Origin of the sequence: Fibrobacter sp. UWEL (genome assembly GCF_900142535.1) — a bacterium.
In the GTDB taxonomy this organism is placed as follows: Bacteria; Fibrobacterota; Fibrobacteria; order Fibrobacterales; family Fibrobacteraceae; genus Fibrobacter.
Map to the genome: position 1 here is coordinate 1 of NZ_FRBE01000009.1, position 115343 is coordinate 115343.

General features: G+C 47.9%; 91 protein-coding genes, 2 tRNA genes and 2 pseudogenes (1 of these 95 running past the window's edge). 43 read left to right on the plus strand and 52 right to left on the minus strand.

Translation table 11 applies throughout. The features are described 5' to 3' along the window. Positions 1-239: pseudogene (locus BUB59_RS07180) on the plus strand (hypothetical protein); the annotation flags it as partial. Between the two features lie 375 nt (positions 240-614). Here the strand turns inward: BUB59_RS07180 and BUB59_RS07185 are convergent. From BUB59_RS07185 to BUB59_RS07210, 6 genes are all read right to left on the minus strand, one after another. Further along, positions 615-687 (minus strand) — tRNA-Gly (locus BUB59_RS07185). A gap of 85 nt (positions 688-772) precedes the next feature. After that, positions 773-2200: an SIMPL domain-containing protein gene (locus BUB59_RS07190; RefSeq protein ID WP_143160273.1), complete on the minus strand. Its 1428-nt coding sequence runs from the start codon at positions 2198-2200 to the stop codon at positions 773-775. A 93-nt stretch (positions 2201-2293) separates the two neighbouring features. Further along, positions 2294-3787 carry a sodium:solute symporter gene (locus tag BUB59_RS07195; RefSeq protein WP_073227776.1) on the minus strand — a complete coding sequence of 498 codons (1494 nt, stop codon included), beginning with the start codon at positions 3785-3787 and terminating at the stop codon, positions 2294-2296. A 14-nt stretch (positions 3788-3801) separates the two neighbouring features. Next, positions 3802-5634 carry a diguanylate cyclase gene (locus BUB59_RS07200; RefSeq protein WP_073227778.1) on the minus strand — a complete coding sequence of 611 codons (1833 nt, stop codon included), beginning with the start codon at positions 5632-5634 and terminating at the stop codon, positions 3802-3804. A 23-nt stretch (positions 5635-5657) separates the two neighbouring features. Then, on the minus strand, positions 5658-6791 hold the full coding sequence (locus tag BUB59_RS07205) for an LptF/LptG family permease (RefSeq protein ID WP_234979988.1): 1134 nt from the start codon (positions 6789-6791) through the stop codon (positions 5658-5660). Then, complete coding sequence (locus tag BUB59_RS07210; RefSeq protein ID WP_073227785.1) at positions 6788-8206, minus strand: LptF/LptG family permease; 1419 nt, start codon at positions 8204-8206, stop codon at positions 6788-6790. Before BUB59_RS07210 ends, BUB59_RS07205 begins: the two co-directional genes overlap by 4 nt. Positions 8207-8271: 65 nt before the next feature. On the opposite strand from BUB59_RS07210, the gene BUB59_RS07215 reads away from it, so the two are divergent. Genes BUB59_RS07215 through BUB59_RS07225 form a run of 3 tightly spaced genes read left to right on the plus strand, consistent with a single transcriptional unit; the run spans position 8272 to position 11690 of the window. After that, a complete protein-coding gene (locus BUB59_RS07215; protein ID WP_073227788.1) occupies positions 8272-9126 on the plus strand; it encodes an outer membrane protein assembly factor BamD in 855 nt (284 codons plus the stop codon). A 15-nt stretch (positions 9127-9141) separates the two neighbouring features. Beyond that, positions 9142-10020 carry a hypothetical protein gene (locus BUB59_RS07220; RefSeq protein WP_073227793.1) on the plus strand — a complete coding sequence of 293 codons (879 nt, stop codon included), beginning with the start codon at positions 9142-9144 and terminating at the stop codon, positions 10018-10020. Next, positions 10020-11690 carry a PHP domain-containing protein gene (locus BUB59_RS07225; protein WP_073227796.1) on the plus strand — a complete coding sequence of 557 codons (1671 nt, stop codon included), beginning with the start codon at positions 10020-10022 and terminating at the stop codon, positions 11688-11690. Before BUB59_RS07220 ends, BUB59_RS07225 begins: the two co-directional genes overlap by 1 nt. A gap of 148 nt (positions 11691-11838) precedes the next feature. Here BUB59_RS07225 and BUB59_RS07230 read toward each other — a convergent pair whose 3' ends face one another. Next, the gene (locus BUB59_RS07230) at positions 11839-12522 is read right to left on the minus strand and encodes a tetratricopeptide repeat protein (RefSeq protein WP_073227799.1); all 684 of its coding nucleotides are present in this window, start codon (positions 12520-12522) and stop codon (positions 11839-11841) included. A gap of 110 nt (positions 12523-12632) precedes the next feature. Between BUB59_RS07230 and BUB59_RS07235 the strand changes: the two genes are divergently transcribed. Further along, positions 12633-12705: transfer RNA gene (locus BUB59_RS07235), tRNA-Thr, on the plus strand. 168 nt (positions 12706-12873) lie between these two features. Here the strand turns inward: BUB59_RS07235 and BUB59_RS07240 are convergent. From BUB59_RS07240 to BUB59_RS07275, 8 genes are all read right to left on the minus strand, one after another. Next, complete coding sequence (locus BUB59_RS07240) at positions 12874-13098, minus strand: hypothetical protein (protein ID WP_073227802.1); 225 nt, start codon at positions 13096-13098, stop codon at positions 12874-12876. 134 nt (positions 13099-13232) lie between these two features. After that, positions 13233-15146, minus strand: coding sequence for a tetratricopeptide repeat protein (locus tag BUB59_RS07245; protein WP_073227805.1), 1914 nt, complete (start codon positions 15144-15146; stop codon positions 13233-13235). Positions 15147-15171: 25 nt separating this feature from the next. Beyond that, complete coding sequence (locus tag BUB59_RS07250; protein ID WP_073228057.1) at positions 15172-16890, minus strand: tetratricopeptide repeat protein; 1719 nt, start codon at positions 16888-16890, stop codon at positions 15172-15174. Between the two features lie 14 nt (positions 16891-16904). Then, entirely contained in the window at positions 16905-17756 is an 852-nt protein-coding gene (locus BUB59_RS07255) for a sigma-70 family RNA polymerase sigma factor (protein ID WP_073227808.1), read from the minus strand. A gap of 68 nt (positions 17757-17824) precedes the next feature. Next, positions 17825-18121, minus strand: a complete 297-nt coding sequence (locus BUB59_RS07260) for a DUF971 domain-containing protein (protein ID WP_073227811.1) — start codon at positions 18119-18121, stop codon at positions 17825-17827. Positions 18122-18130: 9 nt separating this feature from the next. Further along, entirely contained in the window at positions 18131-19258 is a 1128-nt protein-coding gene (locus tag BUB59_RS07265; protein WP_073227814.1) for an Mrp/NBP35 family ATP-binding protein, read from the minus strand. A 1-nt stretch (position 19259) separates the two neighbouring features. Further along, the gene (locus BUB59_RS07270) at positions 19260-20726 is read right to left on the minus strand and encodes an ATP-binding cassette domain-containing protein (protein ID WP_073227816.1); all 1467 of its coding nucleotides are present in this window, start codon (positions 20724-20726) and stop codon (positions 19260-19262) included. An 87-nt stretch (positions 20727-20813) separates the two neighbouring features. After that, a complete protein-coding gene (locus BUB59_RS07275; RefSeq protein ID WP_073227819.1) occupies positions 20814-22259 on the minus strand; it encodes an esterase in 1446 nt (481 codons plus the stop codon). Between the two features lie 132 nt (positions 22260-22391). Here BUB59_RS07275 and BUB59_RS07280 point away from each other — a divergent pair, with 132 nt between their 5' ends. From BUB59_RS07280 to BUB59_RS07290, 3 genes are read left to right on the plus strand one after another with little or no spacing between them, the layout of a single operon-like run. Continuing rightward, positions 22392-23462, plus strand: a complete 1071-nt coding sequence (locus tag BUB59_RS07280; protein ID WP_073227822.1) for a radical SAM protein — start codon at positions 22392-22394, stop codon at positions 23460-23462. 41 nt (positions 23463-23503) lie between these two features. After that, positions 23504-25327 carry a BatD family protein gene (locus BUB59_RS07285; RefSeq protein ID WP_073227825.1) on the plus strand — a complete coding sequence of 608 codons (1824 nt, stop codon included), beginning with the start codon at positions 23504-23506 and terminating at the stop codon, positions 25325-25327. 16 nt (positions 25328-25343) lie between these two features. Further along, complete coding sequence (locus BUB59_RS07290) at positions 25344-26111, plus strand: tetratricopeptide repeat protein (protein ID WP_073227827.1); 768 nt, start codon at positions 25344-25346, stop codon at positions 26109-26111. 112 nt (positions 26112-26223) lie between these two features. On the opposite strand, the gene sprA is transcribed toward BUB59_RS07290, so the two are convergent. The 3 genes from sprA to BUB59_RS07305 all read right to left on the minus strand — a co-directional run bounded on the left by sprA (position 26224) and on the right by BUB59_RS07305 (position 37133). Further along, positions 26224-33066 carry a T9SS outer membrane translocon Sov/SprA gene (gene sprA, locus BUB59_RS07295; RefSeq protein ID WP_234979990.1) on the minus strand — a complete coding sequence of 2281 codons (6843 nt, stop codon included), beginning with the start codon at positions 33064-33066 and terminating at the stop codon, positions 26224-26226. 223 nt (positions 33067-33289) lie between these two features. Next, positions 33290-34912 (minus strand): acyl-CoA carboxylase subunit beta, encoded by a 1623-nt coding sequence (locus BUB59_RS07300; protein WP_073227829.1) that lies wholly within the window; start codon positions 34910-34912, stop codon positions 33290-33292. Between the two features lie 328 nt (positions 34913-35240). After that, positions 35241-37133: an AIPR family protein gene (locus tag BUB59_RS07305; protein WP_073227830.1), complete on the minus strand. Its 1893-nt coding sequence runs from the start codon at positions 37131-37133 to the stop codon at positions 35241-35243. 268 nt (positions 37134-37401) lie between these two features. Between BUB59_RS07305 and BUB59_RS07310 the strand changes: the two genes are divergently transcribed. The 3 genes from BUB59_RS07310 (at position 37402) to BUB59_RS07320 (ending at position 40887) form a co-directional block, all read left to right on the plus strand. After that, positions 37402-38154 carry a leucine-rich repeat domain-containing protein gene (locus BUB59_RS07310; protein ID WP_073227833.1) on the plus strand — a complete coding sequence of 251 codons (753 nt, stop codon included), beginning with the start codon at positions 37402-37404 and terminating at the stop codon, positions 38152-38154. Positions 38155-38284: 130 nt separating this feature from the next. Beyond that, positions 38285-39418, plus strand: coding sequence for a S41 family peptidase (locus BUB59_RS07315; RefSeq protein ID WP_143160274.1), 1134 nt, complete (start codon positions 38285-38287; stop codon positions 39416-39418). Between the two features lie 26 nt (positions 39419-39444). Continuing rightward, positions 39445-40887, plus strand: coding sequence for a S41 family peptidase (locus tag BUB59_RS07320; RefSeq protein ID WP_159433343.1), 1443 nt, complete (start codon positions 39445-39447; stop codon positions 40885-40887). Positions 40888-40962: 75 nt separating this feature from the next. Here BUB59_RS07320 and BUB59_RS07325 read toward each other — a convergent pair whose 3' ends face one another. Together BUB59_RS07325 and BUB59_RS07330 are read right to left on the minus strand one after the other, a co-directional pair. Continuing rightward, entirely contained in the window at positions 40963-42273 is a 1311-nt protein-coding gene (locus BUB59_RS07325; RefSeq protein WP_073227841.1) for a M23 family metallopeptidase, read from the minus strand. Positions 42274-42393: 120 nt separating this feature from the next. Continuing rightward, positions 42394-43299, minus strand: coding sequence for an FKBP-type peptidyl-prolyl cis-trans isomerase (locus BUB59_RS07330; protein WP_083540226.1), 906 nt, complete (start codon positions 43297-43299; stop codon positions 42394-42396). Positions 43300-43445: 146 nt separating this feature from the next. Between BUB59_RS07330 and glmS the strand changes: the two genes are divergently transcribed. Both glmS and BUB59_RS07340 read left to right on the plus strand, forming a co-directional pair. Beyond that, entirely contained in the window at positions 43446-45272 is a 1827-nt protein-coding gene (gene glmS, locus BUB59_RS07335) for a glutamine--fructose-6-phosphate transaminase (isomerizing) (protein ID WP_073227844.1), read from the plus strand. A gap of 87 nt (positions 45273-45359) precedes the next feature. Next, entirely contained in the window at positions 45360-46982 is a 1623-nt protein-coding gene (locus tag BUB59_RS07340; RefSeq protein WP_073227847.1) for a segregation/condensation protein A, read from the plus strand. Positions 46983-47053: 71 nt separating this feature from the next. On the opposite strand, the gene BUB59_RS07345 is transcribed toward BUB59_RS07340, so the two are convergent. The 15 genes from BUB59_RS07345 to BUB59_RS07415 all read right to left on the minus strand — a co-directional run bounded on the left by BUB59_RS07345 (position 47054) and on the right by BUB59_RS07415 (position 63722). Further along, the gene (locus tag BUB59_RS07345; protein ID WP_073227850.1) at positions 47054-47767 is read right to left on the minus strand and encodes a zinc metallopeptidase; all 714 of its coding nucleotides are present in this window, start codon (positions 47765-47767) and stop codon (positions 47054-47056) included. A 72-nt stretch (positions 47768-47839) separates the two neighbouring features. Further along, positions 47840-49030: an ABC transporter permease gene (locus BUB59_RS07350; RefSeq protein ID WP_073227853.1), complete on the minus strand. Its 1191-nt coding sequence runs from the start codon at positions 49028-49030 to the stop codon at positions 47840-47842. Beyond that, positions 49027-50199: an ABC transporter permease gene (locus BUB59_RS07355; protein WP_143160275.1), complete on the minus strand. Its 1173-nt coding sequence runs from the start codon at positions 50197-50199 to the stop codon at positions 49027-49029. Before BUB59_RS07355 ends, BUB59_RS07350 begins: the two co-directional genes overlap by 4 nt. Positions 50200-50217: 18 nt before the next feature. Further along, positions 50218-51216, minus strand: coding sequence for an HlyD family secretion protein (locus BUB59_RS07360; protein ID WP_073227858.1), 999 nt, complete (start codon positions 51214-51216; stop codon positions 50218-50220). A 31-nt stretch (positions 51217-51247) separates the two neighbouring features. Further along, a complete protein-coding gene (locus BUB59_RS07365; RefSeq protein ID WP_083540227.1) occupies positions 51248-53020 on the minus strand; it encodes a TolC family protein in 1773 nt (590 codons plus the stop codon). A 147-nt stretch (positions 53021-53167) separates the two neighbouring features. Beyond that, a complete protein-coding gene (locus BUB59_RS07370; protein WP_073228062.1) occupies positions 53168-54820 on the minus strand; it encodes a lamin tail domain-containing protein in 1653 nt (550 codons plus the stop codon). A 34-nt stretch (positions 54821-54854) separates the two neighbouring features. Then, a complete protein-coding gene (locus tag BUB59_RS07375; RefSeq protein ID WP_073227866.1) occupies positions 54855-55685 on the minus strand; it encodes a polyphosphate polymerase domain-containing protein in 831 nt (276 codons plus the stop codon). 1 nt (position 55686) lies between these two features. Continuing rightward, positions 55687-57066, minus strand: coding sequence for a TolC family protein (locus BUB59_RS07380; RefSeq protein ID WP_073227868.1), 1380 nt, complete (start codon positions 57064-57066; stop codon positions 55687-55689). Between the two features lie 97 nt (positions 57067-57163). Then, positions 57164-58228, minus strand: a complete 1065-nt coding sequence (locus BUB59_RS07385) for an HlyD family secretion protein (protein WP_073227870.1) — start codon at positions 58226-58228, stop codon at positions 57164-57166. A 12-nt stretch (positions 58229-58240) separates the two neighbouring features. Continuing rightward, positions 58241-58924 carry a DUF4956 domain-containing protein gene (locus BUB59_RS07390; protein WP_073227873.1) on the minus strand — a complete coding sequence of 228 codons (684 nt, stop codon included), beginning with the start codon at positions 58922-58924 and terminating at the stop codon, positions 58241-58243. A 223-nt stretch (positions 58925-59147) separates the two neighbouring features. Further along, positions 59148-60176, minus strand: coding sequence for a VWA domain-containing protein (locus tag BUB59_RS07395; protein WP_073227876.1), 1029 nt, complete (start codon positions 60174-60176; stop codon positions 59148-59150). A gap of 15 nt (positions 60177-60191) precedes the next feature. Then, positions 60192-61292: a vWA domain-containing protein gene (locus BUB59_RS07400; RefSeq protein WP_073227878.1), complete on the minus strand. Its 1101-nt coding sequence runs from the start codon at positions 61290-61292 to the stop codon at positions 60192-60194. 54 nt (positions 61293-61346) lie between these two features. Further along, positions 61347-62120, minus strand: a complete 774-nt coding sequence (locus BUB59_RS07405; protein ID WP_073227881.1) for an amino acid ABC transporter ATP-binding protein — start codon at positions 62118-62120, stop codon at positions 61347-61349. An 11-nt stretch (positions 62121-62131) separates the two neighbouring features. Then, on the minus strand, positions 62132-62791 hold the full coding sequence (locus BUB59_RS07410; RefSeq protein WP_073227884.1) for an amino acid ABC transporter permease: 660 nt from the start codon (positions 62789-62791) through the stop codon (positions 62132-62134). 145 nt (positions 62792-62936) lie between these two features. Continuing rightward, positions 62937-63722: an amino acid ABC transporter substrate-binding protein gene (locus tag BUB59_RS07415; protein ID WP_073227887.1), complete on the minus strand. Its 786-nt coding sequence runs from the start codon at positions 63720-63722 to the stop codon at positions 62937-62939. Between the two features lie 72 nt (positions 63723-63794). Between BUB59_RS07415 and BUB59_RS07420 the strand changes: the two genes are divergently transcribed. Then, positions 63795-65492 (plus strand): alpha-glucosidase, encoded by a 1698-nt coding sequence (locus BUB59_RS07420; RefSeq protein ID WP_073227890.1) that lies wholly within the window; start codon positions 63795-63797, stop codon positions 65490-65492. Here BUB59_RS07420 and BUB59_RS07425 read toward each other — a convergent pair. The 3 genes from BUB59_RS07425 to BUB59_RS07435 form a co-directional block, all read right to left on the minus strand. Further along, the gene (locus tag BUB59_RS07425) at positions 65489-66316 is read right to left on the minus strand and encodes an alpha/beta fold hydrolase (RefSeq protein ID WP_073227893.1); all 828 of its coding nucleotides are present in this window, start codon (positions 66314-66316) and stop codon (positions 65489-65491) included. The genes BUB59_RS07420 and BUB59_RS07425 overlap by 4 nt on opposite strands. A gap of 21 nt (positions 66317-66337) precedes the next feature. Next, positions 66338-68089: a sensor domain-containing diguanylate cyclase gene (locus BUB59_RS07430; RefSeq protein ID WP_073227897.1), complete on the minus strand. Its 1752-nt coding sequence runs from the start codon at positions 68087-68089 to the stop codon at positions 66338-66340. Positions 68090-68193: 104 nt separating this feature from the next. Beyond that, the gene (locus BUB59_RS07435; protein ID WP_073227902.1) at positions 68194-68904 is read right to left on the minus strand and encodes an SDR family oxidoreductase; all 711 of its coding nucleotides are present in this window, start codon (positions 68902-68904) and stop codon (positions 68194-68196) included. Positions 68905-68947: 43 nt separating this feature from the next. Here BUB59_RS07435 and BUB59_RS07440 point away from each other — a divergent pair, with 43 nt between their 5' ends. Further along, a complete protein-coding gene (locus tag BUB59_RS07440; protein ID WP_073227905.1) occupies positions 68948-69856 on the plus strand; it encodes a hypothetical protein in 909 nt (302 codons plus the stop codon). A gap of 3 nt (positions 69857-69859) precedes the next feature. Here the strand turns inward: BUB59_RS07440 and BUB59_RS07445 are convergent, their stop codons facing one another. Further along, the gene (locus BUB59_RS07445) at positions 69860-70741 is read right to left on the minus strand and encodes a LysR family transcriptional regulator (RefSeq protein ID WP_073227908.1); all 882 of its coding nucleotides are present in this window, start codon (positions 70739-70741) and stop codon (positions 69860-69862) included. A 110-nt stretch (positions 70742-70851) separates the two neighbouring features. Here BUB59_RS07445 and BUB59_RS07450 point away from each other — a divergent pair, with 110 nt between their 5' ends. The 8 genes from BUB59_RS07450 to BUB59_RS07485 all read left to right on the plus strand — a co-directional run bounded on the left by BUB59_RS07450 (position 70852) and on the right by BUB59_RS07485 (position 74517). Next, positions 70852-71142: a hypothetical protein gene (locus BUB59_RS07450; protein ID WP_073227911.1), complete on the plus strand. Its 291-nt coding sequence runs from the start codon at positions 70852-70854 to the stop codon at positions 71140-71142. Next, positions 71135-71677, plus strand: a complete 543-nt coding sequence (locus BUB59_RS07455) for an FISUMP domain-containing protein (protein ID WP_083540228.1) — start codon at positions 71135-71137, stop codon at positions 71675-71677. The genes BUB59_RS07450 and BUB59_RS07455 overlap by 8 nt, the downstream gene beginning before the upstream one ends. Before the next feature lie 20 nt (positions 71678-71697). Continuing rightward, positions 71698-71919 carry a DUF3791 domain-containing protein gene (locus BUB59_RS07460; protein ID WP_073227914.1) on the plus strand — a complete coding sequence of 74 codons (222 nt, stop codon included), beginning with the start codon at positions 71698-71700 and terminating at the stop codon, positions 71917-71919. Then, positions 71916-72140 carry a hypothetical protein gene (locus BUB59_RS07465; protein ID WP_073227917.1) on the plus strand — a complete coding sequence of 75 codons (225 nt, stop codon included), beginning with the start codon at positions 71916-71918 and terminating at the stop codon, positions 72138-72140. The genes BUB59_RS07460 and BUB59_RS07465 overlap by 4 nt, the downstream gene beginning before the upstream one ends. Before the next feature lie 60 nt (positions 72141-72200). Beyond that, positions 72201-72707 carry a DUF6973 domain-containing protein gene (locus BUB59_RS07470; RefSeq protein ID WP_073227921.1) on the plus strand — a complete coding sequence of 169 codons (507 nt, stop codon included), beginning with the start codon at positions 72201-72203 and terminating at the stop codon, positions 72705-72707. Next, positions 72685-73209: a hypothetical protein gene (locus BUB59_RS07475; RefSeq protein ID WP_073227924.1), complete on the plus strand. Its 525-nt coding sequence runs from the start codon at positions 72685-72687 to the stop codon at positions 73207-73209. Before BUB59_RS07470 ends, BUB59_RS07475 begins: the two co-directional genes overlap by 23 nt. Positions 73210-73235: 26 nt before the next feature. Further along, positions 73236-73589, plus strand: coding sequence for an arsenate reductase family protein (locus BUB59_RS07480; RefSeq protein WP_073227926.1), 354 nt, complete (start codon positions 73236-73238; stop codon positions 73587-73589). 79 nt (positions 73590-73668) lie between these two features. Beyond that, positions 73669-74517: an energy transducer TonB gene (locus BUB59_RS07485; RefSeq protein WP_143160276.1), complete on the plus strand. Its 849-nt coding sequence runs from the start codon at positions 73669-73671 to the stop codon at positions 74515-74517. Between the two features lie 53 nt (positions 74518-74570). On the opposite strand, the gene BUB59_RS15180 is transcribed toward BUB59_RS07485, so the two are convergent. Beyond that, entirely contained in the window at positions 74571-75815 is a 1245-nt protein-coding gene (locus tag BUB59_RS15180) for a YecA family protein (RefSeq protein WP_073227932.1), read from the minus strand. A gap of 605 nt (positions 75816-76420) precedes the next feature. Between BUB59_RS15180 and BUB59_RS07495 the strand changes: the two genes are divergently transcribed. From BUB59_RS07495 to BUB59_RS07505, 3 genes and pseudogenes are all read left to right on the plus strand, one after another. Then, entirely contained in the window at positions 76421-77647 is a 1227-nt protein-coding gene (locus BUB59_RS07495; protein ID WP_073227936.1) for a DNA cytosine methyltransferase, read from the plus strand. Between the two features lie 2 nt (positions 77648-77649). Beyond that, positions 77650-78741 (plus strand): hypothetical protein, encoded by a 1092-nt coding sequence (locus BUB59_RS07500; protein WP_143160277.1) that lies wholly within the window; start codon positions 77650-77652, stop codon positions 78739-78741. A 143-nt stretch (positions 78742-78884) separates the two neighbouring features. Next, positions 78885-79839, plus strand: a pseudogene (locus BUB59_RS07505) (PDDEXK nuclease domain-containing protein). Between the two features lie 120 nt (positions 79840-79959). On the opposite strand, the gene ileS reads toward BUB59_RS07505, so the two are convergent. Together ileS and BUB59_RS15620 are read right to left on the minus strand one after the other, a co-directional pair. Further along, complete coding sequence (ileS, locus tag BUB59_RS07510) at positions 79960-83037, minus strand: isoleucine--tRNA ligase (protein ID WP_234979992.1); 3078 nt, start codon at positions 83035-83037, stop codon at positions 79960-79962. Between the two features lie 4 nt (positions 83038-83041). Further along, positions 83042-83224 carry a hypothetical protein gene (locus BUB59_RS15620; RefSeq protein ID WP_234979993.1) on the minus strand — a complete coding sequence of 61 codons (183 nt, stop codon included), beginning with the start codon at positions 83222-83224 and terminating at the stop codon, positions 83042-83044. 391 nt (positions 83225-83615) lie between these two features. Between BUB59_RS15620 and BUB59_RS07520 the strand changes: the two genes are divergently transcribed. The 3 genes from BUB59_RS07520 (at position 83616) to BUB59_RS07530 (ending at position 86524) form a co-directional block, all read left to right on the plus strand. Further along, complete coding sequence (locus BUB59_RS07520; protein WP_073227945.1) at positions 83616-85004, plus strand: sugar porter family MFS transporter; 1389 nt, start codon at positions 83616-83618, stop codon at positions 85002-85004. 183 nt (positions 85005-85187) lie between these two features. Continuing rightward, complete coding sequence (locus BUB59_RS07525) at positions 85188-86108, plus strand: polysaccharide deacetylase family protein (protein ID WP_073227948.1); 921 nt, start codon at positions 85188-85190, stop codon at positions 86106-86108. Beyond that, positions 86087-86524 carry a hypothetical protein gene (locus BUB59_RS07530; protein ID WP_073227950.1) on the plus strand — a complete coding sequence of 146 codons (438 nt, stop codon included), beginning with the start codon at positions 86087-86089 and terminating at the stop codon, positions 86522-86524. The genes BUB59_RS07525 and BUB59_RS07530 overlap by 22 nt, the downstream gene beginning before the upstream one ends. Before the next feature lie 83 nt (positions 86525-86607). Here the strand turns inward: BUB59_RS07530 and BUB59_RS07535 are convergent, their stop codons facing one another. From BUB59_RS07535 to BUB59_RS07555, 5 genes are all read right to left on the minus strand, one after another. Next, on the minus strand, positions 86608-88881 hold the full coding sequence (locus BUB59_RS07535) for a glycosyl hydrolase family 8 (RefSeq protein WP_083540229.1): 2274 nt from the start codon (positions 88879-88881) through the stop codon (positions 86608-86610). Positions 88882-89065: 184 nt separating this feature from the next. Then, a complete protein-coding gene (locus BUB59_RS07540; protein ID WP_073227957.1) occupies positions 89066-90196 on the minus strand; it encodes an acyltransferase family protein in 1131 nt (376 codons plus the stop codon). A 19-nt stretch (positions 90197-90215) separates the two neighbouring features. Further along, the gene (locus BUB59_RS07545; RefSeq protein ID WP_073227959.1) at positions 90216-91271 is read right to left on the minus strand and encodes a hemolysin family protein; all 1056 of its coding nucleotides are present in this window, start codon (positions 91269-91271) and stop codon (positions 90216-90218) included. Continuing rightward, positions 91271-93589 carry a signal peptide peptidase SppA gene (gene sppA, locus BUB59_RS07550; RefSeq protein ID WP_234979994.1) on the minus strand — a complete coding sequence of 773 codons (2319 nt, stop codon included), beginning with the start codon at positions 93587-93589 and terminating at the stop codon, positions 91271-91273. Before sppA ends, BUB59_RS07545 begins: the two co-directional genes overlap by 1 nt. A 21-nt stretch (positions 93590-93610) precedes the next feature. Next, positions 93611-94408 (minus strand): hypothetical protein, encoded by a 798-nt coding sequence (locus tag BUB59_RS07555; RefSeq protein ID WP_073227962.1) that lies wholly within the window; start codon positions 94406-94408, stop codon positions 93611-93613. A gap of 133 nt (positions 94409-94541) precedes the next feature. Between BUB59_RS07555 and BUB59_RS07560 the strand changes: the two genes are divergently transcribed. The 14 genes from BUB59_RS07560 (at position 94542) to BUB59_RS07625 (ending at position 111953) form a co-directional block, all read left to right on the plus strand. After that, entirely contained in the window at positions 94542-95756 is a 1215-nt protein-coding gene (locus tag BUB59_RS07560; RefSeq protein WP_073227965.1) for a CotH kinase family protein, read from the plus strand. Between the two features lie 63 nt (positions 95757-95819). Then, on the plus strand, positions 95820-97226 hold the full coding sequence (locus tag BUB59_RS07565) for a lipopolysaccharide biosynthesis protein (protein ID WP_200778811.1): 1407 nt from the start codon (positions 95820-95822) through the stop codon (positions 97224-97226). Next, positions 97216-98328 (plus strand): DegT/DnrJ/EryC1/StrS family aminotransferase, encoded by a 1113-nt coding sequence (locus tag BUB59_RS07570; protein WP_073227969.1) that lies wholly within the window; start codon positions 97216-97218, stop codon positions 98326-98328. Before BUB59_RS07565 ends, BUB59_RS07570 begins: the two co-directional genes overlap by 11 nt. Before the next feature lie 23 nt (positions 98329-98351). After that, a complete protein-coding gene (locus tag BUB59_RS07575; protein WP_073227972.1) occupies positions 98352-99623 on the plus strand; it encodes an ATP-grasp domain-containing protein in 1272 nt (423 codons plus the stop codon). Between the two features lie 9 nt (positions 99624-99632). Next, positions 99633-100871, plus strand: a complete 1239-nt coding sequence (locus BUB59_RS07580) for an NAD/NADP-dependent octopine/nopaline dehydrogenase family protein (protein ID WP_073227975.1) — start codon at positions 99633-99635, stop codon at positions 100869-100871. 177 nt (positions 100872-101048) lie between these two features. Continuing rightward, positions 101049-103145 carry a polysaccharide biosynthesis tyrosine autokinase gene (locus BUB59_RS07585; protein WP_073227979.1) on the plus strand — a complete coding sequence of 699 codons (2097 nt, stop codon included), beginning with the start codon at positions 101049-101051 and terminating at the stop codon, positions 103143-103145. Between the two features lie 12 nt (positions 103146-103157). Then, entirely contained in the window at positions 103158-104549 is a 1392-nt protein-coding gene (locus tag BUB59_RS07590; RefSeq protein ID WP_073227982.1) for an O-antigen ligase family protein, read from the plus strand. After that, positions 104536-105615 (plus strand): glycoside hydrolase family 5 protein, encoded by a 1080-nt coding sequence (locus BUB59_RS07595; protein ID WP_073227984.1) that lies wholly within the window; start codon positions 104536-104538, stop codon positions 105613-105615. Before BUB59_RS07590 ends, BUB59_RS07595 begins: the two co-directional genes overlap by 14 nt. Positions 105616-105699: 84 nt before the next feature. Next, the gene (locus tag BUB59_RS07600) at positions 105700-106710 is read left to right on the plus strand and encodes a hypothetical protein (protein WP_073227987.1); all 1011 of its coding nucleotides are present in this window, start codon (positions 105700-105702) and stop codon (positions 106708-106710) included. Continuing rightward, a complete protein-coding gene (locus BUB59_RS07605; RefSeq protein ID WP_073227990.1) occupies positions 106710-107609 on the plus strand; it encodes a glycosyltransferase family 2 protein in 900 nt (299 codons plus the stop codon). Before BUB59_RS07600 ends, BUB59_RS07605 begins: the two co-directional genes overlap by 1 nt. A gap of 33 nt (positions 107610-107642) precedes the next feature. Next, the gene (locus BUB59_RS07610; RefSeq protein ID WP_073227993.1) at positions 107643-108824 is read left to right on the plus strand and encodes a glycosyltransferase family 4 protein; all 1182 of its coding nucleotides are present in this window, start codon (positions 107643-107645) and stop codon (positions 108822-108824) included. Next, positions 108821-109930 (plus strand): glycosyltransferase family 4 protein, encoded by a 1110-nt coding sequence (locus BUB59_RS07615; RefSeq protein ID WP_073227996.1) that lies wholly within the window; start codon positions 108821-108823, stop codon positions 109928-109930. The genes BUB59_RS07610 and BUB59_RS07615 overlap by 4 nt, the downstream gene beginning before the upstream one ends. A gap of 37 nt (positions 109931-109967) precedes the next feature. Then, entirely contained in the window at positions 109968-111056 is a 1089-nt protein-coding gene (locus BUB59_RS07620) for a glycosyltransferase family 4 protein (RefSeq protein ID WP_073227999.1), read from the plus strand. Between the two features lie 126 nt (positions 111057-111182). Beyond that, positions 111183-111953 (plus strand): WecB/TagA/CpsF family glycosyltransferase, encoded by a 771-nt coding sequence (locus BUB59_RS07625; RefSeq protein WP_073228002.1) that lies wholly within the window; start codon positions 111183-111185, stop codon positions 111951-111953. 12 nt (positions 111954-111965) lie between these two features. Here the strand turns inward: BUB59_RS07625 and BUB59_RS07630 are convergent, their stop codons facing one another. The 5 genes in view from BUB59_RS07630 to BUB59_RS07650 are tightly spaced (at most 21 nt apart) and all read right to left on the minus strand, a layout consistent with a single transcriptional unit that may run on beyond the window. Continuing rightward, positions 111966-112478: a D-glycero-alpha-D-manno-heptose-1,7-bisphosphate 7-phosphatase gene (locus BUB59_RS07630; RefSeq protein WP_073228005.1), complete on the minus strand. Its 513-nt coding sequence runs from the start codon at positions 112476-112478 to the stop codon at positions 111966-111968. Positions 112479-112481: 3 nt separating this feature from the next. Next, positions 112482-113186 carry a nucleotidyltransferase family protein gene (locus tag BUB59_RS07635; RefSeq protein ID WP_073228007.1) on the minus strand — a complete coding sequence of 235 codons (705 nt, stop codon included), beginning with the start codon at positions 113184-113186 and terminating at the stop codon, positions 112482-112484. Positions 113187-113198: 12 nt separating this feature from the next. After that, positions 113199-113843, minus strand: a complete 645-nt coding sequence (locus BUB59_RS07640) for a D-sedoheptulose-7-phosphate isomerase (protein ID WP_073228010.1) — start codon at positions 113841-113843, stop codon at positions 113199-113201. 6 nt (positions 113844-113849) lie between these two features. Further along, positions 113850-114905 (minus strand): GHMP family kinase ATP-binding protein, encoded by a 1056-nt coding sequence (locus tag BUB59_RS07645; RefSeq protein ID WP_073228012.1) that lies wholly within the window; start codon positions 114903-114905, stop codon positions 113850-113852. A 21-nt stretch (positions 114906-114926) separates the two neighbouring features. After that, positions 114927-115343 carry the final stretch of a nucleotide sugar dehydrogenase gene (locus BUB59_RS07650; protein WP_073228014.1) on the minus strand. It continues 954 nt past the right edge of the window, so the window shows 417 of its 1371 coding nt (coding positions 955-1371); its start codon lies off the right edge, out of view; the stop codon is at positions 114927-114929.

The following is a 115343-nucleotide window of genomic DNA, read 5'->3' on the forward strand; positions in this document are numbered from 1 at the left end:
TCACCGTAAACACCGAACGCGATAAGAAAATCCTGGAGGATCAAGTGGCCTGTACAATCAGTATTGACGAACAGATCGGACGCCTGTTCCTTTCTTACGTTGAAGGGGAGAATAAGGCTAGGCTTGAAGATGCTGAGGCTCTCCTTCGCGAAGGGGATTCCGTAGAGCGTGTGGCTCGCGTGCTCAAACTTCCCGTAGAAAAGGTCAAGGAGCTGGCGGACAAGATTAAAAACGCTTAGGCTTGTCGCAGTCGTTTTCGCAGCCCCCTGCTTCGCAGGGCTGCTCCCACATTCCATTCGCAGCTTCGCTGCGAGAGCGGGAAAAGGGAATGCTCAGTCGTGGTCCCCTCGCTACGCGAGGCCACTCGCTCACATTCCATTCGCAGCTTCGCTGCGAGAGCGGGAAAAGGGAATGCTCAGTCGTGGTCCCCTCGCTACGCGAGGCCACTCCTTCGCCCTTCGGGCTTGCGGCTTCGCCGTAAGCTCATTATTTGACTCCACGGGCTGCGCCCACGAGGCAAATAATGCCGCACCCTCTTCGAGGGTCCGGTCCCTTCTCTTCACGTTCCAAGAAAAAAGAAGAAGCACCACAAAGTGGTGCTTCTTCTTTTTTAGAGCGGGAAAAGGGACTCGGACCCTCGACCCCGACCTTGGCAAGGTCGTGCTCTACCAACTGAGCTATTCCCGCGGGGTGACCCATATATAGCTAAATAATTTCAGCTTGTAAAGGGATATGGGCCATTTTTTTGAACTTTTTTTCTTTTTATGCGGTTTTAGTACTCCAGTTCAGTCACTACGCTGATAAAGGAGGAAATTTCCACGGAATCGGCGATGTTCATTGCGGCGGATCCACCACCCAGGAGCCCACTAAGAGCCATTTTCCCTCTAGGAGGAGACTTGCGCAGCACGGCTGCATCATTATAACTATCAAATTCGTTTAGCACCATTTCATCCAGGCCACTTTCCGCATTATCGGCAACGTTCACCACGTCCCCCATCTTGCCGCCGAAGCCTTCTGCCAAGGCTTTCGCGCGGGCGAGGGCCTTCTGTGCAGCCATGTGAGTCACCTGGACTCGCAAGGAATCCTCATTGGTCAAAGCAGGGGTCGCCTCATTCATCATGACGTTCTCGATTTCAGCAAGAGCGGAGTAGAACGCAACCGCCGCAGCCTTGGAGGTGAAGTTCACAGTTACCGCCTGAGTCGCCATCACAGGATTTTTCGCCTGTTCAGCTTCACGCAGCTCCCATTTGCCCTTCTTGCGAATGTATATGGATTTTACATCGATTTCAGATTCCGCAACCCCCAAGTTTTTCGCAAGTTCTACAATCTGGCTGCGTTTTTCCGCCACCTGCTTGTAGAGAGCCTCTTTGCTTTTTCCGTCAATGGAAACACTAGCAGACACAATAAACTTATCCGCAAGGAACATTTTCTGTTCATGCTGATTGACCGTGATATAGGAATTCTTGGAATCGTTCTTTCCAACCAGGCGCATATCCGTTTGAACGATTGCATTCACTCTAACAGAATCAGACTGGCTGTAGTATTCATCCGCAAAGGAATAACCCTTCACCGTAATTGCGGTACCAACCTTAGCGCCCACACTCTGGGCGTATTCATCCGCTTTCAGCTTAGCTTTTTTGCAGGCGCTCTTAATCGTTTCCATTTCCATGGACTCTGCGTTTTTCAGTTGTCCCTTGGAGCGAACGCCATCCACAAATGCGAATTGGGTCAGTTCCTGTTCCAACGCTTCGGACGCATCCTTGCTGGGCAAACGGACTTCAAAACTCTGCACAGCCAGGAAGCCATCGTCTACACGTTTGTTTTTTACATAGGTCCATTCCTTGTTCACATTGACGCTAGCCTGTTCCACACTTTTCTCGTCGATTTTCAACTTCTTGAACAGGGCGAGAACCTTATCCCGATCTTCACCAACTTGAACAAAAGCCTTGTTCTTGACCTTGTTCTTTTCGGTAATGACGAAACTGGTTACGTACTCGTCTGCAACAAACATACGCTGGTCATCACCCGATACGGAGATGGATCCTCGGCCAGTCTTTTCAATTACTGGCTTTGCAATTCCCAGGGTCTGGTGATTCAATGAAACCGTTTCCGGGGTTCCGCTTTTTTGCTGGTTCCACAGCAAGCCCAAACATACTGCGGACAAACCAGCGACTGCGACTAAAGATGTTTTGTTAGACATATAGACCTCCTTGTCTTTGTTTGCAATATACGCAATAAAAAAATTGCCGAGCACAAAGTACGCGGCAAAATTTTACTTACACAATTTGGAATATTACTTTTTGGAAGTGGCCAGATTTGCCACCGCATTGACGACTAGCGCAACCGCGATGGTGGTGGTCATGCTGATGAGAGGCATCCAGGGCCAGCTAAAGATTCCACCAAGCACCGCGGGCACATGGAAGGCGGGAATTCCCTGAACCAGGATGAGGCTACCCATACCGCAGAGTACAGCCACGATGACGCACCAGCCACGAAGTCTCTTTTCCGCAAATCCAAATACTTTATCAGCAAAGAAAGCCAGCAGGAACATGCCAAGAAGAGGACCTGTAAAGAGACCAGTAAAGAACACAGCGTTCTTCAGGAGGCTTCCCTGCTGGGTGGCAGCAAAGAGTGCACCGAACACCCCAAGGACACCCCACAAAACCGTCCACAATTTTGCACGTTTGAGACCGCCCAGGCCTTCATTTTCCTTCCAGCCAAAGAAGTCTCTTTCGGAAGTATTGCTGAGAGAATTGATGGCGCCGGAAAGGGAACTCATGGCGGCAGCACAGATAGCAGCAACGATCAAGCCCGTCACGCCTTGAGGAAGCCCGTTTACAATAAAGTAAGGAAACACATCGTTCTGTCCGAGGCCATCGGGAAGCACTGCAGCGTGAGCGCTCTGGTAGTAAACGTAAAGGGCCGCGCCCACCCAGTAGAACAAGATGGAAACCACAACGCCAAGCACCATGGAGAGAACGCTGGAACGGTTGGCCGCCTTCACGTCCTTACAGCTGAGGTAGCGCTGGACAAACTGCTGGTCGCAACCGCGGATGGCGATTTCCAGAATGGCGTAAGCAAAGCCAGCAGAGATCAGCGTGCGGGCGTTGGAAATATCAAGGCTTCCGTCAAACCATTTCGTCTTACCGGCTTCCCCAGCCATACGGGCCATCTCGCCAAAGCCACCTACGGAATTGGAAATGATCAGGAGCACCAAGGCGCCACCGCCAAAGAAGACAATGAACTGCATCACGTCGGTCCAGATTACCGCCTTGATGCCGCCAAACCAGGTGTAGAAAATGGCAACGGCCGCAGACACGATGATAGCCACCTTCAGGTCGATATGCAGGATCTGCGCCAACACAAGCGAAGGAGCGTACAGCAAAATGCCCGTACGAAGCAACAAGTGCATACAGTAGAAGACAGCGGCCAAACGACGTACAGGTCTGCTAAAGCGAACCTCAAACAGTTCGTATGCGCTGGAGATTCCGGAATTCTGGAAGCGGGGAATAAAGACTTTGCCCACCACAAAAATACTGATGAAGGCGCCAATCTGGAACATGAGGAATGTCATGTTGTCGCCATACACATCCGCAGGCGCACCCAGGAAAGTGGTCGCACTGACGGAGGTTGCAATGAGGCTAATGCCCACGGCAATCCAAGGCATGGAGCCGCCGCCCAGCATGTATTCTTTCAGGTTCTTGTTTCCGCGGGAGACCCACAGTCCAATAAAGAGGGAAACCAGAAGGTAGCCCACCAGGACTAGCCAATCAACAGCAGTAAACATAGGACCTCAAAAGGTTAGGATGCAGAAGGAGTTGCATCAAGGGGGCGTTCTTCAAACTGCACCACTCGATTACGTCCACCTTCCTTAGCCTTATAGAGAGCCTGGTCAGCGTTCTGCACAGCCTTCTCCATGTCAACAAAGTCAGGGCCCACCAAGTAAGCGCCAACGCTCACCGTAACCTTAAGCGGTTCAGCCTGGTGGATATCGAATACCAGCTTTTCAACAGCCTTACGAATACGTTCTGCAGTTTCAATCATGCCTTCGGCGGTAGTTTCAATCAGGCCCACCACAAATTCTTCACCACCATAACGACCCACCACGTCGATTTCCTTACGGATTTCATCGCTGATGGTCCTTGCAAAACCGTTAATCACTACGTCACCGATGTTGTGACCGTAGGTATCGTTCACATTCTTGAAGTGGTCAATGTCCATCATCAAGACACCGATGTTATACTTCTTGCGAGCAGCGCGGGTCTTTTCAGAACGGAGGCGTTCATAGAGAGTACGCTTGTTCATAAGACCGGTCATGCTATCGCGGGAAGCCATTTCCTTGCCGTGTTCAAATTTGCGTGCACGGTCATAAGCAAAGCCTGCAACACCTGCAAATGCCTTCAGCAGTTCCTTTTCGTGTTCGCTGTAGGGATGAGCCTTGCTGCTTTCCAAGCAGATAGCGATATCAGCCACCGCGGAATCCGGTTCCGTCGCAATAGGCATGATAAAGAGCTGGCGGAGGTTGGTATTACGCTTTTCGGAATCGTTCAGACGAGGAACGTAATCATTGAATCCCGGCGGGAAGCTACGTTCGATAGGACGGTTGCGCATGAGAGCCAGGACAAAGATGCCCTTGTCGGACAGAGTAAAGCGCTTTTCTGCAAATTCCTTGGCATCCACGCCATCACAGAACACAACGCGTCCGGAATTTTCGGTACCCTTGTTCAACACCAGAATGGTCAGGCGGTCATAGGCCACGTTATCGCGAACGTAATTAATGATTTGCTTGTAAATGTCCTTCACCGTCATGGTCTGGAAGAACTTGCGCTGGTAATTATACAAGCCGCTATACTGCTGCAGGGCAATATGCTTCTGGGCAGAAAGGAAGCCCTTATAGTCCAGCAAGGAAATGGCGCTAGCGATATAGGTCATCGCCTGGGCGGTCACGTCCGTAAAGGCACTGGGGTGAGTAGAGTCCATGACCAAGGCGCCAATACGCTGGCCGTTGTGATCCAGCATGGGAACAGCCACCACGGATTTAATGGGCGGATGGTCGATGTAGTAAGAAAGAATCTTGCTACCAGGAAGGTCACCTTCCAGCAGGCGATTCACACCAGAACGGAACAGCTGGCTTACGATACCCGAATTTTCGGAAATACGTACGCAAGGATCCACAGAGGCTTCCTTGTCGTTCACAAAATTACGAACGCCCCATTCCCTCGGGCTATTCAGCTGGGTAAAGACGATGATGGTATTGACGTGAGGAACCACGGCCTTGAAGGAACGAAGGATATCGCTCATGCCCTTGTTGATGTCCGCATTGGCACGTGCCCAGACCTGGCTTACCTTCAGGGCAGATTCAGGTTCGTTGATCATGCCATTTTCGTTACGGAATTCAGAGCGAAGATCCGGAGAAACCACAGGAACATTACCAGTGGAACGAGCCTTCAGGGAAATAATGGGAAGTGTTGCCGTAGGATTGGCAGAATTAGGGCCAGCAAGGCGGGGGCGATTCATCATGCCCAAAAGCAAGGCCACCACCGCAAAGGGGATAGCGAAAAGGAACATTCCGCCCTGGAACGCAAGTCCAACCAACAGACCTGCCACCACAAACATTATTTCGGACACTGACATATTTTCTCTCTTCTTTTCTTCTTCTACAGGCGGAAAGAACGATACAACATTACGGAAGCGACACCCCCATAAATGAAGTGGCTGATCCATGCCGCCCAGAAGGGGGTCAAGGCTCCGTTCTCACCCATCTTAAGTCCAATTCTTTCAACGATATAATAGCTAAATACAATCAACAGGCCAACGCCAAACTTCTGGGAAAGGCCCCCAGAACGGCTATATCGATGACAGAGGGCGGCGCCAATCAAAAGCACAATCAAGTTCATCCAGTGAGCAGACCTCTTGAAGTGCAAGGCGGTCTCCATGGCCCTAGTGTCTTCACCTGAACGTTTGAGTACTTCAATACGGTTCTTCACCATCTTGGAGTCCATTTCATCGGAAATCTGACGTTCGTTAATCAAGTCGTCGGGATGAGTGGACACCTTCCCGCACAGGGTTTCGTTACGTAGCTTGTGGGCAACAATTTCACCATCCCGATGGAACTCACGAAGGTATCCGCGGTCAAACTGCCAACAGCCTTCCGTACGTCCTGCGATTTTCGGGGCGGCAGAATCTCCCGCGGGGTTCTTTTCGATCCAGCGGACTACGCGGGCATCCACACGTTCTTCAAGGCGACCCTGGTTACGGATGAGAAGGACAACATCTCGACCGGTACGGCTCTTTCCGGAATAATACTTGAAGAACCAGCTGGCCCGTTCGCTATCGATGAAGGTAAAGTCCTGCTTTTCCTTGATTCGGGGGTTCTTCTTTTTCTGGGCGTTGGTCTCCATGATTTCCAGGCGTCGATGGTTTGCATCGGGCAGGACAATCTCGCTCATTTCGTAAGAGGCAACGGACATGAAAATGCCGAAGAAGAAGATGGGCATCAAGGTCTTGAAGGGACTCTGGCCCGAGCTCTGCATGGCGCTCATTTCCAGATGGCGAGCCATGTTACCGACAGATGCAAGAACGGCGATGAACAGAGCCACAGGCGTAATCAGGTACACCATGTAGGGAATGTAGCTGACATAGTAGTCTATGGCTTCCTTAGTATCGCGGGCAAGCCATGTCTTGATGTTACCCACAAAGTCGATCACTGCAAACATGAGGATCGCGCCAAGAAGCACGATCAGGAACATCTTCAGGAAGTTCCACATCAAGTACCGGGGGAAACGCATCATCCGAACCTCCGGGTCAGTTTCTTGAAGATTCTCCCGAAGAAGCCCTTCACCGCACGCAGTGCACGGAAGAACTTGGAATCGCCGGAGAAGCGGTCTCGAACCATGGCGATGGTAATGAACACGCCGAAAACACCGATGATGATGTTGCTCATCCACATGGCAAGAACCGGCGACATCAGAAGCCTATCGGCCATATTTTCCCCGCCAATGAGGCAAATCCAGTAAATGACGAAGAACGCAAGACTGTAAAGAATACCCGTGCCAATACCGCCCTTACGGGCCATAATACCTAAAGGAGCTCCAATCAGGATAAACACGAAGCAGGCAAAACCAGTACTGTACTTTTTGTGGATTTCCACCCGGTATTGAGCCTGACGTTTCTTTTCGGCATCCATACGGCCAAAAAGACGTTCCGTAGTGCGAAGAGCGGCAATTTCCTGGATGCGCAACCTCTGGAGAGACCTCCTACGCTGGATAGAATCCATAGGGGCAACATTGTCATCGCCTTTCAGTTTAGGGGCGATAGAATCCCCTTCCAGCTGTTTCTGCAAAGTCACCAGAGTTGCCAATCGGCGAGGCAGAGCCTGTTCCAAGGCCTCCCCGTACTTTTTCTCCGCATCCTCCACCACGTCCATCATCATCTCGATGGGCATTTCACGATCACTGCGGTAACTGCGACTGCGGCGTTCCAGACGGTCATCCACATTCTTCATGGCCAGTTCCTGAGAGAAGAAGCGAATACGGAAATAGTTTTCCGGATTATCCGCATCCGTCATGTGGGTTTCACCGCTCTTCAGGCGCAACATCAAGGTGGCGCCGTTATCCGCATATTCCATGGAGGCGCTATCCGCATAGATAATACGGGGAGCACCCTTCTTTTCCATTTCGTAAATCTGGACGCCATAGAGGGAGCCGGACACAGGGTCAATGCGGGTCACCCAAAGCTGGACATCCGGGAACTGCGTAATCAGTCGTCCCGCATCGATAAAGGCGTGGGGCTTCTTGCGGGAAACCGCATTCATCAACTCCACGGAACGGTGGTTGGCCTCGGGCAGCACCCAGTTGTTAAAGCATACCATCAGTACAGACACCAGCATGGCAACGATCAGTACCGGACGCATCAAGGACAAGGGCGAAATTCCCGCAGCCTTGCAGGCGGTCACTTCCTGGTCGCCCGAAAGACGTCCAAAAGCCATCAGGCTAGCAACAAGCACAGCCATAGGAATGGAAAGAGAAAGCATCCACGCCAGATTCAAGACGAAGATTTCCAACACCGTAGAAGCAGGCAAGCCCTTGGACAGAACATTGTCCAGAATCTTCACCAGAAAGTCCACTACGAAAAGGAACGTAATGCCAAAAAGTGCGGCCAAAAAGGGGCCGACAAGCTCTTTCAATACGTAGCGGACTAAAATCATTTTTCTCGAAGACTAAATTTTTCTACTTTACGGGTGTAAAAATTAGAATTAACCAAAGAAAAAAAATGACCTTGCTTAAAAAGATTCCCCTGTTCTTCGGCTTTTTGACTACTGCCTTTTTAATTAGCTCCTGCGCATCGGGAAGTCAAGAGAAAATGACTCACACCCAATGGTGTGGCGCTCGCTACGAAAAAGCAGAACAGCTGTTCAAGGCGGAAAAGTATGGACGCGCTATCGAAAAGATGGAAGACATCCTTTCCACTTGCGCAGGCACCGGCTATATGGAACAGGCTCAGTTCCTCATTGCAGAAAGTCATTTTAACATGGAAGACTGGATCGAAGCCCGCGGAGAATACGGCAGCTTCATCGTGAACTTCCCCGGCTCCCCCTTCATCGAGACTGCGGAATTCCGTAAGGCAATTTCCTCCTTCAATATGGAATTCCGTGTATCCCGCGACGAGGCTAACACCACCATCGCCATGAAGGATTTTGAACGTTACCTTTCCAATCATCCGGATACTCCCCTCCGCGATTCCGTAAACTACTATTACGGGCTCCTGGTAGACCGCATGGCCGAAAAGGAATTCCAGACCGCACGCCTTTACCTGCGCATGGAAAAGCCCCAGGCAGCCGTCATTTACTTCAAGGAATTCCTGGAAACCTATCCCTATGCCAAGCGCCGTCCGGAAGCCTTGATCATGATTTCCCAGAGCTACAATGACCTGGACCAGTTCGAAACCGCAAAGCTCTACCTGAACATCGCCAAGAAGGAAGCTCCGGCTGACAACAAGGATTTCCAGAAGCAGATCGAAAAGACCGAAAAGAATATCGCCAAGTCCGAGGAAGCCTTCGAGAAGCGCTTGAAGAAGGACTCCGAAAAGAAGCGTATCCTGAAGGAAGAAAAGGAACTGCAGAACTAGTTCCTTCGTGTAAGCATGCGGCTTGATCGTTTTTTCCAGAAGTTTCTTATTGCGTTCACCGCAATCTGCGTATTCTCCGGAATTGCGCTAGCCGATGACGATAGCAAGATTGAACACGACCGAGCAAAACTTTCCATTTTTGCACAGCCCTCCGTTTCTTTCCTTAGCTTTGACCAGCGTAAATATTTCCAGTCCGCCATCGACACCCTCTACAAGAGTTTCAGGGAAGACGCCGTTACCGAAAGCGAATCCTTGAACGTGGCAAAGCAGGACTTCCAGAAAGTCAACTTCTGTTTCCCTATTTCCGCAGGTATTCAATACCAAGTATTCCAGGACAATTTTATTAGCGCAGGTGTGGGATTCATTTACGACAACGAATCCGTAGTCCTTACCGACCGCAAGAACCGAACCCACAACTACAGCTATACCATCCAGGGCATTCCCCTCTTCCTGGAATATCGATTGGGCATTCCTAAAAATTTCATGACCTTGTCGGGAGAATCCCTTTTCAGCATTTCTCTCCGCTGGTATTGGGTTTTGCCGGGCACCGAGATTTACACAACCTGGGGCAAAATTGACGCCAAGACACCCATCACAGGCTCCGGCTACGGCGTAAGCCTTGGCTACCTGGTGGCCAGCTGGAAAGACTTCAAGGTCTACGGGGATGTGGGATTCAGTTCCATCAAGGTCGAGTCCAAGAAATCCTTCGCAGACATCGTTCCCGACGGTCCCGAGGGCAAGGCCAAGTGGAACATTGGCGGCCTCCTGATGCAGGTCCGCGTGAGCTTCGGTCTGATTAATGAACCCGAAGTAAAAGATGACGACGATGATAAAAAGGATGGCGACAAGCCTGCATCAACAGCAGCTCCCATAAAGCACGCTCCGGAGGAATAATGAGTATCCTACCGGGCGAAAAACTGCATTACGCAGAAACCCACTTCAAGTTCAAGCTTCCCTGGTCCCTACTGTACAAGCCATGGCCCGAAATTCTCGTGGACGCCCCTTTCCAATTCATTCCCGGCGTTACACCGAAACTCTGGATGGTAGTACGTGACGCCCATCGATTTCCTACGGAAATCCAGGAAATAACCATCCGGATCGAGAAAGAAAGTGATTCAGAAGAACCTAAGGAATTAAAATATTCCCTAGGAATTCGGGCCGAGGAACAGTTTGCATTTTACCCTGTGGAGATAGGCAATCTTGCTCCCGGCGTATACAAGGTCCATTGCAAGATTACCGCCAGCCGTAACGGCAAGGTTCGCGAATTTTCCCGCTGGAATTATCCGGGATTAAAGCCAAAGCCGCTGCGCATTCACGTTCTTAGCGAGATGCCGCCGAAGCCCGCAGGCTTTATCGCAGGCGAGATGCATTGCCACACCCACTATTCCGCAGACCATGTGGAGCACGGAGCCACTCCCGCCGTTTTTCAAGAGGCGGCAAAAGCTATCGGTCTGGACTTCGTCAGCTGTACGGATCACGCCTATGATTTCGCCTTCCTGACAGAGGACTACACCAAGGAGGCGCCCTCCCCCCTGCCCCGTTTTGAAGCCCTCCGCAAGGAGATTGCAGAATGCAACTCTCGCAACGTTTGGATGGACGCCGGCTCGAGCAGCATAGTCCCTCTGATGATCGCCGGCGAGGAAGTGTCCGTCGGGAATTCCAAGGGCGAAAACGTCCACATGACGGTTCTAGGTCCGTCGGGTTATTTGCCGGGTCTGGGAGACTGCGGCAGAAACTGGCTGGATAACAAGCCTACCTTCAGGATTCCGCAGGTCTTGAAAATGACGGAAGCCCCCTGCTTTGCCGCTCACCCCCATCAGCAAATGGGATATCTGGAAAAGTTCGTTTTCCGTCGCGGCTACTGGAAGTCCGAAGACCTCCAGACAAAAACCGCCCATCCCGTTCGCGGCATCCAGTTCTGGAATGGCCTTAGGGATGAAGGTTTCATGTTGGGTCGTGAATGGTGGATTCAGGAACTGGGTAAGGAGAACTACGTGTTGCCCATTGGCGGGAACGACGCCCACGGCGACTTGAACGATACCACCGCAGTGGACCTGCCCCTGTTCTCCTTAAAGAACAACAGGCATCATGTCTTTGGCAAAGTCCGCACCGTCGTGCAGCTGCTCCTAAGTTCACCGAGCGTAGCCGAGGTGCCGAGCGAAACTGAGGTGCAAGACGTAAGATTGCCGAGCGCAGCCGAGGCACTAAGCGTCGCCGCGGTGCAGCAGGCATTCGCCGGCGAAAACTGCTACGTGACAGATGGCCCTGCCCTCTGGTGGGAACGCTCCTACGACAGCAACGGCCGCAACAGCGGCCTCACGTTCCACGCCCGCAGTAATCCAGACTTAGGCGGTTGCTTCCGATACATCAAGATATTTGGCAGGCGCCGCCTTCCCGGCGGCAAGCTCTCCCCCAGGGAAGAACTTCACCTGGCAAGCCAGGTCGCCACCCTCCCCACAGTAGACATTCCCGTAGACTTCGAAAACTACGTCTACCTGCGGGCTGAATGCGAAACCGCCACCGGCAAATTCGCCCTCACCTCCGCCGCCAAAAGCAGCAACTAGACAAGCAGCGAGCGACGCTACAAGTTCTTCTCAAGACGAAAAGCGAGCGGTCTTAGTAAGCAAAAAGACTCCGTTGTGAACGGAGTCTTTTTAGCGAGAGCGAGCGCAAATCGTAGGTACTTATCCCCACGTACTGCGCGAGCGGTCTTTATTCCGCCAGGAACTTCTTAGCCTTGTCAGCGTAGTTCTGGCTGTCGCCGTAAACCTTCAGGAGCTTTTCTGCAGTAGCCTTAGCCTTGTCAGCCTGGCCCAACTGCTGATAGACGAGAGTCAGCTTCCACATGGCGTCTGCAACAGTGGGAACCTCATCTGCAGGTTCATCCTTCTGGTAACGATCCTTCAGGTCGCCAGTACGCTTACCGAATTCGCCAACGAACTTTTCCAGCAAGGAAGCAGCGGCAGCATAGTCTGCCTTTTCAATCTTCACAGAAGCAAGACCGTGCATTGCAGCGGAACGGATCAAAGCAGAAGAACCAGCATTGTCCAGAGACTTCTGGAACATGTCAGCAGCAGCGTCGAACTCACCCTTTTCAAACATGGTGTTACCGGAAAGGAGAGCAGCCTTAGCCAGAGCCAAGCCCTTCAGCTTACCAGAGTTCATCTGAGCCTGGAATTCAGTCAGGGCGCTGTCGTTCTGTGCGGCATACACATAGGACATTCCCTTACCGAGCAGGTTAGCCTGTTCTGCAGATTCAGACTTCTGGAATTCAAAGTACTTGTTCACGCCAACAACAACAGCCATGACCACCAGCACTGCTGCGATGATCTTGGAACCGTGGTTCGCAAAAAATTCCTTCATTTCAGAATTCTTGGTATTAGATTCGTTTGCCATAATTAGACGTCCGTTTTTAAAATTTTGTGACCCAATTCTAGAAAAAATTTAGGGGCTTGTCAGCCAATCTTGACAAAAAGGGGCTCACTTACTAACTTTGTCCCCACTACGCCACTCTAGCTCAGCTGGTAGAGCAGCTGATTCGTAATCAGCAGGTCGGCAGTTCAAGTCTGCTGGGTGGCTTATTAAGATTAGGGAGGGGTTATACCCCTCCCTAAAACCTTTCCCGGCCCTTGCTATTGCGAGTCCGTTGTCATTTTAGTACTGCAGGATTACACAATATATTGGAGGGGGTCCAACCCCCTCCCTTTTTAACCCTCCTGGGCTCTCGCACTCGCGAGAGCGGGGTGGTTAGAAGCTGCAGCCTAGGGCGCTGAGGACATAGGTTTCGCTTTCGCCCATGCGGTAGAAGGGGCGCAGGTCATCGTCATCGACGATAAAGTCTGCATTGTTCAGCTGGAGCTGTTCGTTAATGCGACGCTTGAAAGCCGCAAATCCATCATCCCAAGGCCTCTGTTCGGGAATTTCTACAACTCGGTTCTTAACACTCAGGGCCTTAACTTTATTCTTTCTCATTTTGATTCCTTTAAGACACCGTTATTATCGTTGTTTCTTTCACTTTTTCATCAGTGTCTTTCTGTGCAGTAAATATAAAAACAAAGGATGTCAAATAATGACATCCTCTGATTTTCCAAAAATTTCAGGATTTTTTATTCGAAGTCGTACATACTGTTGTATGTATTCTCGAGGATTTCGTCTTCCTTGCTCTTGACTTCCGCCTGCTTTTCTTCCGGAGCCTTGTTCAGCTGCTCGTAGTACTTCGCAGAAAGACGATTGATGTGTTCCTCGCTGCTCTTCAGGCGCTTACGGAGTCGTTTGATGTCCTCATCCGTAACCGTCAGGCGGGTATTCAACATCTTTGCAGCCTGCTTGCCCCAGGGAGTCTGCCCATATTCACTGCGAAGCAGCTTATACACGGCCTGGGTGCTGTCCATACGTTCCGGATTCATCTGGAAGTACATGGCCTTCATATAGAGTGCCTGAGCTCCGGACTGGGTTTCAGGATAGGCCTGATAGAGGCTGTCAAACTGTTCAAAGGCGCGGGCATAGGCGGAGTCCACCAAGTCCATCTGGTCCAGCGGAATCTCGGATGCCACCGTCCAGAGGCTTTCAGCCACCAGGTAACGTTCCTTAGCCTCATCCTCACGAGTTTTCAAGGTAACGCGCATACCCAAGTTCACCTGAGCCTGCTTGGCGTACTCCGTATTGGGGTACTTTTCAATCACTTCCTTGTACAGTTCCTCGGCAGAATCAGGATCATGCTTAAATTCATCGTAGATGAAAGCCTTTGCATAGAGAGCTCGCAATACTCGAGCACTGTCCTTGGAATCCTGGATGATATTGTCCAGACGGGCCACTGCACTGTCCGTTTCGTCCAATTTGAACAAGAACAATTCCGCAATCTGGAACTCCGAACTAAAGAAGGAATTCATATTGGGAATGGAATCCTTAGCCTTATCCTCATCATTCTTGGAGCGCATGGCGATCAGGCGCTTCAGAGCATCACGACGTTCACGGCTTTCCTGACCATACTTACTGATGGATCTCGAAAGGAAGCTACTATCGTAATAGACCACGGCCCGGTCATAATTCATGGTCCTGGATTGCTCGTAGTCACCCAGGCAGAAATAGCTACGGGAAGCGTGTTCCGTTTTGGGATAATCCGTATTCACCTTTTGCAGGATCACCATGGCATCGGCCACCTTATCCCCAAGCATGGTCAATTCGCCAATACGTACCAGGAATTCAGGCTGCTTGGATTCAAATTCAGGATTCTTGAACAATTCCTTGTATTCATCAGCAGCAGGCAAATACTGTTTCTGGTTCGCCAGACATTCTGCAGCCTGTTCGCCGGCAGTCTGTCGTTCGCGAACATTCAGGAGCTTGATTTCTTCGGCAGTGTAGTGTTCACGAGCCTTCTCCCAGTCATCCTTCTTGAAGTATAGACCTGCCAGACGGAAATGAGCCTTCGCCCTCATGAAGGGAGTGCCGGCGGTATCTGCAAGGACCGCCTCCAGGGAGGCAATGGCCTGATCCGGGAACTCAGCCTGTTCATCCAGAAGGGACAGAAGATTCAATCCCTGGAAATAATAGGGATGGTCCTTGGAGGCAACCACCGGTTCCAAGGCAAAACGGCTGATGTTATATTCGTGGTTCTTGTAAAGGCAATAGGCACGTTGGTATTCCACAGCAGGCATGGAATCATGGTCTGCGAAATAACGTTCAAATTCGTCATACTTGGTAATGGCCTTATCCCATTCCAGCTTGTGACGGAAAGATTCGCCAATGAGGAAAACAGCTTCGGCAGAACGTTTCTTGTTCTTGGGGAAACGTTCCAAAACGCGGGAGCCCTTTTCGATAATCTTGTCGTATTTCTTGCGTTCTTCTGCGCCAGGCCTGGAGTTATCCGCCTCCGGGATGCTGTCCAAACGGGCTGTTCGCATTTCGGCAGCCTGTTCATCCAGACGTTCTGCATTGAACATATGGTTCAAGTAGGCGCAGCAAGTGCATCCCTCAAAGAGGAATGCCACAAGAGCAAGTATGATGAACCGAATACGAAGCATATGGGTCAAAAGATACAAAATCTGACTAGAACTGATTCAAGTACGTGATATAATCACAGAGTTTCAGTCCCGGCGGCATCACCGTCTTGTCGAAACGAATCATGCGGACTTCGGCAGGCTTACCCACCACGCGGGCGATCATCTCGAAGTTGTCCTGGGTTTCCCATACAGCTGCATCCAGCACAAGACCGTCACCGCAGTCCGTTTCGCCGGTGCTATTGCCAATGCCGGAAATTCTGGAATTCTGCTTCAGCAAGCGGGTAAATACTTCGGGAGCCATGCCCAGATGGTTGGAACTGGAGGAAGAATCATACACCACTACATGAACCTGTCGGAAATGATTCAGGGAGTCAAACACCACCGTATAGGTGTGCTTGTAAGGTGCATTGTAGAAGGATTCCTGCCAGACGTTATTCTTTACCGGCTTGAAGTTGGAGATGGAATACTTCTTGAAGAATTCCTTGGGAGTGGCACCATAGCGAACCACATAATGTCCCAGCATGGTGGTAAAGTCATGACTGGATGTGGGTCTGGATGCTTCACGAAGGCTATCCACCGCACGGCTCAAGTTGGCAGCCAAGCCGCTGGTTTCTCTAGAAACGGGAGCGGCACGAGTAACGTTCGCTTCCTGAATACGCTGCTGGATTTCCGGATACTCGGGATTGTTGCGCTGGATTTCCTGGAACTGCAGGCGAGCGCGATCATACTGGCGTCCCTTCAGGAAGGCTCGACCCAAAGCTTCCCTCAAGGGAAGATTATCGGGATAGCGTTCCACGAGAGGTTCCAGAATGTCGCAAGCGACCTGAGCGCGGTCCTGCGGAGACATAGCCATTCCAGCACCTGCTCCCGGCGGGGTCTTTTCGCCAAGGGTATTGGCCGCTTCCCGTGCAGGCAAGTATTCCGGACGGAAAGCCAAAATACGCTGGTAGATTTTCTCTGCAGTATCAAAATGGCCGTTGTATTCATTTAGGTAGCCCTGGAGCAAAAGCAGGCGGGCGTCCACCGGATACTGGGAAAGTGCATATTCCACCACTGCGGTACAACTATCCAAAAGTCCACTCTGGTGGTAAAGTTCAGCCAGCAGTTCATAAGCCTTGGGAGAATCTCCGTTGGAAAGGCTAATGACAGTTTTCAATTCCGTGGTGGCCTGGACGTTTCTGGATTCCTTCATCAGAAGTTCGCCATACCAGAGTCTCGTCTCATAAAGTGCCGGGGCTTTTTCGGTAGCAACACGAGCCAGTTCCTGAGCAGCGCCCATATTTCCAGACGTGTAAAGGGAACGGCTTTCCAGATAGGAAGAAATGCCGGAGCTGGGATAGCGTCCCTGAAGCTTGCCCGTAAGCAGGGAAAGTCGGTCCCTCTGGTTATCCGTCAGGGAGTCCATTTCAAACAAAGTATTAACAGCACCCCAGAGAGCGGGAGTGAAATCCGGATAGAGAATCACCACTCCATCGTAAATATCAAAGGCACTATTAAAGGATCCGTTACGAAACAATTCCTGGGCACGGCGCATCTCCGTCTGGACCTGAACCGGCATGGAGGTTATTTCGGACTTCAGGTCCGGGGTGTCACCACGGGCCACGGATGAACCCGCGGAAAGACCATAAGGGATGCCCCCTACGGTAATCTTGGAGGGGCCGTAATATTGATAGGCACGAAATCCTCCAAAGGCAAGGAGGGTTCCGCAGCACAATGCAAGGAAAAGGTATGCAGCCTTTTGAGCGGCAGAAGATGAAGTCGCCATAGGCAAAACCTAGCTTAGGTATCGAGGAAGTCAGCCAGCTTTTCTTTGTGTTCCTTGCTCTTCTGCAGGCGACGCAAAGTCTTGTTCTTGATCTGGCGGACGCGTTCACGGGAAAGTTTCAAGTCTTCGCCGATGTCCTTCAGGGTAGTATCTTCCACCGTATCCAGGCCGTAGAACATGCGAAGGATTTCTTCTTCACGCTGGGGCAGGCTGGACAAGGTTTCCTGGATGAGTTTCTTGCGTTCTTCACGTTCCAGATCTTCGTTCTGGTTACCGTCGGAACCCAGCACATCCATCAAGGTGCTCACGGACTCGCTGCTGCTAGAAACAGAAGCACTGTCACCGATGGGAGCATCCAGGGAGATATCCACAATTTTTTCCATCACTTCCACGATGTCCTTCTCATACGGGGAGAATTCATCCATGGCGATGGTACGTTCATAGTCACCATCATTCTGCATGAGGGCGCGCTTAAAGCGATTTACGAGGGCAAGCTTGTTAGGCGGAATTCGGACCGCCCCTACCTGTTCAAACAGGGCCTTCTGGATAGACTGACGGATCCACCACACTGCGTAGGAGATGAACTTCACGTCCTTGTCCATGTCAAAGCGCTTGGCAGCCTTGAACAGACCCAGGTTACCTTCGTTAATAAGATCCAGGAGAGAAAGACCGCGACCCTGATACTTGCGGGCAACACTGACCACAAAGCGAAGATTGCCGCGGATTAGGCGCTGAAGAGCGGACTTTCGAATTTCTTCTGTAGCTCCGGTCTTGATAATCGAAAGAAGAGCCGACTCTTCCTGAGGAGTAAGAGTCGGGAAACGATTCAAGTCCCGAAAGTATAGTGCTTCGTTTGCATCACTCATATATTCACCTATCAATCCAAATTGTACTTCTTTGGAATAATCCAATGAAGTTGCACAAATATGGTTTTTTATCCCAAATCCGTCAAATCTTTTAGTTTATCGTAAGGGTATATTCCCGAACTATGTCCATCACTGAAGGACAAAGTTGCGGCATAACGGCCTACAGACTGCACCTTTACAAGCTTTATATCGTTAGAAACGGTAGAATCATCAAGAGTCTTTACGCCAGTATGCTCATCCACGCACAGCGCACAGGGGCAAGCACAGCGCAAATCTCGGATAGAACAAGCACCGCGGGTACCGTCATTCCATTCCACGCCAAGTTTTCCATCGGGAGTTCTAAAGAATTTCTTCGGCTGTAACATAAACACTCCTTAGACGTTTTCTACCGGCAGCTGGTCAAATTCGTAATTGTAGCTCTTCAGGGTATCTGCGTTCTCGTGATCAAAAACAGAGATCGTACGGACCATGGAATCAGCCACCTGCATAAACACCTTGGCAGATTCAGAATTGGGGTACTTCAGCACAGCGGGAGTACCAGCATCACCACAATCGGCCACAGCAGGTTCCAGAGGGACCTTGCCAATGAGAGGCACGCCCCACTTCTTGGCGATGGATTCGCCGCCCCCCTGACGGAAGATGTAATGATGCTTCTCGCACTGGTCGCAGATAAAGTAACTCATGTTTTCCACGACGCCAATCACAGGCACGCCCACGTTATCAAACATGGCAATTCCCTTACGGCAGTCCGCAAGAGCAACTTCCTGAGGAGTGGTCACCACGACTGCTCCGGACATGGGGCAGTTCTGGGTGAGCGTCAGCTGGATGTCACCTGTTCCTGGAGGGAAGTCCACCAGCAGGTAGTCCAGCTTGCCCCAACGCACATGGTGGATGAAATGCTGGATCATCTGGCTTACCATAGGGCCGCGCCAGATGGTAGCCTTATCGGAGTCAGCAAACATGCACATGGACACAATGCTGATGCCGCCCTTGGCTTCCACAGGAGCGATGGTGTTATCCTCAAACACTTCGGGAGCCTTATCAATACCGAACATGAGGCCCATGCTGGGTCCATAAATGTCAGCATCCAGAATACCCACGCGGGCACCGGAGAGGCTCAAAGCCATTGCCAAATTTGCAGTCACAGTAGACTTACCCACGCCACCCTTACCGCTGGCCACCGCCACCACATGGGAAACTTCACCAATGTGGGAATCCTGGGGAGCCTTTGCCGCAGAGTTACCCGTTGCAGAGCCGCCTTCCTTGGCGGTAAATGTCACGTTCACTTCGGATGCACCCAGGCTCTTTACGATAGCAATACACTGGTCCTTGAACTGGTCACGGATCGGGCAAGTGGGCGTAGTAAGACGCAGGTCAAAACTAACCTTGTCCCCTTCGATTTTCAGATTCTGCACAAAGTCCAGTTCCACAATGTTTCTGTGGAGGTCAGGATCCTGCACGGCGCAAAGCGCCTTCAAAATGGTTTGTTCGTTCAGCTGCATATTAACCTAAGGAGAACTTCGGCATGCGAAGCAAATGAGTCATGCAAGGAGGCCATTCCTCTTCGTAATGGCTTACCAAAATAATAGTCGTTTCTGTAGACAGGAGCTGCAACAGATGGAAAATCTTTTCCCTATATTCACCCTTGAGTCCTTGGGACGGTTCGTCCAGTAATAGGACTTTCGGCGGGCGGATTGCCGCACGAGCCATTAGAACCAAGCGCTTGTCGATGGGAGACAAGGTACGAATATTCTGGTTCACATCTTCGAAACCCAAGTACTTCAACCATTCGCGGGCCTTGGACTTTTCTTCCCAAGTGGGATTGGCAGCCTTGCAGAGGTTGGGAGTAAAGCCCGTGAGAAGAACTTCCAGAATACTCAAGTCTTCGCGATACTGCAATGCCAGTTCCGGAGAGAAGAAACCCAGCTTGGCCTTGTGATCCCAAATGTTGAGACCATGGCCCGGGCGTTCTCCCAGGAGGGTAATGTCGTTGTTGTAAATCTGGGGATGGTCTGCGGTCAGCATGCCCAAAAGCGTACTCTTGCCGGCACCGTTCTCCCCCATCACGGCCCAATGCTCGCCCTTACGGACCGTCCAGTTCAAATTCTTAAGGACGTCTGTTTCACCGAAACGGACATTGATGTTCTTAAGGTCGAAAAGAACTTCAGCTTCTTCAACGCTAGATTCCTCACTGCGTTCGGAATGACACTTTGGCATGTCATCCTGAGCGGAGTCGCAAAGCGACGAAGTCGAAGGATCTAGCATTCCATTCAGTCGAACAACCTCGTAATCCTTCAGTTCCTTCTTGGTGAACTTCGGTTGTGCCGCAGCCTCGGGCAACTTACCCTCGTACTGAGTAAAGGTCTTGTCCCCGTAAACGAAGGCAGGGATTTCCGGCAGCAGTTCATCTTCGCGGGCCAGGCGCACCGCAATCTTCAGGCCGGTACCGCGGCTGCGGGCCAATTCAGCAACACAGCCAGCCAAGTGAGCACGATATTCCGGATCCAGACCGCCAAACAAATCATTGAAGTAAACCCATTCCGGATTTTCCATCCACATGCGGGCCAGCAGGACGCGACGCAATTCCCCGTTGGAAAGGCTCAGCAACTTGCGGTCCAGAATACCCGCTGCCAAGTCGGCAATTTTCAGGGCCTCGTCAAGTTTCGTGGGGTCCGTTTCCGGCCATGCCATATCGTCAATGTAACGATCAGTCTGCAAGAAGAATTTCTTATTCAACAGCAGGTTCTTTACCAGCGGAGCCTCTTCATCGTGAAGGCTAATAAAACGCTGCTGGAAGAAGGGAGCCAAAGCCTGCTGGATTTTTCGCTGAATAGCCTCCGACATAGTGGAGACCTTTTCTCGCTGATTCAAGAAATGAGTAATGACTCGGTCAAGATCCTCGCCTTCCGTGCTAAAAATCTGCACCTGCGGGAACTTCTCGATCAAAGCCTCAAAACGTTTAAATTCCATGGCGCCAAATGTAGCATTTTCGCAAAATGAAAAACTCCCGACGAACCATCGGGAGTTTCCAAAACAAGAGAGAAATCAGAACGGTCTTTAAAACTGTGTAAAGAATTCCCATGTAGCCTTGGGTACCCAAGACGTGGTAGAGCCAGGATCCTTATGATCCCAGATATGGCCACCATTCTGAGTACACCACTTCACAGGGAAGCGTTCATCCACAGTCTTGTAGTCATAGCAGAGATGAGGACCGGAGCCAGAGTATTCCTGAGCCTGTTCGCCACTAGCGTCCGTAAAGTTCGGACCGTTATGCTTCAAGGCTGTGTTACGTGCAGCACGTCCAAGGTCCGGGCGACACAGGTCATCCTGCAAGCCCAACACACCCATCCAGGCGATAGACTTACCAGAATGTTCCGGGACCCAGATATTGATTTCTGCAGTTTCGTAAACAGCTACGCCACGAAGCACATGCTGACGATTACGAGACAAACCATTGGTGAACATGGAACCATAGCTAAAGCCAGAGGAGAATACGCGAGAGGAGTCAATACAGAGATTGCTCTGGAGATCTGCCAGAAGTTCATCGAACAAGGTGTAGTCATCCTGAGCCCAGGGAGCCTGATTACCATTACCTTCCGGAGCCACGAAGATGGTGGTCTTTTCGGTATCCAGCGGTTTCATGCCATAGTAACCTTCCTGCTGGACGCCACCGGCCCAACCGCCCATGCAGTGCATACCGAACACAAGACGATAAGGCTTGTTGTTATCGTAGTTGTCAGGAATATCGATGCGGATGGTACGCTTGCCCTTGCTCCACTGGAAATCATAGCTGCCAGACTTCACGCGATTCCAAGTCTTGCCACAACCACGAGTAGGAACAGGAGCATTACCCTTAGCCCAACCAAATTCATAAGTTTCTTCAGTACCGGCAGCTTTTTCCAAAGTCAATTCCACGTTGGTATCAAGATTTGCCAAGGCAACAGTCAATGTATCGTAGCCCTCGGCAATGACCCGCAGGTTATCGCCGGTCTCTTCTTTCTTGAGGGTCTTAACAGCGGGGACTCCATAAGTGGCGCCATAAGAGCCATGAGCCGTAAATTGAACATCCTGCACAGCGGAACCCATCTGGACCTGACCAAAATAGGATCCTTCAGCCTTCACGTAACCGCGAAGATCCACCTCGCCGGAACCGTAAAAAGACTTGCTCATCACACTGTTACCAAGAGCATCGAAAATTTGGACTTTCACAGGGCCAGAACTGCTCTGAGCAAAGGAAAGCACGCCGTTGTTCACGCCCACAAAACCAGGAGCAGAAAGGGTACGAATTCCATCGGTACCACTACCCATAGGCTTGTCGCGAAGAGTGAAACTTCCAACGCCATCAGTTGTTGTAGAAAGATTATTCTTTACCAAACTGACAGAAGCACCCTTAACCGCCTTTCCCTTGGCGTCAGAAACTGAACCTGTCAAAATGAATGCATTAGCCGACGTGGCAGAAATAGCCAGTGCAAGGCCCATTGAGGCAAAACCCAAAAATCTCATTACATACTCCTTTTGAACACACCACTGTTCAAGCTATAAAGTATATCCGATGGCAATCCGAATCCATAGCCACAGCAATCATTTCATGGACAATCTATCCAAGCCTTCAAAACTTTGCTATTTTGCGAGGAAATGAACGATTTACTGCAAAAAGCAATTGACGGAGCCAGTAGCTCCGATGCAAAATACCGCCTTACCCCTGCCGAGGGACTGAAACTCCTTACGGAAACTCCCTGGACCGAAGTTGTGGAAGCGGCCAACAAGGTTCGCCACATTCGCCTCCCCGGCAACAAGGTGGGCTATACCGCTTTTCGCATCGTCAACTACACCAACGTCTGTGAAATCACCTGCAGTTTCTGCAGTTTCTGTCGGCCCGAAAAAAGCCCCGAGGCATACGTCCTAAGCCTGGACGAAATCCGCCAGAAAACCATCGAGGCAAAAGCAAAGGGCGCCGACCACATTTTCCTGCAGGGTGGCGTCAACAAGAACATTCCTCTTTCCTACTACACCGACGTACTCCAGATGCTGACCCAGGAAATGGGTGTTAGAGTCCGCGGATTCTCCCCGGTGGAGCTGGTAAGAATTGCAGAGTTTAATAAGATCAGCCTGGACGATCTGCTTGAGATTTTTAAACAAGCTGGACTGAGTTCCGTCCCTGGCGCAGGAGCAGAAATTCTCAGCGATCGCATGCGTCAATTCCTAAGTCCCAAGAAGTTAACCGCCCAGCAATGGTGCGACACTCTGGCAGCCTGCCACAAGAAAGGCCTTCCCGGAAGCGCCAACATCGTGTTTGGCAGTATGGAAACCCCCGAGGAAATTATCGAACATCTTGAATTTGTTCGTAAAACCCAGGATAAGGCTGTCGCCGCAAACGTCTCCGGCTTCAATAGTTTTGTGGTCTGGACCTTCCAACCTCAAACGGACAAGTTCCCCATCCGCCACGTTCGGGGAGACGAATACCTGAAACTTCTGGCACTTTCCCGCCTCTATCTGGACAATGTCCCCCACATTGAAGTTTCCCTGCTGGGAATGGGCCTCTCCCTAGGTGAATTAGGGCTCCACGCCGGCGCCGATGACATCAACAGCATTGTCATTGAGGAAAACGTGCTGACCAATCACGGTCTCACCTCCATCGAGGCAGCCGAAAAGTTTATTCAGGACGCAGGATTTACCCCCTACCGCCGTAGTCTGAATTTCGACTAAATTCAAAAGTCTCGCGCCTAAAAATTTGGTATTTTTAGGCCATGAAAAAATTGTTGACAGCTTGTATGGCTCTTGCAGCCATGACTTACGCCCGTCCGTCCCTGCAGTTTGACAGGGATCGTATTGAGATGGGCAATACTTTTGGCGTCCAGCTTATTTTCCCCCTGCAGGACTTACCCGAAGATCACAGTGACCTGCAGTTTGAAACCCAGAATGGTTTTTCCCTCGTAAAGTTGGATAGTGCAGACCAGGTCATCCGCCAGCAATCCGATCCCTTTGAAGATTTCTTTGGTGGTAGGCACAGCCGAGGCAGTTACAAGGCCCGCGTTTACACGTTCACTCTTAAGGCACCGAAAAAAACAGGACGAATCAATTCCGGCACCATTTTTATGACCATCAATGGTCAGAAGGTGAACATCACCGGAGACATCGCTGTCAGCTTACAGCGTTCCTATAACGACGACGCTCTGGCCATCTCTCTAAAGCCAAACAAGACCACCATCTACGAAGGTGAACAGATTTACTTGAACCTGGGTTTCCACGCCTATGAACATTTCGCAGGCAACCTGCAGGCTCTGGATATGAGCACAGGTAACGACTTTATTGTCCACCGCAACGAAATGAACACCATCGAATGGAGCCCCGTAGAAGGCAATCCTCGTGAAAGAGAAGCAAGCTTCAAGTTCGCCTGGTTAAGCCCCACCAAGAGCGGCAACCTCCAGATTCCGCCCTTCAAGTTCAAGTACACCAAGGTCGGTGAACCTAAGGTTGTAGAAGAAAAGAAGCAGATGGGAGGTATGTCCTTCTCCAGCAGAACAGTAAAGCAGGAACCCGTCGATACGGAAACCGCATCCCAGCCCATCAAGATTACCGTAAAGCCTTTGCCTACCGAAGGCAAGCCCGCAGACTTTAGCGGCATGGTAGGTAACTACAGCTTTAAGGCAGAGCTGGACAAGACCAACCTGAAGGTGGGCGAAGCCATGACCCTGACCATTACCCTGAAGGGTGACGGAACTCCGGGCACCATCACGGACCCCAAGCTTCCCGACTTTAGCGACTTCCGCGCTGTCCCTCCCGAAAACAACATTACCAAGAAAATTTCTGGACAGAAGGTGGTTACCACCAAGACCACCAGCATTTTCCTCTACCCCAAGAAGAAGGGGGAATTCACCATCCCCGCCATTTCTTACAGCTGGTTCAATCCCGCCAAGAAGAAATATGAAACTACAACAGAAGGCCCCTGGAACATTGTAGTTGAAAAGGGTGAAACTCCTACTGCCGACGCCATCTTCCAGCCTCAAGTTGCAGCAAGCCCTGCAGGCGGCCCACCCGCCGTGCAGAAAAAGGAAATTGAAGCCCTGGGCTCCGACATCCGCTTTATCCATTCCATAAAAGGCATTTCCGCCAACAAGGCTCCTTACAAGGAACTCTGGTACTGGATTGCATTCCTAGCAGCAATCCCCGCTTACTTCGCCGTAGTATTCACCGTACGTAGCAAGCGCAAGCGTAATAGCAATACCGCACTGGTCCGCAAGAACCAGGCCAACAAGATGCTCAAGCAGCGCTTCGCCAAGGCCAAGGAAGCGCTCTCCAAGGGAGACGCCAAGGCTCTTTATGCAGCATTGGAAAACGGTCTGGTAGATTACCTCAGCGACTTGACCAACCAGGAATATAAGGGCATGACCCGCGACCAGATGAAGGCCGACCTGAAATCCAGAGGCGTCAAGGAAGAAACCATCGCCTCCATCGACAGCTGGCTGGAGAAGTGCGCATTCGCAAGATTCGCCCCCGTCAATCCTTCCGCTAGTGAACAGAGCCAGATGTTAAGCGATGTGGAAAAACTTTGCGAAAGCCTGAAGATTTAAGTCAAGAGTTTTGAATATGAAGAAAATGATTTGGATTCTAGTTGCAGCCGTCGCCATGATGAGTAGCGCCGCCTTCGCAAATGAAAGTTGTGCAGGCGTTGCCGCAGGCGAAAAGGCCTATAACGAAAAAGACTACGAAAGAGCCATCGACGAATGGCGTACCTGTGTCGACAACGGCATGGAAGATCCGGACTTATACTACAATCTGGGCAACGCCTATTTTAGAAATGGTAAGCTGGGATTTGCAGTCTACTACTATAAATCCGCCCTGAGACTTCGTCCCAACGATCCGGACATCCAGCACAATCTGGGATTCGCCACCGCCATGACCAAGGACAAGGTGGAAGAAGACGAGGAGGAAAACCCGCTTCTCTCCGGGCTCTTCAAGATTCACCACGCCCTTTCCCTGAAGGTTCAGCTATTCATCCTTCTGGGGCTGTTCTGGTGCTTCGTGATTTTCGCCATCGCAAGACGCCTGACTGGTAACGAAAAGACCCGCAACATTCTGGTGGGATCATCCTTCATTCTGGTATTCGCCTTCTGCATTACTGGAGCAAGCGCAGGCTACAAGATTTTCATTGCAGAAACGGAAGCCATCGGTGTCGTCACCGCAGCAGACGCAGATGTGACCAGCGCTCCGGACCACAAGTCTCAAACCTTGAATACCCTTTCCGAAGGAACCTCCTTTGAAGTTCTATCCGAACAAGGCCAATTCCTTGAAATCAAGCTTGGAGATCGCATCAAGGGTTTCGTCCACAAGAAAGATGTAGGCGTCATCAAGTAAATCCTTCGTCATTCCGAGCATTAAATACATTCCGTCATTCCGAGCATCAGTATGACGCGAAGAATCCTGGATATGAGAAAAGCACGGTGAATACCGTGCTTTTTTTCTTTCGTTAGTTGAATCTCAGCATCAAGGCGATTTCGAATTGTAGAATCTGTCTCAGGTGAGGCGTTTCGTCATCCAGCTTTTCGTGAATCTGACGGTATTCAATGAAGGAACTCATGGAAGCCATCTTATTGAACTGATAACTTGCGCTAGGTCTCAGGAACCATTCATGAGTTCTAGAGGGGACCGTACGTTCAGTCAGGTGAAGTTCAGGACTATAGACCGTAGCCTCTTCCTTCTTGCCTGTGGTAGGTGACACGTAAGTCCACTGTTTGAATACACCATCCGTACCACGTTTCTTGTTCCACTTATCGTAGCCTTCATCAGGATCGTACTGTTTGCGGATTGTCTTCTTGTAGTCGTAACCGGCGGTAAACTTCAAGTCAATGCTATTCTTGAACTTGTAGAACCAACGCCACAGCTTTACCACCTTGTCTATCTTCAGCGGGTAAGTAATGGTAATGTCATCGCCAATGTTGAAGGCAAAGTCATTATACAGGGATGTAGGAATCCAGGGAGTTTCCCAGAAGTAATCCGTCGTGTCCTTGCCTGCGCGAGAAGAATCCGGCCAGGAGGTAACACCAATCACTTCTTCCTTCGGGCGACGATCCGTAGATTCAATCTTCATGCGAACGCTGTTTTCGATGCGCATGTTATTCTGCAGCAAGAAGGAAATGCGAACCAGCGGGTTGAAGTTGATGGCATGTCCCCAGGAGTCTTCAGCACTCTGGAAGGGATGAACCGTAGTGGTCTTGGTATACTCAAAGCGATGGGTGGTAGAAACGCTGCGGAAACTGTTCAAGAAAGACACACGCTGGGAGAAGTTGGGAATAGTAACACCTACACCAATCTTCGGCCATACCGTCGTGGTATCCGTATACAGCGGATATTCACGAGACTGGGAGAAGTCCTGCTTCCACTGTAAATCGCCGGTAAGACCAATATCCCAAATAGGCAGGGTAATACCACTGGACACCTGGAAGTTTCTAGATACAGAGTGACGGAAGTTGCCCTGATAGACAAGAGTATCCACATTATGGCTACGATACTGAGCAAAGCCTCTGTAATCGTCACGATCATCCAATCCCATATCACCGGAAACAATGTTCCAGAAACCGCGATTGCGATAACCGTTACCAAGTCCTAAACCATACAGATAGTACTGCAGCGGAGTCACACCCTGATCTTCATAAAGCTGAGACAGGGTAAAGTTTTCACCCACCGTATTTGTACTTGCAGACCAGTTGAATTTAATTTCACGCCACTTGATCTTTTCAAGAGCCTTGGCAGGTGCGGATTCCTTACCGAAGTTTCTCACCAAGTCCAGAACCTTCAAAGTGGGGTTAAACTCAAAGCGGTTGGTCTGAGAAATGGTCCAGAAGTTCTTTTCAATGCTAGACTCATCCATAAAGTCATAATCATTGGGAATTGTCTTCTGCTGATTCAAATCAGAGCTGAAGGAAGTGGTAAAGGGAATAAATGGAATCAACCTGGGGTTGAATGCAATTCTAAACTGCTGGGAACGGGCGCGTTCGTTACGGAGAATACCATAAGAACGACCATATTCACGACGGCCTACGCTATCCACCTTATAGAAAGTGGTGCTATCATACAGAATCTCATAGGAATCCGGATTCTGCATGTCGATGGTCATTTCCTGGCCATCAGCATTAACCTTAGGAATGGTATCATAAGGAATAGCCACAACGCTGTCGGGAGAAACGTACACCTTGCGATCAGAATGGTCAAAGTCAAAGACATAACCCTTTGCGAAGAGGCCGCCTTCTCCAGAACTGAAGAAGTTTTCCTTTGTAAAGCCTTCACGATCTCCACCACCATACATATCACGCTTTACGTTGATACCGTAGTTCACAGACAGGAAGGAAAGGATGTTCCAGCGCATGTTCAGCTTGTGGTTCAGTTCAGTGGTATAGGTCACCACCTTGTCCACCTGCGGATCCACATAATCCGGATCGCGGCTCTGGTTCACGTAGCGAACATAATTGAAGTCGAACAGAGTCAAGTCCAAAGTCTGGGGCCAAGGTTCAAATTCCGTCTTAGCCAATTCCTTTGCCCAACCATACTTAGCCAAACTACTGAAGGGTTTCAGCTTGAACATGCTGAAGGTACCCAGCTTATATTCCAAGATCGTGTGATAGGAATAAGAGGAGTCGGCTGCAGTAGTAGATCTGCCTTCGGATTCATGATAGGAATAGCTAAATGCAGGTCTTTCCAGGAACATCTGGGAAAGGACCTCTCCCACCTTGGATTCGCTAGCCTTGTAATCCTTGCGATAGCTAATGCCAAAACTCTTTTCACGAACATAAGACTGATAGCCCTTGGATTTTGCGCTATCACGAAGTTCCTGTTCACGAGTCTTGGAATCCACCTTCAATTCGTTCTGGAACATGTCGCTGGTCATTTCGCCGAAGTTACTCTTATCCAGGAGCAAATCATCAGTGGGCTTCATGTAGGGGCGTTTCGTAGAGCTATGATAGCCTAAAGAAAGCGGAATATGGAATCCAGCGCTATCATCCAGGAACTTATTCAAGTTCATCGTGAAGTCACCAGCAATATCCAGCTGGGAGGCTGCTTCAGAAATTTTCGGCTTTGGAGATCCGTTGGAAGTAGAAAGGGTCGCGAAGGAACCATCCTGATAACGAACCGTACCAGAAAGGGAAATAAAGTCAGAGAAGTTCACCTGCCCGCCAACACGAGCAGCATAACCCCAGTCCGTATCCATATCAGAAAGACGCAGGTCGTCAAGCCAGAACGTACCTTCCAGATCATCAGCAGAAGCAGAGGAATCCGCAATAATGACAAAGCGAATCCAGTCAATGCTAGAGACAGAGGGATTACCCACCAGGCGAATCTTTTCTTCGCGATCTCCACCCAGGTCCTTTTCCACCGCATTGATGTAAGGCGGACGACGGCCACGCTTCAAGTCGGAGAAATCAGAAATATTCATGGCGAAGGCGTTGTCCAGCCAGTTTTCTTCATGGCAATCCTGAATGCGAGGGCTGCAAGTTGAATCAAGAACTGCCGGGCGGAAGCTCCATTCGTAATAGTCGGAAGAACCTTCAAGAGAACCGTCACCGAACTGCAATGCAAATCGGACAGGAGCCTTTTCCATTGTTTTCTTCGTTACATAGTGGATTTCCATCTTGATGGACTTGTAACTGGAGAAATCCTTCTTATCCGTATCAAAAATGCGAGTCACGCCCACTTCCTGACCAGGGCTCATGTCCTTATAATCCAGTACAAGAGCAGTTTCCTTCAAGGGAGCGTTCGTATCGGAATCACGTTCCGTCTTGGTATTGGGAGACTTGTGGTAAGTCTTGGAATTTTCACGGTTGTTAAGAGTAGAGACAGTAACATAGGTTGCATCTCTTGTGGAGGTAGCCACAGATGCAGTCTGTTCCACGCCATTCACTTCTACAATCTGGGAGTTTTCAGAAGAGCTGGTCTTATAGAAATCAGCAACCGTCGTTTCTTCCCAGGAGTTGCCCACCACAGCAAGACTTGCCACCTGAACCTTCGCTTCGGAAACGCCACGATTCAGGGAGCCAATCCACATTCTGGTATACTGAGCTTCACCAAGAATCGCACGATAGTCGCTACCCGTTGCAGAAACAATCGTATCATACTGGTCCAGCGGAATACGCCACTTGCGCCAACCATTTTGCAGTTCTTCAAAATGCAGAAGGTTCGTATCGGAGAGGTCTACACGATAGCGGACAAAACTAATGTCCATATCCAGAGAACCATTCTTGTTAATGTCTTCCGTATCGTAAGCGCGTTCACCAGAGTTGTTTTCCGTACCGTTAATATTTACGGGAGGATCGCTATCATCGTCCAGATTGTCATTGAAGTTATCCAAGGCAATATCGTTAGAGGATGCATCCGTATTCAGAGTATTCTTTTCATGAGGAATACATTCTGTAGAACGGCAGTCCCAATCAATGCGGGATTCATTATCACCCGTTTTGTCATCCAGACCTCTATCATGCAAGGCGATGGTCGTACCGATGTCATTTTCACCGTCATACTTTCCGTTAGGAGCATAGCCATTGATAGACAAGTCTTCGCTTACAAGACCCAAGTCAAGATAGATGGAACCCACATTACCGCGAGCGACCACTTCAATGTACTTCATATCGCTCATGTCTTGATAATAGGCGCTATTGGGACGCATGACACCGCCCCAGGAATTGCCGGACAAGTTGTCGTTCGCACGCAGAGTCATCTTCAACACCGTCAAGTGCTGGTTATCTACGTCGGAGTTTCCTACAGCAGGATAGATATGCTTGTACAGTTCCGTATTGTTGCTGTGCCAAATGAATTCGCCCTTATGCTTATAATCCTGATTCGGGATATAAGTAGACATATTGGTAGAATCACCACCCGGAGGAGAAGCCTGATACCAGGACAGTCTAGACAAGGAATAGGTAAGACCAGATGTGGTGGATTCGAAGTCTTCCACCAAAGCTTCAGCATCGTCGCTGGTATTTGCATTATGACGGCTGGCAGCAAATTCAGCTTCAAATCTCCAGGAAGACTGAGCCGTAGCGTTAATGCCAGGAATTGCATTCACCAATTCCGTCAGGGCAGGAATGGTATCCTGCAGACGAAGGTTCATACCCCACAGGACACTGGAGTACGGTTCATTACCAAGAGTAGGAGTTTTTGCAGTTGTGCTCTGGCTCTTATACAAAGCTGTAATACCAAAGACAGAGCCAGCGCCCAAACCATACAGATCCAGGGGCAGTTCCGCACGAGCGCCAAGCAAAAGCTTGTTATCGATTTCGAACAGCGGTTCGCATTCGAAGGTAACCTTAATTTCCTTGTTGGGATCCAGAGCACGTTCACTGAGAAGTTCAATCTGTCCCAGTTCATAGTTCACTTCGTAGTCCGTACCGCGAATAAGGGTAGTAGAACCGGCGGTCACCTTTTCGGTACCGGGAGAAATATCCATACAGGAACTACCATTCACAGCATAGCTGGAGCTGGGATCGCGGACACTTAAAGTTGAACTACGACGCTTACCCACAGATTCAAAATAGAATCGGTTCGTGTAGCGGTTCAAGTTGTAGACGGGCAGCGTATAGAGCTGAGCCATCGCTGCAGTCGAATCCAGCAAGCGAAGCGGTTCCAAGCAGTTCTCGCGAGCCTTTTCCGTCGAGATATTGGCAGACTTGTCGTAATCACCAAGAGCCTTACAAGGCAGCCACATTTCACCAGTATAGCTACCAGAAGCATCCTTTTTAAAGATCGTAGCGTCATTGACAAGAGGAGTACCTGTGGTGGTATCTGCAAGGCCAAGAGTTTTCAAATAAGTACTGGCAATGCCAGACTTATTCTTCATGCGCAAAACGAAGTTGGAAGCACTTGCGTCCGTAATGCCAATATTATAAACATTGCGGAGCATCAGCTTATCAATATCCGTCAATTCAGAAAGAGTTGCATCCCACTGGATCAGCACCACCTTGGAGCCGTGGTTCACAGTCGTTCCAACACGTCCAGTCGAGTCTTCGCTCCAGCTGGCGGCAATCAAGGTATTGCGGTTAGCCGTATTAATCTTCACAATACCCGTACGAGAATCATAAGAGTATTCCGTGCTGGGAATTTCAATCAGGCGGTCAACCTGTTTTTCAATAATCTTATGTGAAGGCGTCGTATAGACCACAGTCACATTTTCAATGACGTTGGTCGTTGCGTTAGTTGCGGCACGACGGTAAAGCTTCAGGTTCGTTGCCTTATAGGAGGGAGAAGAATTTCCAGCGATACCAGCGTTGATATAGTTCTTCCTCACTTCCTGATTCAGGAAGTAATAGCGGTAAGCAACGAACTGTTTATCCAATATCTGGAATTCGGAAGTGGATTCGTTCGCCTTCAGGGAATACTCTTCCTGGGAGCCACCATCCTGAGATGCGATGGTTGTCAGACGCCAGTCCCCCAGTTTCCAGTCCGCCTTAATACCGAACAGGCCCTGGTGGTTTTCAGAATAACCCGTCAGTTCCGTACCCGTCAAGGCAAGATTGGTAGTACCCGCTTCCACACGCTGAAGGATGTAGTCTTCAAATTCATCCTTATAGGATTCCTCATACACCACGCGAACCTGGTTCTGGGCACCAAGGCCCTGTTCCACGTTATTGATTTCCACGGTAATGTACGGGCCAATCTTACCCTTCACCATGAAGTTGGGTGTATAATCCAACGTCGGACTGGGCCACAGGCTAGTTTTCGTACTGCCTTCGGCATCATCCTTTTCTCCGTATCCCTTCAATCGGATATCCATGGTACCCTGAAGCATCAGCTTCGGCTTATCCAAGCCGAAATCTCGCATCCAGGCAGGCATGGTTACAGGGATGGTAATGTCGAATACGGAACCTGTTTCAGGTGTTTCGTAGCCATCGTTAGCCTGACCAACCAGACCATTAAGCCACAGTCCCTTACGGCCAATATCATACATGTCAGCCACATAATCCGTCAATTCAGGATAATGAGCGGACCACAGAGGAATCGTATCTCTGGAAACCGAGTTAATGCGTTTCTCGCTAACATCCATTTCACGAGTGGCAACGTCCACATCATGAGTAAAGACCTGTCCCCTGGAATCGTTCATCAAGCGCGGGCTAGCGCCAATGCCACCAAAGGGCAGCATTCCGTTCAACGGATTCACAGAGGGCGGTAGAGAAATGTACTGGAGAGTAGGCTGCCACTCCGTTTCTGCGGGATCAGGATCGCCCACCTCAGCATCGGATGCAGAAACAACAGACGTGGTATCACCCTGAGACCAGGCAAAGCCAGCGGTCAGAGCTACACCTACAGCATAAAACCAATATTTCAAATCAGCAAAAGACACAAAAAGAAGCCGTAATAAAAACCTTGATAGTCACTCTCCAGCGGAGTCCCCACAAAATACTGAATTTTGAATTCAAAAATTCAGCATAAATACAGATAAACCACTAGAATTTACGGGAAATTAGCTTTTTTTACAGAACGAAAAAGCCCTCGGCTTTCACCGAGGGCCAAAATCACGTAATTTTTTAAAATATTAATTTATTCTAAAATTACAGCGGAATGTTAGCGTGCTTTTTCCAGAGGCGCTTCTGATCCTTGGTCTTCAGAGCGTCGAAGGCAGTCACAAGGCGCTTACGTACGTCTTCCGGCTTGATGACTTCGTCAACCACGCCCATAGCAGCGGCAACGTAGGGGTTCATCAATTCTTCTTCGTACTTAGCGATGCAAGCGGCGCGTGCGGCAACCGGATCCGGTGCAGCAGTGATTTCCTTCTTGTTGATGATTTCAACAGCACCTTCAGCACCCATCACAGCCACCTGAGCAATAGGCAGGGCGAACACGTAGTCTGCGCCCACGTCCTTAGAGTTCATGGCGATGTAAGCACCACCGAAGGCCTTACGGAGAATGAGGGTAACCTTAGGAACGGTAGCTTCGGCAAAGGCGTAAAGGAGCTTAGCGCCATGACGGATAATGCCGGAGTATTCCTGCTTGCTGCCCGGCATGTAACCCGGAACGTCAACGAGAGCAAGGAGAGGAATGTTGAAAGCGTCGCAGAAGCGAACGAAGCGGCCAGCCTTAGAGGAGCCGTCAACATCCAGAGAACCAGCCAGAACCTTGGGCTGGTTAGCCACGATACCGATGACTTCACCGTTCAGGCGAGCAAAGCCGATCACAACGTTCTTGCCCCAGTCCTTCTGGACTTCGAAGAAGCTTTCCGCATCAGCGAAAGCGGCGATCACGGCGCTAACGTCGTATGCCTGCTTGTAGTTATCCGGAACGATATCCTGGATAGTGGCGCTCTTGTCTTCGGCAGCTTCGCAGGTAGCTTCCTGCTTGTTCAGGAACTTCTTGAAAAGCTTCTTGATGCCGGATTCGTCGGCCTTTTCTTCCATCTGTTCTGCAGCGGGAATAGGCTTGCACTTGTTACCCTGAGGCAAATAAGAGAGAAGCTTGCGGACACCTTCCAGAGTCTGCTTGTCATCGGGGTACATGAAGTGAGCCACACCGGACTTTGCGGTATGAACAGGAGCACCACCCAGTTCAGCAGCGGTGATGTTTTCGCCCATGACCTGCTTCACAACAGCGGGGCCAGTGAGGAACATCTGGGAAGTAGACTGTGTCATGAAAATAAAGTCAGACAGAGCCGGAGAATAGCAAGCACCACCAGCGCAGGGGCCCATGATCACGGCAATCTGGGGAATCACGCCAGAAGCCCAAACGTTACGAGCCATGATAGCGCTATAGCCAGCCAGGGAGAACACGCCTTCGTCAATACGAGCTCCACCGGAGTCGTTCATGGCGACGAACGGGCAGCCAGCTTCAACAGCCATGTCCATGACGCGGCAAATCTTTTCAGCATGGCACTGACCAAGAGCGCCACCGCCAACGGTAAAGTCCTGAGAGGAAGCAAAAACCAGACGGCCATTCACCTTGCCGTAACCGGTAACCACGCCGTCACCCAGGATGACCTTGCTTTCCTTAAGAACGCGGTTGCTGGACTTACGAAGGCCACCAACTTCCACGAAAGTGCCCGCATCAAACAGCATTTCCATGCGTTCGCGAGCAGTGTACTTACCGGACTGATGCTGCTTATCAATACGAGCAGCGCCACCAGCAGCCTGAGACTGGCTCAGGTACTCATTCAGTCTGTTCAAATGTTTTTCGTTCCACATAATGTCGAACTCCTTCTTGTGTAATTTTCATCGCCAAAGATAAAAAAAAGCAACAAAGGCGGTCAACAAGAATCGTACGAATTTATCCGTATAAGCAAGATGTGACATAATTTTAAAGTTTCACACCTCACCCACTCCATTTTCTCACAAAAACACACAAAAAAGACCCAAGCACCAGCCAGAGTCTTCTTTAAATAGTCCGAGAGTTCTCGCCCCCAAGATGATCGACGTTTGGGGAAAGGAAGAGCTCGAGGAGGGCGAAGCCTTCCAACATCCTAACGTTTGGGAAAGGAGGAGCTCGAGGAGGGCGAAGCCTTCCTCGTTCTCATTAGATAAATGCTTCGATGCCTTCGCGGCACTTTTCCCACTGCTTGTTCTTCTTGCACAGAAGGTCAAGCATCTTTTCGTAGGTAGCCGTGTTGGAGAAGCCCTTCCACAGGCGACGTTCCACAGATTCACCGCTATCCTTGTCGATGGTGGTAATGGTGTCGTAGTAGTTGGAGTTATCCTTGAATTCGCTAATCAAGATACCCTTCAGGTCGTCGGTATAGATCTTGGAGGCATACTTCAGGATGGATTCATTGAAGTTCAGTTCGTTTTCAACCAGCCAGTCGAAATCCTGGATAGGATCGCCGTAGATGAGCCAGTGCTTGAGGGCGAGAGCCACAACCAGGTCCTTGACGGCACTGCGGAAGATGAACTTGTCTTCGAGACGGCCGTTCCAAGTGATGCGGGTCAGCGGATTATCGTCGTTAGCTTCGATGGACACGCCCTTACCCGGGGTCACCTTACGGATCTTGATGGGAAGGCGAGAAAGGAGCTGCCAAGCCTTGGTGAAAGCGATGGTCTTGCGAACGAAATCGCGTTCCTTTTCCGGAGCCACGCGAACGAAGGCGCCGAAGCAACGCTGGTAAAGAGTTTCCTTGTCGAAGATGCAGTCGGAGGAACGGCATTCAGAAAGTTTGCCATCCATCATGAACAGGGTCTTTGCAAGTTCCGGACGCATGCGGACTTCCAGCTTACGAGTACGAGCCTTCAGACGGACGCCATCCTTATAAACGTAGGTAAAGCCTTCTTCCTGGTAACGCTGCCAAATGAAGAACTGCAGATCGTCAGCAGCACGCAGGTGGTAGCTGAACACAGGGTTCTGACGGTTGTTAGCCATGGTCACCTGGTTCAGGAAGCTGTCAGCACCAGGATAGGGCACCACAACCTTAACGAGAACATAGGGGTTCACCGGCTTCTTGCTCTTCTTAGCATACTGTTCGTAGGTGAACAGGGACTGAGCACCGTTAATAATCTTGGGACGTTCAATGAACAGAACCTTCTTACCATCGCGATCCTTCAAGCGAAGGTCATCACCGGTAAGGGTCATACCGTTGTGCAGGAACGGGAAATCGTCCACGTTCACATTCTGGTCATCATTGCGTTCCATGGTCTGGAAAGCATCAATGAGGGCAGCGTTAGTATGAGTGAGGTTACCGAGGTAAGTACGAATATTGGAGCTGACGATAGCCATGTTATGCTTAGTCTTGAGGCGCTTGCCCAGAGCAACATGGTAGTCAAAAATGGTACGGATGGGGCAGAAACCGAGGAACAATTCACCGTGATCGCTGGTGAGGTGCAGCGGTTCGGATTCCATCACAATTTCAAGCTTATCATCAGCGGAGCGGAAATCACGGGTCAAATCGTCGTGTTCTGCAGAAATTTCAAGCTTAGCCTTGACTTCGTCCTTCCAGAGAGTCAGCTTACGGCGCATGTCCTTAAGAGAACGTTCCAGTTCGGAGTCGGTAATATCGCGGCTAGCGCGGGTACGGAGGACAGTGATTTCCAAAGTTTCCATGTAGGGGCGGCTTGCCGGTGCATCGGAATCTTCTTCTTCAGCGTCATCGTTAATCTTATTCACAGCCCAGGGATCAGCCTCTTCACGGAGAGACATGAAGAACGGGTTGGTAGGATCGCTGGTACGGAACACAGCAATCTGGAGCTGCTTCAGGTCGGCATTCAGGTGAGCCACAACCTTTTCGAGGGGAGTATCTTCATCCAGGAAGATGAAGAATTCCATATAGCCCTGGGAGTACTGGAAGCCATGGAAGCAACCATTTTCATCCAGGTTTAAGTGCCGGAGTGCCTTAATACGATCAGTAGGATCGTTAGGATTGAGACTCAAGAGACTAGCGACGAAAGCTAGACGGCGTTCCTGTGATTTGGTTAATTCCATTTTTTCCTCAGCTTCTAAATGGGTAAAAATCGGGTATACTTTATATACCTTTATATTACCTATATATTTACGCCCCTAAAAATAGCTTCAAAAAGGGGACTTTGAGCATAAAAAAGTCAAAAAAAGTCAAAACCAGCTACTTTTTTTTCAAAACAGCGCCCTTTTTATAAACATTTGAGCACCAAAACTTCCTTTTTTACGTTTTTTAGCAATACGCAATCTCTTTTCAAATTAAAAAAGCTATGATTACTTCTATAGGAGTTTTACTATGAATTTGCTCGACGTCATTGCAAAAGCTAAGGCAGACAAGGCCACTACCCTGGACTTGTCTCAGCAGAATATCCGTATTCTTCCCCAGGAACTTTTTGAACTGACCCAGCTGGAAGAGCTGAATCTCGACCGCAACATGCTGGTGGAGATTCCCGACGATATCGGTAAACTGAAAAACCTGAAGAAACTCTCCATTAGCGAAAACGACCTGATGGAACTTCCCGAAGCCATTGGCGAACTGACCAAGTTGGAACACCTGTACCTAGGTTACAACAGTCTGTCCGAACTTCCGGACACCGTCGGTAAGCTGACCAAGCTCCAGAACGTGAACATTGCCAAGAACCAACTTCTGGATCTGACCAACGAAGTGGGCAAGTGGGTGAACGTGACCAAGCTGTCCCTCCACGACAACATGCTCTCTGAAATTCCCGCCACCCTGGGCAAGCTCAAGAAATTGAAGAAGCTCTACCTGGATAACAATGACCTGAGCAGCATCCCCGCCGCACTGGGACATCTGGAATCCCTGGAAATTCTCATGGTCTCCGGCAACAGCCTGGGAGCCATCCCCTCCGAATTCAGCAACCTGAAAAAGTTGAAGGAACTGGTGCTGGACGCCAACCAGTTGGCAACCCTCCCCGAAAGCCTGGCAGAATGCGACAGCCTGGAAACCATCTCCGTCATCGAAAATCCGCTGGAAGTCGGCATCCCCCGCGTCCTCCAGGACAAGAAGGGTCTCAACATTGACCAGTAAGTTTTTTCAAAAACTTGCATTAAAAGCGGCGATTCTCTTCGTCGCTTTTTTGCACTTTAGTTGTTCCGATTTTTTTGAACCCGTAAAAAGCACTCCTACCCCAACGGAGTACGAGTATAACTATTGGCTTTTGCAACGGCAGTATTTGTTCGAAGACGAGCTTGAAGCGCTGGATCCCGAAGGAGATTCCGTCCAAGCGCTTTACAGTCTGCTATCCGATCCCTATACCCGATATATTCCTCCCTCCAAGAGCGAGGCCGCAACCACCAGTATGAACACCAGTATCGTGGCAGGCGATGTGGGGATGGAATACTACTTGGGAGACACCGAGTACCCTCTCTTCGTCTATAGGGTGTACCCTAGCAGCCCAGCAGGCAGAGCAGGTATTCCCCGCTATGGAAACATTATCGAAGTTAACGGTATCCAGTTAACGGGCGAACGAGCCTACGACATTTACGACTCCGTCCTTTCCCAGAACAAGGAAATCTCCCTGACCATCATCTACAAACGGGACTCCCTTCATTTCGACCTGACCAAGGAGGATGTCTACGCTCCTACTGTACTACTGGACACTTTGAACGAAACCGAGTTCATCATCATTCGAGGGTTTAAACAAACTACCGCGGACAAGGAATACGGATCCTATGGTGAATTGAAGAGCCTTCTGGAATCGCTTCCCAACGACAACGTCCCCCGAGTTTTGGACCTTCGCGACAATCCTGGAGGCCACGTCAACCAGTGTGTTGCCATGGCGGATCTTTTCGTAAAGAGCGGAAAATTGTCTACTCGAAGCTGGCGTGACATTGAACCCGACGGAAAGTCCATTAAGAAAACAAAAACCATCGTAGCCTCAGCAGGTGATGCTGGCGAAGGAAAGCCCTTTATTATTCTGTTGAACAAATCCAGCGCCAGCTGCTCAGAGATTTTTGCAGCAGCAGTGGCAGAAGGCGCAGACATCCCTGTGGTGGGAACCGCCAGCTATGGAAAAGGCATCGGGCAAACCACATGGAGTACCATTGACAAGGGGCTAGCAATCATTACGAATCTGGAATTCCTTACCCCCAAGGGAAACTCTTACCATAAGAAGGGAATCCAGCCAGACTACGCCTGTGAATCCGGCGCGACCGTTCAATGCGCACTTGAGGCTATCCAAAAAATTTACGGAAAGAAATCTCTCGAAAAAATCGGAACTCACATCACTGAAGACATCCAACCGATTTCTCGTCAAAAGAATATATTGGGCGGAGCTTATTTGGATTTATAAATTGGGAGGAACAAATGAGTATTAAAATGAAAAAGAATCTTTTGGGCATAAGCCTTATTTCCGCATTAGCATTTGTAGGATGCTCTTCGGATAGCGACAACGAGGGAATCATTCTCCCCAGTACTACCGCAGGAGAACAAGTTGCAGGATCCAGTAGTTCCCAAAATCAAATTCCCGACGAACTTGAATACAACTACGAGTTACTCAATTTCTACTACTTCTACGCCCACTTGGATAACGAGCTGAGCGAGGATATCCAGGATTACTACAACTCCCCCTTCCAAGATAGTTACGGATATAGCGCATGCACAATTAGGTACACCGACGTATGCTACATGTATTCTAAAATGCAGGATCGTTTTACCCGTTACTACGACCCCAATTACGCAAGCCGCGTGTACGCCATGCTGAACGAATCTGAATCCGCGGTAGGTATCGGTGCAGAGATCGATTCCGTTGCCGCAGGTGACCAAGGCGCCCTGGTATTTTCCCAGGTCTATCCTAAATCCCCTGCAGAAAAAGCCGGGGTAAAAGCAAACGACACCTTGCTCACCGTCGAGAACACTGTTCCCGGCTCCACCAAGGCACTTGAAACTCTCCTGACAGGCAAGGAAGGGGATTCCGTCGCAGTGGAAGTAAAACGTGGACAAGACACACTAGCAATGAAAATCGAAATTGCCCAATATCAGGTGCCTACGGTTTTCGTCAGCTACAAGGATTCCATTCCCGTCATCCACATTACAGAATTCACCAGTAAAACCGTCAACGACAGTGGTACCTATGCCGAATTCAAGGAAGCACTTAGAGCAACAGAAGGCGCCAAGGCAACCATCATCGACCTTCGCGATAATCCGGGCGGAGACGTTGATCAGTGCAACAGCATTTCTGCAGAATTGCTAAGCAACGGAGACACGGTTATCATCGACATCGAAACCAACGTGGATTCCACCTTCAAGAATGGGAAATTTAACTACGTCCAGGTATTCGATACCGTCACTTACACAGCAACAAGAGATGGCATCGGCAAGGACCGTTACTATGTATTCCTGTCCAGCGACACCTCCGCCAGCTGTGCAGAAGTCTTGTTGTCCGCAATGACCGTCAACAGAAAATCTCCTGTGGTCGGCCTCAACTCCTACGGTAAGGGAATCGGCCAGTACCTACTACCCACCGTCAAGAACGGTCTAGCCCTAATCACCGGACTTCGTTCCATGGATAAGAACGGAGACGTTTACCACACCTTTGGCATCGCCCCGGACTTTGAAATCGAAGATCCTGATGAACAGTTGGCAAAGGCTGTGGAATTGGCTAAGGATCCTTTCAAGATTGAACATACTGCAGGGTATGGAAAGGAAAATACGGGCAACTTCCTTAAGAAGGCTCGCCCTGCAAGCAGCGAAGGATTCTTCCCCAAGAACAGGAAGGAATTCTACAAATCTCTCAACGGCGCCTTACGCAACAAGAAGTAATTCGCCAGTGATAAAAAAGCAAAAAGTCCGACATAAAGTCGGACTTTTTTTTCTGGAAAAATTTAAGAGGGAGGTTTAAAGTTTGATCATTCGGACCATCACTTCCGTCGTATCATTGGCCTTGACCGCAGGAGCAGCCAAGGTCTTTTCAATCTGACTTCGAATTTCAACTACCTGTTTCTGAAGACGAGCAAGGCGTTCACCCGTAAGCTTTGGTGCCGCAATCATCGTCTTGCTTGCAGGATTGATCCAGGCGCCCTTTTCGTTCTTGAAGCCCAAGTGAAGGTGAGGACCGGTGCTGCGGCCCGTATTACCCACGCGGCCAATAACCTGACGTGCAGCCACATGAGTACCCACACCCACACCGCGGGTAGAGAGATGCATGTACCAGCTTTCAGAGTTATCACGATGACGAATGGCAATCTTGTTACCGCTAAATTCGTCATATCCAGATACAGTAACGTTTCCTTCTGCAACAGCATAAACCGGAGTTCCAACGGGATTTCCACCGTAGTCAATACCATGATGGGCCTTACGCTGACCGGTAATAGGATGGATGCGAGAGCCGAAGGGGCTTGTAATGTGGAGGCGGTCCAGAGGGTAGCGAAGTCCATCAAAAATCAGTGCTTCACCCTTTTCTGTATAATGAGTGTTGAAGGAACTCTTGGGATCTCCATCATCATAGCGGAAGGCCTCGTGATGTCCTACCACACGGCCATTGAATTCTGCGTATACCACCTTACCGGAAATCCAGATAGAATCCTGATAGAACGTTTCCTCCAGAAGGATGCGGAAACTATCTCCCGGCTGAGCCTGAGCGAAGGCTACCTTACACTGGAGAACTCCACTGACAATGCCCACCATACGGCCAGGAATACCCACCTTAAAAAGAGTGCCATTCAAGGTACTGCCCGCAGCAAGAGTTCCCTCGAAAATGGACAATCTGCGAACAACAGGCTTATCCAATCTGCTGTAAACGTAGCCTCCATCGGTTTTGGTCAACATATGGACTGTAGCAGGATTGGTCGCATATCTGAAACGCTGGACGCTGCCAGCAGAATCAATGGCCGCATAAAAGACCTGTCCCACGCGCATGGCGGAAAGTTCTACACTGTCCTGCATGGCAAGGACAATCTTCCCGCGTTCCGTCTGGTTGATATGCATACGGGAGAGAACCTGGAATAAGCCATCACCCGCACGAACGGTATCGTTTTCAATATCCCAATTCACAGGCACAAACTGAGTGTTTTCAATAACAGACTGTAGAGAATCCACCTTAGCCTTCAGGACCTGCCCCTCGGCTTTTAAGGATTCAATCTTCTTTTCTTCATTACAGGCCGTAAATATTAAAGCAAGTATTGCACAAACGGCAAGCTTACGCACCATGAACACCTCAGTAAATATCAACAGAAAATGCAAAAGTAAAGTTGGAGTTTACAAAATAAAAAAATTCCCCGGATTGTCTCCAGGGAACTTTCGAAAAGACTTTTCTAATCTAGGAAATCTTTACTGTGCTGCGGCAGCTGCGGGAGCAGCGGGTGCGGCAGGTGCAGCTGCAGGAGCTGCGGTTTCAGCCTTAGCAGGAGCAGCCTTCTTAGGGGCCTTCTTTTCTGCCTTAGGAGCAGCCTTCACTTCCGGCTTTGCAGGTTCTGCAGGCTTAACTTCTTCAGCAGCGTGGGTGTCGATCAATTCCATTTCGAACACGAGAGTGCTGTTACCCGGAATCTGCGGGCCACGACCACGAGGACCGTAAGCGATGTCGCTAGGAATCCATGCGGTAACCTTTTCGCCCACCTTCATGAGCTTCAGCATTTCGGTCCAACCCGGAATCACTGCGCCAATGGGGAATTCCAGAGGCTGGCCACGGTCAACAGAGCTGTCGAACTTGGTGCCGTCCAGAAGAGTACCAGTGTAGTGAACCTTGACGATGTGGCCATCGGCAGGAGTAGCACCATCAGCATTACCTTCGGTAATTACCTTGTACTGAAGACCACTTTCGGTGGTAATCACGCCTTCAGCAGTCTTGTTCTTTGCAAGGAATGCTTCACCGGCAGCCTTGTTAGCTTCTGCAGCCAGGCTATCCTTCATTTCCTTTTCCTTCTGGCGAGACTGAGAAAGATTATTGAGAGTTTCAAACACGACGGAGTCAACCATCAGGTACTTGGTGGAATCTTCGTTATAACGTTCCTTGAAAGCCTGAATGAACAGATCCACATCCAGATCAATAGAGTCACGAGTGACCAGCTGGAAGTGAGCCTGGTTACCAAAGTGAGCACCGAGAGCGTAGCTATACTTTTCCTTTTCGGTAACCAAAGAAGTCTTAGTCTGAGCGGCACCACCCTGGCAGAACTGATCGCAACCGGTCATAGCCAAAGCAAGAGCGCCTGCAGCAATAATCAATTTCTTGTTCATTCTTATTCCTTTTTTTATAGACTTATGTCCATTTTTGTTTGTTTCCCGAAAAAATAACAAAAATCCCATACCAAAGGCACGGATAAACTCTTTTTTACCAAAAGTTTTTCATATATTGCCCTCAATAAGTAAATCAAGGAATTTTTATGTGCGGAATCGTTGGTTACATCGGTCAAAATGAAGCATTGCCAATCCTCGTAGGCGGATTAAAGAAACTCGAATACCGTGGTTACGATAGTTCCGGCGTTTCCATCTTGAACGAAAACACAATTACCACAGTTCGAGCTTCCGGCAAGATTTCAGCCCTGGAAGAAAAACTGAAGGCAACTCCAGCTGTGGGTAATCTGGGTATTGCCCACACCCGTTGGGCCACCCACGGTGCTCCTACCGAACAGAATGCCCACCCTCACACCAGTTTTGACGGCAAGATTTCCATTGTCCATAACGGCATTATCGAAAACTACGCCGTACTGAAGAAACGTCTCCAGGCCGATGGCATCCAATTCAAGTCCGAAACCGATACAGAAGTGGTAGCCCATCTTATCGCCAAGTATTACAATGGCAACCTGAAGGACGCCGTTCTTAAGGCTCTTTCCCTGATTGAAGGAACATTCGGCCTTGCTGTGATTTGCAGCGAACGTCCCGGCACCTTGATTGGTGCCCGCCGCGGAAGTCCCCTGATTCTTGGCATTGGCCAGAATGAATTCTACTTGGCTAGTGACGTGTCCGCAATTATCAGCCACACCCAGAAAGTGGTCTATCTGGAAGACAACGATGTGGTGGAAATCCACAACGATGGATACAACCTGCTAAACATTCTGCGTCAGCCGGTGCAGCACGAAGTCCAGGATGTGGAATTCGATGCAGACTCCATTGCCAAGGGCGGTTTCGCCCACTTCATGTTGAAAGAAATTTTTGAACAGCCCGAAGTACTGCGCAACACAATGCGCGGTCGTCTCCTGGCTGCCGAAGGTAACGCAAAGCTTGCTGGTCTGGACACCAACATCAAGGAACTGCGTAACATCAACCGCATTATCATTACAGCCTGCGGTACCAGCTACTACGCCGGTATGGTGGGTGAATACATGATTGAAGATCTGGCTGGGGTTCCCGTAGAAGTGGAATACGCTTCTGAATTCCGTTACCGCAATCCCATCATTAAGCCGGGCACCTTGGTCCTAGCCATTTCCCAGTCCGGTGAAACCGCCGATACACTGGCCGCCTTGAAGGAAGCTCAGCAGAAGGGAGCAACCGCTCTTGCCATCTGTAACGGAGTGGGTTCAACCATTGCACGTACAAGCGACGGTGGCGTCTACCTCCATGCAGGTCCCGAAATTGGCGTTGCCTCTACTAAGGCATTTACCTCCCAGGTTACTGTTCTAGCCATGATTGCATTGCTGTTGGGCCGTCAGCGCCGTCTCAGCTTCGAAAGCGGTATGGACATCGTGAAGTCCATGCAAGAACTTCCGGAACTTCTGGAACAAACCCTGAAGCTTTCCGACCAGATTGCAGGCATTGCCCAGAAGTATGCCAAGGCAGGAAACTTCCTGTACCTAGGTCGTCACTACAACTACCCTGTGGCGATGGAAGGCGCATTGAAGCTGAAGGAAATCAGCTACATCCACGCCGAAGGTTATCCCGCTGCAGAAATGAAGCATGGACCGATTGCCCTTATCGACGAAAACATGCCGGTGGTAGTGATTGCACCTAAGGACGCCCTCTTCGACAAGGTCATCAGCAACGTTCGCGAAATCAAGGCTCGTGGCGGCAAGGTCATCGCCATCACCACCGAAGATTGTCACCCGCTGGACGAAATCGCAGACCATCTGATCAAGGTTCCCAAGACATTGAGCATGTTGATGCCCATCCTTACTTGCGTTCCCCTGCAGTTGATGGCATACCACATCGCAGTCCTCCGCGGCAACGATGTGGACCAGCCCCGCAATCTGGCAAAGAGCGTGACTGTAGAATAAACCAGAACGTCATTCTGAACTCGTTTCAGAATCTGCTAAAACACCTGAGGAAAAAGCCTTGGGTGTTTTTTTCTACATTTGTGACCTATGGAAGTGGAACAGGAACTTTTAGAACAGGATGAATACGAAGTCCGCATTGGAGCCTTCAACGGCCCCATGGATCTTCTGGTTTATCTAGTCCAGAAAAAAGAAGTTCCTCTAGAACAGATTTCCATTGCAGAAATTGCAGACCAGTTCCTCAAGTGGGTAAACGTCTATAGTCAATCCACCAGTATGGACCTTTCCAAGGCAGGTGACTTCCTTTCCATGGCAAGCCGCCTCATGGCATTGAAGGTTCAGGAACTACTCCCCGCCGATGAACGTGATCCCGAAATGGAAGCGGAATACAACGAAGACCGCGAAGCCCTCATGAAGGAAATGTTGGAATACCAGCGTTTCAAGCAAGTGGCCAGCGGCCTTCAGGAAATGGAAGGGGAAAACTTCGGAACCTATTCCCGTGGTCGTCTGGAAAAGACCCAGACCGACGACGAAACCTTGGCGGATGCAAACATCTGGCAGCTTTTCCGAGCCTACCAGAAGAGCCTCAAGACAAAGATTTCCGAAACAATCCATCATATTGAGCTGGACTACGTGACCATTCAGGACCGTCAGCAAGCCATTAACAACTTCCTCAGTGTAAATGGACGCGCGCTCTTCGAAGACCTGCTTGATAACGATTCCCATCCAATTGTGGCAGCTGTGACCTTCATGGCCATGCTGGAAATGATCAAGACCGACGAAATCGTCTTTAGACAGAGCGAACTGTTTGGACCAATCTGGATTTACCGCAAGAAGAACAACGCAGACTACGCCGATGAAATGGCAAGAGAAACCGTATTCTTCAGTAAGGATCCGGACGTCAAACCTGGCCTAGTGGAGGCCATCCGTAATCAGGCCCTGGCCCGCTCTAAGGAACAGACTGTAGGTGATCTGGCGGCCGTCATGCGCGAAGCCGTGCAGTGGACCGAAAGCGGCCGAAACGTTTCTGAAGATGACCTTACCGCCATGCTGGAAGGTAAGGTGGATATGTCCGACGTTCAGGAAAATCCCTTCGCCGAGATGATGAAGGCAGATGAAGCTGCCGAACAGCAAGCCGCAGGCGCCCAGCCTCCTGCAGAAAACGTTCCGACCGAAGTTTCTAACCTAGAACCCACCGCAGATTCCGCAGTGACAACTGAGGAAGAGCCAGCTGTTGATATCTCCGCAGAAGTCCCTACACTCTCTGCTACCGAGGAATCTTTTGAAGAAGAACTTCCCGCAGTTTACTCCTCCAACAACGATGATGACGACGAAGACGTTCCCCCTGTGGTCATAACTTCCGCAGACGATGACGAGGAAGAAGAGCTCCCCACAGTCGTTTCCGCAAGAGAAGCGACTCAGGACCCCGCCCCCACGCAGGAGGCATCTTCCGAGAAGCAAATGTCTGACGAAGAATTTGCAGAATTCATGAAAAAGGCTCAGGAATTCTACAGTAACGGCGGCACCTCTCCGGAAGCACCTGCAGCCCCCATCATCCAACCCGATGTAGAAGAAACCCCTGTCATTCAAAAGGCTGCAGAACCTGAAGAAGACAAGGACGATGAACCATTCTTCGCAGGTAACGAAATGACAGATGCAGAGTACATTGCCTACCTGACGCGAAGCGCCAAGAACTTCGGCAAGAAAGACTAAGACAAAATTTCAAAATGAAAATAGCACCGCCGTGTAGCGGTGCCTTTTCATATCTAATTGGAAGAGTTTCGTTAATCTCGCCTTCCGCCAAACAGCCCTGCTCGATAAGCCCAGTAAAGCAGCTGAAGGATGGAACCAATAGCGGCAGCCACGTAGGTAAGACCAGCGGCAAACAGGACTCCGCTCACCGTATTGTATTCACGTCCCTGGGACACAATATCCAGGCGGGCAAGAATCTTCTTGGCTCGGCTGGAGGCATCGAACTCCACAGGAACAGTCACCAGAGTGAACAACGTGGTAGCAGCGAACAGCAGGACGCCAACAATAGCCACATCCTGACCGAAAGCCTTACCCATACCCATGAGCATAATGCCCAGGATGACAATCAGCGGGCCAAAGTTAGATCCGATATTTGCCACAGGCACAATTGCGGAACGAAGCCACATAGGGAAATAGCCCTGAGCATGCTGGATGGCATGACCAACTTCGTGAGCAGCAACTCCAGCAGCGCTGGCGCTACGACCGTAATAAACTTCACGAGACAAGTTCAAAGTCTTGTTCATAGGATTATAATGGTCCGACAGGAATCCGTGATGTTCCAGAACCTGAACATCCGTAATGCCAGCGTCCATCAGAATCGCCTTAGCAATGTCAGCCCCCGTCAAGCCGCTGGAAATACCCACTTTCTGGCCAGCAGCAAAGCGAGTCTTCACCATCATGGAAACGCCGCCGGAAAGGAGCAGCGTAATGAGCAGAATTCCCATATAAAGGGGATCAAACATCATATTATTACCTCTTTATCGTTATCGACAAAACCACATGTCCTGTCAAATCTTTCTACCCTAAATGTACAAAAATTACATATCGCCAGTCTTCAGCGGGGTATTGTCACGAATTCTGGTAAGAACCAGACCTAACAGCATGTAGAACACCGCCTGCAGGGCCAAAGGATAAAGCAAGGAAGAAGCCTCGTAAATATCCGCACCGCGCTGTTCAATACTCAACCAAGCCGGAACAGCAAAGGTAGAAGGCAATAAAGCAGAAATACCATACATCCAGTTCGGAATCAATTCCGTGGGCCAGCTAAAGTTGGACAGGAACAAAATCGGAATGCTCATATACAGGAAGATCTGCATACTAGTCTCGCGGCGGAGGAATACCTGAGAAAGAACCATACCGAAATTGATGGTACTAAACAGGAACACCACAGCAAAGGCTATCATGGGCAGAACTTGACCACGACGGGGGAAATCAAACACATTGTACACCACAAAGTGGTAGAACAAGATAAAGCTGCAATAGTGAAGGAAATATGCCAGAGAACGACCGAAATAACGGTAAGGCATCCGTTCGTTTTCCACTTCACTGTCACGAAGTTTCTTGCGGAACTTGCGATGGGCGCGAGCACCACCTAGTACACAAATACCAATGACCAGAGTCTGCTGGAGAATCAGCACCAATACACTGGGAACCACGTAATTGGAATAGCTGCCAGTATTATTGTACAAGGTCTGAATGCTAATCGGGGTTGGATCGCGCATGGCCATGGCCTTGGCGGCAGGAACCCTTCTTCCCAATGCAATTCGTTTCACCTTTGTGGTTGCACCCACGGTCAAAGCACATGTGGTAAATGCAGTACCGATGTTACCATGAAGCATGACGTATGCACCATGAGTATATACGTTCACCGTAGCGGTACCGCCATTACGCAAGGTCTTTTCCATGTCCTGGGGAATGACCATGAAACCGAAAATCTTATCATCGGCCATTGCGTTTTCCGCATCACGCAAGTCGGAGAATACATACTGCACATCAATCTGCTGAGCGGCAGCTGACATTTGCGTCAGCTGTCGAGACATGACCGTATGATCCAAATCCACTACAGCCACAGGAACCTTGGATACCGTCTGGTTCATGTAAGGCGTAGGATAGTAGAACGCATAAAGGATACCCGCAACTACCAGAAGCAACACTGCGGCGGCATCCGTATAGAACAGTTTCCATTCAGCGAAAGCTACTTTAATGAGGCGTGTCAAAACTTCGATCATTCTTTAACAGCCTCCCCCAAAATGTTTACAGCCTGCAAGCTCCATTCCTTTTCGCGCTTGGCAGCAACCTTCCAGCGGATAAAGAACAGACGAGTAGCAAGCAAATGCCAGAACAAGGCCATGAACATGAGAATCACGATGGATTCCCATGCGTGAGCCTTCCCCGCTTCTCCAAGAAGCATACTGGACTGAACCTTAAGAACGTGAGTCAAAGGCAAGCAGAATGCAAAACAGCGTACCGCGAAAGGCATGGCCATAATGGGGAACGTCTGACCAGCAAAAGCAAATGCGGGCCCAGCAATGACGCCAGCCACACTGGTTCCAAAACGCATGTTCCCCGTGATGGCAACAAAGGCAGCACCTGCGCCGTTACAAGCGAACACCATGGCCACCTGACCAGACGCGGTGATGATGAATTCGTCCAACGTCATGGGAGCCATAAAGCGGTGGGTATAAGCATACACACCCACCATAGCCATGGATTGAATAATTCCCAGCGGAATAATGGTTGCAAGTCCTAGAATTGCACGAGAGCCGCCGGCAGCAGCCAGATATTCGCGAACACGATGGTCACGGAATGGCAAGCTAAACATGTACACCGCAGCCAAAATGCAAGCCAAATGGAAAATGGCGGTCACAAGACCCATCCCCAAAAAGCCCTGATAGTTTCCGGTGGAATTACCTACGGACTGAAGGGACACCTTAACCGGATCATTCATTCCCTTGGTAAAAAGGTTTGCCCCGATGGAAGAAATAACCGTACGGATTTCCTTTGTGGCAAAGGAATTGGTCAAGTAATTCTGTCCGCTGGAGTAAACAGGAATGACAGGGGTTTCAAAGCGAAGAGCACGGCGTTCCAGGTCGTAAGGCAAAAGCACGAAAGCTTGCAATTCGCCCTTTACCACCGCATGTTCACACTCGCTAAAATCACTGCATACCATCGCCACATCCACCACGGGATTGGCACGGAAGCCTTCCTCAAGTTCGTCTGCCAGCTGGCTACGATCCTGCTTGATGACACCAATAGGAATATGCTGGAGAATTTCAGCCGAAAACACGTCCACCATAAAGACAGACGTCGCAATAGGCAAGATAAGGATCACCAGCCACATCACCAGATTGTGGCCGAAATAAATCGTCCTTATCGTTCTAAAAAAACTAAGAAACACGAGAACCGTCCAGCGAGATTACTGAATCTGATCCACGGGGAAAAGAACGCTCATGCCCGGGCGGAGATTTTCAATCTTTGCCTTCGGACGCATACGAACTTCAAAGCTCTTCAAATCAAAGCCACCACTTTCCTTGGAAGAACGCCAGGTGGCATAGTCACCCACAGAGGCGATGTAGGAAACTTCCATTTCCACATGCTGGTCCAGAGCGGGAATATACATGGAGAAAGACTTACCCTTGGACACATTCTTCAGCATATCTTCACGAAGGTGGAAAACAGCCCAGGAATCATCCAGATCGGTAACAGCAAGAATAGGCATACCGGAGCCAACCACTTCACCTTCTTCAATCAGCTTTACAGATACTTCACCAGAGATCGGAGCGCGGATCTTGGTTTCTTCCAGATAAGCATCCACTTCTGCATTGGCACCCTTAGCCTGGAGAACCAACGCATTTGCGGCGGCCTTGTCTTCGGAACGAGCACCAGCCAGAGCCTGATCATACTGAGCCTTGGCAGCGTCTGCGGCAGACTGAGAAGCTCTCATCTGAGTTTCAGCCTCATCACGCTTCTGGAGAGGAAGAACACCTTCGCTGAAAAGTTTCTGCACGCGGTCGTAAGTATTGCGAGCAAGATTTGCAGCATCCTGAGCGCGATCTGCCATAGCCTTCAAGGCAGTCACATCTTCACTACGGGCACCATTGCGAGCCTTGGATGCCTGAGCACGAGCGGCACCGAGAGCACCCTGAGCCTGCATCTTCTTTGCTTCAATTTCGGGGCTGCTGATAATGGCGACGATAGCATTCTTTTCCACCATGTCACCTTCACGGAAGAACACAGTTTCTACACGACCAGGAACCTTACCGGCAACCAACACGCGACGAGCTTCCATCTGCCCCTGCAGGTATGCTTCACGAGGTTCAGTTGCAAACTTCTGCAAGGTGGAAATGCCCAGCACGATCAGTGCAATAAGGGCTGCAACCACAATCACTTTTCCGATAACTTTCAGAGCTTTCATCACTTATTCTCCATTTTCTAAAATCTTGATCTTACTGAGCCTGGGCAGGAGCTTCGACTACAGGCTGAGCAGCTTCTGCAGGAGCTGCGGGAGGGACAGGTTCATTAGCAGCATCTGCAGCAGGCATAGCCATAGGAGGCTGGACAGCCTGTGCCTCGGCAGGCTTGGCAGGCTCGACAACCTTAGCAGCCTCTTCAGCGGGAGCGGGTTCCACGGGCTTAACGTCCTTCAGCATTTCACCCGCATTAGCCACTTCGCCGCTTGCTTCCAGCAAACCAAGCCAGGCCACTACAGCGTCAAAATGAGCTTTCAGTTCGGCAACCTGCAGACGGGAAAGAGCCAGTTCGGCATCCACCACATCCAAACCAGTAGCAAGACCTGCTTCATAAGCAAGAGTCTGGCTGCGATGAGCTTCTTCAGCCAATTCGCGAGTCTTAGACAAGCTTACCAGACGGCTCTTGGCATGTTCCTTTTCGCGCCAACGCTTTTCCACAAGAAGCTTAATGTTATCAACAGTCTGTTCTTCCATGCTACCCAGGGAGCGGTCCAGAGCCTTTGCGTTTGCAACCTTGGAACGAGTTTCGCCGCCCTTGAACAAATCCCACTGGAGTTTTGCACCCACAGCCCATTCCGGTTCCAGAATGGTCAAATCCTTGGTATACAGTTCCTTATAGGCAAAAAGAGCAACCATAGGATAGTAATCACCCTGGGCGGCACTTACTGCAGCCTGGGAACGCTTACGTTCCGTACGGAGCTGGGCCAGACCAGGATGCTTTTCCAAAGCCATCTGTTTGAATTCTTCCATGGAATGCATGTTCTCGGGAGTGAGTACCGGAGTCACAGCAGTCAAGCTCGTATCTGTGTGAAGCAGACTTGCGAGAGCCATACGGGCAAGGCTCTGATCTCGATAGGAATCTTCCAGAGCGTTTTCAGCTTCAGCCAAGGCAACTTCCGCACGGAGACGTTCGGCCTTACTAATCTGGCCACCTTCTTCCAACTTCTTGGAACGGGCAAGATGTTCTTCCAGGTTCTTCTTGGTCTCCTCACGCATAACGGTCAGTTCTTCTGCCAGACGCAAGGTGAAATACTTGGTCGCCACATCCATCAGCACCGTATTCTGAGCCATTTCAAATGCGGCCTTCTTGGCAGTCACATTATCCTTGGCAGCACTATAGGCTGCAGTACGCTTAAAGCCAGTAAACAAAGGCCAGATGGCGGTCAAGCGAGCGTTAAAGAACACATCGTCCTGAACCTTCATACTAAAGTCCTTGGAGTCCTTGATCTTTTCGGAGGCTGCGGCGCCATACTTTTCGGCCTGCTGGACAGCAGCGTCATTTGCATCCTTGCTAGACACAACCCCGCTCCAGATGTCCCCCATCTTGGCATCCACTGCAGCCTTAGCCTGAGTTTTTGCAGCATCTTCGGTCATACCGGCGGCAACCATCTGCTTTACAGCACCATCATACAATTCACCATACTTCTTTTCGTAGGCGGCATTGTAAGTAGATACATAGGCCTTGGAATAGGCGGCGGCACCGGCAATATCACTTAGAGGGCCCTGCAGGGAACTTAAGTCAATTGTGATAGGATCATTGATCTTTGTAACACTAGCTGTCAAGGTAAGCTGGGGCATAAAACGAGAACGAGCTTCGCTCTGGCCACTTTCAGCCATTTCGACCTTAGCCTTTTCAGCCTTAATCTGGGAATTGCTGCTTTTTGCCATTTCAATGGCGTCGGATAGCGTAATCGGAGCTGCAGAAGCAGCCATACAAGACGTAAGTAAGAGAGCCCAATACTTTTTCATAGCATTGGATAAAATAATAAATATCGGGAAATAAGCACCAGCGTTTTTCTTACAATTTGGACGAAAACGCTTACAATAAGGATACAGAAGCTTTTTTAGGGGATAAAAAAAGTCCCCTTTCTCAGGGGACCCTAAAATCAAGTTTTATTACTTACCTACAGTAGGTTCGGCAGCCTTCCATGCAGAGGGACCGTAGCCCATTGTCGTCACATTGGTACGATGGAGGCTAAAGCCAGCGCCATCGGCGTCCGTAAGACCAGCCCAGGCGTCGGAATACAGAGTTGCATCATGCCAAACGTAGAAGTACTTTGTAGCACCACTCTTGTCCTTGGAAGTAGAATAAGGTTCCTTCACAGCAATGGTTTCACCTCGGTTAGAAAGCTTACCGGAATAGGTGAAAATCTGAACATCGGCAGGAACTCCATAGGAGGAACGAACCAGATCAGGACCATAGCCCGGAACATTCACATCTTCCAGAGTTGCAGGAATCAAGAGAATACGACCATTTGCAGGAATTACATCATTGGGGCCAAATTCAATGTTCACACCTTCAACCTTCCAGCCCTTCTTTGCAGTAGTGCTATAGAGGGTAATGGGAGCGGCAGTTGCATTTACCAGTTCCAGGAATTCAAAGGGAAGCAGGCCCTTTTCATTCGGATGGTAATGAATTTCATCAATGTAAACAGAACCCAGCTTGAGAGCGGAGTTTGCAGCACCCGGAGTAGCTTCTGCCAGAGGACCTTGAGCAATAGAGCCATCAGCCACATCCACAGTACCGCTAACACCAGTACCAGCAGGAATCCAAATACTAGATTCCTGACCTTCGGCAAGGCCGTACAGATAGATTTCACCACCCTGATCGGAAACAACCAATTCCTTACTGAAGGCGGTTGCACCATCCAGAACCAGATAGCCACCTGCGGGAACAACGCCTGCATTTACAGTCAAGGTGTCATCACGAAGCTTTACATACAAAGTCCAGCCGGAAACGTCTACATCCACAGTTCCTGCATTGTACAATTCAATCCAGGATGCTTCATAGCCTGCGGCTCCCAGAGCAGAAGGCTTCACTTCGTTAATACGAACTGTGTTTACGGCCTCGATACAAGCATCGTTGCCAACACCCGGATTACCATTGGGTGCAGCACTTGCACACCAGGAAACAGACTGAGCAGCGATGCCACCAGTATAAACTAGAGAGCGACCCTTACCATCAGCAAGGCTAGGCCAAGGAGGTTCACTGCTGAATGCACAAGTCACGTCACCTTCGCCACGGACCTTCACATTCACCACGCCACCTTCGTTTACCATCTTGCCAGTCATGCCGCCAAAGACACGACCTGCGAAAGTGGGATAGGTAGACTTGAACAAAGTTTCATCGTTCGTAACCACCACGTACTCGCCCTTTTTCAAGGGCTCAGCGGGGAAAGTAAAGTCCACATCACCGCTCAAATGCAAGGCGTAGTTCACCATGTTGTCCATGTCGGAACCACCAGCGATATAGATTTCCACCCATTCCAGAGCAGATCCGCCAGCGGAGTTATACATAATCTCGGAGCAGGCCATCTGAGGTTCATCGGTTTCAGACAAGGAAGAACTGGAAACCAGAACGCTGTTACCAGCGGAAGAAGAGGTAGGAACGGCAGTATTTGCGGAAGAAAGACCGCCTACACCTGCAGAAGAAGTTGCAACCGGGTCACCAGACGGCTGAGTCGGAGATGACGGATCGTCAGAGCATGCGGCCATCATGGAAACGAGGGCAACGCCAGCACCTGCAGTAATAATCTTTTTGATATCCATAGGAGACATCCTTTATGAGAGTATTTTCTCTATATTACAAATTTTCTTCCAGAGTCGTACCAAGTTTTGTCCAGTAGGGGGTCTTGAAACGACGAGGATTTTCATAAATTCGCTGCCATTCCGCGGCGGCATTACCAAACTTGGAGAATCCGCCCTGTTTTAAGTTCAGGAATCGGATCAAGTCAATCATCCAGTAGGGCACCTGAGAGCAGGGACACTTCAGTTCCAATACGGCATCACAACCCGGCAAGAAGAATCGGGGAATACCCGTAGATTGCATATAGTGGGGATCCACCGTATAGTCGAAACCGTTTTCTTCGCGGAAACGCATGCCAGTATCGATAGTCACGCGGGAGTATTCTTCACGGAGGCCAAACCAGGCACGACGCTTATATTGAGTCAACAGACGAGGATGAGCGCCATGAAGTTCAGTCTTGTACAAGAAGTCCTTCAAATACTTACGGTCTTTTTCACCCTTGCAAGGCCATTCGTCTGGAGTCATATGCCAGACTTCGCCAGGATTAATTCCCTTAATAGTAGCGCGGCTCTTATAGCAAATGCTCTTAATCTTACGTTTCACCTCAAAGTGGAACGTACCATCCTGTGCAGGATGCTCACCGTAAGTGCGGATACGCATATTAAAGCGATCCAACAACTGTTTTTTCTTCCAACCCAGGAACGTCCAGGAGGGAGTATCCAAATACAGATTGGTAATCCAGTAGAATCCACCAGGTGTAATTTTGGAGTAGTAGTCTTCTTCGCAATAGGGAGCAATGAAGGCGCCGATCTTATCGGCCCATTCCACAGGGATGTGGTACTTCAGCTCGAAGCGTTCGAGAAGACTAAATCCGCGGGCTTCTGCCATATTACTTCAGGCCCTTCTGGAGGTGATTCAGCACGCCTTCCTCGGAGAGGACGCCTGCATACTGAAGCAAAGCCAAGTAGCGGTTATAGATTTCGTTTTCCAGCTTGATAGCTTTCACATTGCTGGCGATAGCGCTTTCGCGTGCACGAAGCTGCAGCAAGGGATCAGAGCCAGCGTTCTTGGCAAACTGTTCAAAAATGCTATTGGAAGTAACCTGTTCCACAAATTCCTTCTGGACCTTCCACTGGGATACCAGAGAATTGATTTCTTCCACCAGCTTTGCAACCTTCTGGTTGATATCACGGACATCATCCATGTAATCACCTTCTGCATCCAGGTCTGCCACCTGAGCGCGAAGCTGACTATCCTTGTTACTATCGAAGAACGGCAGACGGAAAGCAAGGTTTGCAAAGAACTTATCGGCAGTCTTGCGATTGTCTGTTTCGGGAACGAGAACTCGTGCGGTAGAAGTACAGCCTAGCTGGCTTGTACAACCCGTTTCCTTTTCAAATTCACTCTTGTAATCGGAATAAGAACCAGTACCGTAAACATCATAGGCATCCAGGTCCTTATACTTTTCCATCATAGATTCAATCTTCATGGAATAGCCGATGCCAATGTGAGAGATGTAATCACGGTCGCTAGCCATATCCTGGCGAGCCTTGGACTTTTCTTCCTTCAGCTTACCGGCAGCCATAGCCATCAGGGGGAAGTTTTCGTCAACAGTAACGCCACCTTCCAGCTGCTTAATCACATCTTCAATGGAGGGGAGCCAGGAGGAATCCAGTTCTACAGTATCAAAATCAGGAACCCACTGGTGGAGCTTCACTGTGTAGAATTCAAGGGAAGTGCTATCGCTAATCAGTTCTGCACGAAGGTCAGCTTCTTTCTCGATTGCATCCATCAGTTCCTGGGGATTAAAACTAGGAGAACCAGACTTCAGGTGAAGGACTTCAATACGATCCAGATTTACCTGGTACAGTTCCTTGGTCAGCTGATTCATACGCTGACGCAGCAAGTAGTGGATGCCACGTTCATAGCGGTCATACAGGAGAACACCACGGTCCGCAGCCAAATGGGCTTTCTGATAAGCAGCCTGTGCTTCCCAGTGATCACGATCTGCAGAACCTTCGCCAAAGGCCTTGGGAACGACACGAAGTTCAAAGTCATGAGATGCAAAACTGAAGCCATCCAGCTTGTAGCGCAATTCCAACTTGTCCCAAAGTTTGGTACTTCTTCCAGTAGAAGTCATTTCTGCGCGTTTCTGGGCAGTCTGGTAACGCGGGTCATCATCCACAGACTTAATCAGCTTATCCCAAGTAAGGGGACTTGCAAAAGCTGCAGCGGACAATGCTAGAGTTGCCAAGCCAAACTTATTCATAAACACTACCTAATAATTAATTCTGGTTTCTACGATTCAAACATCCACAAACAATCTCTGAGCCCAATACTCAAAAATGTATTACTCAGAAAACGCACTACTCAGAGATAGTCACCATCTCACCCAAAAGGAACGGATTCTCTTCGGGAATCTTGATAATCACTTCACGACCGTGGATAGGCATTTCAGGCATCTTCCACATACGCATGGGGAATTCAACGATACGGCTGGACAGACCAACCACTTCGCCCTTAATAGCCTTGCCGGTACCACCCAAGGTACGGACCTTAACCGTTTCGCCAACGTCCATACGCTGGTACATACGTTCGTGAATGTAGCCACGAACCAGAGTGGGAGACTTATGGGTCAAGGTCACCACCGGAGCAAAGCTGGACATCTTTTCACCGTCGCGAGCATTCACAGAGCCCACAACCCAGTCTTCCTTAGCAACCTGAACCAGTTCTTCCTGCTGCTTCTGAAGTTCAGCAAGTTCCTTCTTCAGGTTTTCCACTTCGGTAGCACCGGCACTCTTCTGGAGGCGACCACTACTCTTGAGGAGCTTGATCTGTTCGTTAGCATTAGCCTGGAGAACAGCAAGTTCGTTCTTCAAGCTCTTGATGCGAAGGACTGTTGCGTCGCTGCCATCGTTCTGAGCGTTGGAACCCTTCAGGCTCTTCAGCTTGGCGGTAATTTCCTTGTTTCTCTGGTATTCAGTTTCCAGATTACGAATTTCGGACTTGAGGGTCAAGCTGCGAGAAGAAAGATCAGCCTTCACTTCGGCTACCTTCTGGTCAATTTCTGCAGTAGACAAGCTGCTGCGACCTTCAATAGCATCCAGTTCGCGGGTCAACTCGGTAATACGGAGCACCAGATCCGGACGGTTCAGTTCTACAATGGTGTCACCAGCATGAATGGACTGGCCAGGCATCACATGTACCTTCACCACTTCAGTGGGGCTGGGCAGGCTAATGGTGGTTTCAGTAGCTTCAGCGATGCCCTGGAACATAGAGGCCTTGCCAGCAAACATGAAACCCATCACAATAACAATCACAATGCTCAAGCACCAAGCGTAAATCAGTTTGTGCTTGTAGGCGTGAGCCACGCCAGCATTGGACTTGTGCTTATTCCAGAAAATGTCGAAAGCTTCTTCAATCTTATTCATGATTCACTCTCCTTACATTTCCGTGGTGGCGTCCTGCATCATGAACGCGATGTCTGAGATACCTTCGATTGCAGAAAGTTCCTTAATGATTTCTGCAGCGGGCTTGTTAGCGCGAAGACGGATCTGATAAGCGCAATCCACACGAGCACCGCCATCCACCTCACGCATAGTGATGAGAATGTAAGTCTTAAGATTCTTGCGAAGGACGTCTTCAATAGCCAGACGGGGAGCGGATTCGTTGGGCAATGCGAAACGGAGCATACCATCAAAGAAGTGCTTGGTACCAAGACCAGTACGGGAAATCAGGAAAGCAACGAGGCAGAAAGCCACAGTACCACCGAGAGCAGCACCCCAGGCATAAACACCGCAACCAATACCGGCGCCCAAGGAAGCGAAGATAAACATAATGTCGCGGGGATCCTTAAAGCTGGTACGGAAACGAACCACGGAAAGGGCACCCATCATACCAAGGCCACGGCCCACATTGTCACCGATGGCGGACATCACCATAGCGGCAACTACAGAACTCAAAACAATACCCTGAACGAAATTACGAGAGTAAGAAAGGCCAAGGAAGGTCTTTTCGTATGTCCAGGCGATGACGGAGGAAAGGATAAAGGCCAGAATGAGAGTATAGGCCAGAGTGATAAGAGATGCGTTGGCAGTGCCAGATTGGACCGCTAAAAGGTCGAGCATAGAGACTCCGTTTCGGTTTATAACAATTACACCCCATAATTTACTTTAAAAACGCCATTTTTCGGGCATTTTTTGTGTAAAAATGGTTGAACAAAAACCAAAGAAATCTCTAAATAGGAATCATTTTGGGAATAAAATGCCCTATTTTAACACACCCAAGTTCAAAATATAAAAAAGTGACAATTTCGTACGTGAAGTTCATCACATTTTACGAAAAATAAAATTAACTAAATCGCCCTGCAGTCTGCTTACGACGACGACCTCTTTCGGAGATTAAGGCTTCCAGCAGGAACAGCAAAGCGGCCATTCCAAGGAAAATCTGATAGCGATCCTGATAGTTTTCCATACGGTCACTGGATTGTTCCTTTTTCTCCAAAGTTGCGATTTCGGTCAGCACCTTCTGGAGCTGGAATTCACCGGGACTAGCATAGAAGTACAGACCGCCAGTCACATTTGCAATTTCCTGAAGAGTTCCGTCTTCCAGGCGAGTTGTCACAATATTGCCCTGTGCATCCTTCTTGTAGGCTACATCTCCATTTCTGGAGGGAACAGGAATAGGCACGCCTTCGCGAGAACCAATACCGATGGTATAAATGCGGATACCCATTTCGGCCGCTTCCTTGGCCGCATTTACAGCGGCAGCTTCCAGTTCTTCACCGTCACTCATGAGAATCATGACAGAATACTGGCCGCCACTGTTGGAATTGCGATAAAGATCCATACCCTTGCGTATTGCACGTTCCAGATTGGTACCAGGCATAAGCCAGCCAGGATTCAATTCGCGCAGCATGGACTGAACCGTACCATAATCCAAAGTGAGAGGTACCATGACCTGAGCTTCGCCAGAGAAAGCCACCAGCCCCACACGGTCGCCACTTAAGGATTCCAGGAATGCAGAGATTTCATGACGGCTACGAGTCAAGCGATTGGGTTTAATGTCTTCTGCCAACATGGAAAGAGAAATATCCTGCAAGAGAACAAGATCAAGGCCACGGCGTTCAATATGTTCCATCTTGTGCCCCCATTGCGGACGAGCAAGCGCAACAAACAGGAAAGCAATGGCTAAAAGAAGGATAAGAGCCTTAGCAAGACGACGCCAGGGAGAATGGGACGTGGAAAGCTTCGGCAACATGGTCAAGGACACAAATCGTGCAGCCAGTTTCTTACGACGATGGTTGGCGTACAGGAACAGAAGGGCAAATAACGGGAGGGAAAGTAAGCCCCACAAGAACATCGGTTCAGCAAAACGCATAATTCGTACCTTCCATTAGGGGATTCGGACAAAGCGAGTATTGGCAAGCAGGAGTTCTAGGAGAATTAGGATTGCACCCACCAGAAGCCAGGGGTAGAACTTTTCTGCATAGCGGGCGTAGGCAATAGTTTCGATTTCCGTCTTTTCCAATTCATCAATTTCGGAATAAATCTTTTCCAGATCAGCTTTATTCTGAGCGCGATAGAAACGTCCACCAGTCTTACCCGCAATATTCTTCAAAGCATCTTCATCAATGCTCATTTCCGCAGGAACAGGCACTTCAACCCAGGAGGCGCCACCAAAGAAAGACGCCTGAGGAACAAGAACATTACCCTGCTTCAAGCCTACACCAATAGTATAAACCTTCACCCCCAGAGACTTAGCCACTTCTGCGGCACGGTCCGGAGAAACGATGCTGGCGTTATCCTTACCATCCGTCAGGAGCACAACCACCTTGGATTTGGCATTGGATTTCTGCAAGCGAGCCAGAGCATTCATCAGGCCGTCGCCAATAGCAGTACTGGAACCTATGGTAGAATCCTTAGCCAGGTCATCCGTGGCCTTCAGGATTTCCAATAAGGAGCCATAATCCAAAGTCAAGGGACACTGAGTAAAAGCGCGAGAGCCAAAAGCGGAAAGGCCAATACGGTCCGCATGTCGCTTCTGGATGAATTCAGAAATCACGTCCTGTGCATATCCCAGACGGCTATACTTCCAGTATTCGCCAGACTTGTAGAACTTTTCAGCATCCATACGCTTCACCTTGGACATTTCCTCACGGGTCAGCATATCAATGGTACCCATGGAGCCAGAAACGTCCAGAGCAAGCATAATATCCACACCATCCGTAGAAGTATATTCCACTTCCATGGAATTCTGGGGACGGGCAAGAGCCACCACAAAGGCGCACAGGGCAAGAAGCCTCAAAGCGGGAACAATATGACGAAGACGAACTCGATTGCTGGGAGCAGCCTTACGGGCGATCGAAAGAGCAGGGAACTTAATAGTACTCTTGCGGCTACGATTACGATAGATGTACGAAGCGATCAGAACAGGAACCAGAAGTAAAAGCCAGAAGGCTTCGGGATTCTGAAAATGTAAAGATCCAATATCCATTATTTCTCCGAAAAAACAGCAATCAGTTTTCTAATGCGGAATGAATATACAAAATTAGCCCTGGGCAAACCTGCTCAAGAAACTTGCCAATCTTTCGTTCCCGGACTGGTTAAACACGAAGTCCGGAGAGCCCTGTTCCACAATGACACCCTGATCCATGAAAATCACCTTGTTGGCCACATCGCGAGCAAAAGCCATTTCGTGAGTGACAATAACCATGGTCATTTTCTGGTCTGCAAGGCCCTTGATAATCTTAAGAACTTCACCGGTCAATTCCGGATCCAAAGCACTGGTCGGTTCATCAAAGAAAAGGATTTTAGGTTGCATGGCAAGAGCGCGTGCAATAGAGACACGCTGCTGCTGGCCACCGGAGAGTTCGCAGGGATAAGCCTTTTCCTTAGAGCCCAGCCCCATCTGTTCCAACAGTTTGCGACCACGTTCACGGGCCTCCTGACGATTGATACCCAATACCCGTACGGGAGCAATCGTCAAGTTTTGAAGAACAGTAAGGTGGGGGAACAGATTGAAGTTCTGGAATACAAGACCCGTAGAAAGTCGAATTTCACGAAGGACACTAGCGGGAGCATACTTGGCCAAGCCCTTCTTATCCACACCCACAATCATGTTCTTTCCGTTTACGGAAACTTCACCAGCATTCATAGTTTCCAGCTGGGTAATGCAACGGAGTAGCGTAGACTTACCAGACCCAGAAGGACCAATGATAGAGAGAACTTCTCCTTCGCACAAGTCAAAGGAGATATCCTTCAGGACATGATTATCCCCGAAGGATTTTTTCAAATGCTTAACTTCCAACACTGCGTTACTCATATTGCCCTCCCCTACTTATAGTAATTCAACTTCTTTTCGATGTAGGCGAAAAGGCAGCTGAGTAAAAGGTTTGCGATATAGTAGAAGATACCGGCAACAAACAGCGGATAGATGCTGGCGTAAGCGGCCTGCTGCTTTTTAGCCAGAGAGAACAATTCCGTCACTGCAATCACCTGCGCCAGAGAGGTATCCTTCACCAGAGTAATGACTTCATTGGCACTGGCGGGAACCACCTGCTTCACCACCTGAGGAAGGATAATACGGAAGAATGTCTGACCACGGGTCATACCCAACATCTGGGCGGCTTCGTACTGTCCCTTGGGAATGGCCTGAATGCCACCGCGGAAAATTTCCGCAAAGTAGGCAGCATAGTTGATGCTAAAAGCGGCAATCACTGCAGGGAAACGATCGAAGGAAATTCCCAGTCCCGAATAATCGCTGAGGTAGTAGCTACCGAAATAGATAGCCACAATCTGCAGCAGAAGAGGCGTTCCTCGCATTACGGAAATGTAGAAGGACACCGGATAACGGATAACGCGATACTTGCTCATCTTGAGAACCGCAATCAGCAGTCCCAGAGGGATGGAGAACAGAAGCGTCAATCCGAAGATTTGAAGAGTGGTACAGAAACCACCCCAAAGAATCGGGAGGAGGGAGGATAAATCTGACATTTAGGTGCGAGGGACGAGGTACGAGTTATGAGTTATGAGATATGAGTTATGAGTTTCGAGCAGGAAATTATGATTTACAGAAATTTCTCAAAGCGTTCAAAAGAGCGCATGCTCAAAACTCATAGGGCAAAGCCCTGGCTCGTCGCTATTTGCCGAACCACTTGGCGGAGATTTCTGCGAACTTGCCGTCAGCCTGCATGGCCTTCAGGGTTTCGTTCACTGCGTCACGGAGTGCCTGGTCCTTCTTGCGGAAGCCAATGGCGTAGACTTCATCGCTAAGGCCTTCTTCCATCACCACGAAATCCTTGGCATTGGAGGTAATCCAGAACTTGGCAACGATTTCATCCAGGAATACAGCGTCCACACCACCCTTATCCAAATCCATCATAGCAGTCTGATTGTCGTCAAAGGGAATGATTTCCTTGGCAGCCTTACCAGCGTCAGAAGCTTCCAACAGTTTTTGGGCTGTGGAACCGTTCTGGACAGCAATCTTCTTGCCAGCAAGAGCAGCAAGATTTGCAAGAGACTTATCCTTCACGGAGAAAATCATACGATTCTTCAGATAAGGATCGCTGAGGTTCATGGCGGCGGCACGGGCAGAGTCCACACTCATGCCATTCCAAATGCAGTCAATCTTGCCGGTATTCAATTCCTGTTCCTTGGCATCCCAGGAAATGGGCTGAGTCTTCAGCTTGACGCCGAGACGTGTGCAAACTTCATTTGCCAGGTCAATATCGAAACCCACAATGTTATTGTCCTTGTCACGGAAGCCCATGGGCGGGAAAGAATCATCCAAGCCCAGCACAAATTCACCAGCACTCTTCACCTTTTCCAGGGACATATCACCCTGAGTCTGAGTTTCCTTGTTTTCGTTACAGCCAGTAAAGACCAATGCTGCAGCAACAGCAAGACCAGCGAAAAGCTTTTTCATATAATCTCCTTGATATAAGATGCTCTAAATGTAGTCAAAAATAAATTCCTAGATTTCAGGGAAAGGTTTACTATGGCATATTCCAGCGTTTTTCAAAATCGGGACTGGTGGAAACACACCATCGCCTACGAAATCTATCCCAGCAGTTTTCAGGATTCCAACGGAGACGGCTTTGGAGACATTAACGGCATTACGAGCCGTCTGGATTATCTCCAATCATTAAAGGTGGGTGCTCTCTGGCTTACGCCGGTTTACGCCTCCCCTATGGTAGATAACGGCTATGACGTTTCCGACTTCTACAAAATCAATCCGCTATACGGAACCATGGAAGATATGGACCGTCTTATTGCTGAAGCGGACAAGCGGAACATCAAAATCGTGATGGACCTGGTTTTCAACCATACGTCAGAAGAATGTGAATGGTTCAAGGAATCTCGCAGTAACCGCCACAACCCCAAAAGGGATTGGTATATCTGGAAAGATCCTGTCATTACAGTAGCGGAAGACGGCAGCGAACATAGGGAGCCTCCCAACAACTGGCGTAGCATTTTCGGCGTACCCGCTTGGACCTGGTGCGAGGAACGTCAGCAATATTATCTACACACCTTTGCGGAACAGCAACCTGACATTAACTGGGAAAATCCAGACGTTCGCCAGGCACTTTATGACATTGCCAACTTCTGGATCAACAAGGGCGTTGGCGGTTTCAGAATTGATGCCATTCCCTACATCAAGAAGCCTTCGAATTTCGCAAACGGCAAGCCCGACGCAAGCGACGGGATGGTCAGCATTCACACCATGACCGTAAACACGACGGGAATTCTTGATTTTCTGCAAGAGTTTAAGGCCAATGTTACAGAAGGAAAAAACGTCTTTACGGTAGCGGAAGCAAATGGCGTTGGCCCTGAAGATTTAAAATACTGGGTGGGCGAAAAAGGAGCATTCGATATGCTCTTTGAATTCGGCCATCTGCATGATGTTGAAATCTGGTGCAAGCCCACCCCCTTTGGCATTATGGACTTTAAGAAAGCCCTACTGGCAAGCCAGAAGGCTACGGCAAAGAACGGCTGGTATCCCGTATTCTTTGAGAATCACGACAAGCCCCGCAGCGTCCATAATTTTTTCAGTCCTAAGGTGGCGAACCATCCGGATTCCAATAAGATGGCAGCCAAAGCCATCGCCGTTCTCATGATGACTTTGCGAGGCACGCCTTTCTTGTTTGAAGGGCAGGAAATCGGCATGACCAACGTGAAGTGGAATTCCATTGACAAGTACGACGAAGTGAACACCAAGGCACAGTACAACTTGGCGCTTCAGGAAGGATTCTCCCCCACAGATGCAATGGAATTCGTCAACCGCTTTAGTCGAGACAACGCCCGCACGCCCATGCAATGGGACAACAGTCCGAATGCAGGTTTCACCACCGGAAAACCTTGGCTCGGCATGAACGAGAACTATCCAGATATAAATGTCGCAACAGAAGAACAGGATGAAAATTCCGTCCTGAATTTCTACAAGAAACTCATTGAACTCAGGCAGGATTCTCCCGCCTTAAACGGCGGCAATTTGGAAATTCTTCTGGAAGAACACCCTCAAGTAATGGGATACAAACGTGGCGAATACACCATCCTGGTAAATCTTGATGAAGCATCCGTAACGTTAGATAAGGCTCTCATTGAGCAAAAAGAAAAGGTCATCTCCAACTATGGAGACAACCTCATTTCCAATATCTTGCGTCCCTTGGAAGCGCTAATTCTAAAAGCAACCTAATGGGTGCGGAAAAATTCCAGAACGCGTTCCTTATAATCCTTGGCCTCGTCAAATACGGCGTGGCCATTTTCTTCATAAGTATAGAACTGGTAAGGGACGTTTTCAGATTTCAATTTTTCTGCAATCTTGACGGAAGCTTCATAGGTCACCACATGGTCAAGGCCAGCGCCAATGACAAGCGTAGGACACTGAATCTTACCCAGATTGTCGTAGGTATCCACCCCGGCACAAGCTTCCGCCGTAATGGCAAAACGATGCAGTTCCTCCGCAGTCAAATTCTTGTACATCATGAGAAGCGCACGGCGATAACGCTGAAGGAATGCGGGCGTAAAAGCATTGTCAATGAAGTCATTGACCAATTCTTCGGTCTTTCCTTCACGAGCTAATTTAGCCCAGTTCCCGATGACTGCGACCTGAAGTGGTTCTGCCTTGGAAGAACTGGATGCAAGAACCAGCTGACCCACCAATTCAGGATTGTTAATTGCCATATACTGGGCAATCATTCCGCCTTGGGAAGTTCCAAGAACAGAAGCATGTTCTATGCCAATAGCCTTAAGAGTTGCAGCCAAGTCGTGAGCCATTTCCTTGACGGAATAAACCTCGGGCATGTTCTTTCGGCGGTCGAAAAGATAGACCGTGTAATCATCCTTGAACACCTTGTAGGCGGTCTCTACAGAGCTGGCAGAAGCCAGGGTGCTTCGAAGACTCAATCCAGGAATAATTACAAAGGGTTTGGAGCCACTACCAAAGGTTGCGTACTCCATTTCAATATCGCCACCATCTAGAGCGGCACCAACAACACTTACTGTCTTGAGGTCTGCCATCAGGGAACCCTACTAAAATAATTACAGAACTACGACCTTATTCTTGCCCGTACGCTTCGCTTGATAAAGAGCATCATCCACACGAACGCAAATAGCGTCAACAGTATCACCCTTCTTCAATTCCGTAGCACCAAGACTAATGGTCTTTCTTCCCACAGCAGGGAACTGTATTTGAGCGAAACCGGTACGAACAACTTCTGCAAATTCAACAGCTTCCTTCAATCCCATATCCGGAAGCATGATCATAAATTCTTCACCACCCCAGCGGCCAGCATCAGCATCCGGAGCATTTTCAAAAGAGGCCACCTGAATTTGCTTAGAAAGGCCTTCAATAACAGTATCGCCTTCCTTATGGCCAAAGGTATCATTCACCGACTTAAAGTTGTCGATATCAATCATGACCAGAGACATCTTGCCATTGGGGTTTTCTGCAAAACGTCGTTCGATTCTACGCTGAATTTCACCACGGTTATACAAGCCCGTCAGAGCATCCGTAATGGAGTTCTTGGTCATCTTGTTGTACATTTCCACAAGTTCAGCGGAAGATACGTTAGTGAAGTTTGCAAGACGGGTAATAATGGAAACCTTGCCCGCACGAGTTCCATCGCCAACAACAGCAGTCTTCTTCCTGGAAGCGTCCGCACGGCCTTCGCGGAAACCGACAGCAGTAATCGTCACGTTATGCAACTTCACCGTATTCCGGGAACGTAAAATCTGTCCAGCGCAGTAGCAACCATAGGTCGGAGCAATAAAGTCAAACGGGGTCGTTTCCTTATTGACGTCGTCTTCGCCCCAGAACGTTCTTCTGGCCATACTGGAATACAGGTAAATGGCATCGGGGCAGAAGTTTGTCAGTTTGGAAGCCCCCATCTTAACACTTTCCATAATGGCCTGGGGATCACCATAGGCAATCTTCGCAGTAATACCTCTCCTCAAGTCCGAAGCAAGCAGCAGTGCCCCTTGTTCAGAACAAGCCATGGGAGAACGCAAAAGATATTCGCCATCTTCGTTATAGAAGAGGGGAAATTCCAACGTGTTATGGAAGAAATAGTAGTCGTTCTGAATATTCAGGTACTTGGAATACGCCTCAAACGCAGGCTGTCCATCCAGTTCACACAGGACATTTCCTTGAACCTTAGTGACTTCGAACGGTCTTCCCAGTGGTTTCCAACCTGAAATCTTGGTTGTTTCCACATACAGGTCATCGCCACCATAAAGAAGACAGACAACAGATTCCGCGGAAAAGCCATGTCTATTGGAAAAGACATAAGTCGAACTTTCATCACTGGCAGCACCAGCCAGACCACCAAAAATCTGAACATCGCCCCTTATTTTTTGTAAGCCTTTACAAAAAGCAGTATAGGACAGGCTAGGCGAAGTCGCTAATAGTTCAATTGCCTTAATCCAAGGTCTTTTTTCAACCTCACGAACCAAATCCGCCGCCACAGAAGCTGCGGAATCAGAATTCAGCACATATTGCAAAATGCCTACACGGCTAGATTCTTTTTCAAGGACTGTACAACAAATCGTAACCGAATTCCCGGAAAAGCTTCCGTTCACAATACTTCCAGAGCAGGAACCACCTACGCAGAAAGCATCCGGAAACGCGTCCACAATGGAATTACAGACGAAACTCAGTTTTTTAAAGTCCGACTGTTCCGAGAAAACATGAAAAAGCAGCTTCATAGGCTTGTTCCCACGGAACTTACCTAAACGCTGAAGCAGATCGCCCAACTGATTCGGGTTTTCATATGCAAATTGAAGCTGTTTCATCTACAAGGCAGAATATAAGTAAATCAAGCAAAACATTCTGTGATATGTAACCAAATCAGGCCGTTTTTCATTCCAAGTTGAAACATTACAGCTTTTTAGCGATGTTACCCATCCATTTTCCAGCCACAATCATTGTGATAAATCATCTGGCGGGTCATGCCGCCGTCAATACAGATGTTTTCGCCCGTAATAAAGCCAGCCTTATCTGAAGCAAGGAAAAGCACCATATTGGAAATGTCCAAAGGATTACCTACGCGACCTGCCGGCTGCTGCGTTGCGTCAGGGCCTTCGTATTCTGTAAAATCCGTATCGATCCAGCCCGGAGAAATAGAATTCACCCGCAGTTTGCCAGCAAAGCTCACTGCCATGGCGTGGGTCAAGGCTGCAATGCCGCCCTTCGCCGCCGTATAGCTTTCAGTCTGAGGCTGGCTCATGCGATCGCGGGATGAAGAAATGTTGATGATGGAGGCGCCAGGGGCAAAGTACCCCGCAAAAAGTTTAGTCAAGTAAAAAGGCGCAGTCACTCCTACCGCCAAAGCATAGCTAAATTCCTCGTAAGAACATTCATCGATGCCTTTCATCAAAGGCAGGGCATTATTCACCAGTACATCCACATGGCCGAACTTCTCAATGACGTGAGTTGCGAACTGTTCCAAAACTTCCTTCTTGGATAGGTCGCCCACAAAAGAGGGGTTTTCGCGAATGTCGATATAGACGACCTGCGCCCCTTCTTTTTCAAATTCGCTTACGATGGTCTTGCCGATGCCGTGGGCACCGCCGGTAACAACAACAACTTTATCTTTGAATGCATTCATGGGAACAAGTATAGATTATTCTATTTTATGGGCGAGGAATAAAATGAAAGCTTACTACCACCTTCCCGGACTTTTCGAGTTCTACGATTTGTACAAGGCGTTCTTGCCTTTGTTCCGCGAGCATCGAGAGTGGTTTTATGACTGGTGTGAAATAGGTTCTATTTATGGTGCGCCCAGCGATTGCATCTGGGGCGGTGGCAGGGTAGGTTTCGGCGATGAGCCAGCAGAAAATGTTGCGGAACTTGTGAAGGAATATGGAATTTCCGCAAGACTTACGTTCAGCAATTCTTTGATCCGTGAGGAACATCTTGGGGATAAGAAATGCAATGAGTTGTGCAGACTGTTTGGAGGCCGTGCAGGCCAAAACGGGATCGCGGTTCAGAATGGCGTCATTGTTCACTCCGACCTATTGCTGAATTATCTCAAGGTTCGCTATCCGGAATTTTATTTCGTCTCTAGCACCACAAAAGTCATCACCGACTTCGCACAATTTTCGACCGAATTGAATTGCGACGAATTTCGTTATGTTGTTCCAGATTTCCGCCTCAACAAAGAATTAGAAAATCTGCGCGGACTGAGCGACGAGCAAAAGCAGAAAGTGGAATTCCTTTGCAATGAATGTTGCTGGTTCGGCTGTCAAGATCGCAAGAACTGTTACGAAAACGTAAGCCGCAAAAATCTCGGCGAAGACTGCAAAGATCACATCTGCCGTTCTCCAGGCGCAAAGAAAGGCTACCGCTTTTCCGACGCCATGAAGAATCCCGGCTTCATCGGAATCAACGAAATCCAGAATATCTACGCCCCCGCAGGTTTCTCCCAGTTCAAAATTGAAGGCCGAAGTCTTGGCAGCGCCCTCATCCTGGAATTCCTGCTTTACTACATGACCAAGCCAGAATACCAGTTGAACGTCCGCGAAGAAATCTATCTGGACAGTACTCTGGATTTGTTTTAGCGTTTACTTGATGCAAAAACCGGATGTTTTCAAGAATTCTACTAGGAACTTGTAGAAGTTTTCGACACGACTGTTGTCCTGTTTCGTCTTTCTGAAGGAAACAACAATGTCGCGCTTAAAATCGATGTCCGATATTTCAAGCAACTTGATTTTTCTTTCATCAACGTTTCCCCAGGAAAGTTCCGGCCAAAAGCCAACGCCAATACCCGCAGCCACAGCATCCTTGACGGCACTTACATTATCGCTTTCAAAAGCAATTTTAGTATTGAAGCCAATTTTACTGCAATAGTGATTACATATATTTCTAAACTGCTTTGATCCGCACAGTTCAATAAAGTTTTCATTTTGCAAATCCTGTAGGGACACCTTTTTCACGGTCTTATAATCGCCAGTGTTGGGTACCGCAAGAAATATTTTTTCGGAACAGACAAAATACTCGTCGTCGGTAAACGGAGCGGAAACAAATTCTGCATACGTATGAACGCAGATATCAAACAAAGTCGTCTCTTCATTCTGGATCAAATTGAAGTGAGTCTCCTTATCCGATTTCTTATATTGAATAATGGCCTTGGTAATTAAGGAAGATGCAGCAAGCACATTCAAATTGATGGTAGAATTATTCTTCTTCGCCATGGCATGAAGTTGCTTCGGCAGAAAATCAATATCTTCAATAAGCGGCTTCAAATGCTTGTACAGGTATTGGCCATATTCTGTAAGCACAATGTTCCTGCCCTTATTTAAAAACAATGGAACATCCAGTTCAGCCTCCAGCTTATGGATAGACTGGGTCAAAGCGGGTTGGGCAATGCAAAGGTTCTTAGCACTCTGGGTCACATGTTGTGTTCTTGCCACTTCCAAAAAATAACGCAAATGTGTTAATTCCATAATTTTTACCTATACAAATTCACTTATGAATGTGATACTAATTATATATTAGTCAATATGAATAAAGATAGCTAAAATTTGCTCCGTAAAACAACAAAGGAGCAAAAAAAATGCAAAACGTTCTTGAAGCCACAATGCTCATCTGCTTTGGACTTTCCTGGCCCATTTCCCTCATCAAAAACATCAAGATCCACTCCGCCAAAGGAATGAGTTTCAAGTTCAACCTTCTCATCCTTATTGGTTACATCGCTGGCATTAGTGCAAAAATCTTCATCGGCAATTTCAATTACGTATTCTTGATTTACTGGTTGAATTTCGTAGTCGTTTCCGCCAATATGGTCGTCTACTTCATCAACAAGCATCAGGACGAAAAGCTGGAAAAGGAGGTAACCCATGCCTAATGCAATGAACCAAATCGCTTTTGCATGCAGCGCATTGTTCTGCATCCTGTTCTGCGGATGCGCACAGGAACACCTCTGCAAATACGACGAATCCTCCGCCACGCTTTCTTGCTTTGAAAAGAATTACAAAACCGTCAAGGTCGACGGAAAAGTATGGATGGCAGAAAACCTGGATTACTACACAACATCCAGCTACTGCTACAGCGATGACGAAAGCAACTGCAATCAGTACGGAAGGCTGTACACCTGGAGCGCAGCCGAAACCGCCTGCCCCGCCAATTGGCATCTGCCCACTCGTGCCGAATACGAATCATTCATGAAGGATTCCGCCGCAGAAAGCCGCGCAGCCATCCCCGCCGCAGGATTCCGCTACTACCAGGCAAAATCTGTGGATATGGGAGTCAGCGCAAATTTCTGGACCAATAACGAAAAAGACGAAGTCCGCGCCACCCTAATTACAATCAGCGACGCAAGCTACGACTTTAGGGAATACAACAAGGACATCGCCTACTCCGTCCGTTGCGTCATGAACTAGTCTGCTCTCGAGAAATCAAAATGGACGTCGAAAACCAGGAAAAAGTCCTTTTCACTTTGGCCTGCATTGATTCCTTTGCCAAGGAACACGCGCTTTCAACAAAGCAGGCCTTCGCCTACCTGAACCGATTCAAAGCTCTTAATTTCATTGACCAGAACTTTGAATCAAACAAGAATGAAACTCCAAAAGCAGAATCCGAAATCCTTTTGGAAGTCTGCAAGAAAAATGGAGGAGCCCTATGAGCCGCGAAGAAAAGTCAATCGTAGATTCCCTCGTGAAGAACCTAATACTCTGTTTGATGAAGGATTATCACCTGAGCATGCTTGATGCCATGTCGCAATTTTTCAATTCAGAGTTATACGACAAGATTCTGGACATCAAAAGCGGTTTCTATTACCAAAGCGTTGGACACAACTACCAATACCTTCGCAGGGAACTGGAAACCGGCAGCATGTGCGGATAGAATTTCGTGCTGGTCGGATTCAAGGAAACTGAGTGGGCGGAGAGGACAAAATAATCGAAAATGGGAAAATTTGATTCGTGCGACGCCGTCGCACGAATTGTTTTTTCTCATTCATACTCTTGCACAAGTAAAGCAATAAACTTCGCCGAGGCGATTAAAAACGAAAGCCCAGCACAAGACGACAGAGGCTCTTGGGCTGGAGCTCTAAGACACGTAATGTGGCAGGCCGATATTACATCCAAACACTCAGCATACATCGCGAGAAAAATCGGAGAATGTCACGAAGTAAATTATAGTCCCGACACAAGCAAGCGCTTTTTTAGTAATTTAGATGATGCAGATTCAACCGCAGACTTGCTCAACAACGAAATTGGGCGAAAAAACGGATTGAATCGATGGTATCTAACAAGCAAAGAGCAAATGCTTCGTGCGCTATGGGAAGCAAGAACTAATGGTTTATTCAAAGTTCGGCAAACACCCTGGGGACAATACGAAGTGTTTCGAGAAAAAATGGATGACAACACCTACCGAAAACACTTCGACAATGTCAAACGGAAGCTCTGGTAAACGGAATACCAAGACTTTTGCTGCAGCAATTCTAGTACAAGCCATTGGGTCCTTAGGCCCATTGGCTTATTTAGCCATTATTTTTTTCGCCGGAGTAAAACTACCAGGAGACAACGGATCGGGACTTTTGTTCTTCCCGCTTATTTTCTTATGGAGCCTTGTTAACGCGGTCAATTTTTTCATTGAATTGAAAATTGGACGTTTTGAATTTAGAACGTTTTTCAAGAAGTTCGTATGGGTAGCCTTGATTTGGGTCATTCCGTGGACCGTCTTCTATTTAATTTCAGAAACTGACACCCCACAAAACTCACATTCATTTGAATACGAAGTATTCGTATTCGGTCAAGCATTTCTATTGTGGGAATTCATTTTGCTGACCGCCGCCCTATGGCCCTTGGCTGCAGCCTTCTTCAAGAAACCATCTTTTAAAAGAGAACTTGCAGTTCTCATCATTTCCATACAATTGACGATTTTATTGAGCATCGGCTTTTTTATATTCTAGCGAATAGTTTTTCACAGGCTATCATCATGATCTTTTTATGCTACCCCAAATGCACCACTTGCCAGAAGGCACAGAAGTGGCTTGACGCCAACAACGTTTCCTATGAGTTTCGCGATATCAAGGAAGACAACCCTTCTATAGATGAACTTAAGGAATGGCACGCCAAAAGCGGTCTCCCTCTCAAGAAATTCTTCAACACCAGCGGCCTTTTGTACAAGGATTTGCAGCTGAAGGACAAGCTCCCCACCATGAGCGAAGAAGAACAGTTCAAGCTACTAGCCAGCAACGGAATGCTGGTAAAGCGTCCCATGGCAGTAGGCAAAGATTTTGTGTTGGTTGGATTCAAGGAAGCCGAGTGGGCAGAAAAGGTGAGCAAATAAAAACGGGGTGCTTTTGTAAAAATATTCATCATGACACTTTATGTCATCTCATTCACATTATCTTTTGATTGAGGTGCTTATGTTTTTATTAGATACAACCATCAAGAGCTTATTTATCACCATTGCCTTTGCTCTGCTTTCCTGTTCACAGAACAAGGATACTCCCCAAGTAAAAGAAACATCATCCAATTCAGTCAATGACCAATCATCCAACACGCTGGATTCTATAAAAGAAGAATTGTATCTTCAACCACAAACTAGAGAACACAACACAAACCAACAAGACAGTTTCGTCCACAAAATCACCGATTACACAATGGAAGAGCACATGGGTGGCTGGGCAAGTGGCATAACCGACAAAGGATGCATTAGTGGCCCTACCGATCCAGACCCAAAAAGAGTCAAACTAACGCACTATTGCGATTCAGACTCAACCATAACATGTCATAAAGAAATGGCACGTTTAATCGATATATACATTAAATATTCCGATTGCGTATATATGAACAAAATCGCCTTGGGCAAAGAAGAATGCATTCAAGATATGTCTGATGTAAATAAAGCTTTGACTAGCATCAAGTTTTACGTTCCACCGAGACTTCCACCAAAAGTCCTTTGGGACGAAAACAAAACTGCAATCAAGGGAAGCCTTCCACAAGAAAAAGTTTTAAGAAAAATAAAGATCTACATGGGAACAGTACGATATGTATGCCGAAGAAACACAACCGAAAACGAATACTCCGGGACACTATCGTTAAAGATGCAAATCAGTAAAGACGGGACCGTAATTGAAGCAATCGTGATCAAGTCAACGTCAGACAATCCCTTACTTGATCAAGAAATTCTAAACCATTTCAAGAAAATTCAATTTGAAAAATCAAATGGCGAAACCAACGTTGAGTTTGCAATGGAATTTCTAAAGAGATAACAATCTCTTTTAAAAGCATCATTTCCAGCAAGTTTTTTCAGGACGTTTTTTTCCTAATTCACCATCTTGCCGCAGCATTTCTTGAACTTAAGGCCGCTGCCGCATGGACACGGATCGTTTCGCCCTACCTTCGGCGACGAGAGAACAAACGGTGCGCTCGGTTTTACATTTTGTAAGCCAAACGACGAGTCCCGAGATGGAGACAACTCATCTGGCGAGTTTCCATAGGTGACCCAAAGCCTGGCCTTATTGTTCAGTTCCATGATAGCGCTAATAATCGGCGTTATTTTATCCAAATCAATTCGAGTAAAACCTATTTCCTCGCGATACTTTTCAATAATTGCTGTCGGATGCTCCATTCCTATGCGCAAATCATCCAACAGGCACTGCGCCTTGAATTCGGCGTAACTAGGCTTCTCCGAATACTTTACGAAATGGTCTTGAATGGTTTTGAATTCATCAAGATTCTCATTGATATCGTCAACATAATTGAGCCATTCCGAAAATTCCTTGTCCGTCGGCTTGTACGGCATATGAGGCTTACGACCTTCGACGATTGTTTCCATCACTTCGGCAGTTTCAACACTCCAGTTGCACAAACAATCATCATAGCAGGTGAAATAGCGGCTAAACAAGGAACATTCGTTGATGGCAGCAATGCCTTTACTCTTTGTCAAGGAACATTCCCGATGGTCCATATTCCACTTACTGATGACCGTATCCGCATGGCAAATACCATAGAGGTTGGCATAGACCTTGCAATAGTCATGGAAACCAGCCATGGAACGCTTCGTCTTCCGAGCGATATCAAAGAATTCATCCGGGACAACCAAGGATAGATTATCTTCATTTGTTCCAAAAAGGAACATAAATCCAATAGACAAGTTCTGTTCCACAAACTTAAAAATGCGGTCGTCCATTTTCGGAAGGTTGAACTCCTCAGGATTCTTTCCAGGAAACATCTCGTTATAGGGCAGCTGAGTTCTGTATTCTCTAAGCATAAAAATCAAAAACAGCTGGTATTCAAACTCGCCAGAATACTTGACAAAGCTCTCAAAGATTTTCGGGATACGGTCCATTAAGACATCAATATATTCAGCCTTCAGCAATCTTTGTTCGCAAACATCATCCATCTCGACCGCAGGCGTCGTGCAGAAATGGATATCCTCGACGACGTCCTTTTTGCAAGCATTCAAAAGCTTTTCGAGCAGCTTTGAGGGAATTGGTTCTTTGTGAATACAGTTCGTTTCGCGAAGCAAACGAGTGCGATAATGTTTAGGCAAAGACAAAACATTCATAACGATAAACCTTTTTAGGCGAAAGATAACAATTGAATTACGAAAGACATCCGACAAAACGCCAACCAAGGTCAAAAAAAATGACCTCGAACGAAGAAGAACAGATATTCTCCCACAAAAACGAAGTCTTCGCACACCGCGGGACTTTTTTATGCTATATTCAGGGTGACATAGCCTTGCTTGGCGAATGCCTAGCCGGGCGACCTGGTTTTTAGAGTTATGCTCTTGTTCTTGTGTCCTTAAAACACGACCAATCTTTTAGCAACCAAGGACGAGGCAGATAATTCACGTCATAATTGGCGTGGATCGTTTGTGCTTGTCGTTGTGTGGGCTTCTTGGTCGTTGCCTAAGGACAGACAGGCCTTACGGTTCACGCTTTTTCTTTGGACAAAACGGTTGAACGAGGGCAGAACAAATGTTTTTGCTCCCGTTCTTGTGTCCTTGAAAACGACCAACTTTTAACACACCAAGAACAGGATCAATGGGGACTCATCCATCCGGATGAGTTCTTTTTGAACTTGCTTTAAGCTGGCACGCCACAGGTGTACCCAGAACAGAAGTGAAAACGGAAAATTTCACCTGTTCCTTTGGAACACCGAGGCGATATGACGTCTAGAAAGAACACCCTTAGGGTCCTTTCTTTATTTTCCGGCTGCGGCGGCCTTGACTTAGGTCTTGAAGGCGGCTTCACTGTTTTAAGAAAGTCCGTGAACGAGCAAATTCATCCTAACTGGGTAAAGGAATCTGCAGGCAAAAATTCGGTCATACTCAAACATAATCGCTTTGAGACCGTATTCGCTAACGACATACTTCCATGTGCAAAGAAATCTTGGAATCATTTTTTCAGTAAACGAAAGGACGTAGATGGAGTATACCATCTGGAATCTATTGTTGATCTTGTAAAAAAACATAACGAAGGAACTTTTTCTTTTCCCGAAAACATTGATGTTGTTACAGGAGGCTTTCCTTGCCAAGACTTTTCTGTTGCTGGTAAGCGACTTGGATTTGATTCACAAAAAAGCCATAACGGAAAGAAAGAAGATCATGCAGACAACGAATCTAGGGGCACACTATATTTGTGGATGAAACAAGTTATTGAAATCGTCAAGCCCAAAATATTCATCGCAGAAAACGTCAAAGGACTAGTTTCACTCGGCGATGCAAAGAGAATCATTGAAACTGATTTTAGAAACATCGACGAAGGATACTGCGTAGTCGACGCCCAAGTATTAAAAGCATGGGAATACGGTGTTCCGCAAAGTAGAGAGCGCGTTGTTTTTATCGGAATATCACGAAAATACGCAAACCAAGAGATTCTAGCAAATCTAGAAGAACTTGGTGCAGAATCCAAATATTATCCATATCCTCCCAAAACCCATGGCGAAGGACTACAAGACATCGTGACTTGTAAAGATGCGTTTATTGACTTAAAAGAACCAGAATCATCTGATGACAAGGCTCAGCAAAGTTTTTCAAAAGCAAAATACTACGGAAAAATGCAAGGCAGTTCCGAAGTCAATTTGAATGACATCGGACCGACAATCCGCAGCGAACATCATGGCAACATTGAATTCCGAAGATTAAGTGAAGAACATGGAGGCACGCACACTTCCGAATTGAAAAAAGGGCTGCCCGAAAGAAGATTGAGTGTACGTGAATGCGCTCGTATACAAACGTTCCCAGACAATTACGAGTTCATCTTTAACGATGGCAACGAAAAAGTCAATTCATCGGAAGCTTACAAAGTAATTGGAAATGCAGTACCTCCCCTTCTCGGATATGCGATCGGAAAAAGACTCGAAATCATTTGGAAAGACTTATTTGGAGAATGATTATGTCAATATCAGTCGGTCAAAATCTCAATCCCAATGAACAGCAAACTATTGTCAATTTTCAAAAACTACTTGATTGCACAAAAATAAAACTTCAAGCAAATCACCATACTTCTTGCAACAATGATTTTTGGAAAACATTTGAACTAGATGTCAGCGAAGCGGTTTCCGTTTCCGCAAATGAACTGCAACTACCTTGGGAAATCCAATATATTAGCGGACATAAATTTCCTGATATCGTTGCAAGAATTAACGCAAAAGAAGCATTTGGCATAGAAGTCAAAACATTGAGTTCAAAATCAAATTCATGGAAGGTCATGGGAGGAAGCATCATGGAATCAACAAGGATTCCTGACGTTAGCAGAATTCAAGTTTTCTGTGCAAAGCAGAATCCCTTTGAAATCAAATACCGACCATTTGAAGAATGCGTTTCCAATGTTGCCGTTACTCATAGTCCACGCTATATGTTGGATATGAACCAAAATGGAAATGAATCTCTTTTCAATAAAATTTGCAAACCTTATGAAGATGTACGTCAAATGCAAAATCCATTTGACGCATTCAAATCATACTTAATAGAGTCGAAGAAAACATCAAAAGAAGCAAACAACGAAGAAGATTCCCTTTGGTGGTATAGTCCAAATGTTCAAGAGGTCAGTTCACAAGATTTGGACGAACAATTGTTTGCAGAAAATTTAATCAATTCTAAAATTCATTTTTGGAATGAACTAACAGCAAAAGAAAAAGACCATTACAAGGCCGAAATGCTGATTAAGTCTCCCAAGGTCATCGAAGGTGATTACAACAACGCATGCAAATGGTTGTTAAAAACTCAAGGTATAATCAACCCCTCTTTCCGCGATACTTTTTCTGCAGGTGGTCAAGAAATCGTTTACGGAGTCAAGGTTCCCAAAATCATAGCCAACATAAACAAATGGAAAGACGAAATCGTCAAAATTTTAAACCATTGCGATTCTCCAAAAGATTCCTTTGAATTTTGGAAATTACAAATCAGCAGAATGACAAAATTTTCCAATGCGGAATTAGAAATTCTTAAAAGAATCGTTTCTGAAATAGGCAAACAGATAAGATAGAGAAACAGTCATCTTTTACAAACAAATTACAAATCCCACCTTGCCAGCAATCCTTAATTAGCTATAATTCTGCCCGAGGTTCGGAAAAGTATCTCCAAAACATCTGTTCAATACAGATGTTTTTCTTTTTTCAAGGAGATACTATGTCCAGTCAAATTTCCGATTTCAAATTGCCCAGTGGATGGGAAAACGCCAAACCGCAAACATTTGAAAAACTAGCGTATTCTCTGGAGCAGATCCACAAGAACACCTATTCCGCATCGGTAAAGGCGGTAAACAAACTCGCCACCATTAGGAATTACCTAATTGGTTATTATATCGTAGAATACGAGCAAAAAGGCTTGGATCGTGCAAAGTACGGCGAAAAGCTGTTAAAGAGCATTGAAGCCCGTTTAAATACCAGAGGGTTAAACGAGACATTGTTTAAAATTTCTAGGCAGTTTTACTTAATCTACCCAAAAATCAAGGATTATCTCTCCGGAATAAGTGCGACGCCGTCGCACCAATTCGAAACACCGGCACATCGCATTATCGAAAACCTTTCATTTTCTCATATTCGAGAAATCATGACCGTAGACGATCCATTCGCACGTTTCTTCTACGAAACGGAGTGTATCAAATGCTGTTGGAGCGTAAAAGAACTCCGCAGGCAAATCGCCACGAATCTATTCTTCCGAGCAGGAATAAGCCAGGATCCCAAGAAACTGCTTGAACAGACAAAAAGCAATCAGACATTGAGCTATGGAATAAAGGAGCCTTTTACATTTGAATTTTTGAATCTGCCAGCAAGACAATTTAATGAAAACGACTTGGAAGGCGCCATCATGGACCACCTGCAAGAATTCCTTTTGGAAATGGGAAAAGGATTCTGTTTCGAAGCACGTCAAAAACGCATTGTCATTGACGATGAATACTACTTTGCAAATGAATGAAGGAGACAACCCTCCCGTTGGGATTCTACTCTGCACAAAGAAGGGGAAAAAGATGGTTGAATACGCCCTGGCAGGAATGGACAACAAATTATTCGTGTCCACCTACATGCTCGCACTCCCGCAGAAAGAAACACTGGAAGAATTTTTAAAGAAAGAACTGCAGTAAAAGAAAACAAGTCCCCGAAGTTTTTGAACTTCGAGGACTTATTTTTAGCTAGGTCCCCGGTCTAGCCGGGGATGACACGCAGAGGCTATTAAGCTTGGGCACTTCGCGACGTTCGCCTTGTTAGGCTTTTACAGTAGTAAAGCTGAATGCTTCGCCGTCGGCATCGTTGGCTTCGAGGCCTTCTGCGGAAGCAGCCCACTTGATGGCCACAGCCTGAGTCTCGCCCGCAACGTAAGCTTCATTCTCAGCAACAGCCTGCTTGAACATGTCACTTTCAGAGAACAAGGTCACTTCGATCTTGTCGGTGATAGTGTAGTTCTGATCCTTACGGCGGTTCTGGATTCGGTTGACCAGTTCGCGGGCGACGCAAGCACGGCGCAGCTCGTCGGTCACGTTCAAATCGAGAGCAACAGTGAAGTGGCTGTCAGCATCCACGGCAAGGCCTTCCGGCACAATGCGCTGGATCATCAAGCAGTCAGCACCGACTTCGCCGAATTCGAACTTGATGGTCTCACCACCCTGCAGGGCCTTGATTTCGTCAGCGCTCAGGCTGTTAAGCTTTGCAGAGATGACCTTCATGTTCTTAGCGTATTCAGGCCCCTTGGCCTTGATACCCAGGAAGTTGGGCTTTGCGGTAAGCTTCACCAGAACGGTTTCGTCTTCAAGGAACTTCATTTCGCGAACGTTCAATTCTTCGAGGATGAGGTCCTTCATGGTTTCGGCAACGTCCTTTTCTACAGCACCATGGGGCACCACAGTCATGCTAGCAATCGGCATACGGTTCTTTACGTTGTTCGTAGCGCGAATTGCACGGCCCATTTCCACCATGCCGCGGACCATTGCGATACGCTGCACCAGGGCTTCGTCCTTCAAGGATTCGTCTGCGCTGGGGAATTCACAGAGGTGAACGCTAACAGGTGCGTTGGCATCCACTTCGCGAACGAGAATCTGGTAGATTTCTTCGGCCAGGAGCGGCAGGAACGGAGCAAGAATCTTGCTGAAGTCCACCAGCACCTTGTACATGGTAGCGTAAGCTGCATTCTTGTCGCCATCGTTTTCAGACTTCCAGAAACGGCGGCGGCTACGACGGACGTACCAGTTGGTCAGGTCATCCACAGCGGCGATGATTGCAGGCACCACGTTGTACAAACGGTAAGCCTTCATTTCCACTTCGACCTTGGCGGCCAGATCCTGCAAGGTTGCAAGCATCCAGCGGTCCAGTTCGTTTTCGGACTTCACCACTTCACCCGGATTCCAGTTGAGCTGGCCCTTGGCGGCGTCGGCGTTGTGGTTAGAAACGAAGAAGCTAACGGCGTTCCACAGCGGGAGCATCACCTGCTTCACGATACCCTTCACACCTTCTTCGGAGAAACGCAGGTCTTCGGCCTTAAGGGCAGCAGAGTTGATGAGGAACAGACGGATGGCGTCTGCGCCGGTGCGTTCAATAAGTTCGTTGGGGTCCGGATAGTTCTTCTTGGACTTACTCATCTTGGAGCCGTCTTCGGCCAGGATGATACCATTCACAATCACGTTCTTGAAGGCAGGCTTCTGGAACAGAGCGTTAGAAAGAACGGTCAGAGTGTAGAACCAACCGCGGGTCTGGTCAAGGCCTTCGGCAATGAAGTCAGCCGGGAAGGACTTTTCAACCAGTTCCTTGTTTTCAAACGGATAGTGGCGGCTGGCATAAGGCATGGAGCCAGATTCGAACCAGCAGTCAAACACTTCCGGAGTACGCTTGAATTCCTTGCCATCCTTCTTGATGACAATCTTATCCACGAAGTGCTTGTGGAGGTCTTCCAGAGTTTCGCCGGTGAGGTCGGCCAGTTCCTTGATGGAGCCCACGGCGATCATTTCGCCGTCGTCAGCAATCCATACAGGAATCGGGGTACCCCAGAAACGGTTACGGGAAAGGTTCCAGTCGCGGGCGTTGGCAATCCACTTACCGAAGCGACCGCTCTTGATGTGGTCGGGAACCCAGTTCACGGTCTGGTTGTTTTCAACCATCCATTCCTTCAGAGTCTTGGTCACACCTTCTGCGTTGGTAACTTCGCCATCGATTTTCAAGAACCAAGTCTTGAGGGCGCGGTACAGCAGAGGCACACCGGTACGCCAGCAGTGGGGGTAGCTATGAACGAAGGTTTCGTGCTTGAACACGCGGCCCTGTTCCTTGAGGTAGGCGATAATGCTCTTGTCGGCTTCCTTTGCACCCAGGCCCTGCCACATGGGGACCTTGTCGGTAAACTTGCCTTCGGTATCCAGCGGGTCGAAAAGACCCAGGCCAAGAGATGCGCCCAGCTGGAAGTCTTCTTCACCGAAGGAAGGAGCGATATGCACAGCACCGGCACCGTCTTCGTCGCTAACGAAATCGGCAACGTAGATGGTATAACGCTTGGCCAGTTCCTCTGCGGTGGCGTAAGCGTCGCTAATATGGAACAAAGCTTCGTACTTGAGGCCAGCAAGGTCAGAACCCATGCACTTGTCCACAATGTTGGGCTGCTTGAAGTAAGCGCCAGCGCGTGTACCCATGACCCAGAACTTCTTGCCGTCCTGTTCTACGCAAACATATTCGGCGTCAGCCTTCACTGCAATAGCGAAGTTGGAAGGAAGAGTCCAAGGAGTGGTGGTCCAAACCAGGATGTTGGAACCAGCAAACTTAGCGTCGTCGGAAACCAGCGGGAAGATAAGAGTCAAGGACGGGTCCTGACGGTCCTTATAGCCCTGGTTGGTTTCGAAATTGGAAAGCGGAGTTGCAAGAGCCGGGCTGTATGGCTGGATGCGGTAGCCCTGATAGATGAGGCCCTTGTCGAAGCACTGCTTGAACACCCACCACACAGATTCCATGAAGTTCTTGTCCATGGTCTTGTAGCCCTTGTCGAAGTCCACCCAGCGGCCCATGCGACGAACAGTCTTGCGCCATTCACCGGTGTACTTCAGAACCTTGCTACGGCAGGTTTCGTTAAACTTATCTACGCCCAGGTTCTGGATTTCGGCAACGCCAGCCAGACCCAGTTCGTTCTGCACCAGAGATTCAATAGGCAGACCGTGGCAGTCCCAACCGAAACCGCGGGGAACCTTCTTGCCCTTCATGGTCCAGTAACGGGGAACGATATCCTTGATGGTACCAGCCAGCAAGTGACCATAGTGCGGAAGGCCAGTTGCAAATCCACGGAGCCGAGGGTCGCAAAAATATGCTTGCATATTTTTATGACCGAGGCGAACAGGATTGCAGCTTTGCTGCAAACGGAGGGCCATCGTAGAAAGTATAGGGTGCAGTTTCCGGACGGCTGTCCAGAGACTTCTTAAAGCTATCATCCTTATCCCACAATCCGAGCACGCGCTCTTCGATCTGCGGGAAGGTTTCTTCTTTTTTTACTTCACGGAACATGATTGTTCCTTTTTAAAATTTTCGGCTGAAATTTAGAAACTTTTGCACCAAGAGGCACCAATCAAGTAATCTAACCAAGGTTCCAAGGACGCTTTTCATAAAAACCCAGACATTTTTCGCCAAACGGGTCATCAAGTAGCTTCTCACACCCGAAAAAAGTCATTTTTTCAGCACATTTTTCGAAAATAATCAGACGCCCAGCTTTCAAAAGCCGGTTTAGAAATGACAAATTCCAAATTTTCCAAAAAAAGACCAAAAATGCATACAAACTAATAATCTAAGTTGGAATATATGATTTTATAATTTACGGAATTTGTAACGAAAATCACATATATATTAACCGCGTACTTAACAAAAGAACAACCAAACTAACAATAATAAGAGGTACGACATGTCTACTGCAAAGTACAATCTCGGGCACGTCATTATGATTACTCTCTCCGCTGCAATCGGCGGTTTCCTGTTCGGCTTTGACTCTTCAGTGATCAACGGCGCTAACGTGGCACTTAAGGGTTATTTCAACTGTAACGACATGCAGTTGGGTCTGGCCGTTTCTCTGGCATTGATCGGCGCAGCTGTGGGTGCCTACTTTGCAGGTCGTCTTGCAGATAAATTCGGTCGTGTACGCTGCATGTTGGCAGCCTCCGTTCTTTTCTTCGTCAGCGCAATCGGTTCCGGCCTCCCCTTCACCGTAGCTGACTTCATTATGTGGCGCGTCATCGGTGGCGTGGGTATCGGTGTGGCCTCCATCATTGCCCCGATCTACATTGCAGAAACTGCTCCCGCACATCTCCGCGGCCGTCTGGGTTCCATGCAGCAGTTCGCCATCGTGATTGGTATCTTCATCGCACTGCTTTCCAACTACCTCATCGTCCGCATTGCAGGTTCTGCAAGCCGTCCCATCATGGGCTTCGAAGCCTGGAAGGTGATGTTCTGGGTTGAAGCAATCCCGGCACTCATCTACGGTATCGCAGCATACACCCTTCCGGAATCTCCCCGCTACCTGGTAAGCAAGGGCCGTCTGGACGAAGCCAAGAAGGTTTTGAGCATGATCAACTCCGATGGTGTGGAAGCAGAAATTGACTCCATTCATCAGACCTTCAAGAACGAAAAGCCTGCAAAGCTTTCTGACCTTCTGGAAATGGTTGGCGGCAAGAAGCGCATCGCTCCCGTTGTCTGGGCAGGCCTCGGCATCGCTATCCTCCAGCAGCTTGTGGGTATTAACGTGATCTTCTACTATGGTACCATGCTTTGGCAGAGCGTTGGCTTCGGCGAAAGCGATGCATTCCTTACCAGCTTGGTATCCAGCGGCATTAACCTGACCATGACTATCGCAGCAGTCCTCCTTATCGATAAGATCGGTCGTAAGCCCCTTCTCCTCATCGGTTCTGCAGGCATGGCTGTTACTCTCGGTACTCTGGGTCTCTGCTTCATCTTCGGCGCAGAAAACGGTCAGCTGAGCCACGGTGCAGGCATTATCGCTCTCTTCGCAGCAAACCTCTATGTGACCTTCTTCGCTGCAACTTGGGGCCCTGTCATGTGGGTTATGCTGGGCGAAATGTTCAACAACCGAATCCGCGCTGTGGCCATCTCCGTTTGCGGTCTTGCACAGTGGGGCGCTAACTTCCTGGTCAGCTGGTCCTTCCCGGTCCTGGTCGGCGAAAACGGCATCGGTGTAGGCCCGACCTACATGATCTATACGGCATTCGCAGCCATAAGCTTCTTCTTCGTAGCAAAGTTCACTACGGAAACTAAGGGCAAGGCCCTGGAAGACATGTAATAGCGAATCGCTAAAATTTCTTCTCTCCTAAGACACAAGAGTCCCCCAGCGGTGCTGCTGGGGGGCTTTTTTGCGATTTACCCAGCAAAAGCCGTACATCTTGTAATATGGGGAAAACAGATTTTTCGGCAAAAACCTGTAAGTTTATCGTAACTTTCTTTACATAGGAATTTGGAGAAATAAATGAACGGCAACTTTAACATCAAGACTTTGTTCGGCGAACTTTTAATCGCCTGCGGATTGATGTCTGCAAGTTTTGCCGCATCTCCCCTTAAAACGGTTCCCTGGAACGGCTATTCTGGAGCAGCAAGCTTCACTTTTGACGATGGAGTTTTCCAGATCGAAACTCTCCCCCAAATATTGGGAGAAATGCCTGAAGTTAAGGTAACCTTCTTCCTTTCCAATATGGGTGCAGATATTCTGAACCTTTATGGAGCCGAATTCGCTAATTTTGCAAAATTAGGCCACGAAATTGGCAACCACTCCAACACCCACGTCCATCTTTCCAACCTAGGCGAAGACAGCTTAAGAAAGGAAGTGATTGACTTTGCTGGCGAAATTCAGCAAGTAATGGGTTATTATGGCGCAGATGTAAACGTCACCGCCCATGCCCTCCCCTACAGCGCAAACAGCGAAACAGCCTCCAAGGTCATTAACGAGAGGCACTTCATCAATCGCAGCTCCTGGGGTAACGGCCGCCACAACTGGGATGAGGAACCTCGCTGGACAGATATGGATTCCAGAGCCTGGTATTCCTGGCCTAACGCCGAAAACGACCTCCTGAAGGCTCTGGATACCGCCGCCTACATCGGCGATTATACCAGTTCCAATCCCTGGTACAACCCGGTAAAGGCTCCCGCCTGGGTGATCCTCCTGAACCACGGCGTGTCTTACATGGGTGGTAACCACATTACTCCCGATGCCATGAAAAAGGCTTTCAAGCACGCAGTTGACAACAATATGTGGGTGGCCCCCTTCAGTACGGTAGGAGCCTATTACAGAGCCCATTTTACCCTGGATGCAGCCAAGGCAGAGGCCAATGGCAACAAGTATACCATCAAGTGGAACCTCCCCCACCCAATATGCCCAAGAGCATCCCCATGAAGGTCACCCTGGATAACGATTTCATTAACAGCACCTTCGGAAAAGACGCAAACGTGGTCCTGGAACAGAAGGGAAAAATCATCTATCCGCACAATGGCGTGTTCACCATCGAGTTCACGGATCTTGAAGTGAATATCTGCGTTGCTACAGCAGGTTATGCCCAGAACAAACCAGAAAACATCAAGGCTTATACAGGCATCGAAACAGTCATGGGAATTGATAATATTGAACAGACCAACAATTCCGGCAGCATTCTCGAAAACAAGCAGGTAACTTATACTCTTCACGACGTTCAGGGAAAGCTCCTGAAAAGAATCCAGAGTTTTGAAGTACCTCAGTCCATGCCCAAGGGAGTTTACTTCCTTCGTACTAATGCACCAGGCTTTACTCCCCTCACGAGAAAAGTGGTTCACTAAACGTCAACAACAATCTTTAAACACAAAAATCCCTCGGGTGTTTGCCCGAGGGATTTTTAAGCTTGGTCGCTTAGTTCAGTCAATTACTTGATGGTCACCTTGCTGATCTTGCTACCAACGCGGACCATGTAGACGCCCTTGTTGGGAACGGTGATAGAAGCATTACCGAAAGCAAGCTTGCCATTGGCGATAACCTTACCGGTCATGCTGAACACTGCGAATTCAGTGTTGTTAGCGGCAGTAACCTGAATCTGCTGGCCAGCGACGGAAATCTTAGCATTGCTGGAGATTGCACCGGCGATGATGGCGAGACCCGGAACTGTAGAGCTAGAGCTTACACCCGGAATGACGGTAGTGGAGCTGGAGCTAACGCCCGGAACAACAGTAGAAGAGGAAGAAGCCGGAGTTACAGGCACGGTGTTGTCAATCTTCAGACCAGTGATCTTGGAAGGATCAATTACCTGCTTGCTTGCATCCAGGAATTCGACAGACTTCACGGAAATTGCACCGTAGCCACCCTTTGCGTCCTTCACTTCGAACTTCAGGCCCTTAACAGACTTAAGAATGTCAGAACCAGTAGGAGCGGTGTTGGTATTCACCCAGCTAAGGATTGTGATGGAGTTATCATCAGTTGCAGCGCCGCAATTTGCAGCCTTACCCAGGAAGCCATAGTCACAAGGAGTCAGATCATAAGTGATTTCCTTGTAGCTTCCGGAAGTTTCATCCACATAAATACCCGGTTCTGCACCAGCTTCAGCAGTTTCTTCATTAAGGATTGCAACACGGATAGGACCTTCGGACTTGACGTTAAGCTTCAGGTACTTCACACCGAGAGTAGAGAGATCAACGCCCTTTTCGCTCTTGAGGAAGGACATTGCAATACCAGCGGACGGGTACAGGAGTTCGCACTTAGCCGGAGTCTGCTTACAGACGTTGGCCTTTTCCTGAGTCCAGGTCGGTTCAGGACCAATTTCCATCACAGCATCTGCATAGTATGCACCATCGCGGAGGAAGATGGGAGAAGAACCGGAGTCCGGAGACATCTTGGTGGAACCATACTTGTCGTGATAAGCGCCCCAGTTCCAGAAACCAGAGACAGCAACGGTAGAATCACCACGCTTCTGCTGAACACCTTCAACACCAGAGTCGGAAGAACGCATGAGGCTAGGATCCGGAGTGAACTTGGTAAAGCCAGTCGGATCATAGAGGTTAGGCATGTTACCAGTCATGAGCAACAGGTAAAGCAGGTTCAAAGTAGAGGGATAGTACTTTTCACCAGGAACAGTACCTTCACCACAGCCAGAGCCAGTAGCGCAGCTAGTCAGAGCAGCAAGAGTCTTATAGACGGTTTCCATATAGTTCTTGGCTTCCTGAGTTTCCAGAGAGGAAGTAGCCAGACCCAGACCACCAGAGAAGGTGGAGGAAACGAAGTTACGCTTGACGCTCATTTCGGCTTCACCATTTACATAGTAACCGGAGTTAATACCGCTAGCAGTCTTGGTAGCGGGAATGAGCCAGGTCGCAATCTTCTTGTTGAAGGTCAATGCATCAGAGTCACCATACCAGTAGTAAGCCCAAGCGGTACGCCAGGGAGTACGGGCAGCATCATCAAAGAAACCGGCATCTTCGGACTGAGCCACGGAAGCGGAGGTCTTGGTGGGCTGATGAGAACCCCAAGAGCACCAGTCAGCAACAAGACCAGTCTTGGAATTCTGGCAAGCCAGCAAATCCTTAGCAACGTCAGAACGATGAGTAGACCAGTTACCGCCGGAAACCTTTTCGAACAGCTTGAAGTTGGCAAGGCCAGCATAGCTGGGGTTGAATGCATCATTCCAGTTGCTACCCGGCTTCAGCTGAGTGCCGTTAAAGTCGTTCTGTTCAATCCAGCTGATCAAAGCCTTAGCATCGGTAAGATACTGAGTGTTGCTCCACTGGGCAGAAGCCTGGATCAAAGCCATGGCGGCATCGATATCAGAGTCAGTTGCAGAACCGGTACCACCGCTGCAACCGATACGCCAATGCATACCGCCGTTGGCGGGTGCATTTTCAGTCCAAGTGCTGTACAGCTTCTTGAACATAGTTTCATCGTCCATGTACACGGTAATCAACATACCGTATGCGATAGCTTCGGAAACGGTAGAGCAAGTACCCTCGGGAGCATAGATCCAGCCCTTGGAAGCATCGTACCAGGCGCCCTTCCAGGTATTGTAATGAGACTTGATCATGTCAGTATCTGCAAACGGAACAGTGTAGCCGTTGGGGCTCTTCATGTTCTGCGGGAACGGATACTTACCTGCAGTTGCTGCTACAGAGGACAACAAAGTTGCACCCAGAGCAATCTTGAAAATGTTATTCATATTTATCCCTTCGTATATTGAGAACCAATTCCGCCTAAATATAATTTGAATTGGAATAATCACATACCCCCCTATATGTAATAAATCCGTTGCATATAAATCTAGGTACGAAAAAAGGGGCTTTTTGCCCCTTAAATTCACTAAAAAAGCCAGTTTTTACCAGTTTGTTTTACAAAATTTACAACTAATTTTTCGTTCCCGATTCGTTCACAAGAGCCGCCTGTTTTTGCATTTTTGCCTTCTTCCTCTTGGTTTTAAAGTTAAGGTAGAGAGGGCTTACCGTGTACAGGAATGCGATGAGAACGGCCGTTGCCTGGGGGGTATTCATATTGGTAATGCCCCAACCGATGGTAATCAAAGGCAAGTGAAGCAGATAAGGATAGAAGGACGCTCTCCCTACCGTACGTACAATAGGAATACAGAACAATCGAGCCAGAAAACCCTTCGCCGGAATAAGGCTCATAATGAACAAGCCTGTTATAAGAATAGGAGCAGAGTGGCGCACAATAAAGTAAGCTGCCTGATGATGAACCCAGTTCTGACCGGCGTAACAAGTGATGTACAGGACGATCAGGAGGAAAGCCTGGCAGAAACCCGCCACATAATTCTTTTCCAGGAAGGCGAACTGTCGTTCCTGATACAGGCGGAAGATAATCATGCCAAAGAAATACTCGCACACATGCATGGCGGGGAACATGTGGAAGAAACGGAAACGAATGCCGTAATCCGGAGAATAGAGGGTAGTGCAGCCAAAAATCAGTCCCTGAATAATCCCAGGAATGAAAGTCACAAAGAACAAGACCCAGAGCCACTTGACATTCTGAATCTTAAAGAAGAACTTGGCCGCAGCCGGAGTAAAGGCGTAGCAAATAAAGAAACCAGTCAGAGCCCAGGAAGGTTCATTCAGCTTCATGCCCAATTCCGGCACCAAGGACCACAACAGCGTAAGATGCAAGGCCAGGCTGCGCACCGGATGGGATAGGTTTTCCACCCCATGGAACTTAACCGCCAGGGCAATGAACATGAGGATTGTGGTAATAAAATGCAGGCGGTATAGTTTAGCGATTCGACTGAACATAAAGGGGACCACTGCTATGCGGCGGTCAGGATCGCTAAACTTGCTGGCGAACAGGAATCCGGCCAGCACAAAGAACATACCCGCAGAAAAAGCGGGGCCACTGACAATAGGTTTTAGCCAGGTGTACTTAGCCGCATAATCAAATGCACTGGAGGAAGCCAGATGCAGGAACACGATGTTGAGAGAAGCCAGCAGACGCAGGCCATCAATTGCGGGAAAGTAGGCGGACTTTGACATAGGGTTGCAAATTTAGAAATTAAGAACGGTTTTTCCCGCGCATGCTGGCCAGAGCCTTGGAGCGACGGCGTGCAGATTCCTGCAAATCCACTGTTTCGTCGTATTCATCCACAATTTCGCGACCGAGAATTTCTTCCAGCACATCTTCCAGACTGACAACACCTGCGATGGCGCCCCATTCATCCACCACGCCCACAATATGTCCGCGCTGCTTGAGGAAGCGAAGCAGGAGCTTGTCCAACGTGAGGGAATCGGGAATCAACTGCAGAGGACGCATGAGCTGACGGAGCTTAACGTCTCGTTTTCCTTCCACCAACTTGTTGTAGGCATCGCGACGGAGGATGATTCCAATCCAGTTATCCTTATTCTTTTCATAAAGAGGGACGCGGGAGAAAGGCCAGTTGCCGCGTTCATCCAGAGTTTCGCCTAAGGTTTTATCCGCCGCCAGGGAGAACACCACCTGACGAGGCGTCATGACCTTACGAACCGGCACAGAATTCAAAGCAAGAATGTTCTTGATAACCACAGACTGCTGACGGTCAATGACGTCTTCTCGAAGGCCTAGACTAACAAGACTATTGATATCATCAATACTCACATCCTTCTTTTCCTCGGATTCCCGGGTCCAGTGTTTTGTGAGGGTGAGACACAGCCAGATAAGTCCCGTAAAGGACAGCAACTTGGTGATATAATAGAAGGGAACAGCCACCAGCGGGGCCACCACCTTAGCCTGTTTTACACCCAGAGTTTTCGGGGTGATTTCGCCAAAAAGCAGAATCAAGATGGTAAGGATGATAGGGAGCGCCACCTGACCTGCGGGAGGCAAATTCTTTACCGCAAGAGCAGTCGCAAGAGAAGCTCCCACCGTATTGGCAATGGTATTCACCACCAGCACCGACGCGATGTAACGGTCAATATTATCCTTCACATGAGTCATGTACTTTGCAGTAAACTTTTTCTGTTTTTCCAGCAGTTCAATAGCTGCGGGAGGAACACTATAGAAGGACGCTTCCGTCACCGAGCAGAAGGCGGAAATCGAAAGACATCCCAAAACCGTAATCACAATATAAAGCATTATTCGATACCCCAGAACATGGGTTCAATAGCCCAGAACTTCACCTGTTCCAGATCCATCAAGAAATCAACTGCATAATTCAAAGCGGCCGCATTCGCCTTCAAGGAAGGAACCGCGAACTCATCATCGGAATTCAGCAAGTGTATTTTCACTTCCGTGGAAGCACTCATTCCAGCCAATTCCTTAGCAGCAAGAATCGCCTCGTCAATACCACCAAGACGATGAACAAGACCAGCGTCACGAGCCTTCAAGCCAGACATGACGCGACCGCCTCCATAAAGGGAATCCACCACACTCTGAGGAATCTTGGTAGCCTTGGACACTACACCCGTAAAGCGTTCATAGAAGTCATCCATATATTCCTGGAGGGCAGCCTTTTCAACATCGGTCCATGGACGATTAAAGGTTTGAGCATCTGCATAGGGATGAGTCTTTACCGCCTCACTACGAAGGCCCAATTTTTCCAGAAGTCCAGAAGCGTCAACCTTACCACCATAAATACCGATGCTTCCCACAATGGCAAAGGGTTCAGAGACAATCATGTCAGCCCCACAGGCAATGAAGTAACCACCCGAAGCACCGATGTTACCAATACTTGCAACTACGGGAATTCCCAGTTCACTTACGTGACGAAGTGCACCCCAAATCTTGTCAGAAGCAATGGCGCTGCCACCTGGTGATGAAATTCGAACAATCAGCGCTTTCGCAGAAGATCCCGGCAATTCGCGGAGCTGCTCCATCACCTTCTTTTCCATACGATTATCAATGGTTCCATTAATATTCAGAACTGCAATTTCCTTGCGGGGTCCCCAGTGTTCATCGAAAATCTTCGTATCCATAGGACGCCAGGTCGTAGCATAAGCATTTGGAGCATCCAAGTCAAACAAGGTCTTGAGCGTATAGGCAGGAACCTGATCAATATAGAGAGTAGTATCGATGAGATGAGCCTTCTGGGCGGCCTTTGCCGTAATCACGGGATTTGATGCCAAGGAGTCCAGGAAAGCATCCTTGTTTTGTATTCCACTGGGAAGACGGCGAGCAATGGATTTTTCAATCATCCACCACAAGTTTTTATATAGAGAATCCATGTTGCTGCGAGCTTCCACGGACATGGAATCTGCAATGTATGGTTCCACAGCGGACTTGAACTTTCCATGACGGAGGAATTCAACCTTCACACCCAGCTTGTCAAACAAGCCCTTGTAATAAAGGATGTCGCCACCTAAACCTCTCCAAGTCAAGTGAGCCGAGGGTTCTGCCACAATGCGGTCCACATGAGCGGACGCCATCAGAACTGCAGGACGAATATCATCCACATAGGAAATCACGAAGCCGCCCTTCGCCTTCAGTTTCTGGACAGCAGCGTCAATTTCGCTGGAAATGCCCAGATTGCCGCGGTAGCCGGAGAAGTCCAGAATCACAAGCCCGCAGGAGGGATCCTGATAGATATGCTCAAACAGGTTACGAACCTTCCAGATATTGATGGAACGTTCGCCCAGGAAGGGCATACTTTCGGAGGTTTCCGTCACGTCCATATCCAGCGGGATACGAACAATCTTGCCGCGCATAGAAGTCTTAGGACTGCGGGATGAATGATAGCTGAACACGCCTCCCTTGGGAAGAAGGTCATCATACACATGAAGGGCAACGTCGCTGTAGCCCCCTAGGGAGGTGGAAACCGACAGGCGCCATTCCTTTTCGTTTCCATAAAGAGGGAACATAAAACCAAAGCGGAATCCATAAGCGCCCATTTCAAGCAGCAAGCGATGGTTTTCAAGATTTTCCACGTCGTAGCTGACATTGAAGGCGTTATTCACCCGCAGAGTGGCACCCAGATTCAAAATTCGATCGGGAGATTTCGGTCCTACATACAGCAAGTTCTCTGTGGAATAACCCAAGGAAAGAAAATTAAAGGGACGATAAATAAATCCCTGAGACAAGCTCCATTCCGTTCCGTCAAATTCAGAACTACGCAGTGCAGTTATGCGGGTCCCCCAGAACATCGTGTTTGAAAGGAAAGCGCTTCCATGCCCCACACTCCAGCGAGCTTCGTTATGATGATCCCTATCAAAGGTATACTGATAGCCAGCAGCCCAATGATCCAAGTTACCGCCCATTCGGAAATTTGTGGTTTCCTTATCGTAGTCGTAGGATACTAAGGCACCTCTGGACCCCAGCGCAGTAAGCCCCGCAGGATTTCCCCAGATACCGTGTTCGTAATCCGTGGAGATAAATCCCGATTCACCAGGAATGTAGGCGAAGGCGAGACCCATCAAGGTCAAGGCGGAACAAAAAAGATTCTTGCAGTTGAACATCATAAACTCTAACCTACCCTACCTTTAAAAAACATACTTGGTATACAAGCCTAACGTGTGTCCCGTTTCCATTCCAAATAAGTAGCCACGATTCATCTCGTAGAACAAGGCAACGCCCAAGGAGTGCCCCGCAAGTGCAAAATAGTGACCGGCATCCACACGCATTCTAAAACCACGGTACAAATCGTTCATATCCTGATAAGGCTTATCCATATTCAAATTCTGGGATTCCTGAATACGCCAACGATATAGGAATACATAATCAAACAGCCAGCCGCGATGCAATTCGTAATCCCAGGCAAGACGCCATTCCATGGATGCCTTCAGGCCAATTTCATCCCCAGGCAGGAAGTCATCATCCTCAAGGAATGTATAATAACTGGCAGCAACACCCAGCTGCATTCCTTTGGAAAAATCATACAGATAGAAGGGTTCCACCCCGATTCGGTGGAATCGGTTCACCTGGGACCCATCTCCAGGAGGCAAGCGCCAGTTAACGTCCACACCGAAAAAACGGTAAGGCATAAACTTCATGCCCAAGTAGGATTCGTTGAAGCCATTTACCTGCAAATTCAACGCCTCATGACGCTGATTATGAAGCATGGTATCAAATTCATAGCTTATTAGACGATAGGAGAAATCCCCATAAACGCTAAAGCAATTGCAAGGGGCATATTCACCAGCAAGATTCAGGTCAGCACTATAAACATCATCGAGAAGCTCGGCGAGAGAGCCAAAAGAAACAAATCTTTGAGGTCCTCGTAACGGAGTTAAAGGTTCGCGAGCAAAAGAAAGTTCAGCAACCGAAAACACTGCAATCAAAAAAAATGCAATGCTTAGCGGGCTGACTCCATATCTTCGCACAAATGACATATATATTCTCAAAGTTATAAATTTTAAGAGACCCGATTCCATCGCAAAATAATATTCCACCATATATTTTTATATTAGGCACATGCGTTCGTTTTTCGTCATTCTCATCTTATGCCTCGTATGCAGTTCTTGCGTCTGGAACGGCAATGATGAAGATTTGGAATACTTACCCTTGGACGATTCCGAATATCCGTACGCAGGCCTCCCCCGACTAGTCATTGAAACAGATCATTTCGCACAAATCATTGACCGAGAAACAGAACTTCCTGCACACCTGCAAATATACGGCAAGAGCGGGCCAGAGACAGAGATACTGGATTTAACCGTAAAAGGGCGAGGCCACTCCAGCTTCGAGATGTCAAAATACGGCATCAAATTAGAATTCAAGGAAAAAACAAAACTGTTTGAAATGCCCTCAAATCGGGACTGGGTTCTGGTATCCAATCAAATCGACAAAACCATGCTCAGGAACTACATTACCTACCAACTTGCATGGATTCTTGAAGACGAGTACGCTCCAAGATGTACCTTTGTTGAGGTTTTCCTAAACCGGAAATATATCGGTCTGTATTTGTTGGCAGAACACATGAAAGTGGGTAAGAATAGAATTAACATTATTCAGGATTCCACTAGTTTTTTCATCGAGAAAACGAAATCTCCCGATCCGGACGATCTGTATTTTGAGAGCTCTATGGAAAATGTTTTTAAGGTCCGGTATCCTAAAAACGCATCCGTCAACGTCATTTCTTCCATAAAAAACGACGTAGATCATTTAGAAAAACAACTGTCTATACCAAACACCGACCTGAATCAGTATATAGACTTGCAGGATTTTGTCCGATACTACGCCATCCAGGAATTTTCAAAAAACGTAGATGGAGCCTTTGACCGTAGCATTTACATCACCAAGGAAGCGAATGACGTTTTCAAGATGGGGCCGGTTTGGGACTTCGATGTAGCATATGGGCTTTTCAACGGTTCAAAAACATCTCCTAGCGACTGGTACGCAAGGAAACAAGGATGGTACAAGCATCTCGTTCGGAACCCCCAGTTCAGTAAGGCATACACCGAATACTGGAGGGATCACAAGAACCAGTTTTTAGCACTAAAAGACTCCATAGATGTAACATGGCCCAAAATCCATAAAGCCGTGATAAACGACGAAAAAAGGTGGCCTATTCTTAACAATAACCAGGACTGGCCCTTTGTGGATAGCTATCCTAACTACGAGGCAGCCATAGACAGCCTCAAGATATGGATCTCCAATCGAGCAGAATGGATTTCGAGCCATTTGTAATTTCCTACTTTTTTGCGTATGCCATCTAAAAGCACTGTTATATCATCCCTATTCTGGAAATTCATGGAACGCGCCGGCGTACAAGTGATGCAGTTCGTCGTCACCATCGTCCTCGCTAGATTACTCGTTCCAGAACAATTTGGTCTTATCGCCCTTGTCGCTATTGTCATTTCCATTGCAGACGTTTTTGTACAAAGTGGCCTTGGCATCGCACTCATCCGCAAAAAAGAAGTCGACGACCTTGACTATTCTTCTGTTTTCTTCGCAAGCCTAACCATTGCCGCGGCCGTATATTCCATCATTTTTGTATCAGCGCCATTCATCTCGGACTTTTTCAATCAGGACGGGTTGACTCCGGTCATTCGCGTTTTGACGTTGACCCTGTTTATTGGAGTTTTTAGTTCCATACAGAACGCCTATGTTGCAAGGCATATGATGTTCAGGAAGCTCTTTTTCCGAGGGCTTTGCGCAACCATTCCCTCGGGAGCTTTAGGCATTCTCTTGGCCTATCAGGGCTTTGGCGTATGGGCTCTTGTAACTCAGCAATTGTCAAACGCGGCGTTTTCCGTTCTGGCCATGTGGATTACAGTTCCATGGCGACCCCACCTGCAATTTTCCTGGGAACGTCTAAAGACCTTATTTTCCTTCGGCTGGAAGCTCCTGGTTTCATCCCTCATTGACAATATCTACGACAAGATCCGAGCTCTTGTCATCGGCAAAATGTTTTCTTCCGCTGCGTTGGCATTTAATGATCGAGGGGACCAGTTTCCGAAATTGCTCATCACCAACATCAACAATTCCATTTCAGCAGTCCTTTTGCCGTCCCTTTCCGCCTACCAGGACGACAAGCCTCAACTGAAGAGACTGGCCCGACGTTCAATCGTTACTAGTTCCTTTGTCATTATCCCCATGATGACGGGCCTCGCCGTACTTGCCAAGCCGTTCGTATTAATTCTTCTTGGCGAAAAATGGCTCCCCTGCGTGCCCTTTATCCAGGCATACTGCTTTACCTACGCGCTTTACCCCATCCATTCCGCAAACCTCTCCGCGATTAACGCCATGGGACGTAGCGACATATTCTTGAAACTGGAAATCATCAAGAAAATCTACGGTTTCGCCTTGCTAGTGGGAAGCTACCTCTACTTCAAGACTCCTATTGGTTTGGCATACGGAGCTATGGTATCCGCAGTCATTAGCACCTTCGTCAACGCCTCTCCAAACAAAAAACTAATGGGATACAGTTACTTTGAACAGGTCAAAGACATCTGTCCCTCCTTCATCCTGGCGGCAGTGATGGCATTGGGAATGTATGGTTTCAGCCTAATTGAGATGAACCTACACGTTTCCTTTGTTTTGCAGATCATTTTGGGAATCATCGTATACCTCGGTTTAGCCAAAATATTACATTTAGAATGTTTCGAGTATATTATCAAAACGATTTTTGAACTTAGGAAAAAACATGGCCGATAAGCAAATCACAGTTACCTCCCCCCTCCTGCCGAAGCTGGACGATTTTATTCCCATGCTTCAGGACATCTGGGATAGAAAATGGTTGACTAACAACGGATTCTACCACAAGGAACTTGAGAAAGCTCTGGCAGACTATCTTGGAGTCAAGTACATCAGCTTATTTACAAACGGTACCCTCCCCCTCATTACCGCATTACAGGCGTTGAAGATTACCGGGGAAGTGATTACCACGCCTTACAGCTTCGTTGCGACAACCCACTCCATCTGGTGGAACGGTCTCAAGCCTGTTTTTGTAGACGTTGATGAAGAAACTGGCAATATCGATCCGGAAAAGATCGAAGCTGCCATTACACCCCATACTACAGCCATCATGCCCGTCCATGTTTACGGCACACCCTGTAACATGAAGCGCATCCAGGAAATCGCAGACATTTACGGTTTGAAAATCATCTATGATGCAGCGCATGCCTTCGGCGTCAAGAAAGATGGCGAATCCGTATTGAAGGCGGGCGATATGAGCACTCTCAGTTTTCACGCAACCAAGGTATACAATACTATCGAAGGCGGCGCCCTGGTCTGCCACGACGAAGCCACCAAGAAGCGTATTGATTACCTCAAGAACTTCGGTTTTGCCGACGAAACAACAGTTGTTGCCCCTGGCATCAACAGCAAGATGGATGAATTCCGAGCTGCATATGGTTTGTTGAACCTTAAGCAGGTCGACTCCGCCATCGAAAGTCGCAAGCACGTTGCAAAAGCATATCGTGCAGGTATCAAGGACGTTCCCGGCCTTCGTTGTCTCCAGGACATCGAAGGCGTTCATCACAATTATTCCTATTTTCCCATCTTCATCAACAAAGAATATGGAATGAGCAGAGATGAACTTTACGCAAAGCTTCGCGAAAACAATATTCTAGGCCGCCGTTACTTCTATCCCTTGATCAGCACATTCTCTGCCTACAAGGGCCTAGAATCTGCCAATCCTAAAAATCTTCCTGTAGCCCATAAGCTAGCAGACCAGGTTCTTTGCCTACCCATGTATGCAGGCTTAGAAGACAATTCTGTAGACAGAATCATTGACATCATTCAGAAAAACGCATAAGTCTTTCCATCGAGAATCTCGTCATGAAAAATTGCAATCTTCAAGGAAAAAAACTTCTCGTACTCGCTGGCGCAGACGTCCATATCAAGATCGTTAAAGCAGCCAAGGAATTGGGCGTTTACACAATCGTCACCGACTATTTAAAGCCAGAAGATTCTCCAGCAAAGCAAATTGCAGATGAATCCTGGATGCTGAGTATTACAGATGTAGACGCAATTGTGGAAAAATGTAAAGAAGCCCATGTGGACGGCGTTCTTGCATTCTGCATTGACCCTGCACAGATTCCCTATCAGCAAGTTTGCGAAAAATTACAGAAGCCCTGCTACGGAACAAAAGAACAATTCCAGACATTTACCAATAAAAGGCCTTTTAAGGACTTTTGCAAGGCTCACAACGTTGGAGTTATTCCTGAATACACTGTTGCAGACGTTGAAAACGACAATGTCAAATACCCTGTTCTGGTAAAGCCAACTGACAGTAGAGGCTCTAGGGGAATTTCCATCTGCAACAACAAGGACGAAGTTTATAAGGCTCTCGAAATCGCCAAGGCTGAATCCCATGACAACGGCGCCTTGATTGAACGCTATATGTATGGCAAACAGGACATGGCCTTTGCCTATATGGTTATTGACGGCCAGCCCTATTTGGTCAAAATTGGAGATCGAATTGTAGGCAAGGTTGAAGACAACCTGCAATGCCAACATATGGCGACAATTCTCCCCTCCAAGAACACCGAACAATTCAAAAGAGACATCGAGCCAAACATCATTAAAATGATTCAAGCCACAGGTATGAAGTTCGGCTCTTTATTCCTCCAAGGATTTTGGGAAGATGGACAGGTATTCATGTACGACCCTGGTTTAAGATTCCCCGGATCTGACTTTGACGTAGTCACTAAGGAAACCACCGGCTTTGACAGTATGAAGGCATTTGTGCATTTCGCCCTCACTGGCGATACCACTGCCCAGTATGGCAATCCGGAGATTGCCTACAACTATAATGGAGGAATTTGTCTTATTCTCTCCGTAGCAACACGTCCTGGCACAATTGCAACTTTCCAGGGAATGGATGTTATTGCAGCAAATCCCTGTGTAAGGGTCGCTAGTCAAAGATACCGCACTGGAGAAACCGTCCCCCAATCAGGCGACGTTAGACAAAGAGTTGCGGAATTTGTCGCATTTTTACCCAAAAGAGAAGAAGTTCAAAAATTCATTGACTTTGTGTATGAGAAATTAAGTATTTTAGACGAAAATGGAAACGACATGATTGTTTCCAAGGTTGTTTACACACATTAAAGGATTACTATGGCAAGAGATCTCTCTTATTTAGCAACCTGCCCCATTGCAGTTCTCGGAGCAGGTGCAGTCGGAAAAACAAGCGCAGCAGATTGTAAGCTGGCAGGACGTGAAGTTCGTCTTTACTCCAGAAGCAAAAAGTCCTTGGCTTATCTCGATAAAACCGGTATTTTGCTGGACGGCATCCAGAGAAACCTCTATGGTTTCGAAAGATCTGGCAGAGCACACCTAGACATGTACACCAATAACATGGCCGAAGCAGTGAAGGGCGCCAAGCTCATTTTGATGTCCATTCCTGCACTCGCCCACGAAGACTACCTCAAGGCTCTCGTTCCCTGCCTTGAAGACGGCATGGTCATCCATACATTTACCGACAACTACGCAAGCCTTCTGCTGCGCAAGTATATGCGAGAAATGGGTTGCACAAAGGACATTATCATCGGTGGCTGGAGTTCTGCACCTTATGGCACTCGCGTTGAAAAGGTTCAGGGTTTCTGGACAAACCATGTCGGCATCAAGTATCGTGCAATTTCTCTTCGTGGCGCATGCTTGCCCATGAAGGACATCGACGATTTCATGGAATCCGCAAAATATCTTCCCTGCATGGATTCTGTCACTAAGGGCGATGGTCCCACCAGAGGCGATACCATGATGGACATCGGATTCTCTAACGTGAACCCGGTCATCCACGTGCCTGCATCTCTTCTCGGCGTTTCCAGCATGGAAAACTGGTCTCTAGTTTACGGTAACGAACCGGATTCCTACTCCATGTACTCTCACGGACTTTGCCCCTCCATTTGTCGCGTTCAGTACCAGTTCTACCAGGAAGAATGCGCAATTGCAAAGGCAATGGGCATCGAAAGCCCCTTCTATTCTTACGAAATGTTCTTCTCCCGCCGCTCAATCCTTACTCAGGAATACATGGGTCTTGATGAAAACGGCAAGGATAACGTCGTGTTCCCGCTGGATAAGCCCTGCGACGAAGGCAACACCGGTCCGAACTCTATCGATCACAGATACATCACAGAAGACATTCCTGTGGGCTGTAAGATTTACCATGATCTCGGCGTTAAGTTCGGTGTCCCGACCCCCATCATTGACTCCATGATTATCCTTGGTGGTGCAATGCACGAAAAGAGCTTCTTTGAAAACACCAAGTACAATCTTGACTATCTCGGAATCGGCCATATGGATAAGGACCAGCTGTTGGACTACATGCGCAACGGCAACTACGTCGAAAAGAAGTAATTAACACAAAAAAACGACTTCTAGAAAACGGATGTACGACAACAACTTCGTACATCTGTTTTTTTTATTACCTTTCGCAAATTAAGCTTTTTTTGTAGTATTCATAAGACAATCCCTAATAAATGAAACCTCCGTTTTTCTATTTTTAGCCCGTTCAACTTTTCAGTGGAAGATATTATGGCCTCCCCAAAAAAGAAAGAAGACATTGATATTTTAGACTTGATTAAGACACAACTAAAGAACTGGTATATCATTTTACCTTGCGTCATTCTCGCAGGTATTATCGGCGTTGTCGTATCCATGTGGATTCGCCCCATCTACAAGGTGGACGCCCTTCTGCAAATTGAGTCTAAGAACAACAAAAGTATGGGCGTAATGGGAGGGCTTACCAACCTATTTGCCACATCCACTCCTGCAGAAACTGAAATTGAACTCATCAACAGCAGACAGATCCTTGGCGACGCAGTCGAAAAGATGCACTTGCAGTATTCTGCAAATCCCAAAAATGTCTTAGACCGTCTTCTCCAGAAGGAAGGTCGTATGGACATCAACCAGTTTGAAGTCCCCTGGGATAAGCTGCCTGCAGATGAAAAGACCGGTCCTTGGGTCGCAATCACAAAGGACAGCCTCTCCTTTGATCTGTACGACCACAAGGGCGCATTCGTCTTGACAGGTGTTCCCGGTCAGACCTACAAGGTTCCCTATGCAGGGGATTCAGTCACTTTTAGCGTATTCAAGATGAAGGTGAAGGCAAATCAGAAGTTCGAAATAAACAAATCCGAACGTCTTGACGCCATTGATGCATTTAGAGGAGCATTCGAGGTTAAGGAACGCGGTAAGAAAACCGGCATTCTCGAATTCAGCTATAAGGATATCTACCCAGATCGCGCCACAGAAATTCTGAACGAAGTCGCAAGCAGCTATCTGCAGCAAAATGTTGAACAGCGCAACGCAGAAGCCCAGAAGACTTTGGAATTCCTGGAAAAGCAGTTGCCGGAAATCAAGGCCCGTATGGACAGTTCGCTCTTGAAGTACAACACCTACCGTAACAAGGTTGGTTCCGTTGACATCAACGCAGAAACTAGAATCGTACTTGAACGCCGCACCAAGTTGCAGCAAGACCTATTGGCACTCCAACAGAAGAAGCAGGACGCCGTTAGACTTTTCCAACCGGAACACCCCACCGTAAAAACTTTGGAAGATCAAGAAGCAGCCCTCAAGCGTGAACTTTACAGCAACTCCAGCGAAGCCAAGAAGCTTCCCGCCACCCAGCAGGAAGTGTTGAAGATGACCAACGAAGTGGATATCAGCAAGGTCATGTACACCTCTATGCTGAACAACATCCAGCAGCTTAAGTTGGTTTCTGCTGGCGAAGTGGGTTCCGTCCGCATTATTGACTTTGCAGAACAGGTGACCCAGCCTGCAAAGCCCAACAAGAAGATGATTATCGTCGCATTCCTGTTCATGGGACTTCTACTGGGCTGTGCCATCGTCACCATCAAGAGTAAGTTCAGTAACGGAGTCCGCGATGCACACTTCATCGAACGAGAGACCGGATTCAGCGTCTACGCAAAAATTCCCAAGGGGAATCCTAACGGAACCAAGGGCACCCGTCCTCTAGCGGTGGTAGAACCTGATGACGTAGCAGTAGAATCCCTCCGTACCCTGCGCAGTTCTCTTGAATTCAGCATGGAAGACGGCGCACGCCAGATCATCGGCGTTAGCGGCCTTATCCCCGGCGTAGGAAAGAGTTTTGTGTCCGTTAACCTGGCAGCCCTCTGCGCAGGCCTTGGTAAAAAGGTAATCCTTATTGACGCAGACCTTCGCAAGGGCCGACTCCACAAGGAATTCGGCATTAAGCGCGGCAATGGTATCTCTCAAGTTCTACTCCACGAAGCAGAAATCAATGATGTCATCCACGCTACTGAAGTTGAAAATCTTTTTGTCATGCCTTGCGGCAACTCGCCGTCCAACCCGTCCGAGCTTCTGGGTTCCAAGCACTACACGAACCTGATTGAAGAATTGGAAAAACAGTTCGACTTGATTATTGTTGACACTCCGCCCATCATGCTCGTTACAGACGCATCCCTTGCCTGCAAGGTTGCCTCTCAAATTGTCATGGTCATTGAATACAACAAGCATAGCATTGACGCAATTCAGGATGGTATGAAGCAGCTACTGAAGGGTTCTCCGGACGCACACGCTAGTTTCGTCATCAACAAGTACGAACATAGTCATTCCGACGGTTACGGTTACAAGTACGGCAAGTATTAACAGTAACGTTATATGATTGCCTGGTTCGTAAACATCGCTATCATAGCCCTTGGTGTATACATACTCAAGGACATCAGGAAAGGATTCTGCGCGGCGCTTTGCGCCAGAATTCTTTTTCCTGAAGTGACCCGATTCCAGGCCTTCGGTGTCAATCTCGCTATTTACGACATTCTCATTGCGTTCTTAGGACTCTCTTTCCTGTGGTCCCTATACAAAAGAGAGTTCTCCGACTTTAAGGGGAAAAAACCTTCCGGCCTTATCTTCTTCATTATTTTCTATTACCTGTCTTCCTGCGTACTTATTTTCTTCTCTGCAGATTTGATCCCACAGGAAGAACAATTCAAGTGTTTTTTTAAGACAGCCTTCCAGGAAACCTTCTACCTAATCGTCGGTTACTATGCCTTACGCGATGCCGACAGGAAATTCTTTTTCAATTTACTGATTGCAGTAGCATGCGTTGCAGGCTTGTACGGAATCTACGCCTACATGACTAGCAGCAATCCCTATGTAATGTCCATTATCAGTTCGTTTTCCGTAGACAGTAACTACGACGAATTTCTTACTGAAGCTCGAGGCGCCCTGAAAAGCAGAACCTCTGGTACCTTGGCACATCCCCTCACCTGGGGTCAGCTCTGGGGACTCCTCTTTGCGTTTTATGCAGTTCTTTCACAGACAGACCAAAAACCTCTTTGGTTCAACATTGCGTTTTCAGGCTTAGCGTTGATCAACATTCTCTTGTGCGGAAGTAGAACTGCGCTGATATCTGCAATTGTATTCGGTATTTTCTTCTTCTTTTCAAGAGAAAGCGTCACCAGGTTTAAAATTCTGGCGGCAGCATTTATCTTCTTGATGGGAGTTCTAGCGCTTCCGATCAACGATTCAAAATACCCAGTCGTCACCTACATGAAATCAGCAATTTTCTTCTGGGATGATTCCTATTCCCGTTCTGCGGGGATTAACGGCAGTAATGCAGACATGCGCCTGGAACAGCTTGACGAAGTAGTCACTATTCTGGAAATGTTCCCTATGGGCGGATTAGGCTACAATTCAACAACCATCTTCGCCGACCACCCCCTATTCGATCGCATGCGCGGATTCGAAAGCGTAGCCTTTAGAAAGACCCTTGAACAAGGATGGTTGGGATTTCTGTGTTTCCTCATTAGCTTTGCCGGATTTGCCATCTGGTCCATTAGAAACACGTCAACAGGAAAAGAAAAACTTTTCATGGCAGGATACTTCGCCAGCTATATGGCCTCCATTCTTGTCACAGGCATTCAAAGCACTTGGTTCGTATTCCTGCTGTTGCCCCTGTTATATTCTTCCGGTAAGAATGAAGAAATTGAACTTATCGAAGAGGACTTAGAGGGTTCCAAAGACGCGGAAGAATTAGATGATCAAGACTAAGAGTTTTTTTTTACTCATCCTATTTTTCGCTATCGCGACATCAACGTTAAACGCAACGGAAACCTTTAACATTCGCCGCGGAATCAACTTAAGTGAGTGGCTAGAAAAAAATGAGGATCTAGACCAAAAAGAATCCGTCATCACCACCGCAGACATTGACAGTCTTAAGGCATATAATTTTGACCACATCCGCATTCCTATTCGCGAAGAAGTTCTTTTTGACGAGTCTTTAAAAGTTCGCCCCGAAATTTTCAACCTTCTGAAAAGCCGAATTGATTACTGCAAAAAAGTCGGACTGAAAGTCATTATAGACCTCCACGGCACACGGCTTTTTTCTTTCACAAATTCCAGCAATTCTCTTTTCAGCGAGCCCCAGCCCATCGATTCATTTTTGTCAATTTGGGAAAAGATTCAGGAGCTTTTCCGTGATTACCCAACAGACTTCCTTGCCTACGAATGTTTGAACGAACCCGCCGCCGCCAAGGATAAACATCATCTGTGGAATAACGTTCTTGCCAGATGGATTCCTTTTATTCGTAAAACCGAAAAGAATCGTTTTTTAATCATAGGGACGAACCGTGGCAACCAACTGTGGACGCTGAAGTTCTTAAAGTATCCCGAAGACAACCGTCTTATTCTGTCCATTCATTATTACTATCCCTTTAAATTTACCCATTTCCATCCCAACGACGCGATTGCCAAAGACTATGGCTTAAAAGCACACTATCCAGGAAAGGTCATCAACGATCAAGAGTATCGTAGAATTCCAAGTTCCCACAAAAAAGAATTCGACGAATACAGGGAATACTACGACAAGAACAAAATCTACGAAGACCTAAAGCAAGCCATCCTGTTTTCAAAAAAGCACAACATTCCGTTGAACATAGGAGAGTTCGGCTGCAGAAGGTTTGTGGATGACAAAGACAGACTCCAATGGTTCAGGGACGTGACAAGCCTCCTTAGAGAAAACGGGATTTCATACACCTTATGGGGATTGAACGGAGCTGGCTTTGGCATCAAGATTAACGGTGTTATAGACAAGCCGATGTTGGACGCAATTAAATAGATGATCCGGACATCCCGAAGTCCAATTTATTACATTTTGTAAAGAAGATACAGATAGCCCTTGCGCACCACTTTAGGTTGTTATATGAATTTAAATGAATCAAGCAAGAATGAAAAAGAGAGCTGCGCTCCAGTACTCATTCCCACCCTGTGTAGATTTGATCATTTCCAGCAGTGCATCGATTCCTTATCCCGTTGTAAGTGGGCAGACAAAACAGACGTGTACGTTGCCATTGACTATCCAACAAAGGAAGCGCATTGGGACGGTCACGACAAGATCAAGAACTATTTGGAAACGACCAAGTTTGAATTCAATTCACTTCATGTAATTGTTCGCGAGAAAAATTATGGTGTTGGCTGCGGAGGCAATCTCGAAACGTTACGTACCGAGATTCTCAAGAAATACGATAGTTACATCATGTCTGAAGACGACAATCTTTTCAGCCCTAATTTTTTAATTTTCATGAACAAAGGCTTGAAAAAATTTAAAGACGACAAGTCCGTCTTTGCAATCAATGGATACCGTCACTTCTATCCTGTAAAAAGAGCCTCTAACACGTTCTTCAGGCAGAACGTTGATTTTTCCGCATGGGGCTATGGAATATGGAAAGACCGATTCGAAAGTCTGCCCCCCTGTGATTATTTTCAGAAGAACTTTTCTTTCAAGAAGCTCTTTGAAATAAAAAAGAACCTAGGAAAGAACCGAGCGCTGAATTATTGGTCCTATTACTTCAAACCATTTGATTCCTGGTTTGATTCTGCATACGGAATTTACGCATTTTTGAAAGGTATGGACATCATTATGCCAGCAGAGGATTCCCTTGTTAGAAACATTGGCTGGGACGGTTCCGGCGAGCACTGCGACGCAAAGGATAGCTTGTCACAAAAGCACCTCAATCAAAAGATTTCAAGTCAATCTGATTTTGAGTTTGATGGAAGCGGTTTTGAATTCTACAAAGAGAACCGTGCCATTTTCAAAGATTTTTCCTACGCAAAAGTATCCAGTTTCTTTTTTTGGAAAAAGTTTTGCAAGTGGATTGTCAAGTACATCCTGGTAAAGCTGTCTATCATCAAGTTGAAATCCCCGGAGCAATAATGGACGTTTCAATCATCATTGTCACCTACAACACTCGACAGATGACTGCCGAGTGCATCGACAGTGTTTTCGAAAAAACTTCCGGAATTGATTTTGAAGTTATCCTTGTGGACAACGCATCTGCAGATGGTAGCAAGGAATTCTTCGAGAAAGATCAGCGAATTCGTTACATTTACAGTCCCGAAAATTTGGGATTCGGCAGAGCCAACAATAAAGGCGCAGAAGTTGCCAAGGGTAAGTATTTATTCCTTCTGAATTCAGACACGTTGCTAGAAAATAACGCCGTCAAGGAATTCTACGACTATATGGAACAGGCCGATAGCCAGACAGCTTGCTGCGGTTGCCTTTTAGTCAATAAGGATCATGAGAGAATTCATTCCTTCGGTTCCTTCCATACTCTGACCAACGCCATTGTGGAAAAGTGCTGGCCCCTAGACCGCTTCAAGATTTTGTTGAAGCTGGGAAAGTTCCCCAAATACGACAATCCTAAATTCGAGACTGACCAGGAAGCTTTTGAAGTACCATTTGCAACAGGTGCGGCACTGGTTGTAAGGAAAGAGGTTTCTGATAAGTACGGACTTTTCGATCCAGACTTCTTTATGTATTCCGAAGACATGGATCTCCAACATCGCTATTTTGAACACGGATTCAAAAGTGTCATTATCAGAACACCCCAGATTATCCATCTTTTCGGAATGAGTTCCAAGAAGGGGTCCGTCAAAAAAATCGAGATGAATTTCAAGAGTCTTTTTCTGTATATGAAAAAGCATTATTCTTTCGGCTACTACACCCTTTTCAGTTTGCTGTTCAAATCTCTTTATAGCATTTCCTTTTCCGTACGTCGCAGCTACACCTTAAAGGAAAAGTTTGCTCATATTAGATTCGTACAAAAACTATAATTACCCGAGATTAGACCCATACCGTTTTCGATCATGAAAAAGATTCTTTTTGACTTAACTAAAACGCAGCCGGTAAACGGAAGTAAATACCACGGTGGCGGAAAATACGGCCTCGAAGTATTCTATAAGTTGGCAGAAACTGCTCCGCAAAGCATCGTTGGCTTTTACAACGACGATCTCTTCATTGAAGAAAACGTCCTGAAGATTTGTCAAAAGAACAACATCCCGCTTATTAAGGCTTCAGAAAAATCCATCATGGATGCGGCCAAAGAGTGGGGCAAGGTCATTTACAGCCCCCTTTTCGATCCAATCTACAATACGGATCCTGAAGTAGAAGTAATCCTGACCATCCACGACATGCGTCCGCTAGAAATGGTGGGAGACACTTTCGAGAAGTTCTATAAGCACAAGCGAAAACTCGTTGGAACAATTCTGCTTAAACTTGGCTTAAGCAACCTGCGTCAGTGGCTAATCCAAAAGAAAAAGTTTGCCGACACCTTGCGTTCCCAGCGAGATATTTTTACCCACAAGAATTTCCACATCGTTACCGTTTCAGAACATTCCAAAAGTGCGATGCAGGCCTTTGTACCGACCTTGAATGACAAGGATGTGCAAGTCTATTATGCACCGTCCACCACCAAAAGCGATTTCGAAAGCAAGAACTGCAGTAACGAATACGGGAAGTACTATCTCATTGTCAGCGGCAATCGCTGGTTAAAGAACGGTGCGCGAGCCATGCTCGCCCTGGACCAGCTGTTTTCAGAACGTCCCGATTTTACTGGAAAGGTCGTCATTACAGGCTTATCCAACCTGAGTGACATCACCATTAAATTCAACAATCCAGAACGATTCATTTGCAGGGGCTACGTTGACGAAGACGAACTGGCAAGCCTGTATCAGAACGCCTACACCCTAGTCTACCCGTCCTTGAACGAAGGCTTTGGCTATCCTCCCATGGAAGCTATGCACAAGGGCTGCCCCGTACTTGCTTCGGCCACAGCATCTATTACAGAGATCTGCGGAGATTCTGTTATCTACTTCAACCCCTACTTGATTAACGAAATCAAGATGCGAATTCTCGCCTTGGAAAACCAGGACCTGAGAAACACAATCATTGCAAAGGGTTTTGCAAGAGAAAAGGAAATCCGCCAAAAGCAGAATAGCGACCTGGAAAAGCTTTGTTCCTACATTCTTTCCTTTGGAGAAGAACAATGAGAATTCTTGAATTAAGTCGCTGGTTAATTCCTGGTGGTGCAGAACGATTCATTGTAGATCTATCCAACGAATTAGCCAAGATTGAGGGAAACGAAGTCTGCATCTGCACTTACGTGCGAGAGGATGTTAAGAAAGCCGCTTTTTACAAGCCCGAGATTAGCCCCGCCGTTACCTACAGGAATCTGAATGGCAACCTGGGAAAGTTCAACCAGATTATCAATATTTTCAAGGTTCTGTTTTTCATTATGAAATGGAAGCCCGACGTGGTGCATTGCCACCTACAGGCTTTCAATATGAGTATCCTTCCCTGTTTGTTATTCCGCAAGATTAAGTTCGTCAACACGTTGCATAACGTTGCGGAAAAGAATATCAAGCCAGGCCTCGAAAAGAAGCTGAAGTCATTCCTGTATCGTCACGGAATGCAAGCCGTGACCATCTCCCCCATTTGCTACAGAAGCTTCTCGAATTATATGGGATTCAACAACACCGTCATGATTGATAACGGCTGCCGTGATATCCACAAGACAGAAGAATTCGAAAACGTCCGCAACGAGATCCAGTCCTACAAGAAGACTCCGAACACAAAGATTTTCATTAACGTCGCCCGATTTAGTCCTCAAAAGAACCACCCCTTGATGATCGAAGCATTTAACCGTCTCGCAGCAAAGGGCTATGATGTGGCCTTGCTCGTCATCGGTTCCTACGAAGACGATCCTCAGGTTTTTGAAAACATCAAGGCACTCATAAAAACAGAACGAATTCATCTGCTGGGTCACAAAAACAACGTTCCGGACTACCTGTACAACAGCGACGCATTCACCCTTTCGTCCAAATGGGAAGGCGCCCCCATATCGCTCCTAGAAGCAGCATTTGCAGGCTGCTACCCCGTATGCACTCCTGCAGGTGGTTGCGTAGACGACATCTGCTCCGAAGAATGGGGACTACTCTCCGAAGACTTCTCTATTGAGAAATACGAGGCCGCACTCATCAAGTTCCTGGAAAAGGACAACATCAAGCGAGATGAAATTTCCGCCTTGTACCAAGGCAAGTTTTCCATGAGAGCATGCGCTCAAAAGTACATGGACGAGTTTAATAAGTTAGGTTAAGTTTATCATGGACTCTTCTAAGCGTTGTTTATTTATCATGCCGTTGCTGTTTTGCGGAGGCTCCGAAAAACAGATTAGATTCCTTGTAGACGGTCTTTCCAAAAGAGGTTATCCCGTATCCGTCTATGTGGAATCCTCCGTCAAGGAATTAGCAAAGGACGAACAGGATTTCGTCCAGACACATTCCAACGTGTCCTTTGTTTTCGGGAACAGTTCCGTTGCCGCAACGAAAGACAAGAACCTCATTGTTAAGTACGCCGCTAAAATCACTTCGCTTTTAAAGATGATGATGTTGTTGCGTAAGGAAATCAAGAAGAACAAGGTCCAGCAGGTAATGGTCACAAACCTTACTGGTCTCATGTTGCTGTTTTTCTTCAAGTTTTATCACTGCGAAGTCATCTATAACGAGCGTAATCCAGGGGACGCCGTAACCAGCTTTATGTGGAGAAGATTCCTGCTGAAGCGTTGCAATCAGCTGGTGTGTAATTCAAAGGCGGCCTCCCAAATCATGTCCCAGCGGCTGAAACGACCTGTTCCCGTCATCAACAACGGGGTCAAGCTTCAAGACTTTTCTCCCTGCCAGCAAAATGAGGGACCTTACCAAATTCTTGTTCCTGCCAGAATTTCAAAAATCAAGAACCAGAAGGTGATTATTGAAGCCATCGCAGAACTAAAGGACGAGTTTAACTTCCAGGTCATCTTTGCAGGTACTGTAGAAGACAATCAGTACTATGAAGAGCTTCTAAAGCGTTGCGACCAGCTGGATATCAAGAAATACGTGAAATTTATTGGATTCACATCCAACATCAAGCACTACTACCTGAATTCACAATTGCTGATTTTAGCATCCTACGAAGAAGGTACCCCCAACGTACTTCTTGAGTCCTATATGTACGGAGTGCCTGTTCTGGCCTCCAATATTCCCATGAACGCAGACTGCATATTGAGAAAGGACCTTTTATTCTCAACGGATGATTCCAAGGAACTCGCCTCGAAAATAAAGCAATCGATGAAAAGATCCAGCGAGGAAACCTTAAATATCCTCAAGGAAAACAGAGATTTCGTCGTAAACAACTATGGTGAGGACCGAATGGTATCTGACTATGTCAAGATCCTGTTCAATTAGTCACACATTTCCAAAACGAAATTGACAATCCAGACCCCAAAAGGTATATTTCGTAGACCGCAGCAATGCGGTTCCTAACTGATTGGTTTTGCGTAACGTTGTATTTTGGAGAGTCTAGCAAGAGTCATGAATAAGCCATTTATCAAGATTCTGAATACTCGCATAGATAATTATACTGTGCAAGAATTGTTGGAGAAGTTGAACAAGGGTGTTCTTGTTACTCCAAACGTAGATGACGTCATGATTCACCAAAATGACGAAGAATTCCACAAAATGGCAGACCAGGCAGAGTTTTCCGTCTGTGACAGTAGAGTTCTTATGCTGGTATCCAAGCTTAGGGGATTAAGCCTTAAGGAAACCATTCCTGGATCCAGCTTCTTCCCGAAGTATTGCGATTACCATGCCAAAAACGAAAACATCAAGGTATTCCTTCTTGGTGCAAGGGAAGGCGTCGCAGACATCGCCAAGGAACGAATCAACAAGAGAGTTGGAAGAGATATCATCGTCGGTACCTATTCCCCGCCGTTCGGTTTCGAAAAGAGTGACGAGGAATGCGCTAAGATTCTTGACATCCTGAAGGCTTCTCCTGCTAACGTGGTTCTCGTTGGTCTCGGCAATCCGAAACAGACCAAATGGATTTACAAGTACAAGGACCAGCTGCCTAACATCGATGTGTTTATGGCATTAGGAGCGACCATCGACTTTGAGGCTGGAAACATCAAGAGAGCTCCTAAGATTTTCCAGAAACTGGCCTTGGAATGGCTATACAGACTTATTTGCGAACCCAAGAGACTGTGGCGACGCTACTTCATCAAGGACATGCCGTTTTTCAAGCAGTTCTTTAAGCAGATGATTGGCAAATACCAGGATCCCTGGGCAAAAAAAGAAGAAGGCTAAAAGCCTTCTTTTTTATTGGATAACGTATTTATACTCGGATCCCTCTTTCTTTAGGGAATCCACTTTTATGCCGGCAATGCCGCTATTCTTGGCAAATTCCATATCCACGTCGCCATCACCGAGCATTAGGCATTTAGACGGATCCACGTCGGGGAAATCCCTAAGGATATCATCGAACATGCCACGTCCTGGCTTACGCCTTACATCCTCTTCCGTCAAGGCAGAACAGAAATAGATCTTATCAATCCGACCGCCATGACTTGCAATTTCAGCACACATCCTTGCATGGATATCTGCAAGATCTGCTTCGGAATACTTGCCCTTGCCAATGCCACGCTGATTCGTCACAATGAAGATATGCTTGAAATGCTGGGCAAATTTAGCCAAGGCCTCAAACGTGCCCGGGATAAATTCGAAGTCAGACCATTTACGGACATAGTCGCCAATAATATGGACGTTGATCGTCCCGTCGCGATCCAACAGCAAGGTGTCGTAACCGGAAATGTCAATATCTATGAGCTTCATGGATTAAAACAAGGAATCAAATTCAGCATCGGCCTTGCGGTAATCTTCGGGAATGCCAATGTCAATAAAATAACCATTCTGGACAAGGCCCGCAATATTACCCGCTGCACATTGTTTTTCCAGCACTGCAGTTTCGAAGGAGAACTTTTGGGGCAATCCCTCAAAAATATTCGACTTCGTGGAGACAAGGTAGACGCCGCCATTAATAAGACCTTCTTCGCAGTGTTTCTTCTCGTTAAAAGCAGATACTGCACAAGACTTTTCATCATAAACGACGGTACCATAACGATCAAAATTCTGCATAGGCTTAAGAGCCAGTACAATATCCTTTTCTACGGAATCGTACAACTTCTTCTGTTCATTCAGATCCACATCAAAGAAGGTATCGCCATTCAGGACAAAAGCGCAATTGCCCTGAACCTTGTCAAGAGCCAGCTTAATACCACCTCCGGTACCTAGAGGCTCTTCCTCTACAGCATAGTCAAATTCAAAGGGAAATTCAGCCTTGTTTTCGTCAATCCATTTAAAGATGACTTCACGAAGATAGCCGACACTGAGGACAACTCGAGACACGTCATATCGAGTCAAGTACTTCAGAAGATACCACAGGAATGGTTTACCGGCAACAGTCGCCATACACTTAGGGACTTCACTTACAACGCTACGAAGCCTTGTTCCAAGGCCACCGGCCAAAACCACAACTTCCATAAAAGGACCTATTTAAAAGAATCTTTCTTCGAGCATCAAACAGAGGCAATGATAAACAGGAAGATGCAATTCCTGAATCATGAAGGTTTCCTTCTGAGGAACACGGATGCAAACGTCGGACATTGCAGCCAACTTGCTTTCCCGTTCACCCGTAAGTCCAACCACCTTCAGACCCTTTGCCTTTGCAACGGTAGCGGCATAAAGAATATTCTTGCTATTACCAGAAGTAGAAATGCCAAGGAATACATCCCCGAAAACGCCATAGCCATTGACTTGTTGAGCAAAGCAAAGCAGTGGTTCACAGTCATTCATATAGGCGGTGGTCAATGCCGAATGTCCATCGAGTGCGATTGCAGGAAGTGCCCCCTGCAAAGCATTAGAAAGAACAGAGCCCAATTCCTCATTTGCTTCAAGCAAGGATTTTGAATATTCCGCACTAATCTTTCTGGGCTTAACAAAGCCCTTCATTAACTCACCAACAATATGTTCCGCATCTGCAGCAGAACCGCCATTGCCAGCAATGAGAAGTTTGCCTCCATTGGCAAAAGCTTTTTCCAGTACGGAATAAGCATTTGCAATATCCTCACGGCAAACAGCCAAACTCGGATACCTGGCAATCAAGCTTTCCAGATGCTTATAAACGTTTTCTTCAATCATTATCGTCTAGTACTTTAACGAATTGACGTTGTCCGTCTCGTAAATTTTCCAGCCGTGAGCACCACCGTCAGTAAAGTTAAAGGGCATGGTAAAGCCATCCAGCTTTCTGAGAGCATCAACGACTTCTTTTTTGCGAGTAGGTTCAACAAAGAACATGATGAAGCCACCGCCACCGGCACCGCTAACCTTACCAGCCTTTGCACCTGCTGCAGTAGCAACTTCAAAAGCTTCCTCGATAACCGGATTGGTAATGGCATTAGCCATTTTTTTCTTGTCTTCCCAGTTCTGGCCAAGCACCTTACTAAAGGACTGCATGTCACCCTTCAAGACAGCAAGCTTCATATCCACCGAGCCTTGCTTAATTCGATGCATTGCTTCCACGGACTTTGAATTACCGCTTTCCGTATTCTTTTTCTGCTCATCAATAATCTGGGCAGATGAACGGCTTCTTCCAGTAAAGTAGAGAACCATGGATGCTTCAAGTTCATCCACAATCCAACGCTTGATCTTAAGGGGGTTCACGATAACAACATCGTTCGGCAGAAATTCCATATAATTGAACCCGCCAAACGCTGCAGCATACTGATCCTGTTTTCCTCCACTTAGGCCAAGATCCTTACGTTCGATTTCGTAGGCAAGACGGGCAATTTCATAATCACCCAGAGGGAGGCCAAGCCATTCAACAAAGGCCTTTAGAATACTGACAACCATGGTAGACGATGTTCCCAGGCCAGAACCTGCGGGAGCATCATTGTAGGTCGTTATCTTAAAAGATTTCAGAGGGATGTCGAAGTCACGAACTACACGATTGTAGGTGCCCTTAATTAAGTCCCCCTTCCCGTTGGTGGGAATCTCTTTAGCTACAGGATAAGATTCAAAGCAGTCACTATCATGACCCTGAATCGTAATCATGCCGTCGTCAGTTTCTTCAATAGTGGTATATGCGTACAAATTGATTGTTGCATTTAAAACAAGTCCACCATAAATATCACTATAAGGAGACACATCGCTACCGCCTCCGGCAAGACCGAGACGAAGAGGTGCTTTACTGCGAATAATCATGAGCAAATCCTTAAAGAGCCTTTATTCCGCCTTACCCTTACCAATGCTGGTCACTTCAAAGCCAATCTTACGAAGGGCATCAGCATCCAGGATGTTACGACCATCAAATACGAAAGCGGGCTTAGCCATGGAGGCGAAGATGCGCTTCCAATCCAGTTCAGCGAAGCACTTCCATTCGGTGCAGACCACCACAGCGTGTGCGCCCTCGGCTGCCTTGTAGGCATCTTCTTCGAACTGGACCTGATCCAGCACGTCCTTCAGGTCGCGCTTGGCATCAGGGATAGCCTTGGGGTCAGTGACGACCGGCACTGCATGTTCGGCCAGCAAATCGCGAACCACCAGGTTAGCGGGGCTTTCGCGAGTGTCACCGGTGTTTGCCTTGAAAGCAAAACCAAAGACTGCGATCTTCTTGCCTGCGATGGTATTGAACATGGTTTC

Bases quoted from the DNA above. Each gene is read 5' to 3' on its own strand.
- BUB59_RS07205 (WP_234979988.1), bottom strand. From the start codon at position 6,791: ATGATGCGTTTCCCCCGGTACTTGATGTGGAACTTCCTGAAGATGTTC.
- BUB59_RS07305 (WP_073227830.1), bottom strand. From the start codon at position 37,133: ATGGAATTAACCAAATCACAGGAACGCCGTCTAGCTTTCGTCGCTAGT.
- BUB59_RS07420 (WP_073227890.1), top strand. From the start codon at position 63,795: ATGGCATATTCCAGCGTTTTTCAAAATCGGGACTGGTGGAAACACACC.
- sppA (WP_234979994.1), bottom strand. From the start codon at position 93,589: ATGATGTTCAACTGCAAGAATCTTTTTTGTTCCGCCTTGACCTTGATG.
- BUB59_RS07600 (WP_073227987.1), top strand. From the start codon at position 105,700: ATGAATTTAAATGAATCAAGCAAGAATGAAAAAGAGAGCTGCGCTCCA.
- BUB59_RS07615 (WP_073227996.1), top strand. From the start codon at position 108,821: ATGAGAATTCTTGAATTAAGTCGCTGGTTAATTCCTGGTGGTGCAGAA.
- BUB59_RS07265 (WP_073227814.1), bottom strand. From the start codon at position 19,258: ATGCAGCTGAACGAACAAACCATTTTGAAGGCGCTTTGCGCCGTGCAG.
- BUB59_RS07345 (WP_073227850.1), bottom strand. From the start codon at position 47,767: ATGATGTTTGATCCCCTTTATATGGGAATTCTGCTCATTACGCTGCTC.
- BUB59_RS07575 (WP_073227972.1), top strand. From the start codon at position 98,352: ATGAAAAATTGCAATCTTCAAGGAAAAAAACTTCTCGTACTCGCTGGC.
- BUB59_RS07540 (WP_073227957.1), bottom strand. From the start codon at position 90,196: ATGTCAAAGTCCGCCTACTTTCCCGCAATTGATGGCCTGCGTCTGCTG.
- BUB59_RS07465 (WP_073227917.1), top strand. From the start codon at position 71,916: ATGAGCCGCGAAGAAAAGTCAATCGTAGATTCCCTCGTGAAGAACCTA.
- BUB59_RS07290 (WP_073227827.1), top strand. From the start codon at position 25,344: ATGAAGAAAATGATTTGGATTCTAGTTGCAGCCGTCGCCATGATGAGT.
- BUB59_RS07410 (WP_073227884.1), bottom strand. From the start codon at position 62,791: ATGTCAGATTTATCCTCCCTCCTCCCGATTCTTTGGGGTGGTTTCTGT.
- BUB59_RS07610 (WP_073227993.1), top strand. From the start codon at position 107,643: ATGAAAAAGATTCTTTTTGACTTAACTAAAACGCAGCCGGTAAACGGA.
- BUB59_RS07590 (WP_073227982.1), top strand. From the start codon at position 103,158: ATGATTGCCTGGTTCGTAAACATCGCTATCATAGCCCTTGGTGTATAC.
- BUB59_RS15620 (WP_234979993.1), bottom strand. From the start codon at position 83,224: ATGTTCCGTGAAGTAAAAAAAGAAGAAACCTTCCCGCAGATCGAAGAG.
- BUB59_RS07440 (WP_073227905.1), top strand. From the start codon at position 68,948: ATGAAAGCTTACTACCACCTTCCCGGACTTTTCGAGTTCTACGATTTG.
- BUB59_RS07395 (WP_073227876.1), bottom strand. From the start codon at position 60,176: ATGCGTTTTGCTGAACCGATGTTCTTGTGGGGCTTACTTTCCCTCCCG.
- BUB59_RS07325 (WP_073227841.1), bottom strand. From the start codon at position 42,273: ATGGTGCGTAAGCTTGCCGTTTGTGCAATACTTGCTTTAATATTTACG.
- BUB59_RS07485 (WP_143160276.1), top strand. From the start codon at position 73,669: ATGTTTTTATTAGATACAACCATCAAGAGCTTATTTATCACCATTGCC.
- BUB59_RS07430 (WP_073227897.1), bottom strand. From the start codon at position 68,089: ATGAAACAGCTTCAATTTGCATATGAAAACCCGAATCAGTTGGGCGAT.
- BUB59_RS07350 (WP_073227853.1), bottom strand. From the start codon at position 49,030: ATGATCGAAGTTTTGACACGCCTCATTAAAGTAGCTTTCGCTGAATGG.
- BUB59_RS07310 (WP_073227833.1), top strand. From the start codon at position 37,402: ATGAATTTGCTCGACGTCATTGCAAAAGCTAAGGCAGACAAGGCCACT.
- BUB59_RS07340 (WP_073227847.1), top strand. From the start codon at position 45,360: ATGGAAGTGGAACAGGAACTTTTAGAACAGGATGAATACGAAGTCCGC.
- BUB59_RS07365 (WP_083540227.1), bottom strand. From the start codon at position 53,020: ATGAAAAAGTATTGGGCTCTCTTACTTACGTCTTGTATGGCTGCTTCT.
- BUB59_RS07425 (WP_073227893.1), bottom strand. From the start codon at position 66,316: ATGGCAGACCTCAAGACAGTAAGTGTTGTTGGTGCCGCTCTAGATGGT.
- BUB59_RS07545 (WP_073227959.1), bottom strand. From the start codon at position 91,271: ATGCTTTATATTGTGATTACGGTTTTGGGATGTCTTTCGATTTCCGCC.
- BUB59_RS07240 (WP_073227802.1), bottom strand. From the start codon at position 13,098: ATGAGAAAGAATAAAGTTAAGGCCCTGAGTGTTAAGAACCGAGTTGTA.
- BUB59_RS07400 (WP_073227878.1), bottom strand. From the start codon at position 61,292: ATGGATATTGGATCTTTACATTTTCAGAATCCCGAAGCCTTCTGGCTT.
- BUB59_RS07385 (WP_073227870.1), bottom strand. From the start codon at position 58,228: ATGAATAAGATTGAAGAAGCTTTCGACATTTTCTGGAATAAGCACAAG.
- BUB59_RS07220 (WP_073227793.1), top strand. From the start codon at position 9,142: ATGCGGCTTGATCGTTTTTTCCAGAAGTTTCTTATTGCGTTCACCGCA.
- BUB59_RS07480 (WP_073227926.1), top strand. From the start codon at position 73,236: ATGATCTTTTTATGCTACCCCAAATGCACCACTTGCCAGAAGGCACAG.
- BUB59_RS07625 (WP_073228002.1), top strand. From the start codon at position 111,183: ATGAATAAGCCATTTATCAAGATTCTGAATACTCGCATAGATAATTAT.
- BUB59_RS07560 (WP_073227965.1), top strand. From the start codon at position 94,542: ATGCGTTCGTTTTTCGTCATTCTCATCTTATGCCTCGTATGCAGTTCT.
- BUB59_RS07190 (WP_143160273.1), bottom strand. From the start codon at position 2,200: ATGTCTAACAAAACATCTTTAGTCGCAGTCGCTGGTTTGTCCGCAGTA.
- BUB59_RS07640 (WP_073228010.1), bottom strand. From the start codon at position 113,843: ATGATTGAAGAAAACGTTTATAAGCATCTGGAAAGCTTGATTGCCAGG.
- glmS (WP_073227844.1), top strand. From the start codon at position 43,446: ATGTGCGGAATCGTTGGTTACATCGGTCAAAATGAAGCATTGCCAATC.
- ileS (WP_234979992.1), bottom strand. From the start codon at position 83,037: ATGCAAGCATATTTTTGCGACCCTCGGCTCCGTGGATTTGCAACTGGC.
- BUB59_RS07255 (WP_073227808.1), bottom strand. From the start codon at position 17,756: ATGAGTGATGCAAACGAAGCACTATACTTTCGGGACTTGAATCGTTTC.
- BUB59_RS07330 (WP_083540226.1), bottom strand. From the start codon at position 43,299: ATGAACAAGAAATTGATTATTGCTGCAGGCGCTCTTGCTTTGGCTATG.
- BUB59_RS07645 (WP_073228012.1), bottom strand. From the start codon at position 114,905: ATGATTATTCGCAGTAAAGCACCTCTTCGTCTCGGTCTTGCCGGAGGC.
- BUB59_RS07280 (WP_073227822.1), top strand. From the start codon at position 22,392: ATGAACGATTTACTGCAAAAAGCAATTGACGGAGCCAGTAGCTCCGAT.
- BUB59_RS07620 (WP_073227999.1), top strand. From the start codon at position 109,968: ATGCCGTTGCTGTTTTGCGGAGGCTCCGAAAAACAGATTAGATTCCTT.
- BUB59_RS07630 (WP_073228005.1), bottom strand. From the start codon at position 112,478: ATGAAGCTCATAGATATTGACATTTCCGGTTACGACACCTTGCTGTTG.
- BUB59_RS07230 (WP_073227799.1), bottom strand. From the start codon at position 12,522: ATGGCAAACGAATCTAATACCAAGAATTCTGAAATGAAGGAATTTTTT.
- BUB59_RS07275 (WP_073227819.1), bottom strand. From the start codon at position 22,259: ATGAGATTTTTGGGTTTTGCCTCAATGGGCCTTGCACTGGCTATTTCT.
- BUB59_RS07250 (WP_073228057.1), bottom strand. From the start codon at position 16,890: ATGGCGACTTCATCTTCTGCCGCTCAAAAGGCTGCATACCTTTTCCTT.
- BUB59_RS07260 (WP_073227811.1), bottom strand. From the start codon at position 18,121: ATGTTACAGCCGAAGAAATTCTTTAGAACTCCCGATGGAAAACTTGGC.
- BUB59_RS07580 (WP_073227975.1), top strand. From the start codon at position 99,633: ATGGCAAGAGATCTCTCTTATTTAGCAACCTGCCCCATTGCAGTTCTC.
- BUB59_RS07210 (WP_073227785.1), bottom strand. From the start codon at position 8,206: ATGATTTTAGTCCGCTACGTATTGAAAGAGCTTGTCGGCCCCTTTTTG.
- BUB59_RS07455 (WP_083540228.1), top strand. From the start codon at position 71,135: ATGCCTAATGCAATGAACCAAATCGCTTTTGCATGCAGCGCATTGTTC.
- BUB59_RS07635 (WP_073228007.1), bottom strand. From the start codon at position 113,186: ATGGAAGTTGTGGTTTTGGCCGGTGGCCTTGGAACAAGGCTTCGTAGC.
- BUB59_RS07270 (WP_073227816.1), bottom strand. From the start codon at position 20,726: ATGGAATTTAAACGTTTTGAGGCTTTGATCGAGAAGTTCCCGCAGGTG.
- BUB59_RS07225 (WP_073227796.1), top strand. From the start codon at position 10,020: ATGAGTATCCTACCGGGCGAAAAACTGCATTACGCAGAAACCCACTTC.
- BUB59_RS15180 (WP_073227932.1), bottom strand. From the start codon at position 75,815: ATGAATGTTTTGTCTTTGCCTAAACATTATCGCACTCGTTTGCTTCGC.
- BUB59_RS07570 (WP_073227969.1), top strand. From the start codon at position 97,216: ATGGCCGATAAGCAAATCACAGTTACCTCCCCCCTCCTGCCGAAGCTG.
- BUB59_RS07520 (WP_073227945.1), top strand. From the start codon at position 83,616: ATGTCTACTGCAAAGTACAATCTCGGGCACGTCATTATGATTACTCTC.
- BUB59_RS07245 (WP_073227805.1), bottom strand. From the start codon at position 15,146: ATGCTTCGTATTCGGTTCATCATACTTGCTCTTGTGGCATTCCTCTTT.
- BUB59_RS07380 (WP_073227868.1), bottom strand. From the start codon at position 57,066: ATGAATAAGTTTGGCTTGGCAACTCTAGCATTGTCCGCTGCAGCTTTT.
- BUB59_RS07195 (WP_073227776.1), bottom strand. From the start codon at position 3,787: ATGTTTACTGCTGTTGATTGGCTAGTCCTGGTGGGCTACCTTCTGGTT.
- BUB59_RS07375 (WP_073227866.1), bottom strand. From the start codon at position 55,685: ATGGCAGAAGCCCGCGGATTTAGTCTTCTCGAACGCTTCGAGCTGAAG.
- BUB59_RS07300 (WP_073227829.1), bottom strand. From the start codon at position 34,912: ATGTGGAACGAAAAACATTTGAACAGACTGAATGAGTACCTGAGCCAG.
- BUB59_RS07370 (WP_073228062.1), bottom strand. From the start codon at position 54,820: ATGGATATCAAAAAGATTATTACTGCAGGTGCTGGCGTTGCCCTCGTT.
- BUB59_RS07405 (WP_073227881.1), bottom strand. From the start codon at position 62,120: ATGAGTAACGCAGTGTTGGAAGTTAAGCATTTGAAAAAATCCTTCGGG.
- BUB59_RS07525 (WP_073227948.1), top strand. From the start codon at position 85,188: ATGAACGGCAACTTTAACATCAAGACTTTGTTCGGCGAACTTTTAATC.
- BUB59_RS07320 (WP_159433343.1), top strand. From the start codon at position 39,445: ATGAAAAAGAATCTTTTGGGCATAAGCCTTATTTCCGCATTAGCATTT.
- BUB59_RS07445 (WP_073227908.1), bottom strand. From the start codon at position 70,741: ATGGAATTAACACATTTGCGTTATTTTTTGGAAGTGGCAAGAACACAA.
- BUB59_RS07285 (WP_073227825.1), top strand. From the start codon at position 23,504: ATGAAAAAATTGTTGACAGCTTGTATGGCTCTTGCAGCCATGACTTAC.
- BUB59_RS07360 (WP_073227858.1), bottom strand. From the start codon at position 51,216: ATGAAAGCTCTGAAAGTTATCGGAAAAGTGATTGTGGTTGCAGCCCTT.
- BUB59_RS07435 (WP_073227902.1), bottom strand. From the start codon at position 68,904: ATGAATGCATTCAAAGATAAAGTTGTTGTTGTTACCGGCGGTGCCCAC.
- BUB59_RS07595 (WP_073227984.1), top strand. From the start codon at position 104,536: ATGATCAAGACTAAGAGTTTTTTTTTACTCATCCTATTTTTCGCTATC.
- BUB59_RS07470 (WP_073227921.1), top strand. From the start codon at position 72,201: ATGGGAAAATTTGATTCGTGCGACGCCGTCGCACGAATTGTTTTTTCT.
- BUB59_RS07215 (WP_073227788.1), top strand. From the start codon at position 8,272: ATGACCTTGCTTAAAAAGATTCCCCTGTTCTTCGGCTTTTTGACTACT.
- BUB59_RS07390 (WP_073227873.1), bottom strand. From the start codon at position 58,924: ATGCTCGACCTTTTAGCGGTCCAATCTGGCACTGCCAACGCATCTCTT.
- BUB59_RS07475 (WP_073227924.1), top strand. From the start codon at position 72,685: ATGTCAAACGGAAGCTCTGGTAAACGGAATACCAAGACTTTTGCTGCA.
- BUB59_RS07450 (WP_073227911.1), top strand. From the start codon at position 70,852: ATGCAAAACGTTCTTGAAGCCACAATGCTCATCTGCTTTGGACTTTCC.
- BUB59_RS07605 (WP_073227990.1), top strand. From the start codon at position 106,710: ATGGACGTTTCAATCATCATTGTCACCTACAACACTCGACAGATGACT.
- BUB59_RS07460 (WP_073227914.1), top strand. From the start codon at position 71,698: ATGGACGTCGAAAACCAGGAAAAAGTCCTTTTCACTTTGGCCTGCATT.
- BUB59_RS07565 (WP_200778811.1), top strand. From the start codon at position 95,820: ATGGAACGCGCCGGCGTACAAGTGATGCAGTTCGTCGTCACCATCGTC.
- BUB59_RS07530 (WP_073227950.1), top strand. From the start codon at position 86,087: ATGCCCAAGAGCATCCCCATGAAGGTCACCCTGGATAACGATTTCATT.
- BUB59_RS07415 (WP_073227887.1), bottom strand. From the start codon at position 63,722: ATGAAAAAGCTTTTCGCTGGTCTTGCTGTTGCTGCAGCATTGGTCTTT.
- BUB59_RS07585 (WP_073227979.1), top strand. From the start codon at position 101,049: ATGGCCTCCCCAAAAAAGAAAGAAGACATTGATATTTTAGACTTGATT.
- BUB59_RS07535 (WP_083540229.1), bottom strand. From the start codon at position 88,881: ATGAATAACATTTTCAAGATTGCTCTGGGTGCAACTTTGTTGTCCTCT.
- BUB59_RS07500 (WP_143160277.1), top strand. From the start codon at position 77,650: ATGTCAATATCAGTCGGTCAAAATCTCAATCCCAATGAACAGCAAACT.
- BUB59_RS07495 (WP_073227936.1), top strand. From the start codon at position 76,421: ATGACGTCTAGAAAGAACACCCTTAGGGTCCTTTCTTTATTTTCCGGC.
- BUB59_RS07200 (WP_073227778.1), bottom strand. From the start codon at position 5,634: ATGTCAGTGTCCGAAATAATGTTTGTGGTGGCAGGTCTGTTGGTTGGA.